This window comes from Serratia sp. J2 (assembly GCF_046269175.1).
GTDB lineage: Bacteria > Pseudomonadota > Gammaproteobacteria > Enterobacterales > Enterobacteriaceae > Chania > Chania fonticola_C.
The window spans coordinates 115343-228403 of sequence record NZ_JBKABN010000001.1 but is presented as its reverse complement, the minus strand read 5'-3'; the positions used below and the strand labels follow the sequence as shown (position 1 = coordinate 228403).

General features: G+C 50.8%; 116 protein-coding genes, 1 tRNA gene and 3 pseudogenes (2 of these 120 only partly in view). 42 read left to right on the top strand and 78 right to left on the bottom strand.

Translation table 11 applies throughout. The annotated features are described in order from the left end of the window. From ACKWMY_RS01105 to dcuC, 10 genes are all read left to right on the top strand, one after another. Positions 1–82: the 3' portion of a DUF3313 domain-containing protein gene (locus tag ACKWMY_RS01105; protein ID WP_409485773.1), read on the top strand. It extends 587 nt beyond the left edge of the window; the window shows 82 of its 669 coding nt (coding positions 588–669); the start codon falls outside the window, past its left edge; it ends in the stop codon at positions 80–82. A 231-nt stretch (positions 83–313) separates the two neighbouring features. Continuing rightward, on the top strand, positions 314–1015 hold the full coding sequence (locus tag ACKWMY_RS01100) for a Crp/Fnr family transcriptional regulator (protein ID WP_024530799.1): 702 nt from the start codon (positions 314–316) through the stop codon (positions 1013–1015). A gap of 32 nt (positions 1016–1047) precedes the next feature. Beyond that, on the top strand, positions 1048–1800 hold the full coding sequence (locus tag ACKWMY_RS01095; protein WP_199062198.1) for a nucleoside phosphorylase: 753 nt from the start codon (positions 1048–1050) through the stop codon (positions 1798–1800). Next, positions 1800–2543, top strand: coding sequence for a nicotinamide riboside transporter PnuC (pnuC, locus tag ACKWMY_RS01090; RefSeq protein WP_024530797.1), 744 nt, complete (start codon positions 1800–1802; stop codon positions 2541–2543). The genes ACKWMY_RS01095 and pnuC overlap by 1 nt, the downstream gene beginning before the upstream one ends. Before the next feature lie 72 nt (positions 2544–2615). Continuing rightward, entirely contained in the window at positions 2616–2822 is a 207-nt protein-coding gene (locus tag ACKWMY_RS01085; RefSeq protein WP_021180021.1) for a hypothetical protein, read from the top strand. Between the two features lie 452 nt (positions 2823–3274). Beyond that, the gene (locus tag ACKWMY_RS01080; protein ID WP_024530796.1) at positions 3275–4321 is read left to right on the top strand and encodes a porin; all 1047 of its coding nucleotides are present in this window, start codon (positions 3275–3277) and stop codon (positions 4319–4321) included. 22 nt (positions 4322–4343) lie between these two features. Beyond that, positions 4344–5249, top strand: coding sequence for a hypothetical protein (locus tag ACKWMY_RS01075; protein WP_409485772.1), 906 nt, complete (start codon positions 4344–4346; stop codon positions 5247–5249). A 160-nt stretch (positions 5250–5409) separates the two neighbouring features. Further along, a complete protein-coding gene (locus tag ACKWMY_RS01070) occupies positions 5410–6267 on the top strand; it encodes a MurR/RpiR family transcriptional regulator (RefSeq protein WP_024530794.1) in 858 nt (285 codons plus the stop codon). Positions 6268–6400: 133 nt separating this feature from the next. Next, complete coding sequence (locus ACKWMY_RS01065; protein WP_261160674.1) at positions 6401–7228, top strand: alpha/beta fold hydrolase; 828 nt, start codon at positions 6401–6403, stop codon at positions 7226–7228. Between the two features lie 9 nt (positions 7229–7237). After that, positions 7238–8608, top strand: a complete 1371-nt coding sequence (gene dcuC, locus ACKWMY_RS01060) for a C4-dicarboxylate transporter DcuC (protein ID WP_024530792.1) — start codon at positions 7238–7240, stop codon at positions 8606–8608. A 338-nt stretch (positions 8609–8946) separates the two neighbouring features. Here the strand turns inward: dcuC and ACKWMY_RS01055 are convergent, their stop codons facing one another. The 17 genes from ACKWMY_RS01055 to hcaE all read right to left on the bottom strand — a co-directional run bounded on the left by ACKWMY_RS01055 (position 8947) and on the right by hcaE (position 23517). Next, positions 8947–9702, bottom strand: coding sequence for a GntR family transcriptional regulator (locus ACKWMY_RS01055; RefSeq protein ID WP_308870685.1), 756 nt, complete (start codon positions 9700–9702; stop codon positions 8947–8949). A 13-nt stretch (positions 9703–9715) separates the two neighbouring features. Next, the gene (locus ACKWMY_RS01050) at positions 9716–10456 is read right to left on the bottom strand and encodes a sugar isomerase domain-containing protein (RefSeq protein WP_211134810.1); all 741 of its coding nucleotides are present in this window, start codon (positions 10454–10456) and stop codon (positions 9716–9718) included. Positions 10457–10473: 17 nt separating this feature from the next. After that, entirely contained in the window at positions 10474–11784 is a 1311-nt protein-coding gene (locus ACKWMY_RS01045) for a PTS ascorbate transporter subunit IIC (protein ID WP_024530789.1), read from the bottom strand. A gap of 2 nt (positions 11785–11786) precedes the next feature. Beyond that, positions 11787–12068, bottom strand: coding sequence for a PTS sugar transporter subunit IIB (locus ACKWMY_RS01040; protein ID WP_409485771.1), 282 nt, complete (start codon positions 12066–12068; stop codon positions 11787–11789). Between the two features lie 75 nt (positions 12069–12143). Beyond that, the gene (locus ACKWMY_RS01035) at positions 12144–12578 is read right to left on the bottom strand and encodes a PTS sugar transporter subunit IIA (protein ID WP_074027903.1); all 435 of its coding nucleotides are present in this window, start codon (positions 12576–12578) and stop codon (positions 12144–12146) included. Continuing rightward, positions 12550–13311 carry a creatininase family protein gene (locus ACKWMY_RS01030; RefSeq protein WP_074027902.1) on the bottom strand — a complete coding sequence of 254 codons (762 nt, stop codon included), beginning with the start codon at positions 13309–13311 and terminating at the stop codon, positions 12550–12552. Before ACKWMY_RS01030 ends, ACKWMY_RS01035 begins: the two co-directional genes overlap by 29 nt. A gap of 9 nt (positions 13312–13320) precedes the next feature. Then, positions 13321–14292 carry a phosphotriesterase gene (locus ACKWMY_RS01025; RefSeq protein WP_409485770.1) on the bottom strand — a complete coding sequence of 324 codons (972 nt, stop codon included), beginning with the start codon at positions 14290–14292 and terminating at the stop codon, positions 13321–13323. Positions 14293–14526: 234 nt separating this feature from the next. Then, complete coding sequence (gene mhpE, locus ACKWMY_RS01020) at positions 14527–15537, bottom strand: 4-hydroxy-2-oxovalerate aldolase (RefSeq protein WP_024530784.1); 1011 nt, start codon at positions 15535–15537, stop codon at positions 14527–14529. Further along, entirely contained in the window at positions 15534–16484 is a 951-nt protein-coding gene (locus ACKWMY_RS01015; protein WP_065686374.1) for an acetaldehyde dehydrogenase (acetylating), read from the bottom strand. Before ACKWMY_RS01015 ends, mhpE begins: the two co-directional genes overlap by 4 nt. Next, the gene (gene mhpD, locus ACKWMY_RS01010) at positions 16484–17278 is read right to left on the bottom strand and encodes a 2-keto-4-pentenoate hydratase (protein ID WP_261160702.1); all 795 of its coding nucleotides are present in this window, start codon (positions 17276–17278) and stop codon (positions 16484–16486) included. The genes ACKWMY_RS01015 and mhpD overlap by 1 nt, the downstream gene beginning before the upstream one ends. Before the next feature lie 14 nt (positions 17279–17292). Next, positions 17293–18162, bottom strand: coding sequence for an alpha/beta fold hydrolase (locus tag ACKWMY_RS01005; protein ID WP_161712309.1), 870 nt, complete (start codon positions 18160–18162; stop codon positions 17293–17295). Between the two features lie 21 nt (positions 18163–18183). Then, positions 18184–19128 carry a 3-carboxyethylcatechol 2,3-dioxygenase gene (gene mhpB / locus ACKWMY_RS01000; protein ID WP_024530780.1) on the bottom strand — a complete coding sequence of 315 codons (945 nt, stop codon included), beginning with the start codon at positions 19126–19128 and terminating at the stop codon, positions 18184–18186. Positions 19129–19300: 172 nt separating this feature from the next. After that, positions 19301–20500, bottom strand: a complete 1200-nt coding sequence (gene hcaD / locus ACKWMY_RS00995; protein WP_409485769.1) for a 3-phenylpropionate/cinnamic acid dioxygenase ferredoxin--NAD(+) reductase subunit — start codon at positions 20498–20500, stop codon at positions 19301–19303. An 8-nt stretch (positions 20501–20508) separates the two neighbouring features. Then, positions 20509–21321 carry a 3-phenylpropionate-dihydrodiol/cinnamic acid-dihydrodiol dehydrogenase gene (gene hcaB / locus ACKWMY_RS00990; RefSeq protein ID WP_211134814.1) on the bottom strand — a complete coding sequence of 271 codons (813 nt, stop codon included), beginning with the start codon at positions 21319–21321 and terminating at the stop codon, positions 20509–20511. Further along, positions 21321–21638, bottom strand: a complete 318-nt coding sequence (gene hcaC / locus ACKWMY_RS00985; protein WP_024530777.1) for a 3-phenylpropionate/cinnamic acid dioxygenase ferredoxin subunit — start codon at positions 21636–21638, stop codon at positions 21321–21323. Before hcaC ends, hcaB begins: the two co-directional genes overlap by 1 nt. Continuing rightward, positions 21638–22159 carry a 3-phenylpropionate/cinnamic acid dioxygenase subunit beta gene (hcaF, locus tag ACKWMY_RS00980; protein ID WP_024530776.1) on the bottom strand — a complete coding sequence of 174 codons (522 nt, stop codon included), beginning with the start codon at positions 22157–22159 and terminating at the stop codon, positions 21638–21640. Before hcaF ends, hcaC begins: the two co-directional genes overlap by 1 nt. Further along, complete coding sequence (hcaE, locus tag ACKWMY_RS00975; RefSeq protein ID WP_261160668.1) at positions 22156–23517, bottom strand: 3-phenylpropionate/cinnamic acid dioxygenase subunit alpha; 1362 nt, start codon at positions 23515–23517, stop codon at positions 22156–22158. The genes hcaF and hcaE overlap by 4 nt, the downstream gene beginning before the upstream one ends. Positions 23518–23653: 136 nt before the next feature. Between hcaE and hcaR the strand changes: the two genes are divergently transcribed. After that, positions 23654–24535 carry a DNA-binding transcriptional regulator HcaR gene (gene hcaR, locus ACKWMY_RS00970; protein WP_199062221.1) on the top strand — a complete coding sequence of 294 codons (882 nt, stop codon included), beginning with the start codon at positions 23654–23656 and terminating at the stop codon, positions 24533–24535. Between the two features lie 170 nt (positions 24536–24705). On the opposite strand, the gene ACKWMY_RS00965 is transcribed toward hcaR, so the two are convergent. Together ACKWMY_RS00965 and ACKWMY_RS00960 are read right to left on the bottom strand one after the other, a co-directional pair. Then, entirely contained in the window at positions 24706–25614 is a 909-nt protein-coding gene (locus tag ACKWMY_RS00965) for an Rpn family recombination-promoting nuclease/putative transposase (RefSeq protein WP_409485768.1), read from the bottom strand. Positions 25615–25714: 100 nt separating this feature from the next. Further along, a complete protein-coding gene (locus ACKWMY_RS00960) occupies positions 25715–26647 on the bottom strand; it encodes a DMT family transporter (protein WP_074027893.1) in 933 nt (310 codons plus the stop codon). 161 nt (positions 26648–26808) lie between these two features. Here ACKWMY_RS00960 and ACKWMY_RS00955 point away from each other — a divergent pair, with 161 nt between their 5' ends. After that, complete coding sequence (locus tag ACKWMY_RS00955; RefSeq protein WP_024530323.1) at positions 26809–27297, top strand: YbaK/prolyl-tRNA synthetase associated domain-containing protein; 489 nt, start codon at positions 26809–26811, stop codon at positions 27295–27297. 181 nt (positions 27298–27478) lie between these two features. Here the strand turns inward: ACKWMY_RS00955 and ACKWMY_RS00950 are convergent, their stop codons facing one another. The 7 genes from ACKWMY_RS00950 to nrfA all read right to left on the bottom strand — a co-directional run bounded on the left by ACKWMY_RS00950 (position 27479) and on the right by nrfA (position 33960). Then, positions 27479–28060 (bottom strand): heme lyase NrfEFG subunit NrfG, encoded by a 582-nt coding sequence (locus ACKWMY_RS00950; protein WP_409485767.1) that lies wholly within the window; start codon positions 28058–28060, stop codon positions 27479–27481. Beyond that, the gene (locus ACKWMY_RS00945; protein WP_409485766.1) at positions 28057–28443 is read right to left on the bottom strand and encodes a cytochrome c-type biogenesis protein CcmH; all 387 of its coding nucleotides are present in this window, start codon (positions 28441–28443) and stop codon (positions 28057–28059) included. Before ACKWMY_RS00945 ends, ACKWMY_RS00950 begins: the two co-directional genes overlap by 4 nt. Continuing rightward, positions 28431–30128, bottom strand: a complete 1698-nt coding sequence (locus tag ACKWMY_RS00940) for a heme lyase CcmF/NrfE family subunit (protein WP_218623359.1) — start codon at positions 30126–30128, stop codon at positions 28431–28433. The genes ACKWMY_RS00945 and ACKWMY_RS00940 overlap by 13 nt, the downstream gene beginning before the upstream one ends. A 216-nt stretch (positions 30129–30344) precedes the next feature. Continuing rightward, complete coding sequence (gene nrfD, locus ACKWMY_RS00935; RefSeq protein WP_409485765.1) at positions 30345–31292, bottom strand: cytochrome c nitrite reductase subunit NrfD; 948 nt, start codon at positions 31290–31292, stop codon at positions 30345–30347. Next, positions 31289–31960: a cytochrome c nitrite reductase Fe-S protein gene (nrfC, locus tag ACKWMY_RS00930; RefSeq protein WP_021180036.1), complete on the bottom strand. Its 672-nt coding sequence runs from the start codon at positions 31958–31960 to the stop codon at positions 31289–31291. Before nrfC ends, nrfD begins: the two co-directional genes overlap by 4 nt. Further along, positions 31957–32526 (bottom strand): cytochrome c nitrite reductase pentaheme subunit, encoded by a 570-nt coding sequence (gene nrfB / locus ACKWMY_RS00925; protein WP_409485764.1) that lies wholly within the window; start codon positions 32524–32526, stop codon positions 31957–31959. Before nrfB ends, nrfC begins: the two co-directional genes overlap by 4 nt. A 42-nt stretch (positions 32527–32568) precedes the next feature. Beyond that, the gene (gene nrfA / locus ACKWMY_RS00920; RefSeq protein ID WP_308870706.1) at positions 32569–33960 is read right to left on the bottom strand and encodes an ammonia-forming nitrite reductase cytochrome c552 subunit; all 1392 of its coding nucleotides are present in this window, start codon (positions 33958–33960) and stop codon (positions 32569–32571) included. A 477-nt stretch (positions 33961–34437) separates the two neighbouring features. Here nrfA and ACKWMY_RS00915 point away from each other — a divergent pair, with 477 nt between their 5' ends. From ACKWMY_RS00915 to ACKWMY_RS00905, 3 genes are all read left to right on the top strand, one after another. After that, entirely contained in the window at positions 34438–35076 is a 639-nt protein-coding gene (locus ACKWMY_RS00915; protein ID WP_409485763.1) for a TetR/AcrR family transcriptional regulator, read from the top strand. Positions 35077–35079: 3 nt separating this feature from the next. Next, positions 35080–35874, top strand: a complete 795-nt coding sequence (locus ACKWMY_RS00910) for a CPBP family intramembrane glutamic endopeptidase (protein ID WP_309046961.1) — start codon at positions 35080–35082, stop codon at positions 35872–35874. A 100-nt stretch (positions 35875–35974) separates the two neighbouring features. Next, positions 35975–36748: a MipA/OmpV family protein gene (locus ACKWMY_RS00905; protein WP_409485762.1), complete on the top strand. Its 774-nt coding sequence runs from the start codon at positions 35975–35977 to the stop codon at positions 36746–36748. Positions 36749–36916: 168 nt separating this feature from the next. Here the strand turns inward: ACKWMY_RS00905 and ACKWMY_RS00900 are convergent, their stop codons facing one another. Then, entirely contained in the window at positions 36917–37846 is a 930-nt protein-coding gene (locus ACKWMY_RS00900) for a LysR substrate-binding domain-containing protein (RefSeq protein ID WP_021180041.1), read from the bottom strand. 375 nt (positions 37847–38221) lie between these two features. On the opposite strand from ACKWMY_RS00900, the gene ACKWMY_RS00895 reads away from it, so the two are divergent. The 7 genes from ACKWMY_RS00895 (at position 38222) to ACKWMY_RS00865 (ending at position 46925) form a co-directional block, all read left to right on the top strand. Further along, on the top strand, positions 38222–38827 hold the full coding sequence (locus tag ACKWMY_RS00895) for an ankyrin repeat domain-containing protein (RefSeq protein WP_024530332.1): 606 nt from the start codon (positions 38222–38224) through the stop codon (positions 38825–38827). Positions 38828–38971: 144 nt separating this feature from the next. Then, positions 38972–39760, top strand: a complete 789-nt coding sequence (locus ACKWMY_RS00890) for a DUF2877 domain-containing protein (RefSeq protein ID WP_409485761.1) — start codon at positions 38972–38974, stop codon at positions 39758–39760. Further along, positions 39720–41267, top strand: coding sequence for an acyl-CoA synthetase FdrA (gene fdrA / locus ACKWMY_RS00885; protein ID WP_409485760.1), 1548 nt, complete (start codon positions 39720–39722; stop codon positions 41265–41267). The genes ACKWMY_RS00890 and fdrA overlap by 41 nt, the downstream gene beginning before the upstream one ends. Beyond that, positions 41267–42685 carry a DUF1116 domain-containing protein gene (locus ACKWMY_RS00880; RefSeq protein WP_308870668.1) on the top strand — a complete coding sequence of 473 codons (1419 nt, stop codon included), beginning with the start codon at positions 41267–41269 and terminating at the stop codon, positions 42683–42685. The genes fdrA and ACKWMY_RS00880 overlap by 1 nt, the downstream gene beginning before the upstream one ends. 121 nt (positions 42686–42806) lie before the next feature. Continuing rightward, complete coding sequence (locus tag ACKWMY_RS00875) at positions 42807–44357, top strand: xanthine permease (RefSeq protein ID WP_024530335.1); 1551 nt, start codon at positions 42807–42809, stop codon at positions 44355–44357. Positions 44358–44566: 209 nt separating this feature from the next. After that, positions 44567–45517 carry a carbamate kinase family protein gene (locus tag ACKWMY_RS00870; RefSeq protein ID WP_409485759.1) on the top strand — a complete coding sequence of 317 codons (951 nt, stop codon included), beginning with the start codon at positions 44567–44569 and terminating at the stop codon, positions 45515–45517. 13 nt (positions 45518–45530) lie between these two features. Further along, the gene (locus ACKWMY_RS00865) at positions 45531–46925 is read left to right on the top strand and encodes an amidohydrolase family protein (protein WP_409485758.1); all 1395 of its coding nucleotides are present in this window, start codon (positions 45531–45533) and stop codon (positions 46923–46925) included. 56 nt (positions 46926–46981) lie between these two features. On the opposite strand, the gene ACKWMY_RS00860 is transcribed toward ACKWMY_RS00865, so the two are convergent. From ACKWMY_RS00860 to murQ, 4 genes are all read right to left on the bottom strand, one after another. After that, the gene (locus tag ACKWMY_RS00860; protein WP_261161422.1) at positions 46982–47182 is read right to left on the bottom strand and encodes a hypothetical protein; all 201 of its coding nucleotides are present in this window, start codon (positions 47180–47182) and stop codon (positions 46982–46984) included. 159 nt (positions 47183–47341) lie between these two features. Continuing rightward, a complete protein-coding gene (locus ACKWMY_RS00855; protein ID WP_409485757.1) occupies positions 47342–48901 on the bottom strand; it encodes a Wzy polymerase domain-containing protein in 1560 nt (519 codons plus the stop codon). A 596-nt stretch (positions 48902–49497) separates the two neighbouring features. Further along, on the bottom strand, positions 49498–50949 hold the full coding sequence (gene murP, locus ACKWMY_RS00850; RefSeq protein ID WP_409485756.1) for a PTS N-acetylmuramic acid transporter subunit IIBC: 1452 nt from the start codon (positions 50947–50949) through the stop codon (positions 49498–49500). A 2-nt stretch (positions 50950–50951) separates the two neighbouring features. Beyond that, entirely contained in the window at positions 50952–51860 is a 909-nt protein-coding gene (gene murQ, locus ACKWMY_RS00845; RefSeq protein ID WP_074027882.1) for an N-acetylmuramic acid 6-phosphate etherase, read from the bottom strand. Between the two features lie 228 nt (positions 51861–52088). Between murQ and ACKWMY_RS00840 the strand changes: the two genes are divergently transcribed. From ACKWMY_RS00840 to ACKWMY_RS00825, 4 genes are all read left to right on the top strand, one after another. Then, on the top strand, positions 52089–52949 hold the full coding sequence (locus ACKWMY_RS00840) for an SIS domain-containing protein (protein ID WP_024530342.1): 861 nt from the start codon (positions 52089–52091) through the stop codon (positions 52947–52949). Between the two features lie 278 nt (positions 52950–53227). Continuing rightward, on the top strand, positions 53228–55093 hold the full coding sequence (locus ACKWMY_RS00835; RefSeq protein ID WP_409485755.1) for a glycoside hydrolase family 3 protein: 1866 nt from the start codon (positions 53228–53230) through the stop codon (positions 55091–55093). An 18-nt stretch (positions 55094–55111) separates the two neighbouring features. Next, the gene (locus ACKWMY_RS00830) at positions 55112–56197 is read left to right on the top strand and encodes a hypothetical protein (protein WP_024530344.1); all 1086 of its coding nucleotides are present in this window, start codon (positions 55112–55114) and stop codon (positions 56195–56197) included. Positions 56198–56233: 36 nt separating this feature from the next. Continuing rightward, positions 56234–57562 (top strand): exo-beta-N-acetylmuramidase NamZ domain-containing protein, encoded by a 1329-nt coding sequence (locus tag ACKWMY_RS00825; RefSeq protein WP_409485754.1) that lies wholly within the window; start codon positions 56234–56236, stop codon positions 57560–57562. Positions 57563–57779: 217 nt separating this feature from the next. Here ACKWMY_RS00825 and ACKWMY_RS00820 read toward each other — a convergent pair whose 3' ends face one another. After that, the gene (locus ACKWMY_RS00820) at positions 57780–58019 is read right to left on the bottom strand and encodes a DUF1127 domain-containing protein (RefSeq protein WP_186528525.1); all 240 of its coding nucleotides are present in this window, start codon (positions 58017–58019) and stop codon (positions 57780–57782) included. 165 nt (positions 58020–58184) lie between these two features. Here ACKWMY_RS00820 and ACKWMY_RS00815 point away from each other — a divergent pair, with 165 nt between their 5' ends. Continuing rightward, a complete protein-coding gene (locus ACKWMY_RS00815) occupies positions 58185–59636 on the top strand; it encodes a PLP-dependent aminotransferase family protein (protein WP_409485753.1) in 1452 nt (483 codons plus the stop codon). A 94-nt stretch (positions 59637–59730) separates the two neighbouring features. On the opposite strand, the gene ACKWMY_RS00810 is transcribed toward ACKWMY_RS00815, so the two are convergent. The 6 genes from ACKWMY_RS00810 to ACKWMY_RS00785 all read right to left on the bottom strand — a co-directional run bounded on the left by ACKWMY_RS00810 (position 59731) and on the right by ACKWMY_RS00785 (position 66239). After that, positions 59731–60303 (bottom strand): helix-turn-helix transcriptional regulator, encoded by a 573-nt coding sequence (locus ACKWMY_RS00810; protein ID WP_409485752.1) that lies wholly within the window; start codon positions 60301–60303, stop codon positions 59731–59733. A gap of 142 nt (positions 60304–60445) precedes the next feature. Beyond that, on the bottom strand, positions 60446–61429 hold the full coding sequence (locus ACKWMY_RS00805; protein ID WP_409485751.1) for a fimbrial protein: 984 nt from the start codon (positions 61427–61429) through the stop codon (positions 60446–60448). A 273-nt stretch (positions 61430–61702) separates the two neighbouring features. Next, the gene (locus tag ACKWMY_RS00800) at positions 61703–64357 is read right to left on the bottom strand and encodes a fimbria/pilus outer membrane usher protein (protein WP_409485750.1); all 2655 of its coding nucleotides are present in this window, start codon (positions 64355–64357) and stop codon (positions 61703–61705) included. 77 nt (positions 64358–64434) lie between these two features. Further along, a complete protein-coding gene (locus ACKWMY_RS00795; protein WP_409485749.1) occupies positions 64435–65136 on the bottom strand; it encodes a fimbria/pilus periplasmic chaperone in 702 nt (233 codons plus the stop codon). A 56-nt stretch (positions 65137–65192) separates the two neighbouring features. Next, positions 65193–65744, bottom strand: coding sequence for a fimbrial protein (locus tag ACKWMY_RS00790; protein ID WP_409485748.1), 552 nt, complete (start codon positions 65742–65744; stop codon positions 65193–65195). A gap of 114 nt (positions 65745–65858) precedes the next feature. Next, positions 65859–66239: a transcriptional regulator gene (locus tag ACKWMY_RS00785; protein WP_080673386.1), complete on the bottom strand. Its 381-nt coding sequence runs from the start codon at positions 66237–66239 to the stop codon at positions 65859–65861. Positions 66240–66910: 671 nt separating this feature from the next. Here ACKWMY_RS00785 and ACKWMY_RS00780 point away from each other — a divergent pair. The 6 genes from ACKWMY_RS00780 to ACKWMY_RS00755 all read left to right on the top strand — a co-directional run bounded on the left by ACKWMY_RS00780 (position 66911) and on the right by ACKWMY_RS00755 (position 72272). Continuing rightward, on the top strand, positions 66911–67843 hold the full coding sequence (locus tag ACKWMY_RS00780) for a GGDEF domain-containing protein (RefSeq protein WP_024530353.1): 933 nt from the start codon (positions 66911–66913) through the stop codon (positions 67841–67843). Between the two features lie 357 nt (positions 67844–68200). Further along, positions 68201–68716, top strand: a complete 516-nt coding sequence (locus ACKWMY_RS00775) for a hypothetical protein (RefSeq protein ID WP_409485747.1) — start codon at positions 68201–68203, stop codon at positions 68714–68716. 649 nt (positions 68717–69365) lie between these two features. Beyond that, positions 69366–69647, top strand: a complete 282-nt coding sequence (locus tag ACKWMY_RS00770) for a hypothetical protein (protein WP_409485746.1) — start codon at positions 69366–69368, stop codon at positions 69645–69647. Then, entirely contained in the window at positions 69577–70107 is a 531-nt protein-coding gene (locus ACKWMY_RS00765; RefSeq protein ID WP_409485745.1) for an amidohydrolase family protein, read from the top strand. The genes ACKWMY_RS00770 and ACKWMY_RS00765 overlap by 71 nt, the downstream gene beginning before the upstream one ends. After that, positions 70094–71284 carry an MFS transporter gene (locus ACKWMY_RS00760; RefSeq protein ID WP_080673387.1) on the top strand — a complete coding sequence of 397 codons (1191 nt, stop codon included), beginning with the start codon at positions 70094–70096 and terminating at the stop codon, positions 71282–71284. Before ACKWMY_RS00765 ends, ACKWMY_RS00760 begins: the two co-directional genes overlap by 14 nt. A gap of 49 nt (positions 71285–71333) precedes the next feature. After that, on the top strand, positions 71334–72272 hold the full coding sequence (locus ACKWMY_RS00755; protein ID WP_309046936.1) for an AraC family transcriptional regulator: 939 nt from the start codon (positions 71334–71336) through the stop codon (positions 72270–72272). 254 nt (positions 72273–72526) lie between these two features. Here ACKWMY_RS00755 and ACKWMY_RS00750 read toward each other — a convergent pair. Together ACKWMY_RS00750 and pfkB are read right to left on the bottom strand one after the other, a co-directional pair. Continuing rightward, positions 72527–72691 (bottom strand): annotated as a pseudogene (locus ACKWMY_RS00750) (dihydrodipicolinate synthase family protein); the annotation flags it as partial. A gap of 317 nt (positions 72692–73008) precedes the next feature. Then, positions 73009–73950: a 6-phosphofructokinase II gene (gene pfkB, locus ACKWMY_RS00745; protein WP_161738663.1), complete on the bottom strand. Its 942-nt coding sequence runs from the start codon at positions 73948–73950 to the stop codon at positions 73009–73011. Between the two features lie 234 nt (positions 73951–74184). Between pfkB and ACKWMY_RS00740 the strand changes: the two genes are divergently transcribed. Both ACKWMY_RS00740 and ACKWMY_RS00735 read left to right on the top strand, forming a co-directional pair. Next, on the top strand, positions 74185–74388 hold the full coding sequence (locus tag ACKWMY_RS00740) for a helix-turn-helix domain-containing protein (protein ID WP_409485744.1): 204 nt from the start codon (positions 74185–74187) through the stop codon (positions 74386–74388). Beyond that, a pseudogene (locus tag ACKWMY_RS00735) lies at positions 74316–74600 on the top strand (integrase core domain-containing protein); the annotation flags it as partial. The gene ACKWMY_RS00740 and the pseudogene ACKWMY_RS00735, both read left to right, overlap by 73 nt. 1963 nt (positions 74601–76563) lie before the next feature. Here the strand turns inward: ACKWMY_RS00735 and cas2e are convergent. The 9 genes from cas2e to ACKWMY_RS00690 form a co-directional block, all read right to left on the bottom strand. Then, entirely contained in the window at positions 76564–76803 is a 240-nt protein-coding gene (gene cas2e, locus ACKWMY_RS00730; RefSeq protein WP_409485808.1) for a type I-E CRISPR-associated endoribonuclease Cas2e, read from the bottom strand. Between the two features lie 25 nt (positions 76804–76828). Further along, the gene (cas1e, locus tag ACKWMY_RS00725) at positions 76829–77704 is read right to left on the bottom strand and encodes a type I-E CRISPR-associated endonuclease Cas1e (protein ID WP_409485743.1); all 876 of its coding nucleotides are present in this window, start codon (positions 77702–77704) and stop codon (positions 76829–76831) included. Further along, entirely contained in the window at positions 77704–78420 is a 717-nt protein-coding gene (gene cas5e, locus ACKWMY_RS00720) for a type I-E CRISPR-associated protein Cas5/CasD (protein WP_261445865.1), read from the bottom strand. Before cas5e ends, cas1e begins: the two co-directional genes overlap by 1 nt. Positions 78421–78431: 11 nt before the next feature. After that, entirely contained in the window at positions 78432–79466 is a 1035-nt protein-coding gene (cas7e, locus tag ACKWMY_RS00715) for a type I-E CRISPR-associated protein Cas7/Cse4/CasC (protein ID WP_261445866.1), read from the bottom strand. A gap of 31 nt (positions 79467–79497) precedes the next feature. Then, a complete protein-coding gene (gene cas6e / locus ACKWMY_RS00710; RefSeq protein WP_261445867.1) occupies positions 79498–80145 on the bottom strand; it encodes a type I-E CRISPR-associated protein Cas6/Cse3/CasE in 648 nt (215 codons plus the stop codon). Then, on the bottom strand, positions 80138–80704 hold the full coding sequence (gene casB / locus ACKWMY_RS00705; protein WP_409485742.1) for a type I-E CRISPR-associated protein Cse2/CasB: 567 nt from the start codon (positions 80702–80704) through the stop codon (positions 80138–80140). Before casB ends, cas6e begins: the two co-directional genes overlap by 8 nt. 13 nt (positions 80705–80717) lie before the next feature. After that, a complete protein-coding gene (casA, locus tag ACKWMY_RS00700; RefSeq protein WP_409485741.1) occupies positions 80718–82241 on the bottom strand; it encodes a type I-E CRISPR-associated protein Cse1/CasA in 1524 nt (507 codons plus the stop codon). Positions 82242–82244: 3 nt separating this feature from the next. Beyond that, positions 82245–84860, bottom strand: coding sequence for a CRISPR-associated helicase Cas3' (gene cas3, locus ACKWMY_RS00695; RefSeq protein WP_409485740.1), 2616 nt, complete (start codon positions 84858–84860; stop codon positions 82245–82247). A gap of 175 nt (positions 84861–85035) precedes the next feature. Next, complete coding sequence (locus tag ACKWMY_RS00690) at positions 85036–85872, bottom strand: WYL domain-containing protein (RefSeq protein WP_261445871.1); 837 nt, start codon at positions 85870–85872, stop codon at positions 85036–85038. A 230-nt stretch (positions 85873–86102) separates the two neighbouring features. Here ACKWMY_RS00690 and ACKWMY_RS00685 point away from each other — a divergent pair. From ACKWMY_RS00685 to ACKWMY_RS00675, 3 genes and pseudogenes are all read left to right on the top strand, one after another. Beyond that, positions 86103–86679: pseudogene (locus ACKWMY_RS00685) on the top strand (IS5 family transposase); the annotation flags it as partial. Positions 86680–87144: 465 nt separating this feature from the next. After that, on the top strand, positions 87145–87609 hold the full coding sequence (locus ACKWMY_RS00680) for a hypothetical protein (protein WP_309206147.1): 465 nt from the start codon (positions 87145–87147) through the stop codon (positions 87607–87609). A gap of 157 nt (positions 87610–87766) precedes the next feature. Further along, positions 87767–87955, top strand: a complete 189-nt coding sequence (locus ACKWMY_RS00675; RefSeq protein ID WP_409485739.1) for a hypothetical protein — start codon at positions 87767–87769, stop codon at positions 87953–87955. A 48-nt stretch (positions 87956–88003) separates the two neighbouring features. Here ACKWMY_RS00675 and ACKWMY_RS00670 read toward each other — a convergent pair whose 3' ends face one another. The 10 genes from ACKWMY_RS00670 to ACKWMY_RS00625 form a co-directional block, all read right to left on the bottom strand. Next, positions 88004–88399: a DUF2280 domain-containing protein gene (locus ACKWMY_RS00670; RefSeq protein ID WP_409485738.1), complete on the bottom strand. Its 396-nt coding sequence runs from the start codon at positions 88397–88399 to the stop codon at positions 88004–88006. 155 nt (positions 88400–88554) lie between these two features. Beyond that, positions 88555–89706 carry a helix-turn-helix domain-containing protein gene (locus ACKWMY_RS00665; RefSeq protein WP_409485737.1) on the bottom strand — a complete coding sequence of 384 codons (1152 nt, stop codon included), beginning with the start codon at positions 89704–89706 and terminating at the stop codon, positions 88555–88557. 654 nt (positions 89707–90360) lie between these two features. Next, on the bottom strand, positions 90361–90549 hold the full coding sequence (locus tag ACKWMY_RS00660) for a hypothetical protein (RefSeq protein ID WP_409485736.1): 189 nt from the start codon (positions 90547–90549) through the stop codon (positions 90361–90363). A gap of 44 nt (positions 90550–90593) precedes the next feature. After that, positions 90594–91181, bottom strand: a complete 588-nt coding sequence (locus ACKWMY_RS00655) for a hypothetical protein (protein ID WP_409485735.1) — start codon at positions 91179–91181, stop codon at positions 90594–90596. Between the two features lie 363 nt (positions 91182–91544). Beyond that, entirely contained in the window at positions 91545–93509 is a 1965-nt protein-coding gene (locus ACKWMY_RS00650) for an injection protein (RefSeq protein ID WP_409485807.1), read from the bottom strand. Between the two features lie 332 nt (positions 93510–93841). After that, positions 93842–95371 (bottom strand): phage DNA ejection protein, encoded by a 1530-nt coding sequence (locus ACKWMY_RS00645; protein ID WP_409485734.1) that lies wholly within the window; start codon positions 95369–95371, stop codon positions 93842–93844. Continuing rightward, positions 95371–96003, bottom strand: coding sequence for a DNA transfer protein (locus ACKWMY_RS00640; protein WP_409485806.1), 633 nt, complete (start codon positions 96001–96003; stop codon positions 95371–95373). Before ACKWMY_RS00640 ends, ACKWMY_RS00645 begins: the two co-directional genes overlap by 1 nt. Before the next feature lie 55 nt (positions 96004–96058). Further along, the gene (locus tag ACKWMY_RS00635; RefSeq protein ID WP_409485733.1) at positions 96059–96517 is read right to left on the bottom strand and encodes a DUF2824 family protein; all 459 of its coding nucleotides are present in this window, start codon (positions 96515–96517) and stop codon (positions 96059–96061) included. Positions 96518–96564: 47 nt separating this feature from the next. After that, positions 96565–96960 carry a hypothetical protein gene (locus ACKWMY_RS00630; RefSeq protein ID WP_409485732.1) on the bottom strand — a complete coding sequence of 132 codons (396 nt, stop codon included), beginning with the start codon at positions 96958–96960 and terminating at the stop codon, positions 96565–96567. A 5-nt stretch (positions 96961–96965) separates the two neighbouring features. Next, entirely contained in the window at positions 96966–97139 is a 174-nt protein-coding gene (locus tag ACKWMY_RS00625; RefSeq protein ID WP_309047715.1) for a hypothetical protein, read from the bottom strand. A gap of 369 nt (positions 97140–97508) precedes the next feature. Here ACKWMY_RS00625 and ACKWMY_RS00620 point away from each other — a divergent pair, with 369 nt between their 5' ends. Continuing rightward, a complete protein-coding gene (locus tag ACKWMY_RS00620) occupies positions 97509–98336 on the top strand; it encodes a phage antirepressor N-terminal domain-containing protein (protein WP_409485731.1) in 828 nt (275 codons plus the stop codon). An 88-nt stretch (positions 98337–98424) separates the two neighbouring features. On the opposite strand, the gene ACKWMY_RS00615 is transcribed toward ACKWMY_RS00620, so the two are convergent. The 8 genes from ACKWMY_RS00615 to ACKWMY_RS00580 all read right to left on the bottom strand — a co-directional run bounded on the left by ACKWMY_RS00615 (position 98425) and on the right by ACKWMY_RS00580 (position 104126). After that, entirely contained in the window at positions 98425–98952 is a 528-nt protein-coding gene (locus ACKWMY_RS00615) for a DUF4411 family protein (protein WP_409485730.1), read from the bottom strand. Beyond that, positions 98952–100121, bottom strand: coding sequence for an ImmA/IrrE family metallo-endopeptidase (locus ACKWMY_RS00610; RefSeq protein ID WP_409485729.1), 1170 nt, complete (start codon positions 100119–100121; stop codon positions 98952–98954). Before ACKWMY_RS00610 ends, ACKWMY_RS00615 begins: the two co-directional genes overlap by 1 nt. Before the next feature lie 172 nt (positions 100122–100293). Beyond that, positions 100294–100458: a hypothetical protein gene (locus ACKWMY_RS00605; protein WP_409485728.1), complete on the bottom strand. Its 165-nt coding sequence runs from the start codon at positions 100456–100458 to the stop codon at positions 100294–100296. 714 nt (positions 100459–101172) lie between these two features. Then, positions 101173–103293, bottom strand: coding sequence for a DUF927 domain-containing protein (locus ACKWMY_RS00600; protein WP_409485727.1), 2121 nt, complete (start codon positions 103291–103293; stop codon positions 101173–101175). Next, positions 103290–103487, bottom strand: a complete 198-nt coding sequence (locus ACKWMY_RS00595; RefSeq protein ID WP_309047717.1) for a hypothetical protein — start codon at positions 103485–103487, stop codon at positions 103290–103292. Before ACKWMY_RS00595 ends, ACKWMY_RS00600 begins: the two co-directional genes overlap by 4 nt. Next, on the bottom strand, positions 103477–103764 hold the full coding sequence (locus ACKWMY_RS00590) for a hypothetical protein (RefSeq protein ID WP_409485726.1): 288 nt from the start codon (positions 103762–103764) through the stop codon (positions 103477–103479). The genes ACKWMY_RS00595 and ACKWMY_RS00590 overlap by 11 nt, the downstream gene beginning before the upstream one ends. Further along, complete coding sequence (locus ACKWMY_RS00585) at positions 103757–103933, bottom strand: hypothetical protein (protein WP_409485725.1); 177 nt, start codon at positions 103931–103933, stop codon at positions 103757–103759. The genes ACKWMY_RS00590 and ACKWMY_RS00585 overlap by 8 nt, the downstream gene beginning before the upstream one ends. Continuing rightward, positions 103926–104126: a host cell division inhibitor Icd-like protein gene (locus tag ACKWMY_RS00580; protein ID WP_409485724.1), complete on the bottom strand. Its 201-nt coding sequence runs from the start codon at positions 104124–104126 to the stop codon at positions 103926–103928. Before ACKWMY_RS00580 ends, ACKWMY_RS00585 begins: the two co-directional genes overlap by 8 nt. A gap of 133 nt (positions 104127–104259) precedes the next feature. Here ACKWMY_RS00580 and ACKWMY_RS00575 point away from each other — a divergent pair, with 133 nt between their 5' ends. Beyond that, complete coding sequence (locus tag ACKWMY_RS00575; protein WP_309047721.1) at positions 104260–104454, top strand: hypothetical protein; 195 nt, start codon at positions 104260–104262, stop codon at positions 104452–104454. A gap of 210 nt (positions 104455–104664) precedes the next feature. Here the strand turns inward: ACKWMY_RS00575 and ACKWMY_RS00570 are convergent, their stop codons facing one another. The 8 genes from ACKWMY_RS00570 to ACKWMY_RS00535 all read right to left on the bottom strand — a co-directional run bounded on the left by ACKWMY_RS00570 (position 104665) and on the right by ACKWMY_RS00535 (position 109581). Continuing rightward, entirely contained in the window at positions 104665–105507 is an 843-nt protein-coding gene (locus ACKWMY_RS00570) for an antA/AntB antirepressor family protein (RefSeq protein WP_409485723.1), read from the bottom strand. A gap of 13 nt (positions 105508–105520) precedes the next feature. After that, positions 105521–105940, bottom strand: a complete 420-nt coding sequence (locus ACKWMY_RS00565; RefSeq protein WP_409485722.1) for a hypothetical protein — start codon at positions 105938–105940, stop codon at positions 105521–105523. After that, positions 105940–106146, bottom strand: coding sequence for a helix-turn-helix transcriptional regulator (locus tag ACKWMY_RS00560; protein WP_409485721.1), 207 nt, complete (start codon positions 106144–106146; stop codon positions 105940–105942). Before ACKWMY_RS00560 ends, ACKWMY_RS00565 begins: the two co-directional genes overlap by 1 nt. A 150-nt stretch (positions 106147–106296) precedes the next feature. Beyond that, positions 106297–107322, bottom strand: coding sequence for a DUF6387 family protein (locus ACKWMY_RS00555; protein WP_409485720.1), 1026 nt, complete (start codon positions 107320–107322; stop codon positions 106297–106299). Positions 107323–107467: 145 nt separating this feature from the next. Then, on the bottom strand, positions 107468–108682 hold the full coding sequence (locus ACKWMY_RS00550) for a tyrosine-type recombinase/integrase (protein ID WP_409485719.1): 1215 nt from the start codon (positions 108680–108682) through the stop codon (positions 107468–107470). Positions 108683–108847: 165 nt separating this feature from the next. Beyond that, positions 108848–108924 (bottom strand) — tRNA-Arg (locus ACKWMY_RS00545). A 142-nt stretch (positions 108925–109066) separates the two neighbouring features. Further along, the gene (locus tag ACKWMY_RS00540) at positions 109067–109372 is read right to left on the bottom strand and encodes a hypothetical protein (protein WP_409485718.1); all 306 of its coding nucleotides are present in this window, start codon (positions 109370–109372) and stop codon (positions 109067–109069) included. Beyond that, a complete protein-coding gene (locus ACKWMY_RS00535; protein ID WP_024528451.1) occupies positions 109369–109581 on the bottom strand; it encodes a hypothetical protein in 213 nt (70 codons plus the stop codon). Before ACKWMY_RS00535 ends, ACKWMY_RS00540 begins: the two co-directional genes overlap by 4 nt. A 228-nt stretch (positions 109582–109809) precedes the next feature. Between ACKWMY_RS00535 and folD the strand changes: the two genes are divergently transcribed. Both folD and ybcJ read left to right on the top strand, forming a co-directional pair. Further along, positions 109810–110676 (top strand): bifunctional methylenetetrahydrofolate dehydrogenase/methenyltetrahydrofolate cyclohydrolase FolD, encoded by an 867-nt coding sequence (gene folD / locus ACKWMY_RS00530; RefSeq protein WP_021805409.1) that lies wholly within the window; start codon positions 109810–109812, stop codon positions 110674–110676. An 11-nt stretch (positions 110677–110687) separates the two neighbouring features. Beyond that, complete coding sequence (gene ybcJ / locus ACKWMY_RS00525) at positions 110688–110900, top strand: ribosome-associated protein YbcJ (protein ID WP_021180059.1); 213 nt, start codon at positions 110688–110690, stop codon at positions 110898–110900. Between the two features lie 70 nt (positions 110901–110970). Here ybcJ and ACKWMY_RS00520 read toward each other — a convergent pair whose 3' ends face one another. The 3 genes in view from ACKWMY_RS00520 to ACKWMY_RS00510 are tightly spaced (at most 11 nt apart) and all read right to left on the bottom strand, a layout consistent with a single transcriptional unit that may run on beyond the window. After that, complete coding sequence (locus ACKWMY_RS00520; RefSeq protein WP_024528450.1) at positions 110971–111684, bottom strand: MgtC/SapB family protein; 714 nt, start codon at positions 111682–111684, stop codon at positions 110971–110973. An 8-nt stretch (positions 111685–111692) separates the two neighbouring features. After that, positions 111693–112928, bottom strand: coding sequence for an MFS transporter (locus tag ACKWMY_RS00515; protein ID WP_024528449.1), 1236 nt, complete (start codon positions 112926–112928; stop codon positions 111693–111695). A gap of 11 nt (positions 112929–112939) precedes the next feature. Beyond that, positions 112940–113061 carry the 3' end of an MBL fold metallo-hydrolase gene (locus ACKWMY_RS00510; RefSeq protein ID WP_409485717.1) on the bottom strand. The gene runs 700 nt beyond the window's last position, so the window shows 122 of its 822 coding nt (coding positions 701–822); the start codon falls outside the window, past its right edge — the gene reads right to left on this strand; the stop codon is at positions 112940–112942.

Below are 113061 nucleotides of genomic sequence, written 5' to 3'. Positions count from 1 at the left end.
GAATGCCCCAATCACCTTGGCCGACGTGAAGAAAGCCATCGATGATATGGTGACGGATGTTGTGAACTTCCCGAAACAATAAGTTGTGCAGCAAAAGATGGGGAAATGGTTTTCCCCATCTTTACCCTCCCCCAATTTCTCCGTTTAATATGTGAGTACCATCACATCACCACCCTGCCGATAAACAAGCTGGGACAAATGTCCCGACCAATATTCTAATATCAGAGCCAGCTTCCAGTTTTACCCCCTTTTTGAGGTTGCCGTCGGACCGGCGTCCTGTCCTTACCTGCCGAGGAACTTTATAGTTAACGCTATGCAGAACGACAAAAAAAACAGTGAATGGTTGAGCGTTGTCGAGTTGGTTACCGGTGATGCCATACTTTACGATCTGCTGAAATATTGCCCGTTGGCTATTTTACGCCGCTGGCAGTTGCAGCAAGTCAGGCCCGGCACGCTGATATGTCAACAGCATGAAATTTGTCATGAATTTCATCTGATAGCGCAGGGGAATGTGGACGTATTTATTCATGCCGACGATGGGCGTAAATATTTACAGGCACGTTATCATGCCGGAGATATGCTGGGTGAGCTCGAGATTTTTGAGCAACGGCCGTATATCTGCTCGGTAGAAGCAACCAGTGAAGTTACATTGCTAACGCTTTCACGCACCGATTTTTGCCACTGGCTGACGGTCGACAATTACTTCAACCAGAAAATAATTCAGTCGTTCAGCAGCCAGTACTATCAGCTATCGAAAAAGGCGGGTGAAGACAGTCTCTATTCATTGCACCAGCGCGTCTGTCATGCGCTGTGGCAAAGCTACCAACACCAGGGAGCCCAAAATGAAGGAGAAATTACCATTAATAAACAACAGCTCAGCGAACAGTTTGCCGTGGCCCCACGCAGTATTAACCGCATCCTGTTTGAACTGCGCGAGCAGCAAATTATTACGGTCAACGGTGAACGGATTGCGGTGATCGACCCAGTCCGGTTACACCAGCAGGCCGGGTTTTAATTTTTGGCCGCAGCGCCAACCAGGATAGCCCTATGACTCAACTACAACCGCACATCCGGCTTAGCCGGCAGATGACACACGCCCATTACGCGCTGTTACCGGGCGATCCGCAACGCGTCGAACACGTTGCTCGCTTTCTGGATCAGGTGGAGGATTTTGGCCAAAATCGCGAATACCGGGCGCTGCGCGGTTGGTTTCGTGGTATGGAAGTGCTGGTGATATCCACCGGCATGGGGGGGCCCTCTACCGCTATAGCTGCCGAAGAGCTACATCAGATCGGTGTAGACTGCCTGGTGCGCATTGGCAGCTGTGGTGCGATGCAAACCGCAATGAAGCTGGGAGATCTGGTGATCGCCAGTGCTGCAGTGCGCGATGAAGGCACCGGCAACGCCTATATTCCCGCTGCCTACCCGGCCAGTGCCGACTGCGGCCTGGTTTATCTGCTACGCCAGCAGGCACAAAAGCTGGGCTACAGAACGCACTGTGGCTATGTGCGTAGCCATGACAGTTTCTACACCGACCGCGAACAGGAGATCACCGATTTTTGGTCGGCCAAAGGTATTCTCGCCGCCGATATGGAAACCGCCCCGCTGATGGTCGTTGGCGCACTGCGTAATATGCGCATTGCCTCTATTTTGAACGTGGTGGTGGAACACCTGGGCTGCCTGGAACAGAGCATCAACGACTATCAACAGCAGGAGCATTCCTGCCAACGTGGCGAGGAACGCGAAATCGTGCTCGCGCTCGAAACGCTGTATCAGGATCATCTTGAGAGGACGCAATAATGGATTTTTTCAGCATCAATAACGTCATGGTCAATATTCCCCTGGGTGAAGGTGGCTATGCGCTGTCATGGATCGAAGCCATAGGTACGGTGTTTGGCCTGCTGTGTATCTGGTTTGCCAGCAAAGAGAAGATTATCAACTACCTGTTTGGTTTGATTAACGTCACGCTGTTTGCCGCTATCTTCTTCCAGATCCAACTGTACGCCAGCCTGCTGTTACAGGTATTTTTCTTCGTCGCCAACCTGTACGGCTGGTATGCCTGGAGCCGTCAGAACGAAAATAATGAAGCCGCACTGAAAATTCGCTGGTTGCCACGGCAAAAGGCCCTCACGCTGCTGGTGGTTTGCGTAGTAGCCATCGGCCTGATGTCGCTGTTTATCGATCCGGTTTTCGCCGTACTGACGCGCGTTGCCATCGGCATTATGCAGGGAATGGGGCTTTCCGTGGTAATGCCAGAACTGCAGCCAGACGCCTTCCCACTGTGGGATTCCACCATGCTGGTACTGTCGATCGCCGCCATGGTGCTGATGACGCGCAAATACGTCGAGAACTGGCTGCTGTGGGTACTGATTGACGTGATCAGCGTAGTGATTTACGCCATCCAGGGGGTTTATGCCATGTCGTTGGAGTATATTTTACTGACGGTGATTGCGCTGATGGGGTCGTTCGCCTGGATCAACAGTGCGCGCCAAAATGGCTCAAAACCGTTGGAACAAGAGACAGCACTCAAGGCAATGCCTTGAAAATGGCGGGTATCCCCCCCATGTAACCTGTGTTGTCTGCCATTTCGGTAGGTCTAGCGAAAGGAAATGAATATGTTAGAGAATTATTTTGGCTCTGGGATCGCTCCAACTGAAGAGCAAAAACGCAGATTACTGGCGGTGCAGGCAGCACTGGAACTGTTGAAGGCAACGCTGTCTGACACCAACGACGGCAACGGTGTCGAATACCAGCTGAAAACGGCAGAAAAACACGTCAGCTCTCTGGCAGATGCCATTCAGGCAGCCGTAGAGAAAAAGTAACGTCCTTGCCTTGCCAACCCCTGCGCAATCCACGTTGTGCGGGGGTTTTTATTGGCTGCTCTCCTCAAAAAAACGGCTTATCTCCCCTCACTGTCTTTATCCGTAATTTATATTTGTGCCAGCACTCACATATTTAACCAGGGAATTTTTGATTCCCATTCACAACACATCCCCTCTTCCTATAGTGTGAAAATCAATCACCAAGAGGGCGATAACTAAAAAAATAAAACTTGGATTTGCTTACCAGCATTAAATCATGTGCGGCGTAGGTTGCTCATTGGCACGCTATTTTCTGTTTATTATTAAATAAATTAAATTTATTACTTCAAGCACAAATCGTTAGAGAGATTAATGCATCCAGCTCAACTCATTATGTTTTTAAGTGAGTCGCTTTAGTTCGCCTCTTATTTATAAAAATTAAAAAATGACTTACCTTACACAGGATCATAATAATGAAAACAATACCTCTGGCATTACTCCTTCCTGCCCTGCTAGCCACCAGCGCCGTCGAGGCGGTGACGGTCTATAACAGTAAAGGAACACAACTCGATATTTATGGTCGTATCGAGGCACAAACCGGCAATGAATGGACAGATGAACATACCAATGCCACCAATCTGACCGGCCGTCTTGGCTTTGAAGCCAAGCAAAAGCTCGATGAGCAATTCGGCCTGTTTGGCAAGTTGGAATGGCAAGTTAACACTCAGAAGAACGATACCAAGGTCGCCGAAGATAACTGGGATATTCGTTATGGCTATATCGGGATTGACGGTAGGGATCTGGGGAAATTGATGGTTGGGCGTACGCGCAACCCGATGTATCAGTGGATGGGCATTACCGATCGTTACATGAACTACACGGCTAACGTTTACTCCAACTGGGTCGGCTCGCGTATCGACTCCTCCTATCAATGGAACCGTCAGGACGGCACATTACAATATGAATATACGTATGGTGGACTGGACGTTCGCACCGCCTACGTGATGGGTAACGGTGCAAGCGACAGCACCGTTGACGATGGGTATATGGCCAGCCTCGGCTACGCTTTTGAATTCCCGGTGATGGGTACGCCACTAAAAATCAAACCGGTGATTGCCTGGCAGAAAATGACCAAAGACCCCAAAAATACCAGCCTAAGCGGCAACTACACCGATTACACCCAAAAAGGGATTGGCATACGACTCAGCTACGACAAGGCTTATCTTGGTATCAACGTTGGCCGACAAACCTACGAGCAAACCGGCAAGCCAGACAAAGATTATGATGCCTTCGACTCGCTGGCCGAATACTGGTTTACCAGCAAAGTCGCGCTACGTGGCGGCTACTCGCAGTTGATCGAGTCTGAAAATGATTACGCCCACCGCAAACAGTGGATCTCTGAACTGGAATATCGCCTGAAAAAAGATGTACATCTTTCTGCCACCTACATTTACGACGATCGGCAAAGCTACGATTCGGCAGAAAACCTGTGGGTACTAGGGTTACGTTACGAATTTTAATCACTGCGCAAGGATGGAAAACATGAACAATCTTCTCAGTTTATTCGCCGTGTTAGCGTTGAGCGCCGGCGTAAGCCACGCAGCCGCGCTGCCAAAAGAGAGCGGTAGTTTCGATTTCACCGTGCCACAAACCGGCAAGAAGATGGAAGTCTTCAGCTACCAGCCGCCCGGTGCTAATGCCAACACTCCTGTGGTGTTTGTCCTGACCGGGCTGAATCGTAACGCCGATGAGTACCGCGACTCATGGGTAGAAAATGCCAAGAAAAACAAACTTATCGTCATCGCTCCGCTGTTCTCCGAAGCCGATTATCCCGGTAACGACGGCTATAACCTGGGGAATATCGAGAATGCCAAAACCCACCAGGTGAACCCTAAAGGGGAGTGGGCTTTCACGGTCATTGACGATCTGTTTGCCGATATGCAAAAACAGGGGATCACCAAACAACAAGACTATTATTTATTTGGTAACAGTGCTGGCTGCCAGTTTGTTCACCGGATGCTGACCTTTGTCCCTGAGGCCAATGTCAAAGCCGCCATTTGTGCGGCAGCTGGATGGTGGACCATGCCAGATGTGGAAAACCCCTGGCCCTATGGCCTGGACAATGCGCCGGTGAAAGTGACGCAAAAACAGCTGGCCGACTACTTTGCCAAACCCGTGCTGATCACCGTCGGTGAAAAAGATAACGATCCATATCACCCTTTGCTGCGCCGCTCTTATGAAGCCATGGCACAGGGGGATAGCCGGTTAAGCCGTGCACAAAGCTATTTCCTGACGGCACAGCAGAAAGCCAAACGCTACAAGGTAGACTTCAACTGGCGCTTTACGACCTTACCCGACGTAGGGCATAGCGGCTCGAAGATGTCTGCCTATGGCGCAGAGCAATTTGCCTGGTTTGAACAGCATGGCGAGTTCAAGGTACAACCGTAACTTGAGGAGAACGCGCTACTGCCAAAGCAAGCGGTAGCGCGGGTCAGAAGGGAATGAGAGATGACACACACTTCTGACAAGGGAATTTTTGATTCCCCTTTTTTCTCCCTTGGGTTTTGTTATTAATGAAGGAAGAAATGGCGTAGAGGGGAAAACTGACATGAACAGAGCGGAATTCACTCAACGTATTGCTGGCATTGATAATCTGACCGAAACGGATCGGCGTATCATCGACTATTTTGACAAACACTTTGAGTCCATCCCCTACAGCAAAGTGATTGATGTTTGCCATGAGATCAACATCGCCAAGTCAACCTTGGGCCGATTTATGATGAAGCTCGGCTTCACCGGTTTTCGTGATTTCAAAGAGTCCACCATCGAGCCTGAGCAGCGCAGAAACATCTCCCCCATAGAACGTTTCGACAACAGCAAAAACAGAAAAAACGGCATCGAATTCATTGAAAAACACTGCGGTGAGATCACCGATAATATCAGCAATACGTTGAAAAACATCAATCGCCAGCATTTGGAGAAAACCATCGCGCTGATTTGCGATCCGGAAAAAAGGCTGTATGTGATTGGCAGCGCAACGGCACATGCCTTAGCCGAGTATTTTTACCTGCTTGGCCGCTATATCAAAAAAGACATTGTGCTGCTGGATGCCAATATTGCCAATTTACCGCATAAGTTAATCGACTCAAGAAAAGGCGATGTGCTATTGGCGATTTCTTATTATCGTTTTTCCAGCGTAACGACAAGGTTGATAAAATGGTTTTATCAACATCGTGGCGATACCATCGTCATCACCGATAATGCCGTCAATCCGTTCAGCCACTTCGCCACGGCGATGTTGCTGATGGAGAGCCAGCATAGCGGGCTGTTCAGCAGCCGCAGCGCTGGCTTCGTATTAATCGAGGCGCTGGTTAATTATATGGGCGAAGTGAAAAGCAACGAATTAAACGAGAACTTCAACGTCATGGAGTCGTTATTCGAGGCATTTAACGTTTTCAATAAATAACACCAACACCAGGCAGCATGAATATACATCAACCATCTTTATAGCCCTGTTTCTTTAGGGCTAAGCATTGACTTACCAGAATGCCATGTAGCAATCCATCTCTGGCGTTTATTTAATGAAAAGAGGCTTTATCATGAGCAGTGAAAACAGCGCAATCCCTGTTTGCCCTGAGCAGCAAATTCTACGTACCTCACAGGGGAATTTATCTTTCCGCACCGGCGGTGAGGGCGAAACCCTGATCTTTTTACACGGTATTCTGGGCAGCTCAAAAGCCTGGCCATTCCAGTTTGCCGCCTTTTCTCCCCACTACCGCGTCATGGCCTGGGATGCACCGGGTTATGCCGACTCCGCGCTGGTTCCGGCCGAGATCGACGCTTTTGTGCTGATGCTGCATGAGTGGGTGCAACACTGCGGGGCAGAGAAAGTCTCCCTCGTCGGGCATTCAATGGGCGGCACCGTTGCCAGCCGCTACGCCGCCCGCTACCCAGAGCGGGTAAAAAATCTGGTGTTGTCCTGCACCCATCCCGGCTATGGCGCGCCAGAGTCGGCCCCAAGCTCGGAAAAGCTGGAAAAGCGGCTGAAAGAGCTCGCCGAAATTGGCCGCGAAGCCTACGGCAAAAACCGCGCACGTGATCTACTGCCGTTCCCAGATGTGCCCGCTGCGGTGCTGGACTATGCGGCAGAAATTGCGGCAGGCACCAACCTGGAAGGCCTGAGGCGTGCGACTCGCATGTTGCAGCTGGCCGACAACCGCCCGCTACTGCCCCAGCTCAAGATGCCAACGCTAATCCTTACCGGTGAAAAAGACACGGTAGTGCAACCGCAACTGAAAGCCGATCTGCTGGCGCTGGTGCCTTACACCCAACATATCGAGATGCCCGGGATGGGCCATGCGCCTTATTTCCAGGCTCCGGATTATTACAACACGCTATTGCATGAGTTTTTTGCCAAACACTCATAAGGGGACATGATGACTGGATTTATCATCGGGATGATCGTTACCGTATTGGCGGCCTGGTTTATTATCAAAAACTACCAGCCGCAAACCGTGTTACTGCTGGCGGGGCTGAGCCTGCTGCTGATCACGGCGGTGTTCTTTCCCGATCAATCGATATTGTATGGCAAGGCCAAATCCATCGGCTGGGTTGGCGGGGATATTTTCGCCTTCGTGAAAGAGTCTTTGACCACCCAGGTAGCGGGCATCGGTTTGATCATTATGGCGGCGGGCGGTTTTGCCGATTATATGGATCACATCAAAGCGTCGAACTCGATGGTGAATCTGTGCATCAAACCCTTGCAGATGATCAAGGCTCCTTACCTGATCCTGGCTATCGGCTACGTATTATCCCAGTTGCTGCACGTGGCGATTTCCAGCGCGGCCGGTCTGGCGATGCTGCTTTTGGTCACCTTCTTCCCGGTGTTGGTACGGCTTGGAGTCAGTAAAGCCGCCGCCGCCTCGATGATTGGCATGTCGGCATTTATGGATCTCGGCCCGGCGGTGGGCACCGCCAACCTGGCAGCCAAACATGCCGGTATGGAAACCGCAGTCTACTTTGCCCACTACCAACTGCCGGTCGCCACCGGCGTGATGCTGGCGGTCGCGGTACTGATCTTCTTCACCGCACGCTACTTTGACGCCAAAGACGGGCATATCGTCACCCAACAACAGGTGGAACAGCCAACCAGCGAAGATACAGTCAAGGTACCGGCATTCTACGCTTTTCTGCCGGTGTTCCCGGTGATACTGGTCATCGTCTTCAGCCCGCTGGTGATTAGCAGCATCAAGATTGACGTGGTGACAGCGATGATTATCGGCACCCTGTTGGCATTTTTCTGCGAGTTGCTGGTACGGAGGGATTTCAAAACCGCCTGCAAGGGCATCCAAGTGTTCTTCAAAGGCATGGGCACCATGTTTACCAGCATCGTTTCCCTGTTAGTGTGTGCCGACGTTTTCGCCCAGGGCTTGCAGATCATCGGGGCCGTTGACTTCATTATCCACACCGTCCAGGCCGCGGGCTTTGGCTTTGGCAATATGACGATAGTGATGGCCCTGCTGGTCTGCGTGACCGCGGCGCTGACCGGCTCCGGCGTGGCTGCGTTCTTCTCCTTCTCCGGGCTGGCTCCTGGTATTGCCGCCAAGTTTGGCGAAAGCGCCGTCAGCATGATCCTGCCAATGCAACTGATGGCCGGGATGGGAAGATCGATTTCCCCGGTGGCCGGGGTGATCATTGCCGTCAGCAAGGCCGGTGAATGCTCACCATTTATGATTGTCCGCCGAACGCTGATCCCTGCTGCGGGTGGGATGGTCACCATGCTGGTGCTAAACGGGATCTTGAATTAACGCCCTGTTAAAACTCGGGCAGGAAATCTCTGCCCTATCATCAGACCCACGCCAATAGTCCATGATTTAACCAAACCCCCGTTCTTTTCTGAAATGTGCTACCGCCTCTATATCGCCTGGTAATCCCACTGTACACTGCCTGAAAATCGCCCTTAATCCGGGTAGGGATGCCGTTTTATTAACAAGGAGTGTTGATATCATGTTCTCAAAGATCATGTTTATTCTGTTTGCCGCCGCCGTCATCCTAGTGATCATTAACTGGGGACGGCTCTGGGAATTCATTCGTCCAATGGTGTGATGTAACATAACCCCGCTCCTAGCGAAAACGAGCGGGCAATTCACTGGGCTTTATCGATGGTGCAGTTCCATTGCTGGTTCACCACGCTCTGATTAGCGACAATCTGTAACGACAGTGCAGCATCCTGAGTATGAGTGATGCTGTATTCAAGTACCACATCGTCCAGATTACTGGCGGTCCGCTCAACCTTGAACAAAGCCGAGCCTTGCTCGATGTTCAGCAAGCTGGCCAGTTTGGCATCGCAGATCACCGGTAAATAACGTTCCGTTGCCTTGGTTGGAGAATAACCGAACGTTTCCCGTAGCTGTTCATACAGCGGGCTGCCTCCGTCTACATGGCTCAGATCGTTATACACCCGGCCATTCAAGTGGGTGATCGAATGGCCCACCACTTTCTTCCCCTGCATGAACAACCGCTCAAGACGCATCAGTTGGTGGCCTAAATCCAGATGCATCCGCTCAGCCACTTCTTGATCGGCCATGGTTGATAACAGGGAAAGGATCTCGACTTCCACCGGTATAGCCGAATTAAAGCTCAGCAGGACATCTGGAAGATCGGTGTAGTGTTTATGCAACGCATCACGATTGATGAAGGTCCCTTTGCCCTGCTCCCGATGCACCATGCCAATACTGGCCAGCGAATCGATCGCTTGCTTGATGGTACCGCGAGCGACCTTAAACTCATCGGCAAGCAGTAATTCGCCGGGGAGTTTATCGTCATAGGTAAAAGTGATGATCCGTTGCAGGATAATGCCTTTTATCCTGAGATACAGTGGCAGTCCATCCGACTCAAACATACTGATGCTCCGCTCAGAGGTAGTGTATTTGGCTCCTGTAAGCGTCAAGTATATCCTGATTTATCTGCTGATTGCCGTCTATGTTTGCGCTTGCCAGGATCGGCGGCGTGCGCTGTTTCTGCTGCATCAGTTCACAGATCCGCAGTACCAGACTGTTAGCAATAGTCGCCCCCATAATGGTCGAGAGCGGTGCTGCTTTCTGGGCCAATCCCGGCAGGCTGACGGCGGCATCGCCATACTCGCATTGGTTATCAATGGTGATATCAGCGATATCCACCAACAGCTTGCCGCTGGAGTGCCGGGATATCACCCGAGCAGCGGTGGCCAGACTGGTGATGGCGATCACCTTAGCGCCAGCCGCCCGAGCGGCCAGCGCGACATCGATGGTTATGGCATTGCGGCCAGAAACCGAGTGGATCAGCAACGTATCCCCCGCTTGCAGCGGCGATTGCTCGATCAACACCCGCCCCAGGCCCTCAACGTTTTCCACCGCGCTGGTCAGAGTTAATGGCCGAACATTGAGCATCAGTGCAGGGGTAAATAGAGGATTAACGATAGCCAAGCCACCGGCCCGGTAGCTCATCTCCTCAGCCAGGATACCCGCATGGCTGGCGCCGAAAACGAACAGGTCCCTCTCGGCCAGCACCGTGTCTGCCATCATCTGCGCCGCACGGTTGATCGTGTCGGGTTGCGATTCCAACTGGGCCAACTTCTGCCGGATTTGTTCATAATATTGGGTCAACGCTTTGCTCATAGCCTTCCCTCTCAACATCAGAATGTTAGCAGCCTGGTCAATGCCGCGATCAGCGGTGCCAGCACAAACATATCGCTGTCGCCGGCCCACAGAGCGGTGTCGGGAATGGTGCCGCTGATGAAATAACTGACACAGAAATATTGTCCCCAGGCCACGACGGTCGAGGTAATAAATCCGGCCAACAGCGCCCCTTTATAGCCGCCGGTGATATTGCCAAACACTCCTGCCGTACCCGCATGGAAGAAAATCACGATCATGCTGGGGATAAACACGTAACCGGTATAGCGGCCGATCAGGGTGAGCCACAACAACGAGCCAATAAAGGCCCCGACGAAGCCTAACACCACCGCATTGGGGGCAAAGTTGAACAGAATGGGGCAATCAAGCGCAGGTTTGGCTCCGGGCACCAGGCGTGAACCGATGCCGTTAAACGCTGGCACCATTTCACCAATGAACATCCGCACGCCGAGCAACACCACTGCAATGCCACCGGTAAACATCAGTGACTGTTTCAGCGCATAGATGTAGAAACTCAGGTCGCCAGACTGCGCCAGGATTTCAGCCGCTTTCGGCGTGCCTTTGATTTGCAGAATAAAGGTCCCGATAAAGAACAGCAGCGACATGGTCAATGCGGTCACCACGTTAGAATCCCGCAAAAAGCCGAGTTTTTTCGGTACTTTGATATCTTCAGAGCTGATTTTATTAGCCGCGAAAATCTGACCAAACAACGCCCCCAGCAAAGCGACGGAGGCGGAGGTGTGCCCCAATGCCACGTTGTCATTGCCGGTGATCTTGCGCACCCAGGGTTGCACCAGAGCGGGTTGCAACGTCCAGTAAAGCCCCATGATCACCGTCAGCATTAACGTCAGTTGCAGGCCGGAAATGGCAGGATTGCTGTTGACCATCACCCCGGCAAAAATCATCGTGGTCCAGAACATCATGTGGCCAGTCAGATAGATATATTTAAAGCGAGTCAGCCGAGCCAGCAGCAGGTTAAGCGCAAACCCACCAGCGATGGCGATAGTCACGCTGCTACCATAGCGTTCGGAGAAATGTACCTGGCCGATAATGTTCGTCAGATTCATCGAGCTCAGGCCAAACACTTCCGTCCAGATAGGCTGGAAAATCAACAGGGCCGAGACGATAATCCCCGCCCCTGCCCCGATAATCAGAAATCCTAAAATGCCTTTCAAGGTGCCAGAGACAATATCCGCCAGCGGCTTGCCTTGTAGCACCAGGCCCAGCAACACAATCAGGCCGATTAAAATGGACGCTTCCCCAAAAATATTGACCGTGATCCAGCGCAACACCCCCAGAAATTCGCTCATGGCTATTTCCCCTGCTTAATAATGCCGGCCTGTTCCAGCGCCAGGGCAATCTCTTTGCTGTCGATATAGTTATTGACGACCGCTACCGGGCAAGAGAGATGTTGCAGGTTATCCACCAGCTCGGCATTGGTGATCACCAGATCGGCACTGGCCGAAGCCGCCGAAGAGACATCCATATGTTCCACCGAAGCCTGGATCCCATGCTGTTTTAGCACGGCTTCCACGTTCATTTTTAATATCAGGCTCGATCCCATGCCTAAACCGCATACCGTCAGAATTTTCATTAGTATTCGCTCCGAGTTGAACCTTCAAAATCGCTACCCTGGGAATTTCAAATGACAACCAAACCGCGAGCAAAGTTACCCCGCGCCGGCTATCAGTTGATAAAGCTGCTCAGGGTCACGGGAATTCATTAGGGTATGCAGGTTATTTTCGTCTGACAGCAGAGTGACAATATGCTGGATTAGCTGAATATGCCGCTCGCTGCTGGTCGCTGATAGCCCCAGTAAAACCTGTACCGGATCGTTTTCTGTGTGGCCAAACGCTACCGGCTCACGCAGCCGTACCAAACTCAACTGCGCCTTAATCGCCCCTTGCTCTGGGCGGGCATGTGGCATGGCCAATCCAGGGGCAATCACAAAGTAGGGGCCAAACTCCCGGTAGCTGGCCACCATCGCCTCAACATATTCCTGGCTGCAAGCACCAGACAGGCAAAGTGCCTGACCCGCCGCCTGAATGGCATCTGCGGCAGTACTGGCCGGGTTATCAATGAGTATTGCCTGGCGAACGATCATCAGTGCCTCCTGCAGCTAAAAGTTGACGAATGGAAGCCAGAGTTGTCTGCAAGGAGTGCTGCACCAGTGCCTGCCCTTTCTCCTCACTGGCGCAGCCAGGATCGCCGAGTACCGCATAGTCGGAAAACTCCGTCCAGTGCACCGGCTGATAGCGGAAATTCTCTGGGAATTCTGGGTAATGCGAACGTGCCAGCGTCATTTCGACGTGTTCGGGGGCCAATGCCAGCATCAGTGAGGTTTCAATCTCGTCCGCATGCATATAGCCGGGATAGGCAATGGCAGAGGTTCTTAACCGCTGGGCGCAGCTGTCCATCCCAGCCCAGCTATAGCTTAGCAACGTGATGCCCTCCTCCTTCAACTGCCTGGCGGCGGCTTTGATGGCATCAAAATTGCCGTAGTGTGCATTGATTACCGCAGTGGTGGTAATCGCGTAACCGGCCATATTGCGTGCCAGCGAGAGCAACAATTGCGTCAGCAGATCGTTACCAATATCGATCGCTCCTGCGTGCCCACGCAGTGACCATACCTGGCTGTAGGACACCACAGGCAGGCTTAGCGCTGCCTCCCCCAATTGTTCATCCAGCAAGGCGCAAAATCGCTCGGCCAATAAATTATCGGTATCCAACGGCAGGTGGTCGCCATGAGGCTCCACCGCGCCCAGCGGCAGCAAGGCAATCTGCGCTTTCGCCAAAGCCTGCCTGGCCTGTTGCTCATTCAACTCATGCAGTTTCATGAAGCCTCCTTAGCCAAAAGCAAAGTAGCGTGCTGGGTTTTCCACAAAGAAATCGTGCAGCAGGGCTTCGCCATCAAACCCTGCCTCTTGGGCCTCTTCGATAAATCTTGGCCGCCAGTCGGCCAGAATAAACTTCAACCCCAAGCCGCCTTTACCGTAATGGGCACTCATGGATTTACGGGCGAAATCACCGCCGATGAGAATTTGTTTCTGATAGCCACGTTGGCACAGCGCCAAAATGGCCTGGGTACGGATATGTTCTGGGTAATATTTTATCCGGCTCATACCGTCAAAAGAGAGAAATGCCCCGGTGTTGGCAATCTGACGGTGGAGCCACGGATCGGGGTTACGATCCATATGAGCAAAACACAGGCGGGACAAATCCAGCCCCAACGCTTTAAATATCTGTGCCTGTTCCAACCCCATGGTGCCCATTTCCGTGTGGCTATGCATCGGGGCGCCAGTACGTTGCTGTGCCCTTACGATAACTTCCATGGTTTTCCGTTCCAGCGGGGAGATGGTGTTATAGCCGGTGCCGCATTTCACCACGCCAGCGCGATAATCGCTGCCTTCGATACCTTCAGTGACTTCACGGCTGACGTGTTCTACCAATTCATCAATCGAAGCCCCTTCGACCCACTCAGCAAAGCTTTGCCCCAATCCAGGCCGCTTGCTGCTCCACAGAAACCCTTTGTTAAACCCGGCGGTGGCAATGATATGCAATCGCTGCCGCTTGGCCATCTCGGCTACGGCAACCACCTGGCGGCCATAATCGGGAGCCGTGGCGTCATAAATTGCATTGCCTCCAGCTTGGCGGAAATCCGCCAGTTCGCGTTCTGAAGCCTGTGGATCATCCAGTAACAGATCGTCATCCCCACGCTCTGCCCAATAGGGAGGAATACAGTAAATATGATCGTGGCTGTAAGTGACGCCGAGCTGGTTGGCGGCAATGTCATCATTTAACGTGCGGATGGATCCCATGAGAACGGCTCCCTGGAACGGAAAAGAAGGTAGCTTCAACATAGGTTAAGATTAGTTGACCAGTCAAGTGATCAAGTTCGCAAATTGACCAATCTGTTTTGCACTCGTCGCTGATAAATGACAATGGCCACGCCAAAGCGCAGCCATTGATGGGGAGAGTGGTGTCTGACCTATCTGTCAATTTCACCACGGCTTAACAAGAACTGCAGGCCAGCCTGACTGGCCTGCAGAGGATTAACGAGAACGCAGATCCAGCGCCACGTCGACGATCATATCTTCCTGGCCGCCCACCATACGGCGCTTACCCAGCTCAACCAGAATATCTACTGCGTTGATACCGTATTTCGCCGCGGCCACTTCACAGTGGCGCAGGAAACTGGAGTAAACCCCGGCATAGCCCAGCGCCAACGTTTCACGATCGACGCGAACGGGCCGATCCTGCAACGGGCGCACCAGATCGTCAGCCGCATCCATCAAGGCATACAGATCCGTGCCATGGTTCCAGCCAAGCTTATCCGCCGCCGCAATAAACACCTCAAGCGGCGCGTTACCGGCTCCTGCCCCCATCCCTGCCAAGCTGGCATCCACACGATCGCACCCTTCTTCTACCGCCACCATCGAGTTGGCAACCCCAAGACTGAGGTTATGGTGCGCATGCATACCGGTTTGCGTTTCTGGTTTCAACACCGCTTTCAAGGCTCGGAAACGGGCTCGGATATCGTTCATATTCATCGCGCCGCCAGAATCCACCACGTAGATGCAGGTTGCCCCGTAACTTTCCATCAGCTTGGCCTGGCTGGCCAGATTTTCCGGCGTCGTCATATGGCTCATCATCAGGAAACCCACGGTATCCATACCCAGCTCACGGGCATAGGCGATATGCTGTTTGGAGACATCGGCTTCGGTACAGTGAGTGGCGACTCGCACCACCCGTGCCCCAGCGTTATAGGCATCCTTCAGATCGTGAATAGTGCCAATACCCGGCAGCAGTAAGGTGGCGATTTTAGCGTGGGTGGTCACATCCGCCGCCGCCTCAATCCATTCCAGATCGGTATGTGCGCCAAAGCCGTAGTTGAAGCTGGAGCCCTGTAGACCATCACCATGTGCCACTTCTATCGAATCTACCTTCGCCGCATCCAGCGCCCTGGCAATGTCCTGCACATTTTGCAGCGTATATTGGTGACGAATAGCGTGCATCCCGTCGCGCAGGGTGACATCCGAGATAGAGATTTTTTTGTCGCTCATAGCCGTTCTCCAGCAACATACGCCATGGCCTGAGCCATACGCTCGGCGGTCGCCAGCGCAGCGGAAGTCATGATATCAAGGTTGCCTGCATAGGCAGGTAGGTAGTGTGCCGCGCCTTCAACTTCCAGAAACACCGAGGTTTTCAGGCCAGAAAAACGACCAATTCCCGGTAAATTAAGCGGTGCATCGGCAGGAATAACATCAAACTGCACTTTCTGCTTCAGGCGATAGCCTGGCACGTAGGCCTGCACGGCCGCCGCCATTTCGTTGATTGAAGCCTCAACCTTGGCTTGATCGACTGATTCACTCAGCACATAGACGGTATCACGCATCATTAAGGACGGTTCCGCCGGGTTCAAAACGATAATCGCTTTGCCCCTCTCAGCCCCGCCGACCACCTCGATCGCCTTGCTGGTTGTTTCGGTAAACTCATCGATATTAGCGCGAGTTCCCGGCCCGGCAGACTTACTGGCAATGGAGGCGATAATTTCGGCGTAATGAACTCTGGCCACCCGTGCTACCGCTGCCACCATCGGGATGGTCGCCTGGCCGCCGCAGGTCACCATATTGACGTTGACCTGGCTGAGGTTTTCCTCCAGGTTCACTACCGGCACGCAATAAGGGCCAATCGCCGCAGGTGTCAGATCGATTAGCCGGATCCCCGGTTTGGCCGCCCGCAGGATGGCATCATTTTTAACGTGTGCGCTCGCACTGGTGGCATCAAAGACAAAATCAATGTCGGCGAATTCCGGCATCTGGATCAGTCCGTTAACACCGGTATGACAGGTTGCAACCCCCATCCGGCGAGCACGAGCCAACCCGTCCGATTCAGGATCGATACCCACCATCACCCCCATCTCCAGATGCTTGGCGTTACGCAGGATTTTAATCATCAAATCGGTACCGATATTGCCGGAACCGACGATCGCCACTTTTCTCTTGCTCATCATTGGCTATCCTCATAGAAGTGGGCCGAAACCGTGCCGACGCCTTCAATTGTTGCCATAAAACTGTCACCTGCTTGTACCGGCACCATCGGGCCCAGAGCTCCGGTCAGCACTACATCACCAGCTCGTAACGGCGTGCCGAGGCTGGCCATTTTGCGTGCCAACCAGACGGCAGCATTGATCGGATGCCCAAGACATTCACTGCCACGCCCGCTAGACACCACCTCGTTATTGCGCGTCATGCTCATACCGCAATGTTGCAGATCCACCTCATCGATCCGACGCACCGGGCCACCCAGCACATACACACCACAGGAAGCGTTATCCGCCACGGTATCGACAAACGCGATCGACCAGTCTTTGATACGGCTGCCCACCACTTCAAGCGCTGGCAATACCCACTCCACTGCGCTACATAACTCATCGAACGTGGTATCGGCATGCGGTAAATCACGATCCAGCACCAACGCAATCTCCGCTTCGATACGCGGCTGCATCACCCGCGAAAATGGAATGCCCTGGTTGGTGCCGTAGCACATGTCGGCAAACAGGGTGCCGAAGTCCGGCTGGTCAACTCCCAGCTGTTGCTGAACCTTGGGATGGGTAAGTCCTACTTTGCGCCCTACCACTCGGCGGCCCGCAGCCTGCCAATGCTGCACGTTCAATTGCTGGATGGCGTAGGCCGCCTCGCCGTTGTCGAGGCCGAGACGTTCGCGCAAGGGCCCAATCACCTTGCCGCTAGCCTCGGACTGCCGTAACGCCTCGGCCAATTGCTCCAGATTGTAATCACTCATCATTCGCTCCCTGATTAATGCTTGAGGAAATCCACAACCATGCGGTTAAAGGTGTCGGCATGTTCCCATTGCGCCCAATGCCCACAGTTGCTGAACACATGCAGCTGTGACCCGGCAATGCCTGCGAGCAGACGCAGCCCGGTATCCATCGGCACAAAGCGATCGTTGCGCCCCCAGACGATCAGCGTTTGGGCTTTGATTTCGCCCAGGCGCGGGCTGAAATCCGGGAACTGCTTCGGATTAACGGACAGGCTCTTGACGAAGTTTTCCAGGTGGTCACGGTGCGCCAGAATATTATCGAGGCGGGTTTTGAACAGCGCTTCGGTCAGATCGCTGGGGTCGTAAACAAAAATGTTCATCATTTTGCGCAAGTTCTCGATGTTTGGCTCGCGATAAAGCCCCTGCAACAGCTTGATCCCTTCCGTTGGCATCGGCACAAAGGGGCTAGCACCACCTGTACCGCCCCCCATCAACACCAGTTTGCCAACGCGCTCAGGCCAGGTCAGGGTAAACGCCACGGCGCTGTGGCCGCCCATCGAGTTCCCCAGCAGATGTACCTGCTGCAGATCCAGCGCATCCACCAGCCCTTTCAAAATGCGCGCATTGAGGTCCGAACGGGAACCGTTACTGACGATTGAATCGCTCTTGCTCCAGCCTGGGAAATCCAACAGGATCACGCGATAACCCGCTGCTACCAGCGGTTCAATATTACGGCTGAAGTTCGCCCAACCGCTGGCTCCGGGGCCGGAACCGTGCAGCATAACCACGGTTTGCGCACCGTTGCCACAGTCGTTGTAATGGATACGCAGGCTGGCTTCACCCTCTTGGATCTGCACGAAGCGGCTGGTATTTTCTTCAGTAAGGTCAAAAGATTGCGATGTCATGATGTTGTTCCTTTATCGTTATTATTTCCGCGGTGCGGCGCTGATTGAGCCGAATCCGGTGATCCACTCAGGAAGCTCGCGGTAATAGCGCCCCTCGGTCTGATAAGGACCAAATGCCGATAGCGCAGCAAAGGCGGCCATCCAGGCTTTAACCTCATGGGTCGAACGGCCAGCGATCGCCGACAGTTCGTCATTGCCCAGCCCGTCCAGTTCCGCCAACTGCCCACCGGAAAGAACGTCCATAAACTGGTTGTCCCAGACCGGGTTGAGAGGATGTAAGGTGCTCTGATCCCGCACAAAAGCACGGGCGGCAGTGATAACGCGGTGCTGGCGTAATTGGCGCTCGTCTGCCGGTAATTGGCGGCCACTGCCCAACAGACGGTCACGCATATGAGCGTCGGCCCCGGCCAACTGAGGTACCGGTGGCTGGTGCGAAAGCCCACCGGAGCCCAGGATCAACACCCGTTTATCGAGGCCACGGGCAAAACGTCCGATAGCTTCCCCCAGCAGGCGCGTACGCTTGAAGCCAGGCAAGGGTGGCGCGACCCCATTGATAAATACCGGCAGCACCGGGCAGTTTGACAGGCCACCGAGCAAATACTCCAGCGGCTGGGCAAAACCATGATCCACCTGCATGCAATAGGAAACCGCAACATCAACCCCTGCATCCAACACAGATTGAGCGCAGGCTTCGGCCAGTTCCGCAGGCACCGGCAGTTCGCCAGCGGCACTGCTGAAGTCTCCAATCGCCGTAGCGGCCATACCAATGCAGAACGGCGGCATGATGTCGTAGAAAAAACCGTTGTAATGATCTGGCGCGAACAGGATCACCAGTTCAGGATCAAATGCCTGGATCCGCTGCCGTGCATCGGCAATGGTTTTTTCCACTTCGGCCAGCACCGCTGGGGCCGGATCAACGTAACCCACCAGCGGGGAATGAGAGAGACAATGGAGATAAGCGTTCATATCAAGCCACCTTGTTTTTAGTCATTAGCGTGTTTAGCGCGGAACGGCTATTCCAGACGGTCCAGGTTCCGGGCGTAAAAGCCCCCCCTCACCTGCTCGCGACACCAGATCAACTCCCTCTCCTGCGTAAGAGAGTGGGGTGAGGAGGGGAAACCGGTTAGCCTTCGCGGGGCTACATCAAGCTCTTTAGTGCCACAAGTGGGTCGGTCAACAGCGTTTCATCAACCGGGGTCCCTTGCTGGATCAACCTGCGCAGATGGCGCATTTCCCGGCCTTGGTTCAGCGTGATGGCCCCCACCAGCCGACCCTCTTGCAACGCAAACCAGATGGCGTTGTGCGCCTCAACGCTGCCGCGCACTAACCAATGTTCACTCTGCATGGCCCCGATAAACTGAATATTGCTGTCGAACTGATCGGTCCAGAACCACACCGGCACCGTGGCCGGTAACGGCTGATCCAACATGGAACAGGCCGCCACCAGTGCCTGCTGGTTGGCGTTATCCCAGGTTTCCAGGCGGACAAATTGATCCCCTTGACGGCGTAAGGTGACATCTCCAGCCGCATAAATATTGGCAACCGAAGTACAGCAATGGTCGTCGACAATAATGCCGTTGGCGGTGGCTAATCCGGCCTGGGTAGCCAGGCGATCGTTGGCTTCAATGCCAATGCCATAAATCACCGCGTCACCCATCAGCCGTTCGCCGTCCTGCAACGTCAGCACCACGTTTTCCTGTTCCAGGGCGGCGTGCTCAATCTGGGCATTAAGGCAAAGACGCACCTGATGTTGTTGATGCAGGCCCGTCAGATAATCCCGCACCGGCGGTGGAGCATTTCGCCCCATCACCATCGCGGCCTGCTCAATCACCGTCACCTCACAGCCACTCTGCTTCGCACTGGCTGCCAGCTCGAGGCCAATGGTGCCAGCACCGACAATCAGGATCCGTTGGTTGGCAGTCAGTACACCACGTAGCCGCCTGGCATCTGCCGCTGTGCGCAAGGTATGCGATTTATCGCCTAACGCATCCAGAGATGTAAGCCGTCGTGCCTTGGCCCCGGTCGCCAACAGCAACCGGTCCCACTCCAATTCTTCACCATCAGCCAACAGCACCGTGTGTTGTAAGGTATCGATCCCGACAACCCGCGTATTGCGGCGCAGGACAATGGCATTCTCCTCATAGAAAGAAGCAGGCAAAATGTCTTGCAACTGCGCAGTGGGCGACAACAACATAGCTTTCGACAAAGGGGGACGTTCGTACGGCATTTCCGGCTCTTCGCCGATTAAGGTAATGCCACCGGTAAACCGCTGTGCACGTAGGGCTGCGGCCGCCATTGCCCCGGCCTGACCGCCGCCGATAATCACTATCTGTTTCATGTTGGCTCCTATAACTGCAATCCGCCCGCCACGTGGCGAATACCCCGAATGGCCAGGCCCGCATCGGCATTGATCATCACGCCGCTCAGCGTCCGGTTGTTACGGCGCGAGGCCAGCATCACGTAAGGGCCGGTAAAATCTTCCGGCACAGGGGAGAATTGCAACGGCAGAATGGCGGCAATCTTTTCCGGCGTCAGCGATTGCATAATCGAGGTGTCCTGCTGCCCAAGCGCCTGTGGACCACGCAAGTCACTGGCCATGCCACAAGGCCCAACGCCATTGACCCGCACCTTGGGGGCCAGTTCATAAGCCAACTGACGGATCAACCCTACGTCAGCATGCTTGCTGGCGGTATACAGCGGGCCACCACCACCGGGATACCAGGCCGCATTGGAAAGCGTGAAGATCATACTGCCGCAAGAGTGGATCAATGCCGGAGCGCTGGCTTTGGCACCCAACAGATAGCCCTTGACGTTAACGGCAAACAGCTCGTTAAAGCCGGACTCTAACTGCTCCGCCGGTGTCGCCAGCAACGAGGCATTATGATCCCAGATACCGGCATTGCCGATAAAACAGTCCAGACGCCCAAAGCGGGACAGCGCCATTGCTACCGCACGCTGATTATCGGCAAAGCAAGTCACGTCCCCCTGCACGGCCACAACCTGCTCGCCAAACTGCTGCTGTAACCGGCTGACCTTTTCCGCTGAACGTTCCAGGGTCGCCACCCTGGCACCTTCCTCAATAAAGCGCGCCACCAGAGCCAGCCCTAACCCTGAGCCGCCACCGGTTATCAGCACTACATCATCTTTGAGATCGGACATCAGGCTTCCTCCGGTAAATCGATGAACACGGCCCCCTCTGACACGGTGACCAGATAGGTTTGCAGCGGCTCCGTGGCGGGCATGCATAGCGCTTTACCGGTTTTCAGGCAAAAGCTGGCCGAATGCAGTGGGCATTCCACGGTCGCGTCATCGTCGATATAACCCTCGGACATCGAGGCATTGCCATGGCTGCAACGATCGTTGATCGCGTAATATTCACCGCCTACATGAAACAGCGCGATCGTCGGCTCAGTATCGAGCCGGAGAGCTTCCCCCTCCGGCAACGCCCCAACAGAACAAGCATGGATTCGTTTCATCAGAACAGGATGCTCATGTTGTGGGAGGTAATAACCACCTGGTCGAGAATAATTTCACGCCCGCACAGCCCCCAGCCCTCTTCGGTTGAACGGCGGCGCAGCAGGTCGGTGCGGGTGCCAACGTAGAAGGTTTCGTCGCGCTCTTTTTGCGACCGGTAAAGCAGGTAGTTAACCCTTACGGAGAACACATCGGCCTGCGCCGTTTCGCTGATAATGCAGTTGCTGACCATATGGCGAGTACGGGACGGAGGCTCTTCAGCCCAGGCCATTCCGGTTTCCAGGCGAGCGATCCGGCGTTCCAGCTGTGATTTGGTGTCGTTGAAAATCCAGGTGGTCGGCGGTTGCACCCCTTTACGTCGATCGCGGGTCTGCGCATTAACCATAGTGCGCATGGTGTAGCTCAAATCGTCGTCAAGCAGTTCCAACCAGGCGCGGAACGCCCAGTCATCCAACAGGGCGGCTTCGTGGTAGAGAAACTGGGTAATCTGATGCTGGAGTTCCATAGAGATCGGATGGCTCATTTCATCACCTCCTGCTGGTAGGCTGCGGTTTTCTCTTGGACTTCCTGCCAGGTTTCGCTGCTCAGCAAATCCGCCCAACGTTGGTACATGCCGCGCGCGGCGGTTTCGGAAAAGATGTAGTTGGTAATGCCGGGAATACCGTCTTCACGGCGTTTTTCCTGCTTCAGCCCCATCTCCAGGCACAATGGATTGTTGCGGGCCTGGTGGCCTTTGAGCAGTTTCTGGATCTCAGCCCAGTTTTCCGAATCATCCTGCTCAAGGAAACCGGCAGGGCCAAAGGCTCGGGTAGCGCTGTTTTCAAACGCCGCTTTGGTTTCCGGCGAGGCGGCCTTGTCGGCAATACAGAATGCCCAGACTTCTACCTGGTCCGGCCCGCGTGGATGCCAGACGCGCAGGGTGGCGGTGCCATTGAGCCAGGAGAGGGTGGGGAAAATATTGTTATGCCCAGCCAGACGCAGGGCACGGATTTTGCCCAAACGCTGCTCGGCTTCGGGGTAACTTTCCCGGTAGTAGCGCGAGACTTCGCCATCAACCCACACGTTGGCGTCCGGTTTTTCGGTAAAGAAGAAGCCACAGCCGTGGCCGTCCTGGCCGAATTGCACCGCGTCTTTGGCGGTTTCCCATACCGGGCGCGGGGTTTGGTCATTACCCAGTTTTTTATCGCTGCCGTCCTGCATGCCGCCCAAGACCTGTACCGCCGAGACATGGCTGAACAGGGCATGATACTGATCGCTGGCGAACTGCTCGGCCGGGAACTTCCAGTTGCAGTTAATGACCCACTTCTGCACACCACCGACAATTTCGGTGCCACCTTCCCGCCGATCCAGCAAACCATCCAGATACCAGGCCATATCCCCCAGATATTCTTTGAGTGGCGGAGCACTGGTATCCCAGTTGCCAAATATCAGGCCTTTATAGCTTTCGACACCGGGCACTTCCTTCAGCCCCCAATGCGATTTGCACAGTCCTTGCGGGTAGGCACGTGGCTCTAACGGCACCTCGACCAATTCGCCATCGATGCCATAAGACCAGCCGTGGTAAGGACAGGTAAAAGCGCGGGTATTGCCGCTGTCCGCGTAGCTGACACGCATTGCACGGTGGCGGCACTGGTTGAGAAACGCCTTGATGGAGCCATCTTTCTGACGGATAACGACTACCGCGTCTTCCCCCATGTAGGTGTTAAAGAAATCGCCGGGTTTGGGGATCTGACTTTCATGGGCCAGAAACAGCCAGCAGCGGCCAAATATACGCTCCAGCTCTAATTGATAAATGTCCGGATCGGTATAGATCCGTGGCAGAACTTGCCCATTCCGGGTGTCGATCAGGCTATAAACATCTAATTTTGCGTTGGTGGTCATATTATTTGATCCTCATCCAAGAGATGTATTGACCTTCGTAGGGGTTACGCAAAGGATGTTGCTTTCCAGTTACTATTTTGTGAAATAGTAAAAAACGACCGTACCAGACATTTTTTCTATGATGGGAGAAAAAGGCATGGAGCTAAGACACTTACGTTATTTTGTCGCGGTAGCCGAAGAACTCAATTTCACCCGGGCCGCCGAGAGGCTACATACGTCGCAGCCTTCATTGAGCAGCCAGATAAAAGATCTTGAGGGTTGTGTGGGCGCGCCATTATTAATCAGAAATAATCGCCAGGTTTCGCTAACCCGCGCCGGAGAAGTATTTTTACATCAGGCGATCAATATTCTTGAATTGTCAGAGCAGGCAAAACAGTTGGCGCGCAAGGCCATGGAACAACAGGTTCGGCTGATCATTGGCTTTGTGCCCTGTGCGGAAGTGAACATCCTGCCTGACGTTCTGCCCCAGTTACGCCTGCGGCTACCGGCGTCCAGTATCGAACTGGTGAGTATCATTACCACTCAGCAAGAAGATAAGTTATTGAAAGGAGAGATTGACGTTGGTTTTATGCGCCGCCCGATTATCAGTAATCAACTGAACTACCGGGTGGTTTATCGTGAGCCCTTGGTGGTGGTGATGCCCATTGATCATCCACTGAGTAAAGAATCGCAGCTAGAGCCGCAACACCTTGATGGCGAGAATTTTATCAGCACCGATCCGGCCCACTCCGGCGCGTTACACCAGATGGTGACTGCCTACCTCGCCGAATCCCACAGCAAGCCCAAGATCGTGCAGGCAGCAACCAACATTCTGGTCACCATGAATCTGGTAGGAATGGGGCTGGGCCTGTCTATTGTGCCGCGCTATGTCAGCCATTTTCAGTCATCGAACGTGGTCTTCCGCCCGCTACCGGCCAGTGCACCACAGATTGAATTATTGATGGCATGGCACAGAGAGAACAGCAGCCCGGCGCTGGCACAAATGATTGACCTGGTGGAAGAGCAACCTGAGGTTTAGCTGTATCGAGCCTGCTTCTCCTTCAAGTGGCCACCTCGGTTTTAGTGATTTTTGCCCCCCCCTCCACAAGGTCACATAGTGACTTATGGCAAAGAATACAGAGCTCGCCATTATGAAAATGGGTACCACACAGTGGTTCCTCATCTAGCACTCGTTATCTCAGCTCATGTTTAGTGGCTGATTTTCGCCAAATCGTCTGCCGAGAGGCCGGTCAATTTCATCACCTGGGCGCGATCGAAGCCATCAGCCAGCATGGAACTCGCAATTTTCAGGACCGCCTCCCGACCTTTCTCAATACCTATCTCGATACCTATCTCAATACCTTGTTGTTTGAGATATTCTGCAATAGTCATCAATTCCTCCTCGTGCTGTGGTGCACGCCTCGCCAACTCGTGGATCAATACACCCGGTTCAGTCGTGCTCCCCACCTGCAACATATAGTTAATCAACGATATGAGTTGCTCTTTGGTAGTGTATCCGGCCAGCAATAATGTGACCAGTTGTTCCTTGAGTTCAGCCAGATCACGTAGGCGCACGTGCTTTTGCAACAGTTCAAGAATGGCCATACGGCGATGTTGCATGATGTCATCGTCTGGAATGATGGTGACATCAACCAAAGGAAAATGGCCTGCATAGAGCTGCCTGGCCAGCTCGGGTTCACTGAATTCCTCTAGCCAACTCATGGTATAGGGATAAGGCGTCACCTGACCGTGATAAAAGAGCATTGGGATAACCAGCGGAAGCTGGTCATGACCCGCTTCCAGATGGCGATGCATCGCGGCAATGGCATAGCGTACGAGTCGAAATGCCATGTGCTTATCGGGTGAGCTTTGATGCTCAAGCAAAACGTACACATAACCGTCCCCCTGCTCCGTGTGCAACGAATAGAGTACGTCGGAGTAGTAAGCACGCAGGCCACTCTCGATAAAACTACCAGATTCTAGTTTTAGCGTATTCAGATCGCAAAATTGCAGCAAGGCAGGCGGCAAGTGCAATTCCAGAAAATCTCGGGCCGTATCTGGGTGAGTCAGAAACTGTTTAAATACCGCATCGTGCAGTGTAGGAGTGGCTTTTTTCATGTTGGTCATCCTGGACTTAACATAAAAAACCTACCACAGGCATTCGCCCACTCACATTATGACAGTATTTATATGGAATCTGACTCGCATGCGGGCGCCCCTACGATGCCTCTTTGCGCACTACGTTGACCCGCCAGATACCAAAGCACACCAGCACCAGCGCCACGGCATAACGCCATTCCGTGATGCTTTCCTGTAAGAAAATGGCCGATAATACCGCACCGGAAACCGGGATCAGGAAGTTGAACGGCGCAATCATGCCCACGCGGTTATATTTCAGCAGCAGGCTCCAGAGCGCAAAAGCAACCGAGGACAGCAGCGCCAGGTAGCCCAGGATCGTCACCGATGCCCAGCCGTGGAACTCTAACCGGCCCCCCGCCAGATATCCCCCAACCGTCAGCATCACACCGCCGATGGCCAGTTGCCAGCCGGTCATGATCGTCGGATCGACGGTCTGCGAAATGCGCTTGCCATACAGCGTAGCGGCCGAAAGGATAAACGCGGCGATCACCACAAAACCGTCCCCCAGCCAGCTAAAGCTGAAGTCCATCAGTTGACTGTTGAAGTTCACCACCATCACCCCGGCAAAACCCACCACGCAGCCGACGATTTTATTCATGCTAAGACGATCGTTTTTATAAATGAAATGCGCCAGCAACACGCTAAAGAAGGTGCCGGTCGCATTCATGATCGATCCTTTTACCCCAGTGGTGTAGGCCAGACCGATATAGAAGAAGACGTATTGCAGTGCCGTTTGCGTGCTCCCTAACACCACCAACTGTGAATACTGGCGTCGTGACAAACGGCCGATGGGCTTACCCTGCAAGATGGCAAACAGCAGTAATAAGGCCCCTGCAATCACAAAGCGGTAACCGGCAAAGACGATCTTGCCGGGGAGATCGTCGGTGGCGATCTGGAAAATGTCATAACCGTTTTTAATCGCCGGGTAGGCACTGCCCCACAGCAAACAGCAGAAAGCCGCACACAGCCAAACGAACTTCGGCTGGGTAAACAACGACAGGTTAGTCTTCACGCCCCTTTCCTTTCAAAAAATTAAAATCCCGTTTCATAATTACGTATTATCCGTAAAAACAAAAAAATAGCCCGTTGTTTAATCAATAATCTGGCTGAGCCATTCTCTGTCACAACGCGTTATGATAGGGGCAAGAAAATCAAAGTTCAGGAGAGCATGGCGTGTCTACCGCAACCTTTAGTCGTTTAACCTCCCTTCTTGACCAGCAGCAGGCGCGCTATCGCGTGGTTGAGCATCCCACGGCAGGGAAATCCGAAGAAGTCGCCAAGATACGCGGCACCCAGTTGGGGCAAGGGGCGAAAGCGTTGGTGTGCCACGTCAAGGGCAACGGCATCAAGCAGCACGTGCTGGCCATACTGCCCGCCGACCAACAGGCCGATCTCGGCGCGTTGGCGCAGGGTGTTGGCGGTACTCGCGCCTCACTGGCCAGCCCGGTTGAAGTCGACCAGCTGACCGACTGCGTCTTTGGCGCGATCCCGCCGTTCAGCTTCCACCCGGATTTGCTGCTGGTGGCCGACCCGCTGCTGTTTGAGCGCTTTGACGAGTTGGCCTTTAATGCTGGCACGCTGGAGCGTTCGCTGATCCTCAACGCTGGAGATTATCAGAGGATTGCTCAGCCTAGATTGGTGAATTTCATTCGCATGGAGTGAGCTCCGGCCCCCTCACCCCAACCCTCTCCCCCAGGAGAGGGAGTTGCTACGGCGTTATCGTTATGTGCAGAGTTTAACTTTAATATATTGATATATAGGATAAATAAATTAGCCAACAGGTGGCACGTACGGTCCCCTCTCCCTTTGGGAGAGGGTTAGGGTGAGGGGAAATCGCTCAATTTTATTGATTCTGTAACAGCAGCTTGGCCATATTGATAGCCTCAATCAGCTGTGGCCGGTTAACCCGTGGTGACTGGCTGTCCAACAGGCGTTGCCATAAGCTTATCGCCTTGGCATATTCCGTATGCATAAAGGCATCGGCAGCAAGTAACATCAGCGCCGAAACCTCATCCTTATCCAACGCCAAAGCCTTTGCTATATTGCTCTCCACCTGCGGGGTAATACGCTGGCCTGCCTGGTAATAAAGCACCGTTGCCAACGCCGAGTAAAGTTCAGCATTCGCCCCGCGTAGAGCCAATGCCCGCTGATAGGCCGCCTGCGCATCGGCAAAATTATCGTAAAACAGATAATATTCCCCCAGCTGTGCCCACAACACGCTGTCCTGCGGTGACTGGTCGATCTTCTGCTGTAACTGCTGAAACTCGCTTTCGGCCTGCTGATGAGGCGTGAGCGGTTGGACGGGCAAGCTGCGCTTATGCTGTTCGGCCAACACGGTAACCGGACGGCCGCTGGCCACATACCAACCCGCGGAAAGGCCAAGCACCAGCACGATAAACAGCAGAGGGAAAGAACGCGATTTCATTCCGCTTTCCTCCGCCGCCATAACACCAGCCCAATCGCCCCTAACATCAGCGGTGGCAGCCCCCAGAGTAACAACGTCGAGGGCTCAAAAGCCGGTTGGTAGCGGACAAAGTTACCGTAGCGTGCCGTCATAAAACTCATGATTTCCGCCTGCGTTTTGCCTTGTTCGGTCATGGCAAATACCTCATGGCGCATGGCGACCGCCGCAGGGGCATTGGACTCCAGCAGGCTCTGATTCTGGCATTGCGGGCAACGGATCTGGCCTGCCACCGTCAGCGCCTGCTCCTGCATTTCCGGCGAGGTGAATGCCCAGGTATCGACGATCTGGGCCGCCAGCGGCAACGTGATGCTCCCCCACAACAACAGAGCAGTTAACCAGCGCATGCTTGCCTCCTTTGCCAACCGGCGGCCAACACGCCAATCATCATCAACGCCCCACCCCACCAGATCCAACGGATGCCGGTCTGCACATAAAAGCGCATGGCATAACGCTGCTCGCCACTTTTTTCGCCCATCACCACGTACCAGTCATGGAAAGCGTTCCAGTCGATGCCTGGCTCAAACATCTGTTGGCGGCGGGCGGTGTAAAACCGCCTTTCAGGCGTTAACTGGGCCACGGGCTTGCCTTGCTGGGTAACCTCAATCACCGCCTGTTCACTGGTGAAATTAGCCTGAGCCTGTAGATCTACCGAACGCAGCGTAAATTGGTATCCCGCCAGGCTGACCGTCTCGCCCACGGTGACGTTCAGGCTGATTTCATGGCGTTGCAGCGCCGAACTGGCAATGCCTAATGCCGTCAGCAGCACTCCTGCGTGAGCGATCCACTGGGCATAACGCCGCCGCCTGAATCCGCCGTAACACATCAATACCAGCCCCAGCAGCCCAAACGGCAGCAGCACCAGATTGAAATAAGGCGCGCCAACCGAGATCTGCCCCCACCCCATTATCCGATAGAGCATCGGGTACAAAGTCCCCACCAGCACGATCAGTGCGGCGGAACTGAGAAGCAACAACGCGCCGAGCAATGCAGGTTTCACCGGGGACATAACGGCTTTCCCCCGGTTGGCACGTAATGCATAAATCAAAAACGATGAACCACTAAGGAACGCAAACAGGATAAACAGCGGCAATGCACGCTGCTCATCCAACGCAAAGGCGTGCACTGAAACCAGGATGCCAGAACGCACAATCAGGGTGCCCAGCAGGCTGAGAACAAAGGTGCCTAACGTCAGCAATAGCGACCAATGCCGCAATCCTCCGGTACGCTGGCCGACTGCCAAACTGTGTAACAAAGCGGTCGCGGTCAGCCAAGGGAGCAGTGAAGCATTCTCAACCGGATCCCAGAACCACCAACCACCCCAGCCCAACTCGCTGTAAGCCCACCAGGACCCCAAAATAATCCCGGCAGTGAGGAAACACCAGGCCGGTTTGGCCCAGCGCAGGCACTGGCCGGCAATCTCGGCGCTAAACTCCCCTTGCAGCAAAGCAGCAAGCATCAGAGCACTACAGGTGGCAAACCCTGCATAGCCCAAATAGAGCAGCGGAGGGTGCAGGATCAGGCCGATATGTTGCAGCATCGGGTTCAGATCGCGCCCTTGAACCGCGGCGGGAAAGAGCCGAACGAAAGGATCGGAGAAGAACAGGATGAAAAGCAGAAAACAGCCGACGATCAACGCCAGAATGGCCAGCGTGAGCGGCTGTAGTGAGCGCATCGATTTAGGGCTGAACAAGGCAAAGCAGGCAGACCAACCGGCCAGGCACAGCAGCCAGAGCAGCAGCGAGCCTTCGTGCCCACCCCACAGCGCCCCAGCCTTCATCAGCGGTGGCAACTGGCTGTGACCATGCTGTGCTACGTACATGACCGAGAAGTCATTTTGCAAAAACAGCTGTAGCAGAATGGCGAAAGACAGTGCGATTAACACAAAAATGCTCAGGCTCCAGCCACGCACTGGCAACAGCCCACCCCAACGGCGATCCATCAACGTCAACAGCGTAATGCCAGCCAGCAGCAGCGACGCCGTGCAGGCCAGCAATAACGCAATAAATCCCAGCTCGGGTAACCACAACACATCTACCGCCTTATTCTCTTCTATCTGTCCTGCTCTACCCTATGGATTTCAAGTCGGCCGCTCATGCGCATCCCTGCGCTCGCGGCATTCGTACATCCTTGTACAGCACTACCAGGCGACAAGCTTGTTCATCCCCAGGAGCTTACTTTTAGTAAGTGACTGGGGTGGGCAAGTGCAGGTAACAACGCTGCGGCTTGAAAGACGACGGGTAAGCACTCAGGCAACCGTCATCTGCCCGGCATACAGAATAAAATAACGCAGCAACAGCACGCCACACAGGCTAGCGCCGCTGATCAACAGGATATGGAAATGCGCTTTCCCCCAGCCCAGAGCTTTCAGCAGCAATGGCATAATCAGCCCGCAACCAACAACGCCCAACCAGAACCACCAGGACCAGAACCCACCGCCAAGCGTGGCCGACAAGGCACGGAGTTTGCCGTCATCCCCCAGCCACAGGCCGATGAAGAACGCCGCCAGCAGGAAGATCTCCAGCCACACCACCGGCGTCTCCAGGCGATGCAGGAAATGCACTTCCCGGCTGTGCAGATGACCTTTGGGTCCGAAGGCCGCTACCAGCAGAGCCACCGCGATCCCGGACGAAACGCCAGAGAACAGGAACAGCACCGGTAACAACGGGTTATTCAGCATCGGGTACGACTTCAGCGCCGAGAGCAGGAAACCGGTATAAGCCCCCAACAGCACCGCCAACACCAACATTACCGTTTCTATTGGCCGCAACAGCGGCAGCAAGCGTTGCAGCAGGCGTGGGATCACCGACAACTTTGGCAACCAACGCTGTTGCAGCGCCGCCACCTCGTCACGGAAGATCAGCGCCAGCCAGACCACCAGCACCACCATGTAGACTTGGAACAGCATCACCCCCATAGACATCACCGAGGTGAAGCTATAGTGGAACATCAGTTTCCAGAAGGTCCACGGACGGGTCAGGTGGAAAATCAGGATCACCAGCCCAAGCATGACCGAGGTTGGTGCGATAAACAGCGTGGTTAACATCACCCGGCTGTTTGAGGCCCCCTCCTCTGGATGATAACGGCGCAACAGGATAGCCAGGGTGACCAAACCGGCAGAGATGCCGATCAGGAACAGGTAAATCGCAATGGGCCAGTCCCAGACCAGAGAGTCAAAATGAAAGGCAGAAGTCATTGACTTGTCTCCCCATATTTAAACGGCACGCGATACATTTTTGGCCGTGTCCCCAAGGCTATCTTGTAGCGATAAGTGGTCTTTTGCTGCAGCAGACGCGAAATATCACTGTGTGGATCGTCGAGATTGCCAAAGGTTAATGCCTTGGTGGGGCACGACAGTACACAGGCTGGCTGCTTGCCCTGCCGCAGGTTGGTCTTGCGGCAAAAATCGCATTTATCCGCCGTTTTGCTCACCGGATGAATAAAGCGTACCCGGTAAGGGCACGCAGCGATGCAGTATTGGCAACCGACACAGAGATCCGGGTTCACGTCGACAATGCCGCTGGCGGCATCGATAAACGAGGCCCCCGTTGGGCAGACATGCACACAGGGAGCATCATCGCAATGCTGGCACGAATGGCGGAAAAACCGGTATTTCACGTCCGGAAATTGGCCTATCGGTTCGCTACGGACGATCTCCAGGCGTGAAACGCCCACCGGCACCTGATTGACTTCGCGGCAGGCATCGATACAGGCGGTACAGCCGATGCAACGCGACTCATCGTGGATCATGCCGTAACGGATGCCATTGACGTTCATGGTGCGCGCCAGCAGCTTTTCCGCCAGGGTCGAGCCAGCCGCCAACACGCCAATGCCTACGATAAAACGGCGCCGTGAGCAGCTCATGGCTGCCCCTTATCCAGCCTTACGGACGCTGGATTAAACGCGGGATCATCCTGTTGTTGACGGTGGCAGTCCACGCAGAGCTTGATCCGCCCCTTGTCGTTCAGCCCCTGTACCTTATCTTGCTGCGGGTGCAAGGCATGGCAGCTGGCGCAGCTCACCTTGGCCAAATGCACATCATGTGGCCAGAAGGCTTTTTGCAATGTCTCTGGCAAATGGCAGGACAGGCAAACGCTGTTTTGCTGTTCCACGCCGAACATCGGCTCGTTGAAACGCATCACATCCTTCACGCCCTCACGGTGATGCAGCGAAGGTGAACCGTGACAGTTAGTGCAGGTCAGTGGCAATTTGTTATTCGGGTTAATGGCTCCCGCATGTTTACCGTGCATCGCATTTTGTTGCGGCTTGTGGCAGCGCAGGCAGGCCTCATCCGGATTACGTTGCAAGGTGACTTCCGCCGATTTCTGTTGAACAGCGGGGCTGTCGGTCTGGGCCGATACCGGTAACACTGTCAGCCAAAGGCTACAGGCAAGCACCCCGGTAGTTAATAACGAACGCAGTACGCTCATATTGACTCCATTTGTTTACGCCCCGCACACGGGGCGGAGGGGTTATTTGCCTAACAGCCCGGTTTTACGTGCCTGTTCTTCCCACTGCGGTACCACCGTCTTGAGGAATTCCTGCTTTTCGGCGTTCAGCTGCGGCATGTCCATACCGAGCGCCAACTGAGCCTTTTCCTTGGTGGAAATGTCTGGCAGTGGGATTTCAGTGGTGATGCCCTTGGTCGCTAGCAGACGGATCAACTGAGTCCGAGCCTGTGCTGCCTGATCGAGCGCGGTGCCCAAAATGCGCAATGCAACTTCTGGCGCATGCATTTGAATACCGTGGGAAGCGATGGCAAAGTCCCAACGCCACTGTGCATGACGGATATGGGTCAGGATCGGTTTCATCTCTGCTTCGGTAGCTCCGGCATCCCAGGCTGCTTTCGCCTCAAAGTGCGCGTGGACCAGTTGGTCTTCCACCTTCAGCTTGATTTCGTTGATGTCTTGCTTACGTTTTTCCACCACCGCCTGCATGCTGGCTTTATCCTGGGTGTGGCAGTTCTTACAGGTCTGCTCGAAGTTATCGAACGGATTGCCAATTTTGTGATCGGTATAGATTTTGCCTTGGGCGTTTTGCACTTTCGGCATATGACAGTCGATACAGGTAACGTTGTTCTTGCCATGAATACCCGCGCTCCAGGTTTCATATTCTGGATGTTGGGCTTTTAGCATTGGCGTCTTGGACAGCGGGTTGGTCCAGTCGGAAAATTCGATGTTGTCGTAATACACTTCCATGTCATCAACCGTGGTGCCCTTGTCCCAAGGGAATTTCACCGCTTTGTCTTTACCATCAAAGTAATACTCAACGTGGCACTGCCCACACACCATCGATTGCTGGTCGAAGCGGCCTGCCTGATCAAACGGCTTGCCGATCGTCTGCATAGCGCGAGCCGCATAAGGGCGGGAAAGTTGCAGCGCAGGTTTACCGGCGGCAAAATCAGCGGAAGCGGTATTGTGGCAGTCCGCACAGCCGAGGTTATTGACGATTTCCGGCCCGCCACGCGCCCATTTACCATGGAAATAACTCGCTTCGCCCTGTTCGGCGATCACCCTGGCAACGTCCGGGCTTTTGCAGCTCCAGCAGGCCATTGGCAACGGACCATCTTCTGCCGTTTTCGGGGCGCCGGTACGCAAGGATTCACGGATATCCGTGATGGCATAGGCATGTCCACGCGGCTTGTTGTAATCCTTGGCAAACGGGTATCCGGCCCAAAGAATGACCAGACGCGGGTCGCCAGCCAAAGCGTCTACCCGATCGGACTGCTCGGAAGTCGCCTGCCAGGACTTATATTGGTCAGGGTGAGGTGCAGAGAAGGTTTCATTCTTGGCTTCAACCTTCTGCGGCGTGGCGGCAGGTGTCGCATCTGCCTGTGCCGAGAAAGAGAGAAAAACCGCGTACATCCCTGCCAGAAATAGCATCAATAACTTGCTTACCTTATTCATAAGCATCCCATCCATTTTGCCTGCTTGAGAGCAGTGCTTTTATTAGTCGTTAAGTTCTTGTTAGAACAGATTTTCGCCATTACACCGTGCGTAGGGATACCATAGACCCCACAAAAAATGTTGTCTTTGGTCAAGTTCCGGCAGGTTGTTCAGTTGTTGATTGAATTTTGCGAGGCAGCGCAAACTCGAACTAACTCTAATTAGTTATTGAAAGATAACGGGTTGGATGAGGGAAACAAAATGATGACACATACTCGATGTTCCCTCCTCCCCCAAAAATGAGAGGGACTAGTTCAGAGCAGTCGTCAGATACGGAAGGTAATCTGCGGAATGTCTACCTCGGCCATTGCGTGCAAAAAAACTGCATTTTTTATTGACTGACCGTCAGTCAATAAATACCGTAGCGCTACTCCATACGCAAAAGAGGGATTTATTATGGTACGTACAGTGAAAACGCCAGAGGTGCGCCGGGCTGAAATTTTGCAGGCGGCAAGCGAGCTGTTTCAGGAAATCGGGTATGAGTCGACCTCTGTTGATTCCATTGTCCGCAGCGCTGGCATCGCCAAGGGGACGTTTTATTACTACTTCAAATCCAAAGATGAAGTACTGGCAGCGTTGGCACAGCAACTGTGTGCCGAGATGGTTGCCCGCTCACAAATCATTGCCGACGATCCGCAACTGGGGGCGATTGAAAAGTTCTGCGCCATCATCGCCGCGCAGAATCAAACCGTAGAAGCCGGGCAGGCTTTGGTTGAGGACTTACACCGCCCGGAGAACCGCGCATTACATGAGCGCAGCAATATTGAAACGGTGTTGGCCTTTGGGCCGATCCTGGCAACAGTGGTGGAGCAAGGAAACCAGGAAGGCGTTTTTCAAGTTGATGATCCGCTATCGACGGTGCAGTTCATTCTCGCCGGTTCGCTGTTCCTGTTCGGCCACCAGATGTTTAGCTGGACGCCCGAAGAGCAAGCCGCGCGTATACAGGCCATGCTGTTGCTGATTGAGCGCGCCTTCGGTGCCGCTGCCGGGTCTTTTGCCGCCGTTTTAGGGGCCAGTATTCAAGGAGAGGAATAAGCGATGATCCCGGTAATCCGTTATTCTCCGCTGCGCTTTTTTGGTCTGGTTTTTGCGTTTTCATGGTTAGCGTGGGCCTTCGCAGCCTATCTGAGCCATTTACCGGATAGGCAACAGTCGGCGTTATTTGTAGCTCTGCTGGGATTACTTGGCCCAGCCCTGGCAACAGGGGTGATGATATGGACAGCCAAAGACCGGCGGTTGTGGAGGGATATTCGCTGCAGGGTATTTTCTTTGGCAGGGATAACGCTGGGCCGCACGCTAACCATGTTGGGATTAATCCTGCTGCCGTTACTGATGGCCATTTGGCTGTCAGTACGGCTAGGTTTGAGTACCACCCAGTTTGCTTTTTCCAGCGGTTTTCTGGCCATGCTACCGTTGGCACTGATCGCTTCAATACTAGAGGAACTGGGCTGGCGCGGTTATGGCGTCGATAGCTTAAGGGGCCGTTGGCCAATGTTGCTGCCCACCTCGTTGATATTTTTTGGGCTATGGGCACTCTGGCATTTACCCTTATTCTTTATTGCAGATACCTATCAGCATCAACTATGGCAGGCCGGGGGAATATACGTTACCAACTTTTTTATCAGCATGTTTCCTGCCGCCGTGCTGGCCAATTGGTTCTACTATCGTTGTCAGCGTAGCATTCCGGCAGCCATTTTATTTCACTTTACCCTAGTGATGATGGCAGAGCTTATGCAGGTCGCACCGTTGACCAAATGTATCTGGACAGCCCTATTATTGCTGATAGCCACCTTACTGATTGCCATTGAACAGGAGCTATTTTTCAAAGAGTAAGCAATATTAGTTCATTAATACCTTAATAAGAATGTAATTTCAGTTATCGGCTCATTAGAAGCTGATGGCAACCTTTTGACCTAAATCTGGGATATCTATCATGATGGAATATAATTTTATATCTATTCGCAAGCCACTATTTTCAGTTAATGCCCTTTCGCTGACAGCCATATTACTAACGGGCAATGCCTATGCTGGCGATTGGTCGGTAGGTGCTGGGGTACTGGCAGAACAGTTACCCTATCGCGACTATGATGCACAATATATACCGCTACCGATTTTGACTTATCAAGGAGAGCAGTTTTTTATTAACGGCCAAGGGATCGGCATTAATCTACTGAGTTCTGAGAAGCACAATCTGCATTTGGCGGTTAACTACTCTCCGCTAAGCTTTAAGCCTGCGGATAGCGACGATCCGGCGATGAAGAAACTGGATAAGCGGCGAGCGACCGCCATGGCGGGCATCGGGTATCAGTATCATGCCGATTGGGGGAGCATCAACGCTGATATTGCAACCGACGTGCTGGGCTATAGCGACGGCGTAATTGCCGATGTCGGCTATCAGTACCGCTTCCAGTTTGGCAAATTACAACTGGTTCCCGGTTTCGGTATGCGCTGGCAAAACCGCGCCTTCAATAATTACTATTATGGTATCAGCGAACGGGAATCGCAACGCAGCGGGATGCAACAATACCAGGCGAAAAGCGGCGTCACATCTTACATTTCTCTCGCCAGCTATTATGCCATTAATAACGACTGGCAGCTGTTCCTGATGGGATTTAATGAACAGATGAGCGACACGGTGAAAGATAGCCCGATGACCGATCGTGATTATAGTATCAATGCAGTGGCTGGCGTTTTATATAGCTTCTGATCGACCCACTATTTTATTTGATAAACCAGCGATGGATCCCAATAATCATTTATGGGAAGGGACTGTTTTGCCATAACCCACTGCACCTTAATTTGTGACTAGCCAGCGTTTAAGGTGCAGTTTACTTTCTGCCAGGGTAAGGGGATTTTAGGCACCAAGATCCCCGAGTCACTCCCGATAAAGCAAATCCCCATAAATCCCGGTCAGCACCCCACCCGGAGCGAACTGCTTTTTGATCCACTGGGTGACCTGCCCGGTTGCCGCATGCTGTGTCGCCAGCAACATGCTGGAATCCTGCCGTGGGTTATGAATGGCGCGGGTTGCCAACAGCCCCTCTGCTACCGGTTCACGCGCCATATATTCCGGTAAGAAACCAATCCCCTCCCCTAAAATCTGGCATTGGCACTTGGTGTTAAAATCCGGCACCAGGATCGCTTCCTGCCCGTGCAGCAACCACCCCACTTTCTTGTTGATGGTATGCGCGGTGTCTTCCACCATGATGTTGGGATAAAGCCGCAGCTGGCTCTCTGAGATCGGCTCTGGCATAAACGCCAATGGATGATCGGGCGCAATGGCGAACACCCAGCGGATGGCGCCAATTTCGGTGTAATCAATGCCACCGCCGTCCAGCAACGTATCCGGTGCGCCAATAGCGATATTGGCCTGGTTGTTGATGATGGAATCCCAGACGCCGTTGTATACCTCGGTGGTCACCGTAATGTGGCAGGTGGGGAATTGCTTCTTCAGCACCTGTAACAGCCGGGCGGTATGCCTTGGGGTGTAGAGCAACTGATTGATACAGATGCGCACCCGCGCCTCGATACCCTGCGAGATGGTATCAATACCACGCTTGATGGCATGGAAGTCGTTAAGCAGATCGGTCGCTTTACGGTAGAAGTAAAAACCGGACTCGGTGAGTTCGATGCTGCGCGTGCTGCGGTTAAACAGTACGACGTCCAACCCGGTTTCCATCCTTTTGATGGTATAGCTGATGGCCGAGGTCGTCAGATCCAGTTCCTTGGCCGCCTTGCTGAAGCTGCCAAAACGCGCCGTGGTGGTAAATGCCAACAGATTTTCTTCGGTAAAAATAGAATTCATGACCCCTCCTCCCCCCTGGACGCATTGTTGAATGTATTTGTAAATCCTATGACACGCAACCAGTATTGAACAAAATTTAACACTGCGATTACAACTGATTTGAAGACAATCACACTTCTGATTATTAGTTTAGAGCCTGATGTGGCGGGAGGTGAAAGCCCATTCCCCACAGGGACGTTTGCCGTGGCAAAAGGCGCAAAACATAAGAGAAAGATTGCGCCGCCGCACAGTTTGTCTTTATTGTTGAATTATTTTCAATAATTACACCCTTTGCGATGAATGATTCTTAAGCGGATGTTTTTATCCAGCATCTATTGCTATTCTCAGTAGCAATGAAAGCATCCAAAGCCCACTGGAAAAATAGGGAGCCAGAATATGTCTGATAAGGCGCTAATCACAGAATTTCTTTTTGCAGCGGAACAGGGCGACAGCGACGCGCTGAAAAATTGCCTGAGTAAAGGGGCAGATATCAATGCCACCAACCGCCAAGGCCGCACCGCAATTACGCTTGCCAGCTTGAATAAACATTACGACTGCGTAGAATTATTAATCGCTGCCGGTGCAGACATTGATAAGCAGGATCAGACCTGTTTTAACCCCTTCCTGCTGAGCTGCCTGAATAACGACTTAACGCTACTACGTCTGGTATTGCCAGCAAACCCGGATTTGGACCGTTTAACACGCTTTGGCGGCGTGGGGATTACCCCGGCCAGCGAAAAAGGTCACGTCGATATTGTACGTGAATTGTTAACGCGTACCGAAATTAACGTCAACCACACCAATTTTGTCGGTTGGACGCCGCTGCTGGAAGCCATTGTGTTAAATGATGGCGGCGCGAAACAGCAAGAGATTGTCAAATTACTGCTCGATCACGGTGCCAATCCTCATATGACCGACAAATATGGTAAATCGCCTCTGACGCTGGCCCGCGAAAAAGGCTATCACGAAATTGCTGAACTGCTGGTTGCCGCCGGCGCTTAACCGAGGAGAAATGCCATCGCACAGCCGCAACGGCAGTGCATTACAGCGTTATCGGCGGAGGTGGCGTTCCCCCGCCAGAGGCTAAGTGGGCAGGTCGAACAGGTTTTTTCACGCGCGGTAAACCTGTTCGTTCCCGAGCAGAACATGCTCTACACGTTATTAAGCGACGAGTACGATAACGCCCCCAATAGTTGCCGCATAGCGCTCAGGCACTGTGACCAGATATTTAGCCCAGGAGATCGCGTCGAGTTTTCTCAGGGCAGCATTGAAATAGGTCAGCATAGTTGGATTGATTTATCTCACTGCCAGACATGGCAGCAGCCTGACCTGTATTTAACCGAAGCAAGCAGAGCATCAATTGCTTGGCACCAATGGGGGGCTTGCATTAATCAACAGGCTTCATCCGGTAATTCGCTGTTTAATTACCGTGGCGAGAATATATTTTATCGGGAAATGGCCAGATTATTACAACTTCATCGTGATGCATTATTTCTAGCGATACGGCGCAATGAAGATCCCGACGAGGCCTTACATTCTCTCATTGGTTTGGGAATTGGCCTGACGCCTTCGGGTGATGATTATCTGGTTGGGCTTTGCTCTATATTATTGCTACCCGGTCATCCGGCGCGAAAATATCGCGAGGTTTTTCTGGCAGTGCTGGAGAAAGCACAACATAAAACCACGCTGCTAAGCGCTATTACCTTAGAGACGGCAATCAATCAGCGTTACCGACAGGTGATTAGTCACCTGTTAGAAAAATTAGTACTCGACGATCGTCACCTTATTATCGATACCATTAACAAGATTAAACAGATCGGTTCAAGTTCGGGTTGCGACATGCTGTATGGCATGGCCGATGCCTGCCTCTTGACCTCATATTTTGGAGAAAAATATGCCCATCAGGATCGTGGTAAAAAACAACACCTGGTTTGACTCTGTTTCGCTAATGTCTATTTCTACCAAAGCGAACAAACTTGAAGGCGTTGAACAAGCGTTTGTGGCCATGGCCACGGAGATGAACAAAGGGGTACTGGAGAACCTGGGCTTGTTAACCCCAGAACTGGAAGCCGCCAAAAGTGGCGATCTGATGATCGTGATTAAGGGTGCCAGCGATGAAGCTAATGAGGCGACTCTGCAAGCGATCGAAGCCTTGTTCACCCACAAAGATAAAGGTGGCCGCCACGAAGCGCGTTACGCCACCCTCGCCAGTGCGAAAACCCATATCCCGGAGAGCAACCTCGCGGTGATCTCGGTAAACGGGTTGTACGCGGCACGTGAAGCCCGTCAAGCGCTGGAAAACGACCTCAACGTGATGCTGTTCTCCGATAACGTCTCCATCGAAGATGAATTGGCGTTGAAACAGTTGGCGCATGAAAAAGGCCTGCTGATGATGGGGCCAGACTGCGGCACCGCCATCATTAATGGCACAGCGCTGTGTTTTGGTAACGCGGTTCGCCGTGGCAACATCGGTATTATCGGCGCATCCGGCACCGGTAGCCAGGAGTTGAGCGTACGTATCCATGAGTTCGGCGGTGGTATTTCGCAACTGATTGGCACCGGCGGGCGCGATCTGAGCGAAAAAATTGGCGGCCGGATGATGCTGGACGCGCTGGAGATGTTAGAGAACGACAACGGTACAGAGGTGATTGTACTGGTCTCCAAACCCCCTGCCCCTGCCGTGGCACACACCGTGCTCGAACGCGCCCGTGCCTGCCGTAAACCCGTGGTGGTTTGCTTCCTTGGGCGCAATGAGCCACCAGCCGATGAACCAGGGTTACAGTTTGCACGTGCAACCAAGCAGGCAGCGTTAAAGGCCGTGTTGCTTACCGGCATCAAAGAAGAGTCGCTCGACCTGCATCCACTGAACTGGCCGCTGATTGAAGAAGTGCGTGCCAAGCTGACGCCACAGCAAAAATACATTCGCGGCCTGTTCTGTGGCGGCACTTTGTGCGACGAAGCGATGTTTGCCGCACTGGAAAAATACGACGACGTCTACAGCAATATTCAACCCGACCCGGCCAAGCGCCTGCAAGACCTCAACCGCAGTGTGGCACACACCTTCCTCGACTTTGGCGATGACGACTTCACCAATGGCAAACCGCACCCGATGATCGACCCGACCAACCGCATCCAACGTCTGTTGCAGGAAGCGCGCGATCCCGAAGTTGGCGTGATCGTGATGGACTTCGTGCTTGGCTTTGGCTCTCACGAAGATCCGGTGGGCGTAATGATCGAGGCGATCAAAGAGGCCAAGGCTATTGCGTCCAGCGAGAGCCGACCGTTGGAGATCCTCGGCTATGTGCTGGGCACCGATCTCGATACGCCGTCGCTACAGCAGCAGTGCCAGATGCTCACCGATGCGGGAGTGATCTGGGCTAGCAGCAGCACCAATACCGGATTGCTGGCGCGTGAATTTGTTTGTAAAGGAGGGAAAGCCTGATGAGCCACACGTTATTCAACCAACCGCTGAACGTCATTAACGTCGGTATCGCCATGTTCAGTGATGATCTCAAAAAACAGCATGTGCCGGTAACCCAGCTCGATTGGACTCCACCGGGCCAGGGCAATATGGCGGTGGTTGAGGCACTCGATCAGATTGCCTCCCCCGCGCTTGCCGAGAAAGTGGCTGCCGCGAACAAACGGGCGCTGGAACGCATTATTCAGTCGCATCCGGTGCTGGTAGGTTATGACCAGGCGATCAACGTCGTCCCTGGTATGACGCGCAACACCATTTTACATGCTGGCCCACCGATCACCTGGCAGAAAATGTGCGGTGGGATGAAAGGCGCGGTCACCGGTGCGCTGGTGTTTGAAGGACTGGCAGCCAACCTCGACGAGGCAGCAGAATTGGCAGCATCTGGCGAAATCATCTTCTCGCCGTGCCACGAGCATGATTGCGTGGGTTCGATGGCAGGCGTGACGTCCGCGTCAATGTTCATGCATATCGTCGAGAACAAAACCTACGGTAACCGCGCATATACCAATATGAGCGAGCAGATGGCGAAGATCCTGCGCATGGGGGCCAATGACCAAAGCGTGATTGACCGACTCAACTGGATGCGCGATGTGCAAGGCCCGATGCTGCGCGATGCCATGAAGCTGGCCGGTGAGATCGACCTGCGGCTGATGCTGGCACAGGCGTTGCATATGGGCGACGAGTGCCACAACCGCAACAATGCGGGCACTTCACTGCTGATCCAGGCGCTGACTCCGTGGATTATCCAGGCGGGCTACCCGGTTGAGCAGCAGCGCGAGGTCTTCGACTTTGTCGCCAGCAGCGATTACTTCTCCGGCCCAACCTGGATGGCGATGTGTAAAGCGGCAATGGATGCGGCGCACGGTATTGAGTACAGCACCGTGGTCACCACCATGGCGCGTAACGGCGTTGAGTTTGGTCTGCGCATCAGCGGGCTACCGGGCCAGTGGTTTACCGGCCCAGCGCAGCAGGTTATCGGCCCGATGTTTGCAGGCTATAAACCGGAAGACTCGGGGCTGGATATCGGTGACAGCGCCATCACCGAAACCTACGGCATTGGTGGTTTTGCCATGGCAACCGCTCCGGCCATCGTTGCACTGGTCGGGGGCACGGTGGATGAAGCGATCGATTTCTCACGCCAGATGCGTGAAATCACCCTGGGCGAAAACCCCAACGTCACTATTCCCCTGCTGTCGTTTATGGGGATCCCAACGGCGATCGATATTACCAAGGTCGGCAGCAGCGGCATCCTGCCGGTGATCAATACCGCCATTGCCCATAAGGATGCCGGGATCGGCATGATCGGTGCCGGGATTGTGCACCCGCCGTTCGCCTGTTTTGAGAAAGCAATACTGAGGTATCGCGACCACTACTGCCAATAAAAAAATAACGGGGCTAACCCAGGGTTAGCCCCACCTGACACCAGAGAGTTGTTCACCTGCAGGACCAATGGCGATCCCGTTGATCGTCGAGAGTTGTTAAACGACCTGTGAAGGATTTTCCATGAACAAAATGAAATTAGAGTGGAAACGCGGTGACTGGGCAGCCTACTTCGGGCTGATGACCAATAACCTGACCAACCTGCTCACCATGATGGGGTTACTCATCTTTGTGGTGGGTATTCCCAAAGAGATTGTCTACGGGCGCATAGCCCCGGCCTTTGGTCTGGCCGTGATGATGGCCAGCATCTGTTACACCTGGTTCGGCCTGCAAATGGCTCGCCAGACCGGGCGGAGCGATGTGACCGCGCTGCCTTCTGGCCCGAGTGCGCCGTCTATTTTTACCGTGACCTTCCTGGTGCTGATGCCGGTTTATCAGTCGACCGGCGATGCGGACTTTGCCATTTCGATCGGCCTGGTGTGGTGCTTTGTTGAAGCACTGATCCTGGTGGGCGGCTCTTTCCTCGGCGAAACCATCCGCAAGATGATCCCGCGCACCGTGCTGCTCTCCTGCCTTTCCGGCCTGGGGCTGTTGCTACTGGCGATGAACCCGATGTTGCAGGCGTTCGAAGCGCCGACCGTTTCGTTCATCGTGCTGCTGCTGATCTTTATCAACTGGTTTGGCAAAAAGCCAATATTCGCCCGCATTCCGACCGGTTTGCTGCTGCTGATCGCCGGTACTGCGCTGGCGTGGATCTCCGGCCTGCAAAGCCCAGATGCGATTAAAGCCTCAATGTCTTCCTTTGGCTTTAACCCGCCAGGATTCCATGTCGACAGCTTCATGCAGGGCCTGCCACACGCGCTGCCGTATCTGGCCTCTGCCGTCCCGCTGGGGCTGGCGAACTACATCTTTGACCTGGAGAACATCGAGAGTGCGCACGCCGCCGGGGATGAATACAACACCCGCAAAGTGATGATGGCCAACGGCCTCTCCTCCATGTTCGGCTGCCTGCTGGGCAACCCGTTCCCGGTGACCGTGTATGTTGGCCACGCCGGTTGGAAAGCCATGGGGGCCAGCATTGGTTACACCTTGGCGTCCGGCGTGACGATGTTCCTGGTTCCGCTGTTCGGGCTGGGTGCCTTTATGTTGGCGGTGATCCCGATGACGGCGATCGTGCCTATCCTGGTGTTTATCGGCGTGGTCACCGCCAACCAGGTGGTGAGGGAAACGCCGAAAATCGAGGTCCCGGTGATCTTCATCTGCCTGTTCCCGTGGATCGCCAACTGGGGATTAACCATGGTTAACAGCGTGCTGGGGGCGGCGGGCACCTCGGGAGCCAAGCTGGGCGCTGAGTTGCTGCATAGCAAAGGCGTGTATTACCAGGGGCTGGTGCATTTGGGTAGCGGTGCGCCACTGGCCAGTATGCTGTGGGGCTGTGTCGCGATTTTCGCCATCATCAACAAACCGCTGCGTGGTGCGGTGGCGGCGGCAACTGGTGCTCTGCTGGCCCTGTTCGGCGTGATCCATGCGCCAGCCGTGGGCTTTGCCGAGGGAAGCTCATTGCTGTTCACGCTGGCTTACCTGATGATGTCGGCCATGTTTGTGGTGAAGCATTTTCTCGATAGCCGTGAAACGGTTCCAGCTCCAGTGCAAGAGCCAACCAAAACCGCCTGACCTCTCATCCCTACCCTCTCCCACAGGGAGAGGGAGTTGCCCCGAGTGCGCAACCAGCCCGGACAGTAGGGAGTAATAAAAGCAAGGTATTACACGGAAAAATCAACGAACTCGATCGGTTCCCTCTCCCTGTGGGAGAGGGTTAGGGTGAGGGGACATTCATAGGCTCCCACCCCTATTTAAACGGCCTTTTTAATCGGAAGACCCAGATGAAAGAACTCGTCGTCGTCGCCATTGGTGGCAACAGCATTATCAAAGACAACGCCAGCCAGACCGTGGAACATCAGGCCGAGGCGGTGAAAAAGGTCGCAGACTCGGTGCTGGAAATGCTGGCATCGGATTACCACATCGTACTCACCCACGGCAACGGTCCGCAGGTGGGGCTGGAATTACGCCGTGCAGAAGTGGCCCACGAACATGAAGGACTGCCGCTAACCCCGCTGGCCAACTGCGTGGCGGATACCCAGGGCGGTATCGGCTATCTCATTCAGCAGGCACTCAACAACCGTCTGGCACAGCATGGCGGGCAGAAAGCGGTAACCGTCATCACGCAGGTTGAAGTGGATAAACAGGATCCTGCCTTCACCAACCCTACCAAACCGATTGGCGCCTTCTTTAGCGAACAACAGCGTGATGCCTTATTGCAGCAATACCCCACATGGCAGTTTGTGGAAGACTCCGGGCGCGGCTATCGCCGGGTAGTTGCCTCGCCAGAACCCATCAGAATTGTGGAAGCCGACGCTATCAAGGCGCTGACTCAACAAGGGTTTGTGGTGATCGGAGCGGGCGGCGGTGGCATTCCTGTCGCGCGTAATCCGCAAGGGGATTACCAAAGCGTCGATGCGGTGATCGATAAAGATCTGTCCACTGCCCTGCTCGCCAGGGAAATCCGCGCCGACGTACTGGTGATCACCACTGGCGTGGAGAAAGTGTGCATTCACTTTGGCAAGCCGAACCAACAAGCGTTAGGCCAGGTGAACGTGGCCGAAATGACCCGCTATATGGCAGAGGGCCACTTCCCGGCAGGCAGCATGTTGCCGAAGATCGTCGCCAGCCTGGCGTTCTTACGCGACGGCGGCAAACGCGTCGTCATCACCTCGCCGGATTGCCTCCCCGCCGCACTGCGCGGTGAAACGGGCACCCATATCGTTAACCTCTGAGAGGCAACAACAGATGAATGAGAACAAAAGCCGCCGTGAGTTTTTGAGCCATAGTGGCAAAGTGGCTGCGGCCTGCGCACTATTGGGGGCAACCTCCTCCGTCGGTTATGCTGCTAACCCGGCAACCGCGAACTGTGAGGCAGACCAACGCATGAAAATTACCGACCCGCACTATTATCTGGATAACGTGCTGCTAGAGGCGGGTTTTGAGTTTGACGGAGCAACCCCGGTCAGCACTCGCACCGAATTGAAAACGCTGGAGATCAACCAGGGCAAGATCGTTGCCTTGCGCGATAACCGCCAGCATTCGGACAGTACGCTGCCGGTTTACGACGCTGGCGGCAAGCTGATGCTGCCCGCCATGCGAGATATGCACATCCATCTGGACAAAACCTTTTACGGCGGCCCATGGCGTTCGCTGAATCGCCCAGCGGGCACCACCATCAAGGATATGATCAGGCTGGAGCAGAAGCTGCTGCCGGAACTGCAACCTTACACCCAAGAGCGGGCCGAAAAGCTGATCGATTTAATTCAGTCCTACGGTTCCACCACCGCCCGCAGCCATTGCAACGTTGAGCCAACCTCGGGGCTGAAAAACCTGGAGAATCTGCAAGAAGTGCTGGCACGCCGCAAATCTGGCTTTGACTGCGAGATTGTCGCGTTCCCACAGCATGGCCTGTTGTATTCGAAATCAGAGCCGCTGATGCGTGAGGCAATGCAGGCAGGAGCGCACTATGTCGGTGGTCTGGATCCGACCAACGTCGATGGCGCAATGGAAAAATCGCTCGATAGCATGTTCCAGATCGCGCTGGATTATAACAAAGGGGTGGACATCCACCTGCACGAAACCAGCCCGGCAGGCATTGCGGCAGTGAACTACATGGTAGCAACCGTCGAGAAAACGCCACAGTTAAAGGGCAAGCTGACCATTAGCCATGCCTTTGCGCTGGCAATGATGAATGAACAGCTGGTGGATGAGATTGCTGCCCGTATGGCAGCACAGCAGATTACCATTGCCACCACGGTCCCTATCGGCACTATGCACATGCCGCTCAGCCAGCTGCGAGAGAAAGGCGTGTTTTTGATGACCGGCACCGACAGCGTGATCGACCACTGGTCGCCGTATGGTTTGGGTGACATGCTGGAGAAAGCCAACCTTTACGCTCAGCTTTACGTACGCCCGAATGAGGGAACCCTGTCACGTTCGTTGGCGCTCGCCACCGGTGATGTCTTGCCGCTGAATGACAAAGGGGAACGCGTATGGCCGAAAGCCCAGGACGATGCCAGTTTCGTGCTGGTTGATGCCTCCTGCTCCGCCGAGGCGGTTGCACGCATTTCCCCAAGAACCGCTACGTTCCATAAGGGCGAGATGGTTTGGGGACACGTTGGGCAAGGTAGTAAGGCCTGATAGATGTGGTGACACCAGGGGTGCAGCACGCTGCGCCCATTTACATCATCATTGGCTTAACCCGTACTTGCATTAACAATCCACCAGCAGAACAGACCGAGCAATGCCAAAAATACCAATAAGGTGATTAACACCCGTCTTCGCGTACGCCCTTTGGTAAAAGAATAAATGAAGTTCACAATTTCGTAGATGGCTTCCAGTATCCCAAAAATAATTCTGAATACCATCCCAACCAAATCGCTGATAATGTCAAACATTCCCTGTTCCTTGCTATCCATATTAGGGCATACCGTACCAGCTAGGCACATGATAAGTCACTGACCTGCGCTGGCAGGCCAACGGATTGCCCACTCTTACCAGCGCATTGTGCGCTTACACGGGTCATAGTCCGCATCCCCGTGTAAACTTATCGATCTTCACTCAGGCAAATCGTTTAAAAACCGTGGATCGGTGGGAAATAATGCCTTTGCTTCCTGATGTAAACGCCGGTAGGTGGCGGTATCCTGTTGATATTGCGCGATAGCCAACCATGAGGCATAAACATTTTTATCGATCCGCTGAGCAAGATAGCCCTGTGCCCATTGAGCATAGTTTTCAAGCAAGCGGGGGTCGCGGGACTGGTTATACATTAGCAACGCATGGGTCTGTTGATCGTAATGCCAACGTTCGGTATTCACCCAGGGGTCAAATGCCATCGCACGGCGAGCGGGTTGAATATCCGCAAAGTGATTACGTTCAAAGGCGGTTAAAGACAAATTGGCATATAGCCCAATACTGGCCACTATGCAGATGGCGGCTGAAGCCATAGGCACTACAGTTCTTAAAAATGAGTGAGTTACTGAGGATAACTTGGTGCGTTCTGTGGCCTTATCGGTTTGGCAATCCCACTGTGCCAGCAGCAGTAAAAAAATGGCCCAATGTGCGCTAGACAGCATAAACGGGTATTCCGTTTGGCTGTGTAACAGCAAAGGGAGCAGCACGATGGCCAACGCCAGGCTTGCGCCTTTTTTTCGCCAGGATAGCCGGAGCAACCTGATACCGGCACACAGTAAGACTATCATGCCAGCCAAGGCAACCATGCCCCCTTCAACCCACCACAGCAAGATTTCATTATGCGGATGGCGCACCACGCCAAGACCCAATGTGGATAATCCGGCAGCCAGGCGATAGTGCTGAAAGCTATATTCGAATCCACCGTAACCCCAACCCAGCCAAGGCTTTTCGGCAATCATCTTTATGCTGTCCTGCAACATGATCAACCGGGCCTGGTTTGATGTGGTGTGTTCAACCGTTTCAACTCCTCCATTTATTTGAAAAATGAATGCGATAGTGATACCCAAAAGCATTAGGCCTGTTGCGGTACCCGTGAGCTTTTTTGCCTGCCGCCATCCCAACCAGAGCAACAACGCCCCGCTGATACCGCCGCCAAGCCAGCCGATCCGTGACTGTAACCACACCAACAATGCGGGAAACAGCACCAGCACCAACCCCAAGGCATAACGTCTGTATCGTTCTGCTTTTGGCTGGGTTAAGGAAAAATCAGGCAACAACAACAGCATCAATGCCAGTGCCAATCCGCAAGCGATAAAGCTGGCTAGAACATTCACCTGTTGGAAGACCCCATAAGGCCGGCCGTTTTTCATTGGGTAGTCAAACCAGGCTGGTACGACTTCCGGTAAGGCCAATTGCAACAGAGCAATCAGCGCCTGGAATACCGCGGCCAGCAGAATGGCGTAAAATAGCCAATGCCGGGCAAAGTGCGGTGGGCGATATTGCATCCATGAGACGTAAAAAACCCAACCGCCAGCTAACCCAAGCCAGCGTGCCATTCCCGCACTCTGCCAATGTGGCGAGGTATATAATAGGGGAATTGCCAGGATCACCACGGCCAGCAGCAGCCAACGGGCAGTTACGCTAAGCGAAATGGAAGAGTTGGCCGATAGTGTCAGCCAGAGGGTGGCAGTGATGGCAGCCATCACTGCCCAAGTCAGGATATTATGCGGTAGTTTCAGGCCACTTCCGCCCATATTGGGCAAGGCAAGCGGACTAAGAAATATCAACCAAATCAGTAACAGCCCTAGAGGCAATAAGGATAGTCCCACCGGGCTAGCCAATGGTAAAGGACTTTGTGGATGATGCATTTTTCACCTGATAAAATAAGCTTCAGTGTTGAGAGCGATGGTATTACTTTTTTATGCCTATCACTCTTCAAATTACGAGGGAATAATAAATTTAACGTCAATTATAGTCATTGATGCATAAGAGTCTACAACATCGTGGAAAAACCAATCAATTTAATAGTTGACAATTAAAAAATAATATCTTCAATTTTTTATAACAAAAAATTAAATGTTGGCTTAAAAGCAGAGATCGCAAACTCAATGGCAATATTGCTGAATTTGCAGGGGGATGTATACACGCCAAGATTTAGTTAAATAATTGATTAATTGAGAGATGTGAAATATACGGCGCCCGTTTTAGCGTAGCCGCTTAGGGGTGTCTGGCCCGGTAAACCGGGCCATCGTGTGATGAGAGTATTAAATCAACCAAAAACAAGTTAAAACAAATTAAATCAGCTTAAATCAATATCTTTACTGCCAAACAACCAGGTCAGAATAAATCCAGCGAGATAGGAGATCAATATACCGGCGACATAAACCAGCATGCCAGCGAAAATCCCCTTGGCTGAAGTCATTAATGGAATCGACACCAGACCCGAAGGGCCAAACACCGTATTCAGCCCCACCGGCAACCCCATCCAGGCAACCAGACCGATAAAGAAGCCGCCGACCGCGCCCCCCAGGCAGGCGGTAACGAAGGGCTTCAAACGCGGTAAGGTGACACCGTAAATCAGCGGCTCACCAATCCCCAGCAGGCCGGGGAAAATGGCACCTTTAATCTGGGTACGCAGCAAAGAGCCTTTAGGTGACCGAGCAAACAGCGCCAGTGACGCCCCCACCTGCCCTGCACCGGCCATCGCCAGAATAGGGAACAGCGAGTTAAAGCCCTGTGCATCCATCAAGGCAAAGTAAACCGGCACAAAGCCCTGATGAATGCCAAACACTACGGCGATCAGGAACAACCCGGCCAGAATGGCGGTGCCGAACGGGTTGCCGTTCAGGTGCATAAACAGCCATGACATGCCCTTAAACAACTCACCGCCAACCGGCATAATCACCACAAAGGTAATGGCGCCAGTGATCAGCAGGGTAATTGACGAAGTCAGGATCATATCCAGATTATCGGGGATCACCCGGCGCACCTGCCTTTCGATCCATGCGCCCAAGATACAGGCCAGTAGAACCCCAATAATGTTACCGCGTGGGTCGATCGCCAGCCCAAAAAAGTCGCTCATCCCTGCGTAATAGCCTGTAGTTCCTTCAGGGACATAGCGTAAAACAAACAGTGAAGCGATGATCGCACCGTTAACCCCGGTGCCACCAAAGGCCTTCTGAGTATTAAAGCCGATCAGGATACTGAGGAAGGTAAACAAACCGATGCTGAACACTTTCATGTAAGCGATCAGCCCTTTGAGCCATGCGGCCGGTGCTACGCCCTCCACGATCAGCGTTTGCTGCATCAGGGTAGCAATCCCCAACAACAGCCCTGCGGCAATAAAACCTGGGATCAACGGCGTAAAAATCGTGGCAAACTTAGTCAGGAAATTATGTACCGCGCTATTTTGCTTGGCTTTCATCTGCTGCTTGTTTTCACTTGCCAGGGCCTGCAAGTCAGCTTGCTCGGCATTCCCCCGTTCCTGCTGCGGCTGCGCCGTTAACAACGCATTCATCATCTCGCTGGCAGTTTGAGCTTTGCCAGGGCCGAGGATAACCTGCAGTTGATCGTCGCCGTTAACTACCCCCATCACGCCAGGGATCTTCTTCAACTCATCGAGCCGTATCTGCTGACGATCTTTTAACGTCAGACGCAGCCTGGTCATGCAGTTACCGCAGATAATGATATTTTTACTGCCGCCGACCAGAAGTAAAATTTGCTCTATCATAGGAACGGTTATTTTCGCCATGGTTATGCCTGTATCCCTTGCAGTGCTTGACGGATAAATCCTTTGTTTTTACTCAAAACCGCGCTGGCCTCAGGGGCAGACAAGCCGCCGAGGATCATCACAATCGCGGTTTTGCAGTGACGCTGACATTGATTAAGTGCCTCTTCCGCCTCCTCTGGGCTGCACTCGGTGGCTTCGACCACGATATTGACCTGGCGCTGTATCAGCTTGGCGTTGGTGGCCTCCACGTCGACCATCAGGTTGCTGTAAACCTTGCCGCTGCGGATCATCGCGCCGGTGGTGATCATATTCAGGATTAACTTCTGCGCCGTTCCCGCTTTCATGCGCGACGACCCCGTCACCACTTCTGGGCCGACTACCGGTTCAATAGCGATATCGGCTGCCTGGCTCATTGCGCTATTCGGATTGCATGAGATGGCTACAGCAGTCGCCCCAACGCTACGGGCATACGCCATTGCCCCTAGTACATAAGGGGTGCGGCCACTCGCTGCGATGCCAACCAGCACATCACGCGCGTTGAAACCGAGATTACGCAGATCCTGTTCGCCCATTTGCGGATTATCTTCGGCATTTTCCACCGCCTGCAAAATCGCGGCATGCCCCCCGGCAATCAGACCAACGACCTGTTCACGCGGCGTGCCGTATGTTGGTGGGCACTCACTGGCATCCAGGATCCCCAACCGGCCAGAAGTGCCTGCGCCGCAATAAATCAATCGACCACCACAGGCAAACGCCTCTACTACCAGATCCACTACCCTGGCGATTTCTGGCAAGGTGGCAGCTACCGCCAGCGGCACTTTTTGGTCTTCGCTGTTGATTACTGCGAGCATGTCCAGAGTAGGTAGCGTGTCAATTTGCGAACTGGCCGGGTTGCGGCTTTCCGTCACCATCTGGCTTAAATTTATCTTCATAGGGGCTTCCAATGGGTTAAGATTTTCGACAATGTTAAGGAATTATTTATTCGGCAAATGTGATAATCGTCACGGTAAATCTATTCTCGCCGACGAGTAAATCAGGAATAAGACGGAAAAATAACCGCCATTTAAACTTTAATTTTCAACAATTTCAAATAAATAAGTCAAAGGAATGAAAAGCCCCCTAACTGGAATAATCTATTACACACAGTGGAGATATTGTTGATGTCAGTCCTGAACGAAATCACCTGGTTGTTGCCAAGCCTGGCCGAAAACCAGCAAAAGATCGCTAAATATATCCTTGATAACCCGGAAGCCGTCCTGAGTATGTCTTCTTCCCAGTTTGCTGAAGATGCGGGGGTCAGCCAGTCAGCCATCGTCAAGTTTAGCCAGAAAATCGGCATGAAAGGCTTCCCTGCCCTGAAAATTGCCATCAGTGAGGAGCTGGGTAGAAATAACCTGTTCAAGTCCTATCCGCACAAGGCCTTGCATAACGCCATCTCGTCGGAAGATTCATTGATGGTGGTGGCACAAAAACTGGCCCATGAGAAAAATGCCGCGATCGTCGAGACGACAAAAAGGATCAATTTCGCCATTTTCCAACAGGTGGTCGATGCCATCGATAACGCGCAACGCGTACAGATCGTAGGCATTTGGGGCTCGGGTCTCACCGCCAAAGATTTGAGCTACAAATTACAGAAGATCGGTATCCTGAGCCTGGTGGAAGCCGACCTTCACGTCCAGATTGCCACCGCGCAGGCGCTAACCGCCAAAGACGTTCAAATCGTTATTTCTTTCAGTGGCCGCAGGAAAGATATGCATATCGCCGCCTCGATGGCCAAAGCACAGGGAGCGACGGTGGTCGCCATAACCGGCAGCAAGGACAATCCTTTAGCCAAAATAGCCGATTATGTATTGGAAAGTGTCTCTGATGAAAACGAGTGGCGTAGCTCTTCGATTTCGTCCAGAACCGCACAAAATACCCTGACGGATTTGATTTTCCTGGCGTTAATGCAACGACGCAAAGAGATTGCCAAACCTCTGGTGCTGAATGCGAGCATGACCATTAATAACCTGGACGACTGACCCCAGAAAAAACCGAATACCATTAAAACAATGACAAGAATTATCTTAACTTTTTATGACGGGATTAAAATAATTACCGCAAGATATTCTTGCCCTTAAAGGGTTATTCTTTGCTCGCCCCCTTTACCAATCAAGCTGCGCGATACAATGCTGGTATAAAAAACCGGCATTATTCCTTTCCGCGCCACAAACACGAATCGATCAACTGTGATAATTATCACTTTATTACCTGGTTTGGAATGTACAATCGCCGGAAATTGATACCTCGGAGTCATCCCATGAAAAAAATAATACCGGCCATCTTTTTATTTAGCGCCGGAAGCTATGCTGCCGCTATTCCAGAAGCCCAACTAAAAGAGATGTGGCTTTCCCCCAAAGGTGCAACTGAAAAGCTCATTGCCGACATGAGTTTGGCAGAAAAACTCGGACAAATGTTGATGATTGACATTCGTTCCTGGGATGAAAATAGCAGCGAAAGCAAAACCCCTTTTACCGAGATGAATACCCACGTCAGTAAAATGATGACGGACTATCATTTGGGTTCAGTGATCCTGTTCCGTGAAAACCTGATTAATACTCCACAAACGGTTGAGTTGATTAATAATTTCCAGCACGCACGGACTAATTTACCACTGTTTATCAGTACCGACCAGGAAGGTGGCTATGTTACTCGTCTGCGTGTGGGCACCGAGATGCCGGGTAATATGGCGCTAGGCGCTACCGGTGTGGCCGATTTAGCCAAACAAGCCGGGAATATTCATGGTTATGAGTTAACCAGTCTCGGGTTTAACTTTAACTTTGGGCCGGTAGTGGATGTGAATAACAACCAGAATAATCCAGTCATCGGCGTTCGCTCTTATTCCGATGATCCGATTCTGGTTGGGAAATTAGCTCGCAGCTATATCGAGGGTATTCACCAATATCCGGTACTCACCTCTCTGAAGCACTTCCCTGGGCACGGCAACGTCGCCTCGGATACCCATTTTGCCCTCCCCAGCGTCAACACGGATAAGGCTTCATGGCAACAGACCGAACTGACACCCTTTGTCGACGTAATGCCCGATACCGATGCCATCATGACCGCCCATGTGGTGGTGCCAGCGCTTGATAGCACCATCCTGACCAACATCAAGGGAGAGAAAATCGGTACCCCGGCCACCTTATCCAAAGCGATCCTGACCGATACCCTGCGTAATCAACTCAAGTTTGACGGGCTGATCCTGACGGATGCCATGGACATGGGGGCCATTACCGGCAATTTTGATCGTCATTGGTCCATCAAGCAGGCTATTTTAGCCGGTAATGATATCGTCTTGATGCCAATAGGGATTAAAGACAGCGCCAGCATTGAACAACTCGGCGAACTGTATGCTTATTTGCAGGCAGAAGCGGAGAAAGATCCGGTGCTGAAGCAACGCATTGAAGATTCTGCGCAGCGGGTGATTTATACCAAGCTCAGTAAGCGCATCTCCCCTGCGCCTCATGATACTGCCACGGCTGAAAGGATTGTCGCCTCCAAGGCGCACAAGGATCTGGAAAACGCCATTTCGGAGCAGGCCATTACGCTGATCAAAAATGAGCAGGTTCTGCCTTATGCGCTGAAACCACAAAACAACATCATGGTCTTTTCGGACGAAGGCCCACGCAATGAGTTAATCAACAAGCATCTGGGCCAGATTGCCAATGAGTTGAAAGTGGGATTAAACGTAAAGGATCAGGTGGTTAAGCTGGATCAGGATACATTAACGACAGAAGAAATTGAGCAGCAACTGCAAGGTCAGCAGTTGGTTATCCTGGCCACCTACAACCTGAAGCTCAACCCAGTCAATGCCCAGCGCATCATCGACGTCGCCAATAAGCAAAACATTCCTCTGGTAGTTATTGCTACGCGCAACCCATATGACATTGCCTATTTATCTGACGTAAAGGCCAATATTGCAATTTATGGCATCACCGGTTTTGATGTGACCAATAACGTCCGCAACAGCCTGGAAACCAACATTCGCAGTGGTTTAAGAACGCTGTTCAAGGGGCCTACAGGGGATAGCCTTGCAACGCCTCATGGTAAATTGCCGGTTGATATTAAAACACCAGATAATAATAACGTGCTCTACCCACGCGGTTACGGATTAACGGCATTATAATATCTCTGAAGGTAAAACATGAAGATCTTAACAGGGCTAGTGATTTTCAGTGCTATTCTCATGGCACAACCGGTATTGGCTGATGAGTCTGAGACAGATTATGATCAGGAGATCATCAAACTCAATAAACGCATTCAGCAAATAGAAAAAGAAAAGAAAGAAGCACAGGATAAACTTAAACAACAAACCTGGCGCTTCGATACCTATATTGGCACCGAGCAGGAGATAGACAGTGACGACCGCTGGAAATATATCCGTGGCAGCGTAGCAACCTCACCTTATGTCGGTGCCTTTATTTACCAGAATGATTCATTGTGGCTGTATGATGTCCAATTTTTGAAAACCTATCTGGACAATACGCCAGAATATGACCGCACACGTTGGCAGGCAGGCGTCACCAGAACGTTTCCCTTCACTTTGGGAGGAAAAACTGGCAACACCAAATTACGCCTCGGTTATCGTAACGACAACTGGCATTATCCGTCCATTAGCAACCCAGCGCTGGCAGCACCGGAATACAAAGGGGATATCCGCAAGGGCGAGGAGCGGCACGAGATCTGGATCCGTCCGCAAGCCTATTACAAATACTCTGATAGCCTGAGTTTTAATGCCAGCCTCTCTTTCCGCCTGATTGACCGCAAGTTGGATTATGCGCGGGCCAAAGGGGATTATGGGGTTTACAAGCGCGATTGGAGCCAGATCAATGAGCACTTTGCGGGAGCAAACCTGACGTTTAACCAGAAAAACTCCCTCTGGCTGAACTATCTGTACATTGATGAGCAACTGGTCAATACGCTGTATAACAAGGAACATTTCCTGTGGGCGATTTACCGTTACAAGTTCGACAGTGGCGTGATGTTAATGCCTTATACCCGCCTGGCACTGACTAAAGGGACGCAAAGCTTCCGCGACTCCAGAAACCAGGAAACGGTTTATAAAGAGAAAGACCGTAGCCGTTACGGCTTCCAGGCAATCTATCCGTTTAACAAACAAACGTCGCTGTTTGTCGACAGTTATTACCGCCCGGAACAAACCTGGATGAACGGTGATAAAACCAGCAACAACTTCTGGTTCTGGGCACTGGAACTGCGGCATAACTTCTGACGGGCAATTGATCCCATTAACAAAGAGAAATAAGGAATGAGGCATCTGCTACTGACAGTGTTATTCCTGTGCTCGTCGTTCATCAGCGCTGGCTATGCCAGCGCTGTACCAGCCATAGTGCTAGGCGTCGATCAGGAACAAACCTATGGGCCACTGCTGAAAAACCAGCGCGTCGGCCTGATGGTGAACCAAAGCTCAATCAATAAACAGGGCCGGCACACCATCGACAAATTGCTCGCCGAGCAGGAAAAATATCAATTTACCGTGACCACTCTGTTCTCGGTAGAACATGGCATTCGCGGTAATGCCGATGCCGGGCTGGGCGACGATAATCATCTCGATAAACATAGCGGCCTGCCGATCGTGTCTTTGTATGGCCGGGATGAGGATGGGCGGTCTCGAGCCCATCCCACCGAGGCACAGTTAGCCAATGTCGATATCGTTATTTACGATCTGCAAGATGTGGGCGTTCGCTTCTTTACCTACACCATTTCCCTGCACCATATGCTGGAAAGCCTGCAAAAATACCATAAAAAAATGATGGTATTCGACCGGCCTAACCCGCTCGGCAGCCATGTGTATGGCCCTATTCTCGAGGAGGCAAACATCTCGGGGATTGGTATGCATCCGATACCGATGGTGCACGGGCTCACCTCGGGGGAGTTTGCCCGCATGATCACCGGCGAGGGTTGGCTGACAAATTTCAACGATACCAACTGGCAGGCCTTTGGCATCAAAGACTATCAGTTCCCCGCTAAAGACCTGATGGTGATCGGCATGGCTAACTATACCCATGACCCCCCTTATTCACTGCCAGTACGGCCATCACCGAACCTGCGCAGCGATCTGGCCATCCAGCTCTACCCTTCTTTGGGCCTGTTTGAAGCCACCAGCGTCAATATGGGCAGAGGTTCAGACCATCCATTTGAACAACTGGGTTTTCCTACGCGCCAGTTTTACGTCAATACCTGCTATCAGGTGGATATCAACCAGCAGAAAACCGGCTGGCCACAGGCCGGAAAGGAAGTGTGCGGGGAGATTTTGACCGCTACCGACATCGGCCAGGTTAAGCCAACGATACGTTATCTGGTCGACTGGTGGTTCAAGTTCAAGACTGCGGGCTATGAGATGGTGATCCCTGCAGCAAAAGAAGCGCAGTACCTGGATTATCAGGAGGAATTCTTCTTGATACGCCCCCAGTGGCTGGCCAAGCTCACCGGCACCAGCAAGCTGGTTACGTTGCTGAATGACGCAAGCGAAAGAAAGCTGTCTGTTGATGAAACGGTTAAATTCATCGAGGCCCAGTGGCAACCTGGGGTAGATAGCTATTTGCAACTGCGCGAGAAATATAAGCTTTACCCTTAACGAGGCTGCGATGGCGCAAGGGGCGCCACATGTTGCGCCCCCTACAAATTCAGTCATTGCCACGTTGTCATTAACCCTTCCCTTTTCCTATGACTTTGACTTTTGGTGGCGGTAGTCTTTGCCACCTCTTTTTTTGTGAGCCAGTTATGGGGCGCAGCATGCCGCTGAGATGAGGTTTCTATAGCCCCCTCTCATGTTCTACTCTCCTTAACCCAGCTCAGCGCCAGAACGGACGGCTGTAGTCTCGCTTGATATCATCCCGGCGTAGACCGATATCCTTTAGCTGATCGCCATTCAGTCTTGCCAGCGTATTGGCTGCTTTGCGCCTCTCATTCCAACGCTTTGCCCATCTGTATGCTTTTAGCCATAAACGGACAACAATATTACGGCGTTTATTTCCTGTTTCCTCAGCTGACAAGCAGCCGCCATCAATTTGATTTTCAATAACATTACTCATAATCAGCTCCCCGTCAGTCGATGAGCCTTTAGCATGATGCTTCGGTGAAAAACATTACAGATGCAAAAGCTGGCTATTATTTGCATACAGATATGTGCTAAACAGTCTGAATGGTAAAAATCAGCGCCATCTGTACTGGTCCCTTCTCTTTATCAGGTGATATCCATGACTCGCTACCAACAATTGGCCAATATCCTTAGCCAACGCATCAAAGAAGGGCTGTATGTGCCCGGAGAGCGGCTGCCTTCCGTTCGGGTGCTGAGTGACGAACACGGGGTCAGTATCAGCACCGTACAGCAGGCGTATCGGCAACTTGAAGAATGCCTGCTGATCGAGGCGCGGCCGAAATCGGGATACTTCGTGCGTTGTAGCTCAAATCTGCCTGCTCTCCCCGCGCTATGCAGCCATGCACAAAGGCCGGTCGAGATATCTCAGTGGGAAAATACGCTGGAGTTTTTAAAGGCTAGCGCTCAAGACAATGTGCTACATCTGGGCGTCGGCACGCCGGACCTGTCTGGCCCAGGCCTGAAAATACTCAACCGTATGCTCGCCCGTATCAGCCTGCATCAAAGCGAGGAAGTGCTGGATTACGACAGTATTTACGGCACTCTGGCGTTACGTGAACAGATTGCCCGCCTGATGCTGGACAGCGGCAACCATCAATCGGCAGACAATATCATTATTACCTCTGGCTGCCATGGCGCACTGGCGATTGCCTTAGGGGCCGTTTGCCAGCCTGGCGACATTGTGGCGGTGGATTCCCCCAGCTTTCATGGTGCAATGCAGACGCTGAAAGGCATGGGGATGAAGGTGATTGAAATCCCCACCGATCCGGTGGTGGGTATCAGCCTGGAGGCGTTGGAAATGGCGCTGGATCAGTGGCCGATCAAAGCCATCCAGTTGACACCGACCTGCAATAACCCGTTGGGTTACAACATGCCGAATGAGCGCAAGAAAGCGCTGTTGACGTTGGCTCAACGCTATGACGTGGCGATTATTGAAGACGATGTGTATGGTGCTCTCGCTTATCAATACCCACGCCCGCCGACCATTGCCTCCTTTGATGAGGATGGCCGCGTCTTGCTGTGTAGTTCCTTCTCTAAAACCGTTGCTCCCGGTCTGCGGGTTGGCTGGATTGCACCAGGCCGTTACTTAGAAAAAGCGTTGCATATGAAATACATTTCCACCGGGCGGGTTCCCACTTTGCCGCAGTTGGCTATGGCTGAATTCATTAAACAAGGGCATTACCTGCAACATTTACGCCGCATGCGCCGCCAATATCAACGTAATCGCGACATTATGACGGGTTGGATCATGAAGTATTTCCCGCCGAATACCTGCCTGAGCAGGCCGCAAGGGAGCTTTATGTTATGGGTGGAGCTGCCTTATGGGTTCGATAGCCTGCGCCTGAACCGCTGTTTGCTGCCGCAGGGCATACAGATTGCCGTCGGATTTATCAGTTCTGCGGCAGGAAAATACCGCAATTGCCTCCGGCTCAGCTACAGCAAGCCCATGACCCGCGAGATTGAACAGGCGATCCAAAAGGTGGGCAAAACGATTTATGAATTGCTGGAGGTGGAGCAGCCAGCGCTGGCGACAGAAAAGCAAAACCAATAAGCCAATTATCAGTAGGATGCTTGGCGCCATCGGCCCACACGGCGATGGCCCATATCGTTGCTAAAGCTGCAAAATGGCGCTCAAGAGGGTAAAATCAATAAATCGCCATCCTGAGTACCTCTTTTCTCACTGGCCATACTTCGAACATGTTCCTCCCCCCAAGCTTAATAAAAGCATTCCGCCTGTGTGTATAGACTGTTTTTATCGAGATACATAAAAACTGGCTAATAGAAGTGGCATTCATGCCATTAATCGTATGAGTGAGTATGGTTTTTTCTCTTTTGGTTAACTTCCCTTTCTGCAAGTCTATAGGCGGTTTCTCATGTTCAAAATCCTCAGTTATCTTATCTAGAATATTTTTAACACTTGCATGGGGATCCAGTAAAATGTTCTTTTCAAAAGCAATGTTGAAATTTGACCTATTATTGACTGGAATGACAACCAGCCGACCAGGAAGAGGATTGGTTGAAATCAAGAGTAAGATTTCATTAATATAATTTAATGTGTAAAAAATGTATACGTCATCACTTTTTAAATTATTTCTTGGGGTGCTATTCAATTCATGAAAGTCTATATGGCTCACTTCTCTTTCATCGTTTTGGAGATATTCTTTAATCCCGATGAAGAAATAATGATTTTCAGTAATGACTTTAATATTTATTGACATGCCATTAGTCCTTATGGTTTATATGTGAAATCCGTGATATAAACACTTGCCGACGGCTTGCTAAGCCTCTAGACAGTATTGATTTTTTTATAACATATGACGACACTCGAGACCTTTATTTTTTCGGTGTCGCCTTTTATAGTTAATAATAGTTGATGGTAAACGTCACTTTGCCATTCGCTTTGCCCGGTGTAGGCGTGGTCGCGGTTTGAATATAGCGGGCAGACAATGGCACGCGAATCGTCGAAGTGCCATCCTTAGGTAGAGTTATGGTTTGTTCTGCCGCAAAGTTAAACAGCGTCGGCGTTTGGCTGCTATCTCCCCAACCGAGCTGGATGCCTACACCCGAAGCGGCCCCGACCACCGTCGAATCGATGGCCATAATCCCGTTGACGGAATCCACTACGGACGTCGCCGGGGTTAATCGCACGCCAATAGTGTTATTAAGAGAGGTCGTTGAGGTGCCTGTTCCAGTATTGTAATTCATTAACAATGGCGCATTAGTCGAATTATAAAAACCATAGAATTTGGGGCAATTAATCAGGGCAACAGAGGCATCAATCCAAGGGGTTGTTGAATTTAATGCTGTAAAATTCTCAGCTATTGCATAAGTTCCCAATGTCACAGCGACATCTGGCGTCGTACAGGTTTGCGCTGATACCGTGATATTCCCTTGAAAGCTGAAAATCCAATTATATACCGGTAACCCACTGGTTGCGGCAGCATTAGTGTGGCTGGTTTGTGAAACATCCAGACCCTGCGTAACGGTAGGAAAATTGGCGCCGCTCGCAATATAAGTTCCAGGTGTAAGTGGGCCGGTTTTAATCAGTGCGACATTTCGTACGTTGCTTGCACCTGATTCGGTAAGTAGTCCAGCTAATTCTGACCCAAGAAGATTCTGCGCCTCAGCATAAAGCTTGGTTGTTGTTATGGGGGTTCCCGAGGCACTCAAAATTGCCACGCCGATACCGGGAATACCGGTTTGATAGACCCCGCCTGCATAAGGGCCCGTTGTCAGATTAGCAGAAGGCTGCGGAGTATTTGATACAAACGCTGAGCTAGTATAATAAAAGTATTTTCCAACATCCGACGCAGGCCATTTTATGGTAAAGGTCCCATCTTTCATAATCAGACTCGCCTAGTATAGCACGGTCCCCACAGGTACATCTACCCCGGCCGAAATCTGCGGCGGGCTCAAGGGAACGACTACTGTTTGGACTCCGGTGTCTAGCGTCACGGCCACAGCGGCCCAGCTAGCAGGGCTGGCTGCCGTTAACAAAACTCCCCCCAGCAAACCTGACACGTTATTGATCGATAACTTCATACGTCATTCCCCCCTCTCTCTGGCCGGGCCCAGCGGGCCTTAGCCAGAAAAAAAATAGTTTTGATGCTTCGACGGTTAACCGTTGTCAACGGCCGATTCTGTGTTGTTCTTTGCCAATTTCGACTTATGGATACCGGGGGGTGTGCCCGCCGTGCACGGTGCGGTAAATCTTTGTATCTGGCTCTGTTGCTGCCCTTTGACCGTGGGAAGTAAGATATAATTGACGGTACATTGCATATCGCCGCCTTGGCCCCATTTCACCCGCAGTTGGCCCTTATCTTCGGCTACCCGCGCATACAGTTGCCCGCCCTGACCCACCGACCCCACGTTATTGCCGGTGCTGTCAAAAATATCTGCCCCGAACGGAACCGGCTCTCCTTGATAGGTTGCATTCACCAGGATTGGTGTGCCCCGCTTGGTGTTGTATTTCAGCCTCACCACCGCTCCGGAATACGGCGCCACTTTCTGGCTGGTATTGTCCAGTTCCACATTGGCCGCCGTACCTGCCGGATCGATACTGACCTCATTCATCTGGTACGGGTTCAGGTAAGGCACTACCGCATAGCCACGTGAATCAATGCTCACCCCTGGATACGAGGAGACCTTGGCCCCTTCGGCTCCTTTGGCTTCCACCAAGGCAAAGGTATCCGAGCTATACGGTGTAAAGCTCACTCCACCCGCATGCGCAATCACCGTGCCGTTTATCCCGGCCGACGCACTCTGGTAACCTTTACCTGTGCTGGCCGTGGCACTCAACGCCGTGGCCGGGCTGCGGTAGCTACCGCTCAGCGACCCACTGGAACCCATGCCCTGGTTGGCGTTCATCGCCGTCACGCCATAGCTAAACTGGTTATCCTGCCCTGCTATTCCGGATACCGTAGCCTGCTGGCCATAACGCCCAGTGCTGTCATGTGATAAATCCATGCGTAGCTGCGGCGTGTGAGTTTCATCGTTACGCCCCAACGGCAGGCTGAAACTCAGTAAATAGTTGGTCTGTGATCCGGCCAGACTGGAGAAACTGCGGTTGATGCTCAGGCCATACGATAGGCTCTTGTACAGATTGTTGTAACCCACCTGGTACTGCTTCTCAGTGCCGTCTTTGTTCCAATAGTTCTGCAACGAACCACTGACATACAGCTGGCCCCAGTTTTCTGGCAATCCCTGTGCGGCGGTGACCGTCAGGCGGTTTTTCGCCCGCCAGATAGAATCAGGCGAGAACCCCTGCGCTACCGCATCACGGGTCTGCATCGCAGTCATGAAATCCATGTAGCCACTGGTTGAGAAGCGGTATGCCGCCAACGTCAGGTTGCTGTTGGTTTCACTGATCAGCTTGCTGTAGCTCACCTGATAGCTTTGCCCGCTCAGGCTGTTACCCGGCTGATGCCGGCCATTCACATTGGTGCTGTTACCCAAATGGGTACGAGCCTGTGAGGCATCAAAGGCCAAAGCCCCTATGGGTGTCCCCACCGCAGCACCCAGTTGCAACGCATAGTAATCCTGGCTGGCTTGCATGCCGCCATAGCCAGTAACGGAGTTGGTCAATCCAAGCTGGTAGGTAGCCTGGTAAAGCGCGGGCTTCTTACGCAGATTATCGCTGCGTACTTCACCCGCAGTGATCGAATAACGTGATGAACCTGGGCGTAATAGCTGTGCCACCGAGGCATACGGCACGCTGAAGGTCTGCTCGGTGCCGTCTGACTCACGCACGGTGACGACCAGATCCCCACCGTACCCGGTCGGATACAGATCGTTGATCAGAAACTCGCCGGGGGTAACGGTGGTCTCATACAGCACCTGCCCCCCCTGACGTACGGTGACACGAGCGTTGGTACGGGCAATACCACGGATATCCGGGGCGTAACCACGCAGAGACTCCGGCAACATCCGATCGTCGGTCGCCAGTTGAATGCCGGTAAACGGCAGCGTATCGAACAGTTGTCCGGTGGTGTTCGACTGCCCCATCAGCACTCGCGCCTTGAGCTGCGGGATATCGCGCTGCAGATAAGTATTGAGACTGGTGTACTGGTTCTGGCCGTTGTCCGTCCGAGTGTAGGAGCCGTTATGGCGGAGATACCAGGCCCCGACGTTCAGCCCAGCGTTCACCCCGGCATACATGGAATTAAAGGTATTGCCATGCGACTCGCTGGTATAACCATTAACGTTGTAACCCAACAATAATGCCGGTACACCGCTGTCCCACAGTTCCGGACTCACGGTGCCCCGAGCCGTACTCAGCGTGTAAACCTGCGGGATCATGATATCCAGACGCTGTTCATTACTGTCATAATTGACTTTAGATTCCGGCAGTTTACTCACCAGATCCATACACAGTTCGCCCTGGCCTTGCGGGTCTAAAAAACCTGGCGGTAATCTGCCATAATTGAACGGTATATTTTTAATCAGCTCGCGGGTCAGACAGGGATACACGGATTTATCTGCCCGTGCCTTGAATTCGATGTCGGTATTACTGACGAGTTGATTATTAATGTATAAAGCCGTTTTATATACCCCGGGCAACCCCGCAGAACCATTGGCAAAACGGCTAAGATCCACTGACTTTTGATCATCAATATTCAGGAATGAGGCATCAAACTCCAAATTCTTTGCGATCTCGGTCGGAGGACTAATGGTATTATCAGCACTGGCGCCACCCACGATAAACGTCGATAAGATAGCCATCGCGAGAGGGGTTAATTTTCTCTGGGATCCATACTGCAATTTTTTTGACATAACGCATCCCTTCATAACTCATTCATGAATAGTGACAATCCTGTCACGCCGAATAGAGTGTTTATGCAACTAAATTATTATTTAATGATGGCATTGAAAGAATTAACTGCACCGTAGTCATTAACAAAATCCCCGGTCACGTTATTGCCCGCCTTTACTGACAACGTAAATGTTTGTGTTCCATGCGGGGCCACCATCTCACCTTCCACCGTTTTACCATTCACCTTAATGCTCGCAAAGGAGACATGATAAGGGGTGGGATTGATGGCCTGAAGGCTATTTCCTTTTGCACTCCAGGTGACGGCTTTGACGGCATCATTGGCGTTACCCACCAAGCCGACGGGCCGGTAGAACAGCTTGATGCGCGAGCGGAACGCCATCTGCAACAAGTTTTCCTCGGCTTTGGCCACTTTTTTGGCCGGGACCTCGAGCACGTTGAGCCAGAATACCGATTCTCTGTCCATCGGCAGTGCACCACCGGTGTAGCTGATACGCAAGGTCTGGCCTTTGCTGGGTTCCACACGGTTCATCGGCGGGGTCAACACAAAAGGTACCTGAATAGCGGCGGGTTTGGCCGTGACATCGCCAGTATCAATCCAGCTTTGGATCAGCACAGGGGACGGACCGACATTGTTGAGTTTGACACTCACCTCTTTAGCGTCAGACGGATAGACCACCCGAGTGCCGCTGATCACCACACTGGCCAGGCTGCTGGTCGTAAAGAGGGCCACGGCCAACAGGCCGAAGGCATGATAGATATGCCGGGGAAAAGACGACATGATTAGCTCCTTGCTGACATGCTGAATGGGGGAGGGTTCCCCCTCCCACCAACGTATTACTTGTACTGAATGGAATAAACAACGCTACTCTTTACGGTGCCTGGAGTGGTTGCCCCGTCTGCATAGTACTCAACGGCATATGGCAGGTTGGCAGTACCCGCAGTCAGGTCATAAGGAACATAGGTGGTATTCAGTCTCTGGTTCTGGTTACCCGCCTGAATCACAGCTTGAGTGGAGCTTGAACCGTCACGCAGTTGCAGGCTGACATTGCTCGCCGTACCGCCCATGTTTTTCAAGTGGCCTGTCACCAGATCAACAGAAGTGCCCGCTTCGAAGAAGGCAGAAACCGTCTTCAAAGTACCTGCGCAATCGCTCAGTGCCATGTTGAAGCCTGTACGGCCTGCTGTTTGTGCAGCGGCTGTCAGTTGGTTGGTCCCGATTGTTGGCAATGTCACGGTTGCGTCGGCCGCTTGACCATCAACAATAACGTCGCAGGTTGTTGCCGTCAGTTCACCATTGAATGTGATAGTTCCAGTAGAGGCAGCCTGAGCCAAGCCAGCAGAGCCAAATAAAGCGACGAGAGATGCAACGATGGTTAACTTTTTCATATATATTCCTACATACCTTGTGTTGTTAAACCATTCTAATATCCATTAGAATGGCAGGGGTCATCCATGTGATATGGATATATCTATATATACTTTATAAATTACAGGAGAAACTCATTCGATAAGTAAAGATTTAACCCTCTGATTATCTACCGAGTAGCCGACACCACGCACGTTTATTATCAGGTCATCACGAAGACCGATTGATAACAATTTGCCTTTTATCTTTTTAATTTCTTGCCAAAGCCGTTGATTAGATGATGATAGACCAAACTCATCCCAAACATTTTTCATTATTTTGTTTTTGCTGATGACTTCGATTTTTCGATTCTTAAGTAAAAATGATAATAATCGCGTTTGCATTTCATTTAAAAGAACAAGCCTGAAAGACAATAGCTGTTCCTCACCTTCATTGATGAAATACATCAGCCTTCTATGATTAACATTGAAATAAATATCTTCATCGATTAGGAATCCATGCAAATTATCTTCCATAACTATCTCGGCTAATTTTTAGATCTTAAAAACCACCCATAATGTGAGCCTATTATATCTGCAAATTTCCGCATAACAATCCATTCTAAATAATGAAAATCCCATCAATTAAAAATGAAAATCGAGATTTTATTTTTAAAAAAACATGAATAACAGAGTTTATATCTACTTAATTTTTTAAAAATGAATCTTTCAACCAATTTCACTTATTCCGTTTTATTAGCCAAATATATTGAATGTACAATCTTATCGGATTTTTCTGCCATTGCGGTAAAATTCACAATATTATTCATATAGATACGCTAACTTCATTGTTAGGATTTATCTAACTCCTCCTCCATCCAAATGAGCAAAACTGCGCATCATGTCGTCTATACAGTCCGTGGTGGATCAGTAATTTTTGGCACCTCAATAGCCTGTTAATGAACGGACTACGTTTTGCCATGAGCCTGTCTAGCCCCCGTACGGCCGTTGTGCTGGGGTATTAAGAGCCGGGCGTTGACCCGAGCAGCCGTTATCTCAGTATCTGAACGTTTGTAACAAGGTCAAAAAACGGACACGGCCCCTTCTCAACGACTACACTTGTAAAATTGGTTTGATCGCGTGTGATCTCTTGATGCTACGTTGCTTACCAACAACGTTCTCCCTACGATCCCACTAACGGACTTTGTATGAAGATTGAAATTCTTAAACAGGCGGTTATGGATTCACGAGACGGCATCACCATCTCTGACAATGTCATAGACGACAATCCTTTGATTTTTGTCAATCCGGCTTTTGAGAGAATGACCGGCTACTCCTTCGAAGAAATCACCAACATCAACTGCCGATACCTACAAAATAACGATCGGGAACAGCCAGAGCTGGAGATTGTGCGCAACGCCGTTAAAAAAGGGGAGTACTGCCTTGTAACCTTGCGAAACTACCGCAAGGATGGAACCATGTTTTGGAACGAGTTAAGCATATCGCCAATTCATGATGAGAGTGGGACTGTAACCAATTTTATCGGGATCCAAAAAGACGTAACACCAAGAATGATAATCCAGCAACAGCTTCGTGATGAGCATCGGTCCCTCGAGGAAATGAAAATACACTTCGAGCAACTCTCCATAAAGGATGGACTCACCGGGATTTATAATCGTCGCTTTTTTGATACACAGTTCGACATTCAATGCAAAATTGCCATCCGTAATGGCGACTCATTGACGCTCGCCATGATCGATGTCGATCACTTCAAATCATTCAATGATATTTATGGACACCAGGCAGGCGATGAAGCGCTAATACGTGTCGCGGATTGCTTGAGTAAGTCCTTCAAGCGGGGTTCTGATTTTGTAGCCAGGTATGGCGGCGAAGAATTTGTCATTCTTTCCAATGGCATGACGAAAGGCCAGGCAACGCTGTACGTGCAGACGCTATGCCAACTGGTGCGAGATTTGAGAATACCGCACTCCGCATCCAGCACAGGATACTTGACTATAAGCGTCGGTTTTTCAGTTCATACATTTGGCCAACTGCCCTCGCCTAACGTACTACTGACACATGCCGATAAAGCTCTCTATGTAGCTAAAGCCCGGGGCAAAGATCAGTTTTTCAGTCTTTAGGTTCTGTACGAAAATCTGAGGGACATGGGGATGAACTGGAGATCTCCTGGCATATTGCAAACGCAACCGGGGTTTTACGTTCACCTTCAGCCATTGTGGAATGCCAATGGCTGAGGATATGTTGCCATTACTGTCTTTTAATGCTGCGACCGCTAGCAGCAACCATGCGTGGCCGTTTTGTCATTGGTGGTCTAACTGCTTGCCCTGTAGTACTGTCCCTACTCAATCTACGAAAATAAAGAAGGTATAAGGCTCACCAATCCATCACCTGAGTGGCGCAAATCAGCGCGGTACGAAGGTATCATCCCTAGATTCACACGGACTTTTTTCAAACGTGACTCCAAAGAAAGCGAGGTTATGTACAAAGATGAATTCGACCGTATCGTAACTAGCGGGATTTGCCCGGAATGCCGCGGTGCAAGGCTTAACCCCTCCGTATTGGAGTCTAAAGTTCTCGGTAAAAATATTGCAGACTGTAGTGCCATGCAGATCAGCGACCTCATTATATTTTTAAGTGAAATTGAAACTCTGGAGGAGGCCGCGCCAGCGTTACCTATTCTAGATGCGGTAAAAACCAGCCTTGGGCACCTTATTACCATCGGGCTTGGATACCTGAGTCTTGGCAGGCAAACGTCAACATTATCCGGTGGGGAGTCACAACGGGTAAAAATAGTGCGGCACTTGGGCTGCAGCCTGACCGAACTGACCTATATTCTGGATGAACCCAGTGCGGGGTTGCACCCAGCGGACGTGGACAAGCTCAACACCATCCTGAAGGAACTGCGCGGCAAGGGAAACACCGTACTGGTTGTGGAGCATGACCCGAGCGTTATCGCCATTGCTGACAATATTGTCGATATCCAACTTCAGTGAGCGTTGATGTAAATCAACGCTTTCCTGCTCATACCCTCGCTTTATTCGTGAAGCAACATGAGTTTTCGAGGCTATCCAACCCAATTATTAACAAAATAAATATCAGTAAAGTTCATTTTAAGCAAGATGAGAGCGTTATTGAGCAAGAATGAACAACTAAATTAACAAAAAAAGACTATTATTAAATCATGCTACTGTTTTCGATCACTAAGGAGAGTAATATGATTTTACTATCGACACCCAAAGCACTCATATCCAATTATCGTAACGTGCGAAAAAGTGACGCGATCAATTCCACCATTAAAGAGTTGGAAACAGGCCTTGGCGATGACAGCATTTCATTACTCGAGAGTTGCCACCACGCCTTGGATAAATTAAATTATACTAGTCAATGCCAGGAATTTCAATCCAATGAAGAGTTCAGAATCTTCGATAATTAATTTGATGTAAAGAGAGTTGATGGAAAACCGCTAGAAACTCATATTAATAACGGGGTGGAATGTGCGATAGCCTTTATTGACAACGTAAGTCATCACGGTTCGTCCTTAAATCACCATGACTATGATGAGTTAATTTCTAAAATTATTAGCGCTGTTTTCATTGGTGTGGAATATCTCAATGAAGACACTAAAACTGTTCAGGAGGAAGTATGACCCATCCCTCACTACTAAGATGGAAAGTGGGCCATCAGGTCTTTTTCCTTTTTATCCAAAGTACGTTAATGGCTCTGATGAATATTGAACGATTCTATCATGAAAAGAACAGGGATAGCGGCGGGAAATCTCTCCGTGATGCATCATGTATGATGGAAGCATCTGCTTTAGCCATGCGTTTTGCTGGTGATTTTACTAAAAAGGATTATGAAAAAATCATTAGGCCATCTATGCCCGAAAAGTTTAGTGGGTTTGGATACCTTTCTTTCTTGCGCTGAGAGATTAGCGATACCGGATAAGGAGTTATCACGTATCCGCAGCAATTTCGATAGCGCCGTAAAGAACGTAGGCAAACTGAAGGCGTTTGGTATCCCCGTCATGTGTGGTACCGATACAGGTAATTCACCGGTTATGACCTATGGTACCCATCACGCTAAAGAACCCGCGCTATTGGTTAAATATGGAGGATACTCGAATCTGGAGGCAATACAGGCCTGTACCACTAATAATGCCATATCGCTTGGGTTGGTGGGCCAAATCGGTGTGATACGCGAAGGAGCACTGGCTGACCTCCTTATTTACGATAGAGATCCCTCTGAGGATATCACAGTACTCAGTGCGCAGGAAAGTTTGCTTCTAATTATGAAAGGAGGGAGGATTTACAAAAATAAAATATCACCACAGCAACACGAGAAAAATACAAATCCTAAATCGGAAGTGAATTATGCCATCAAATAAAGAGTCGGGAAGAAGTATTATGATATTAATGGTCGCAGTGGCGATCATTGGTTGTAATTCATTCTTAATCAGCCCGATTCTGAACGATATTGCATCAAGCCTCTCTGCATCTACGGCACAGATATCCAGGGCGATTTCCGCCTATGGTGGCGCTACGGCGCTTTCCTCACTATTTCTAGCACCCTATGCGAGAAAAATAGGTATTACGCGTACAATACGTTATGCAGGTATGCTGATGGTCGTAGGGATTGTCCTGAGCGGCCTCTCTCTATCCTGGTGGATGCTCACTATTGCTCAATCATTAGCAGGCGTAGCTGCTGGTTTGATGCTGCCCGCTATTTATACGTTAACATCGGATGTTGCACCAGAAGGGGAAAAGTCTGAGGCGCTGGGCAAAGTCATCACCGGGTGGTCGCTTGCCATGGTAATAGGTATTCCCTTATCCGCAGTGATCGCCGATATAACAAACTGGCGAGTGGCTTATGGATTAATGGCGGTCTTGGGGCTGGTGTTCTTACTGTTCAGCAAAAGGCTACCAGTGATTGATACACCAGCGGAGAAACTTGGTTTTCCGTTTGAAGAATATCGTAAAAATCCTGATATTTTGATTATGTTCGTTGTAACGTTGCTCTACATGACGTCATTTTATGGGCTCTACTCGTTCGTTGGCTCATTTGCCCGTGACAGCTTTTATAATAATGCCGCTCTGGCTGGGCTTATCACCATGGCCTACGGCATTGGTTTTGGTGTGGCCAGCCTTAAGGCTCGGTGGATCGATAAATTCAGCCCTCAATCCTCAGCCTACATTATTTTTATTACTATATCGCTGATATATTCCATTTTGTCCGTGAGTGGATCAAGCATTTATCTGTTGTTGGTGGCTTGCTTACTTTGGGGAGCGGCAAATCATTTTGGTTTGAATGTAATCGTAAGTTTGTTGATCCAATTAAGCCCCTCTTACAAAACGGCCACGCTAGGCATGTACAGCGCGCTTTCTTATAGTGGAACGATGATCGGTGGGCTAGTGTACGGCTATATATTCAATCGCCAAGGGTTCACCTCAATTGCCTACATTTCGTTAGTTCTCTGTATCATAGCGGCCTTTTTAGCTTGGTTTACTTTCAACCATAAGCCAAGACCTTATCAGGATACACTAAAAAACAAGAACAAATTATAGACAGATGTTACACTTATGCTCAGGATCCTTAGTAATAGGGAAGCATAAGATGAGCAATTTTCGTGGAGTAGAAAAAGATATTGCGGTTAACCAACTCTTTAAGTTACCGCCCGAGGATGTGATCTCAGACTCTGGTCACTGTGATGGGCTAAATATCTCGTCCATGCTTCACAAACAGCCTTTCGCTGTGGATGAATGCCTCAGGCCTGCAACGGTACAACATCAATTGGTGCTGTTCTGTGGGGAGACTGAACACGGTGAAGTCAGTTTTAATCAGGAACCATGGCGCAAATATTCTAAAAGAAACAATGAATGGTACATAGCTCCAGCAGGGAGAAATGGATCTGCATGGCGTTGGGGGAAAAAGTCATTTTCTTCGAAAGAGTCGCTGATTTATCGAATTTTGTTGCCAGTGAGTTCGTTGGAAGAAGAGGCTCAGGGAATAGACGCTAGAAACACTACGGTAACATTGATACCAAGAATGGGTGTGGTAGATGATTTGATGCTGAAATTGGCCTTTCAGCTACAAGAAGAAATGGCGAGCCCCAGCTTACTAGGAAGCTTATATACTGATGCGATTGCATCACTTCTCTCTCTACATGTTCTGAAAAACCATTCGGAACTCATAGTGAGCAAAGTGAGGTCGGGCGGAGTTTTTTCCTCTGCGAGGAAAGCGACGTTACGAGATTTCATCATGGCCAATTTGCATATGCCCATCTCCCTTGATCAGATGGCGACGTTGGTTTCACTCAGCAAGTTTCATTTTTCTCGCGTATTCAAAAATACCTTTGGTATGCCACCGTATAAGTATATTTTCCGTACCAGAATGAATCATTTTGAACAATTGCTTGTCAACACGGATGAACCGTTATATTTACTAGCGGAAAAAGTAGGGTTCGGGCATTCGAATAACGTCATCAGGGCATTTCGGCGTTTTAAAGGGATAACGCCATCGGAATATCGTCGACGTATAAGAAGTAGTGGTTAGGGGACAGCTAATTTCCATCGAATGAGATGTTCTCCCTCAAAAGCCTCAATCCCCAATTGATTTGGGTATGGCTGAGTTGACCTCGATAGTATTCGTGACAAAATAATTCAGTAACCTCATCTGAGTGTAGTGGCGGCTATGGCCTGCCTGGCGATGTGGCTGACGGGGTATATGGCGGAGAAGAAACAACTTCATCGGCATGATCAGGCAAATAGTGGTTAAGGTAGAAGGCTCCTGTCGTATCGGGGGCTTTGCTGGGAGAACTCGCCTCCGCTGCCTAAAAAGAACAGTCCGTCGACACCGGCGTTAATCATGTCGTCAATGAGCGCGGCGGTACCCTGTTTATCTAACTGGCCATCGGCGTTAAAAATGGTGGAGACAGGCGGAATAATCCCCGAGAACTGCGCGGTATGCTGCATGAGGTCTCCTTGCTGACCTATTTTGTTCTACATTATAGAACAACATTCATTAATTTAGCTCTCATGCTATGCCGCGATGCGCGGAGAGGTAAACCGGGAAAAATCATCAAGGGCAATTTTTTAGTTTGGATCACGAAATGATGAAACGAGGTACAAAAGTTGTAGCCCGGAAGCGAGCGCCTCCGGGCGAGGGAAATTAACCGACCCGCATTTTCACAACCACTTTACGCACCTTCGCGGGGGTCCTCACAGCGCACAGCGGCTTACGGATGATTAATCCTATTGCAAATTAACCCGCGTCGCCTGGTTTGCCAGGCTCAGCCACGCGAACTTTTGCAAATGTAGTCATACAGGCGCTGGGTGTCCGCCAGTGAACAGAGCCGCGTTCCAAGATTAAGCGTGGCTGCACTGCCCGCTGCGACGCCGAACCGAACCATATCCACCAGGTCTGCCCCGTTCGCCAATTTCAGCACCATCGCGCCTACCATGCTGTCACCGGCCCCGACGGTGCTAAGTTTCTTCACCGGTGGCGGGACTATCTGTATACAGGTGTCACTATCAACGGCGAGAGCTCCTTGAGGGCCGAGTGATACAACAACCCGCTCAGCTCCCCCCTGTTGCACCAACTCCTTAGCGGCAGCCCGCACATCATCAGGGTGCTCCAATGACCGCCCGATAAGTGCAGACAGCTCATTCTGATTCGGTTTTACCAAAGCCAGCCCCCCTACATCCAGGCAGGCCTGTAAAGCATCCCCAGAACTGTCGACGATACAGTGCAATCCTATAGCTTGCGCCTGCTTAATCAGGTCGGTTAATTTTGCCAGCGTGGTGCCCGGTGGCAAGCTGCCACTAATCACCAGAATCGAACCATGAGGGATCTTCTGCACCTGCAACAAAATCTGGTCAAACTCGGCATCATTAACCCTTGCCCCTGGCATAACAAAGCGAAACTGTTCACCGCTATTATCCACATGGACATGCAGGTTCTGCCGTGTCCAGTCCTGAGCTTTCAGGGTTTCTGTAACAATGCCTTCCCGATCAAGCAACTCTTTTAAATGCTCGCCCGTTGGCCCGCCAATGGGAAAGATCGCACTGGCTTGCCCACCAAGATAAACAACGGCACGGGCAACATTGATACCACCCCCACCAGGTTCAAAAATGGGGGTGGTGCAGCGTAGTTTCCCTTCAGGGTAGATCCTGGGAGTTGTCGTCGCGCTATCGAGAGAAGGAGAAAGTGTTAAAGTAAAAATCTGAGTCATGATGGTCAAATCCTCTTATTTTGATTTTACTTTGTTGATTTGGTTGAGGAAGAAAAGGGAAAACGGTGGTCATGCACCGAGACTGGGAGCATTTACCCGAGCCAGAATATATCCGTACACCACAAGTATATACCCTTGTTCTCTTTGTACAGACCGGGGACATCATGAACACTTGTTCGGGGACATGGTAGACACTTACAACATAGGTATGAGTACTTCTGAGTGGAGCTGCTTATGCCGTGGGATGAGAGATCTGCCATGTCATTACCTACCGAGTTTGTGCTTTTCGCCTCGCAAGAAGGCGCTAATATCCGTGCGCTATGCCGCCAGTTCGGCATAGCGCCTGCCACCGCATACAAGTGGTTATCCGGGTGGGTCACTCGCGGCCTTACCATCCTCAGACTCAGGGTAAGCTGGAGCGCTTCCACCGCAGCTTGAAGGCAGAGCTCCTGCAGGGACGGTGGTTCACCGATGCGTCACAGTTGCAGGAGGTGTTCGACGCCTGGCGAGATACCTACAACCTGGAACGCCCATATGAAGCGCTGTCAATGGCAGTACCAGCATCCCGTTATCAGCCTTCATCGCGACAGTACAATGGCAATCCGGCGGCAGCCGAGTATGACGAGGGGGTCTTGGTCAGGAAAGTGGATAGGATACTTAACATCGTCACAGCCCTTGGGCTCTTGTCGCACATAGGCTCAACGATCCGCTAACCTGCATCTATCTAAATCAAATCCACCATGCAAATACGCAGAGGTATTGTTTGCCTGCCCATAGTTCTTGCGGTCTTCGGTAGGAATAGCAGTTACCTGTCCTTGCACAGTTCCAGAGTGCGTAGCTAACGCATCAGCCCCTACCTTGTGGTATCTAAATAGCTTCGCAAAATAGTAGTTTGCCACGGACTTCTATATAACCATCCCTGGCCACGTGCCGGATACCGAATAGTCCTATAGAAACATCCCCACGTACGTGGGGAAGACTACGGGTGATAATCGTGGTCGTGGTGCTCGATAGAAACACCCCCACATGCGTGGGGAAGACTGCGGGTGATAATCGTGGTCGTGGTGCTCGATAGAAACACCCCCACATTTGTGGGGAAGACGAGCCAATCAGGGCGCGAGTTTTTTCGCCATCGGAAACACCCCCACATGCGTGGGGAAGACGGTTATTTTTGATTGATCTATGAAACCGATCAAGAAACACCCCCACATGCGTGGGGAAGACTCCTCCATCAGTGACTTGGCTTGCGCTGGCTTGGAAACACCCCCACATGCGTGGGGAAGACAATCGCTCCTATCCTTGTATGAAATCTAGGGTGGAAACACCCCCACATGCGTGGGGAAGACGCAAGCTCTCGGCCAAGCTGAGAGTGATGGGAAGAAACACCCCCACATGCGTGGGGAAGACCCCTGCTGCCTCACCTGGTTGGCCGCGTTCTGGGAAACACCCCCACATGCGTGGGGAAGACGTAAGCATCGCTACAGCCACCATTGAAAAGTTGGAAACACCCCCACATGCGTGGGGAAGACAGTTTGTGACTGTCGAAGGCCACTCAATGGCCGGAAACACCCCCACATACGTGGGGAAGACCACGCTCGCGGCGCTCTTTAGAACCGCGATCTGGAAACACCCCCACATGCGTGGGGAAGACGATATGAAGTATTACAAGCAGATCGCCGAAGCAGAAACACCCCCACATGCGTGGGGAAGACTATCATGCTTACCCAGCGTAGCCACGCTAATGGGAAACACCCCCACATGCGTGGGGAAGACAGCATCTCTGAGCCAATGCGCTGATAATCGCCGGAAACACCCCCACATGCGTGGGGAAGACAAATCTAAAGAGGATGATGGTCTAGGTCATATAGAAACACCCCCACATGCGTGGGGAAGACATCAACGGCTCTCAGCTGTCTGATACCAACACAGAAACACCCCCACATGCGTGGGGAAGACCGTCGTCATCGTCAATTAGTGGCATATGAATCAGAAACACCCCCACATGCGTGGGGAAGACTTGGGTCATTGGCCGCAGGCCTGTACCATGGCAGAAACACCCCCACATGCGTGGGGAAGACCCTGGTGCGCCGCAGCACGTGCGCGGTGTAAAGGAAACACCCCCACATGCGTGGGGAAGACCTTAGCTGCTTTTGTTGCCGGGGTCGTTCGGCGGAAACACCCCCACATGCGTGGGGAAGACTGAATAACCCTGCTGTTCTGGCTACGTTAACTAGAAACACCCCCACATGCGTGGGGAAGACTCACCACTCTACCGGCGCTCAGGTTTGGTGCTGGAAACACCCCCACATGCGTGGGGAAGACTAACTCAGTAACACGTTTTGGAATCTGTGCTTGGAAACACCCCCACATGCGTGGGGAAGACTAAAGAAAGCTAAAGAGAACGGAACAGTATTTAGAAACACCCCCACATGCGTGGGGAAGACGCACCGGAGGAAACTCCGCTTGTGCCGCTCCAGGAAACACCCCCACATGCGTGGGGAAGACTAATGGAAAATCGATATGGTGGAGGGTTACATAGAAACACCCCCACATGCGTGGGGAAGACCCCAATATATTGTTATAGAGCCATAATTGAAACACTATATCTGTGGATTATAAGGATTTCAGGGTCTCGATAATGAGTTGCAATCCGCTGATATTAGTTATCGGCCTTCTCACTTCACCTTTATAACGAATCTCGTAGCCTGGTGGTTGAGGAATACTTCTAAACAACATAAGGCCAGACTCTGTTGGAGAATATTGCATCAAGTAATCAACAACTATTTGTGCCACAGAGTCTTTAATACCAGATACAAACACATTCGGACGGGGTTCCACGAACCAGAGTTTCATACGCCCGCGAACCGCAGGTGGCAAGTCATTTGCGAGTACGACGAGCATGTTTAACCCCCATCAACTCATTAACATCAGCTGTGATTTTATTAAGCAAATCAATGGCAATAACCCGCTTCCTAAATGCGTCAGAGACTTTGTGTTTATCATATCTGCCAGCCATTTCTCTAGAGAGGGAAAATGCCAGGTCAATACAAAGTTGTTCCTTATAAAGATCAGCTAAATCATACACAAGCGGTAATGGGCTACCAGAATGAATAAATCCAATATGGGGAGAATATCCCATGGAGTGGACAGCCGAACATAATATGCCATAAAGTGCCGCATTGGTGGCGGTTAACACCTGATTGGTCAAATCACTCAGTTGAAACTTGCCCGGTGTGAACTGGCGTCCTTTCCAGCCTACGCCGTACTCTTCAGCTTTTTGCTGATACAACGCTCGAACCCGATTACCTTCCATCCCCATCATGCTGTTTAAACTCTTACCATCCAGTTCAGCATCAGGAAAACGTTTTGCAAACATCGCCCTGGCGATCTTAAGAGAAGACTCAGCGCTGCAGGCAAGAGCCATCTGTAATTTAAGATTGCGTGTATCGGCGGTGGGAAGAAAACCTGCAGCATAAAACAGCAGGCTATCCTCTCCCACCCAGCACACAGAACAGTTTGCTGCGGCTGCCGTCTTAACCGCTTCATGAGTCACAGTGGTGCCAGGACCGAGTAATAATGTGTTGATGGTTGCGACAGGAATGGGCACCACATTGGCATCCGAGTCAACCCACTTAACGCTGCTGTCATCAATCTCCAGTCGGCCTCGCTCCAGATATAGAAAGGGATATTTGTCCTTGACCTGAGGCAATGATTCACGGGTCACTTTGACAAACAGTCGTTCTCCCTTAGCCATTAGCTGAACTCCAGCAACGTCACCCGTCGATCCCGATAACGCTTGTGTCGGCCGAACTCTACAGGGACATCGTTCAAGGTCACAATGTCGCCGTCACCTTCACCCTCAATAACTGCGTAGCTGAGCAACCGCTGTTTGTTATCTGCCAACGTCTGTGCTTGTTGCCAGGCAGTGTCTATGTCCTCAAATAATCCCTGATAAATGAGTTCGGTTGGTACACAGTTTTTGCGGCCTAGGTACAAATCCCACACCGGGTTTTGCAAAGCGTTAGATAACGGTTCTACTTGCGTCGAAGGTACCTCCAAAACCACAGCGAAAACCGAGTCCTGCAAGTAGTAGCGATAGGTCATTTTGGTACCCCCACCAACAGCCTTTTTTCCATCAGATGTTTTAGGTATCAACAAACTTTGCCAAGGGTCGCTGTCATCGTAACCACTACCAACCATCTGGAAATCGCGCAATACAGGCTCTCGCAGATATGGCTGACCTTTACTATCAGTACGGGTGTAGGACCGTACCTCCATGCTCATACCATTCATTTGTGCCAGCCATTCGACTTCGGGGCCACCAGCCCCGCGAGCGCAACAAAGCAGGCCCAGAATGCCTGAGCGCGTTGGGAAGTTCAGCGTGTCACGTACCCCAAACTTTGAGTCATGCCCCCAGGCCTGTAGCGGCCCTTCAAGCCACAAGAGCATATATTGGATAGATTTGCTCATCTTTATCTCCCTCACAGATGAGACTGTAGATCAGCAATCAGGCTATCGATGCTGTATTCAAGGTTATCACCCCATTCATAACCCCCTTGTTTGCCAAACAGCGAACCAGATAGCTTTTCTTTTTTGTCGAGCCAGGCGTTAAGTTCGTCTTTGCTCGGGCGGAAGAAACCTTCGCCTTTACTTTTTACTGGTTGTTCAAAAGATGCTTGCAGGCGTTGTCCTTTACGCACCAGTACGCGGGCGTATTCCCACGGGCACGCACCAGATTGTGTTGTTTGACGGGCATCTGGCACGGCGATATACAGCGCCTTTACAAAGGCATCTACAGCGGCCTTAAGGTCAGCGCCCTCTCCCAACGTCTGTTCCAGTTGTCCAAGATCAAGGCTCACATAACGGTAGTAAGTTGCTGAGTTGTATTCCAAACTGCCCATATGCGCAGAACCGCTTTCGTCTTCCGTTTTACAATCATCTATCGCCGTAAAAAACTCCACTTCGTTGGTCACTTTATGGGTTGAGATAGCATGTGCGAATGAGACTGCCGCTTCGACATTCATCTCCGGTGCCTTGGCGACCATGCGCCCAAACAGCGCAATATCGAGTGCATCAAGCGTTTTGTTAACGACTTTTTTGGACACTTTTACCAGCTCTTTGTCCTTCAGCTTCGATGCCTCAAAACCGTTTTCCTGTGCATAAGAGGCAAACGCTTTGGCTTCGGCATCACTTATAAATAACAACGTATCATCGGAAAAAAATGCGGCCATTACCTCACCACACTGAGTCGCCTGTGCTTCGCTGGCCCCTAACGCCAGGCACTCATTGGTCAGCATGGTCGCTATCTTTTTGCTGCGAACCCCCAGCCGAATACCAAAGTCGGGCATGGCAAGACGTACTTGACGTTTCCAGCATTGTGACGACACTCGTGCACGTGGCACGCCACCGATGATGGCTGACTTAGGGGCACCGACATCATCTCGGTTAAGACAGGTAACTGGGAAAGATTGCAGAATATGGAATTCAATGCGGGTATTTTTATATTGGTTAGTCATAATATTGTCCTTGTAAAAGATACTTTAAAAATCAATAAAATGGATTATCAATGATCGGCACTATTTGCAACAAGCCGCAGCCAAACGCGCGTCCCTTGCCAATACCATGTTTAAAACTGTTGTGAAATTGCTGCAGGTTGGTCACAGTGAATTGCCCCTGAATATGAGCTTTGCCAAGTGTTACCTGGCGACCGACTTTATCTTGGAATTGCAGCACTTCAATGGAATCTACCTGTAGGGTTTGGGGAGCCACCTCAAAACCCCAGCTATTGGCTGCACGCTGTAAAAACCATTGAGCGATATCACTACGACCCTTTACCGCGACACGTTTACCACTCTGTTTATCCTTGCGCACCGGATTCACCTGCACCTTGAAGCGATAGTTAGAGTTAGCCAAAAAGGCATCAGAGATTGGTTTGCTGATCACTTTGCCGTATTGCCCATCTACCTGTGTTGCCGGTTGCCGGTCTGAAACAATCAGCACTTTGCGGCTATAAAAGTCACCACCCTGATCGGCATAAACAATGCCACTTGCGATATGGCTCTGTTTTTCGGCTTCAGTTCGTTCATCAGTAAACAGGCTGTATACGACCCGGTGCAACGAATAGGCATCGGTCATTTTCAACGCTTTAACAGCTGCACGATCGAGGTGCAAGGCACTTGCAAATAGCTCAGTCATGTGTGGACTCCGTTGCTATTTCGTCCACCTCAGCGGTGCGACGATAGAACTCTTGCGCCCAACGAGCGCGAATCTGTTCCTGCCTGTTACCTGAGTACCACAGTAATTGTTCCAACAGTTGAACGAAATCAGGTGTCACACCACGGTTTGTCATCAGTGTGAGCAATGGCCGCAAAATACGACAAGCTTCACTCGTACTGGTACAGGCCAGCAGGCGGCGCAGGCGTGCCTTGGCCTGATCTGACTGGCTCCCCTCGTCAAAGCAGGCGGCAATCGCTGCTCCAAAAGGTAACTTGCCGTTGGCCGCGGGTTTAGCTTTTGCCAGGGCGGCACCCACGGTGCAATAGGGCAGCCGCTTCCACTCTTTTTCGAGATCAACGCCAAAATGAGCCAGTAACTCCCAGCTTTGATATTCGGTTGCGGGGTTGTCGGCACGTTTGAGCTGAGCGGCAAAACCGTTGTCCTTTTTGATACGATCAAGTACGTAGTTGACGAATCGTTCAGTTCTGGATTGTTTGCCAGGATTTTTGGGGGCCGTGTCTGCAGGGGTTTGAACCATATAGGTATTCTCCTTAGTCAGCGTTTAAATATTTAGAAAAATTGGGGCGAGTTTGAGCCCAGGCGTCCATTTGACGAGCACTGTCGTTTGGGCATACTTGGTCAAATACTTGAATAGCGTAAGCAGCGAAGGTTTTGCGCAGTTGAAGACGCTGTAGCCTAGCTTCTTCGGTCATGTCACAAGCGTTAATCAAAAACTGAGCCTGGCGCTCGCAGAGTTGCCAGAAGGTTCCGGTTGCTTTTTCAGCCTGACTTGCGACAAAGGGCTGAGCCTTGCCTGTACCTGATTTGTCAATATCAGATAGCTGACGGAAATAACGAACAACCGCTCCCCAAAGCAGTTTCTGGATAGCTTCGAGTTGTGTCATTTCATGTTTTAGGTATTCAAGAAACACACTCCCAAGCAAGCGAGATGATAACCATATTTCAGACTGAACGTAGTCGTCAGTACCGGATGCATATTGCTCTCCGGCATTACTGCTGACCCGTAAACCGCCTGACCAGAGAGCAAATTGGTCGGCACTGCGGGATACACGTTTCAATGTGCGTTTTAGTTGCAGGGTGTCAAAACCAGCCGCTTTGCTTTGCTCGACAAACTGCAATAACGAGGTTAGTTCTCGCCAAGGACGTTTACTAGGATTTACCCATAATGCTTTCGGTTTTTTCTGAGAAAAATCCACCGAAACCGTCGGGTCTGCCTTTCCTTCCAGATAACCTGCATGAGCAATACCATCGGTGTAGTGAATGCCGTCATCCGCCAAAAGGCAGAATTTACCCATTGGAATAAGTCGGCCAATCAGTGACTCTTTTAACGCTCGGGCAATGTCATCATCTTCCCCCGCGGGCATAAGTTCCCAAGGAGTGATTCCCAGAGTCGGATACATTGCCAATTCAGCAATATCCTCGTAGGTAAACAAATTCAGCCAAACACTGTGCGCAATAGCGTCACCCAACCAGAAAGAATGCAATAGCCCCATGTGGCCAACCGCAATACCGGCTTTGCCGCTGGCAGACTTCCCCTTGTCATTTTGTTTACCTTGATAACCAGCCGTTAATACCACCGAGTTATCGGTTTTCTTGCCACTGAGGCCAAATCCCATTTGGACGATAATGGTAATGGCTTTATCAGCATCATTGGCTTGCTGTTCTTGCTGGGTTTCCGTTAGTACCGTTGTGTTGCCAGTACTGATCTCTGGCGACAATACGCCCAGAGACTTGACTAGAGCGGCCCGAATAGCTGGCATCTGTAAAAACGGCCTTTCACCGTACAGATAAAATCGATCATGCCATTTATCAAGATAATTTAGACATTTATCCGCCATGCCCTGCCAGCCCATATATTTCCAGTCATCGTCATCATCAGGTGTTGCAGTCGACTGAGCGATAGCTAATAGCAGCTTGGTTATTGCAATTTTCTGCACCGGGTTACCACCTAAAGCACGTAATTGCGGGTTACTAAAGATCTCTTTCAGACTGACCCTGCCCACATCCACAACCGGTATCCAGGATTCATCAATCAAGTTAAAGCGGTTTTCCATCGTTTATTCCTTATTGGAAATGGCCCGGAAGCCAAGATCTTCTCGGTACTCAAGGAGGTATTTATCGCCAGCCGGGTAGCCGTCCAGAGTGAGCAACTCTCCCGAATTGTTGACGATGGCAACACGCAGCAAAGCTTCGTCGTCTTCTGGGCGGCCAAGATAAAACACCTCATCCAGGTGCAGTTTTTCCAGTTCATGTTTAGCGGTTTTGGGCGGGCAATAAGCCGGGCTGACTCGCACCAGTTGCTGGTTAAGTGCTACGGCCAGTTTCCGCCACTCCGCTTTGGTAAGGCGGTGGCGGTTATGAGGCAGGGTTAATTCGCCACCATCGAGTAAACGGATATAGGTTATGCCATCTTGTGAGCGTAAGCTGCGCAGTAACAACAGATCGTGAGTGTCCTGATCGCTATAGCGGGTTTCCGCTTTGTGCTCAGGTAATGTTTTCCCGCCTTTAGACAAAGTCAGTTTGGCTAGCGCTTGTTGGGCCTGCTCGCCAGTACGGAACCGGCTGCCGTTTTTCAATTCGTGTAACAGATTTGCCCATTGCGCGCTTTCAGTCCGCTCGGCATAGGTTTGATCGATTAAAGAGCGAATGCCCGATGGTAAGCGGACGGACTGCATGTCTTTCCAAACTTCAAGGCTACGGCACAATACATACGGCGAGTACACCATGGCGCTCAAGCCAAAGGCAGAGTTAGGATTTGCCAGTGCACACTCCAGTGTTGGGGCCAACAACCAGCATTCTGGTTTAGCACTGGAATGGCGAGGGGTATCTGCGTGCCGCCAAAGACGACCAAGACGCTGTAGCAACATATCGGTGGGGGCAAAGCGACTTACCAGAAAATCAGCGTCAATGTCGAGTGACTGCTCCAGTACCTGTGTACCGACCAGAATGCGCCCACAGTTTGCACGTTGGGGCCATCCTGCCCGACCATAGAGAGCTACCCAACGATCTTCGTTGATTGCCCGGTGTTGGGGGGTAAAACGCGAATGTAACAAGCCCGTTTCGCACCCCACCTGTGTGGCCCGGCTGGCGATATCAAGATACCGCTGTTGGGCTTCAGAAACTGTGTTTTCAATCCATAAGACCTGCTGGCCCTGAACTGCCCGTTTAAGTGCCTCTTCTAATGCTTGTTCATTTCGATCGTATGATTGAAGTATTACAGGAGGACTATCCACAGCGGTTACTCCCACCTCCACCAGCTTATTTTTTTTCGCCACTGCGGATACAGCCGTAATTAGTGGGTAGGCTGTGCTGGTTGTTGCCTGTTGTAATAGAGCTTCACGCCGTGCCTGGCTAAGGGTCGCGCTGAGAATTATCACGGTGCAGTCTATTTGTCGCAGAAAGGTTACGAGTTCGTTGAGAATAGTACCCGTATAGAGATCATAGCTGTGCACTTCATCCAGGATGACGACCTTGCCAGCCAAACCAAAGGCTCTGACAAAACCGTGTTTGACGTTCATAACAGCCATTAACGCCTGATCAATAGTGCCGACAGCGAATGGAGCCAGTAAACCGCGCTTATTTTGGTTGAACCATGAACCGCCAGGGCGGCCTTCTTCACCTATTTCAGTATCCAGCAACCAGGCACCGGAATGCAGCAACAAACCCCGTTTGGGGGTTTCTGCGCTAACGATTTGCTCCAGAAAAGCATTGAAGCGATCGTAAATCTTGTTGGAGGTTAATTGGGTTGGTAACGCAAAATAAATACCCGTTGCTTTTTCCTGCGACAATAACTGATAAGCGGCATATAAGGCCGCCTCAGTTTTTCCCATCCCCATATGAGCTTCGAGAATATAGACCCCTGGTCCTGATACCTGTTCAACAAAAAGAGACTGAGGTTCACGCAGTTGCATAGTGAGATTTACAGGATCAAAAACTTCAGTAAAAGACAGCCCGTTGTGAATGACAGGCTTGATAAAACCAGCATCATTCAAAGCTGTAGCGATATTTGGCCGCCAATCTTCGTCAGGGTTTTCAAAAAACTCGCCGGAGCCGATCCAGTCGGCGACTGAAGTCAACCCAGCGACGACACGGGCTTGAACTGCGGAGTCAAACTTTGGCCAATCGGCTTGCAGGTATTCTTTCAGCGCTGCTACCAGCTTTTTGCGTTCATCAAACCAGTTGGGGCCACCAAAGACGTCTGCATTGCCACGTTTATCATCAACCGATGGGGTAAAACCATGATGTTGACCAAGGATTTCGGCAACATATTTCGGTACTCCAATTTCTTCCGCTGTGGCCTGACTGACCCCGGCATGCCCTCCCCATTGTTTCTCAAGTTCGGGGTCTACTCCGTCCAACTCCGGCATTTTTGTGTAATCGATACCGCAGGCTGAGAGTATCTTTGCCACAAAAGTTGGACTGATTTTGCCGATATCATGGCTACCCGCAGCCATTTCACTCCCCGGCGGAAACAAACGGTCTCGCATTGGCTCAGGGAAACCAGATATCAGGTGGCGAGCAACTTCGCCAACAATCTGGCAGTGACACGGTACTGAACGACCTTGAACTACGGTTACATCGCTAAGCGCCCAAGTTTTAGCCGGGCAACTTTCGAAGTGAAGCGCAGGTACTATATTATTGGTTTGCGAAGTTTTTTTTGTTAAGCGTCTCATTATCAATCATCCTTGATCAAAACAGTTTATCCACTAGGCGTTAAATAGATTTGACAGGACATAACCAAATCAGGTCTTTCATAGGAATGAGAGCTTGCTGCTTACAAAGAAACTTCACAATACTGTACAAAACTTCAGGTTAACTGAGATTACTAACTTATTACTTATGCACTCACTAACTGTTAAAAAGCCATTGCTTGATGTCATCTCTGTTTACCAACACCAGTTGTTGAGCTTCAGGTTTTCCATCAAGATATTTAGTATTTACCTGTAATTCTCTTAACAAATAATCAACAAGGGCCGCACGGGTTTTTATGCAAAGCTTTTTATTCTTCATCTGATAATCGTTCGCAAGAACATCTTGTTGGACGGGGCTTAACCGTGGATCAGGTGATAAAACTAACGTGACATAAGTTTGCCAGGCTTCATCTTCAACAATAGAATGAGGTGATAAGCCTTCAATCTCTGCATTTTCTCTGAAGCGACTTAGCACAAGGTCACGAAATCCTTGCGATTTTTCACAATACCCTCGCACATGGAAGCGGCTTCCCGCTTTGATAATGCTGTGTGGGCTAAAAATTCGCCCTTCATTTTCAGGATGAGATAGCGAGATATAGTTCACTTCTATCCGTAAATTTTGATGAATAGCTTTCATCAACGTAGCTATTACTTGACGGGATATTCTGCGCTCAGGTAATTCAAGCCGAGTTGCACAGGAATTGGGTAATCGGGGAGCCAGTACAAAATAGCCAGTTTCGATCCAAGCAAGAAAATCATCTAACCCACCATGAAAATATTGTAGCTGCTTGTCATCAGCAAAAACATAATGTGCTTTATTTAACTTGATGAGATGATTGGGGTGCATATTTTGATACTGAACAAAGTCTTTATATACCTGTTGTCGTGTTATGCCGAACTGGTTTTCAAGGTCTTTATTACGAACTTCTCCCATCCAAAAGGCCAACATCTCCAGAAATGCAAATCGTTCATGAGCTAGCTTTGTACTACTCATATGCCCTCCATAGAATATTGGACCTCATATAGGATCACCTGCAACATAACTGATTACTATGGCTTTGTGAATAATTACCTATTCCAATAGGATTTTTTACACGCAATGAACCCACAGGCAAAGTGCACTTAGGCTCTATCCCTCAATTAAAAATGGTATGCTAATCACCTAGCTTTCATACAGTTATCGTCATGGCTCGCTACGATCTTCCTGATGCTACATAGGCACTCATCCTGCCATTATTACCTCCAGAACGCTCTCTGCACCCTAGGCATCCCTATATTGGAAACCGCAAAGTCATCAATGGCATGTTTTGGGGGCTGTGCTCTGGGGCTCCCTAGCGTGATCTACCCGAACTCTATGGATCATGGAAAACCGTCTACAACCGTTTCAACCAGTGTGCAAAAAAAAGCATCATTATTTCTATATTCAATAAGTTACTTTGCATTTTTGATGAGTATAAGTTGCTCGACTGGTCTGCTATATCTCTGGATGGTAGCAATATTCGTGCAATACGTTTTGCTGTCGATGCCCAAAAAAACATCCCGATATAACCAGTACTCATGGGCTGGGTATGGCACAAAAATCCATCTGGCAGCAGACGGAAATAGTCTCCCTTTAAATACCGCGCTGAATGCGAGTCAAGCTCATGAAAGTCAGTTTGCGTTACGGCTATAAGATGGCATCGGCGTTCTTAGAAAAAATGGTTTTATGAAGCATCGAGGCTAGGCAGTTCTTGCTGATAAAGCTTATTCAAACAAGGTATTACGTAGTGACTTAAAACTGAGTGGTATCACACCAGCCGTTACATAAATTTTATCGCTTGTAACTGCCGTTGACCAATTTATCGTAAGCTATTGATTTTAATCCCTACAGGAGTCGATTTAAAATAATAATAAAATGATTTATATGAATATTTTTATATTCAATTTCATATCATACCCCCAATTATACCCCCAAATGTTTTTGTGCCGCCTAGATTGCTCACTTTTCACCCTACGGCTACCGCTGGTTGAAACCTGAGTACCTTGAACAGAGATCCGGCCAGAGGACATATTTGTCCTCTGGTACAATCCGCTTTAAGAAGTTCCCAGCCATAAGAATGATTAGCCGAACAATAAATCTACCTTGTCATCCGCGAGTCTCAACACCACACCATTTGCGTTTAGCACCTCGATATATCTATAGCAAGATGTGTAACACTTGACCCACGTTATTATCCCGTTTTATAACCCTATGATACTTTTACCTCTGATACGGATAGCTAACGATATGAACTATAAATGCTTTGCGTTTTCCCTTCTCATAAGCCTGCCCGCGATAGCAGCAGAGCCCTCTCTTATCGTGTGTCAGCCACAAAATGAAAATGACCAAACCGCCACCGGCATTTGGCCTTCTCCTTACTTATCACAGGATAAGCTATGTTTTGACATGCGAGTCGCCTCAGGTAATTCATGTGTTAGCAGCGGCCAATCCACTACCTGGTTTGTCGAAGCTGTAATTGTAGACATCAACGGCGAACCACAGGGCCGGGATGATACTTGGTTCCGAGTCATACGCCCGTCCATCACCGACAAAGTAATTGAGTACAAGATAGAAGGATCAAGGGATAAGAAAACTTGGGGGTTAGTGTCAAATGTGTCAATCAATCGACTTTCAGGACAGGCTGTAGATTGGCTTATTGGCGAGCATGGAGGAACTGCCTACAAGTGCCATCTGGAAGGGCGAAAAATCTGATATCGGTTGAAATCGAATGAACCACTATCTGGTAGCCATTATGATAACCAGCCGCGTCGGTCACCGTTAACCGATTCCGCCGCTGAAATATTATCCACAGCACTTTTTTGTCCTCTGGTACATACGGGATTATCCCGCATCTGGAGCGGTTGCCTTTGTGGCTCGATTACCTCGCATGGCACTACCGGAATCTTTTTCCGGTATCCGCTCAGGTAGTACCTATCTGGTGGATACCAAAGTGGATACCCGGCGCAAGATACCAGGTACGCAATTCAAAACAACCTTTTCGGTGCGTACCGGTCTGCGTACTTCTGCTTTGCGTACCGTGGTTACCAATCTGAAATAGTTTTTTCGGTGGATACCTGAGTGGATACCTCCCGTTTGGATACCAGTTTCACCTCCTGGAACGCCCTCGCTTTTGTTGGTTGGTAAAAGCACCCCCGACCTCTTTAGCCGCCTGTTCTATAAGCTGTGCCGCCATACCGTAGTTCTTCGCACTTTCGGCCTGCGCAACCATCCGATCAAGTGACCGCAACCGGCAGGCCTTATGGGCTATTGGAATATCAGCGATTTCATTCTGGAGTCGTTCGCGGGTGAAGTGGAAAAGCTCAATCCACTTCTGGCCCAACTTCTTACCATTGGCTTTATTGGGGTCGTGCGATTCCACCTGCTGGCGCGTTATGTTCAGGTTGAATTCTGCCTGTACGGCCTTGACCACTTGAGTCGGCGTATCAAAACAGGCCAGCGCCTGAACAATGAAAGCCTTAACCTCTGTTGGTAACGTTGCCATTGCCCGTGATCCTGTCATACCCTGTCAAAAGTTTAAGCTGATTTAAGCACGCGCCCTATGCTTGGTTCGCGCTCTGTAACCGCCTTTTCGGTACGAACCTGCTTGTGTACCTTTCTTCTGCGAACCATGCCGTAAGCTTCCAATCCTGTTAGTGTTTAGTCGTCGTTGCCGCTTAATGCAGAGTGGTTCAATTGATTGAGGTCTACAATCCCCTTCTCCATTACTTTGCCAGAAACGCTAAATAAGTGTTCGAACAATATTGGATTAGGAATTTCGTTAGCAAAGATACGCACATAAAGAACATAATTTCCTGGGCCTGATGGAAGTATTGCCAAATCCTCCTCAGTACGAATCGTTTGGCCTGGCCGTACAGTGCCCAACGTAGCGTGTACTACAGGCTCGCTACCTTGTTCATCTACGCGCATTTGTCGTTTTGCATGTTCTAGAAAAGAAGATATACCATCTAAGCGTAATTCCGAATCTGGTTCCTGGGGTAGATCGTCAGCTCGCAGTAACGACATAGATCCCCCCTCTGCACAGCAGCATGTGATTTCCAAGTACACATCTCTAAGAGAAAAATCTGACTGGTTGGAAAGAGACAGCCTCACTTGTATTAACCGTTTACTACTAGAATGGTACCTTGCGCAGTCACGCCAATAATCTCTATTCACAATTTGACCGACACTAAACATCCCACTATTTCTTTGCTCAAAATCGGGCAAATCATCTGGAAAATTTAGAAAACTCTTTTCGAAGGCATATGGCAAGAGCTGGTTTTCTGCGGTTTGAAACACGAGCGTTACTTGAGCATCCCCTCTTGCCAAATTGGCCGCCCCCATCATCGCAATCTCTCTTGGAGAAGCTATTCCTGTAGAGCTTCCCCTACGTACATAAACCGTATCCTTGCTTAATTTACCGAAGTCCCTCTTTAGGTAGAACGGTCGTTGTTGTTTCGGAATGGAGATCACAGCGATATGTTTGCCATCAAAAAGCCGCTCTTCGTATCGAAAAGTCAACTTAGTCTCTAGTTTTCCGTTAACAAACTCCTGAAGCCGCGAATCGTCAATAACTCCTTCTTTGGATAACCCTACGACCTCTGCTGGATGCGGTGGATTTTCCTTGAAGCCCATCAAGATATAGGCGGTGCCTTCCCTGTGTGTGTTTGCCAATGCTAGGATATCCTTCAGCATTTCTGATTTTTCTTCGTCGCCAACCTTCCTGGAAAAATTGTAACGCTCTGATTTATAGTCCAAATCAGAACCTTCACCTCTATAACGTAACTCTTCAAGCAAGGCTTCGGAAAGCATTTGTGTCCTCCTTTTCAAATTATCATGACTAGAAGCTTATACAGAATGAATCGTGATTCCACCGTTTGAAAGCGTTTTTTCCCTGACATTTATCTATATAAGCAAAAGTATGTTGGTTCAGTCGGTTCAGTTGGTTCAATCTGTAAACATGATTGTTTTATATGGTTTTATTTTCTAAAAGTGAACCAACAAAAGGCCATTTTGAACCAACAAACGGATTTTTTCTGTTGGTTCAGTGCCGATCTTCATGCTGGAGCAGTGTCTATCTTGTTGTGATCTTGTTGTGGTTCTGCGCTTACACCCACTATCCTGCAATTCATATACCGAACCTATGGCCTTGCCGTAATCTTGCCGTCTTTCACGCCGGGGAAGACAATCCACCTCATCAGCCTTCATCTCAGACCGCAGAAATTGCGCACTTTACCGGTACATTTCGGTACAGCCTACGCAACAGTTTTGCGTAGAGCGGAAATAGTGAAACCTTACCATGTGGGGCCTTCGCCCTATTTACTTGAGAATTACTGTGCAGTTTCTTTTGCGCAGTAACCGGTTTCGTTTCTGCGCAGTTACAGCGTAGAAAATCGTTAGCTTGTTCGCGCTCTGATTTGGCCTTTTCAGTGCGAATCTCTCTTCTGTGAGCATTAGCCCAAGCAGTTATCGGCGGGGTGCTGGCTTCTTCCACTGGTAAGCTGGTGCGTTCATGCGCTGCCGGTGGCGCTCCTTGGCCGCCAGTGATACCGCTACATTAGTGCGGATATCCAGCAGATCTTTGCCATTCAGTGTAAAACCTTGCTGGCGTGCTGCGCTGATTAGCACCTGTTCTATGGTTTGGCGGTTTAACATGGCATTGACTCCAGTTGGTAAGGGATATAGTACTTTGGCCGATTTTACGCTCGGTTAGCCTTGCGATACACACCACTCGCTAAGCGTTCGACAACCGGCATGAATGCGTGCCAATAGCTTTCCTCCAACCGGAGTAACTGACCGCGTTTACGCTCAAACGTTTCCCATCTCATACCTTTGGGTTTGGCGAATTGAAAAGGCGCTTTGGCCAGGTTCATTAGGTCCGGTGTGTCATAGCCCCAGATGGCAAGACGCTTGCTTCTGATTAACCGGCGCATTCTGGCTAATGTATCCTCGCTCTGGCTGGCATAGTGAAGCCCCCAGCACTTACGACAGGCAATATCTTTACGCCCGATATGGAGCTTTGCGCATCGCTGGTGGCAGTGTGGGCATAGGTACCAATGGCGCATACCGTAACCTGCTTGGGTAGTTGTCAGTGATAGCGTGAACGAATACCCATTAATGGTGGCCGTGTACCCGTTGCCATTTCTGGTGATCCACAGCGTCCCGCTTTCAGTGGTGTAGGTGGCGTAGCCGCCTGGCACATTTGCCAAATCTCGGCGCATATTCCCCAGGAACGCTAAACCGATGCGGGGGAGTGCGTTTGTATAGTTCCTGGTGTGCTCTCTCATCTGCGCGATTTCCTGATTTTTGAATACGAAATAATATGTGTTTTACACATAATGCATGGTGGTTATCAGGTACAAACTCCGGCAGGTAGATTGTCTAACCTTCAATGCTTGGTTATGCTGCTTTCTGTTGCGTCAAGTTGGCGCTATGGTGCCAAAAACATAGGAGTTGGTTGTGCTGATTCTAATTATTTCCGCGTTATGCATTGCATGTTGCGCTCTTTATGCGGAGACAGTAGCTCTTAAGAAGCGTGTCAAAGCTCTCGAAGACCTTGAGCCATACCAGCTATCCAAGAAAGTTGCCGAACTCGAAAAAAGAGTTGAAAATTCATCACAGAGAAACGAGTAGCCATCCTTGGCTTTTACCTATCTATTTTCTGCTTGAGTATTGACGCTTAAAGCTCTGGTTACCGCTTCAATGTTCTTTTCATATGCAGTGCTTCCGCGTGGCGTGTTAGCCAATCTCAGAAGGGCATTACGAGCGATTTGGGACTCGTAGGCCCTACCAGAAAGACCAACACCAGCGGCTCCAGCCGCCACCTTTGCTGCTACAGGATTGGCATATGAAGCTAAAGCAGCGGCCAAGGCTGTAGGGCTGGCGAATATTTGCCCTGTCAAAGGGCTCGCGGCAGCTTTTGCTGCCTCCCTTGTCGAGTCGAGATATCTAACCACCCCCTCAAGGCGTCGACCATGCTCACCACGGAAAAAAGTATCGGCCTGCTTCCTTGTTCGGTGTAATTCATTGATAAACTTCTCAACGCTTACGTTGCCCGATGCGTCAGTCGCCTTATTAACCGCATTTTGCACAAGCCCAGCTCTCGCGTTCTGCCGTCCATTATCATCAAGAAGCCGGAATAATTGTGAGCGATCCGCAGCTTTCTGGCTGAATATCAGCTTAGAGACATCCTCGGGATTCACCCTACCAGTTTGTATGGCTTTTTGAACCCGTGTGTTACTCATCATGTCATTAAACCTGGCCCATGAGCGATCTGCGCGATAAAGCTTGTTGGCCTCTTCCGGACCTAATTTCTTACTAACCGCTTTGGCCATATCCTGAGTGTAGGCCTTGTAAATCGGCTCCAGTGCCTTCTCAAGGACATCTCGATCAACTTCATCAGGTGCGGCCATAAACCGCTTCCTAAGGTCAGTGCGGTTATCGCGAGCAAGCCTTAAATTATTAGCTCCGCTGGTAATATCATCCTTGTACTGCTGGAGCACCTTAACCGCTGAACGGTCTTGCGATGCCCCAGGCCGGGTTAGTCTGGCTATCTGGTTATCAATGGCTTTTGCAGTTCCACTAATATCTACCGGAGTATCTCCCATGGCATTAATTACGCGATCATAACGTTGCCCAGCTGCTTTGATAAACTGCTGCTTCCCCGCGCTGGCCGATCTGTACAGGGCATCGTCTGAAATCCCGCCAACCTCATCGCTAAAAGTCTTTACAAGGTTTTCTCGGGCCTCTTGCTGAGTCCTCCTCTGCCCCCCAGTTCCAGCATACGGGATCCTTTCGGCAAGCGTTCTAACCTGTTGCCCTACGTTTGTTTTTGGTGGCAATACATCAGTTGTCATCAGGGGTAGGTTATTTTGTTCAGCAAACCTAATTGCTTGCTCCGCTTCGGGTGTCATCGTTCCGCGGGTAGCACGAGCAACGGCACTGATGCCCCGCTCTGCTGCTTTCCCTGCTATACCGATGCCACCAGATATCCCCACTTGCAATGGGTCAATTTTATCTCCGCCTGCCGCTTGAGTCGCCCCCTGTAAGGCAACATCCGTTGCGGCTGACTTGGCCCCCGCCCCAAGAATTGTAGCCCCTCGAGCTGCCGGGGTGAAAGCCACAGCATTTGCCAAAAATGAGGTTACGTCCTGAGGAGAAACGCCTGGTTTGTTTAATGCATAGTCACCAGATGGCAGGGATACTACAACATTGCCTTTTGAGTCCTGACTAAGCCGCCCTCCCATGCTTTGTAATATCTTCATCTGTGAAGCATCAGAACCAAAAAGCTGACCTATGCCAGCCTTGAGGGCATTCATTGACCATTCATTAAGTTCAGGGGCAGCACCAACATTCTTAAGCCCTTCAAGTTCAGGCGTCATTTGACTATCACCAGTTACGGCTTCTATTACACGCTCCCTAAAGCCTTTTGCTGCCTGGGTATCCGCTTCACGACTCTGCGCAAGGGTTGCGTTAGTGTTCGCCATGCCCTGAGCATAAGGGCTGAGTGGTTGCTGCTGGTGGGTTGTCTGCGATTGTTCTGGCAAGTACTCATCTGCCTGCTGATTGTGCAGGCTTTCAGCGTAGGCTGTAGCTGCTTCTGGCGAACTGAACATGCCTAGGTGCTTTCCTGTTCGCATGAAATTATCGATAGCTTCATCATCAGACATGATCCTACCGTCGTCGCTGACAGTCGGGATTAATACCTCGCGCCCATCAATGTTCGTGGACATACTGCGCACAGTGCTAATACTGCCATCGGCGTTTTTAACAACAGGCCGGTTATGGATATCGATATTTCCTGGTTCGATCATACCTGAAGAAGGCTGCGCGGATTGCTGTCCACCTTGAGCCTGGATCATCTGCGCAATTCTCGTAGCCCCTTCTGTATCCCCAGCTGCGTCAGCGTTACGCAAGGCTGTCATGAGTTGCTCGCGGTCGTATGCCACTATTTACCCCCAAGGTATTTGCTAACCAGATCATCATCGGATAACTGCTGTTGCTGAGCTTGCGCTGCTTTTTGGGCCTGCTCTTGGGTTTGTCCGTATTGGCGTTTAGGCTGATACGTAGGAAGGGATCCACTTGAATCGGCTACAGTTGCAGGAGCCTCGGTATTGTCTGCAGCTGATGAGACAGTAAGGGCATCGTAGGCGCGGCCAGAAGCCCCACGGAGTGCCTTAAATTGGTTCTCCATCAAGTGCCTCTTGGTTTTAATCGTACCGTCAGCATCACCTATCTGAGGGAAATACCTTTTGTAATAACTTTTCTGTTCCTCCAGTGGAATAGCTGCCCCTGATTCCTGCCTCAATATGGCAGCTATTGAATCACCAGCATATGAAACGTATTGCTGCTCGGGGCCCGATAGATTCAAGTTGCCGATACTTCCATCACCCAAGGCAGTATTAATCACTGCGATGCGCTTTGGGTCTACCTTTAGGGTATCCATTGAATCCAGATTATTACGAACTCGGTAAGCGAACCCTGCCGCTTTCTTTGCTCCCTCTGGAGCTTTTTCCATGATAGCTTGCGCTTGGGGCAGACTTATTGGCTTTATACCATCCGCGCTAATTGGTTGAAGTAGTTTCCCTGCCTCCTCAGAGCCATCCGTATAATATTTGGTAATCGTACCGTCATCGTTCTTTTCAACCTTCATCAGTTTTTTGGCGTTGGTATTAATACCAGCAGCGGCTGCGAATGCCGCCGCGCCGTCAGGATCTGATTTAAGCATCTGTGCATACTGCGAGTAGTTCTGCATGGCGGCTGTTGGTGCATAAGCTGACCTGATGGAGTTCTCACGACTCACCGCAATTTGCTGTGCCTGCAAACCTTCGCCAGCCTGGTTATGCCGAGAAGTCTCCGCCAGTTGTCCACGATCTATTTCACGCCCTTGCTGCTTATCGACGATATCGAAGTACTTATCGCCGCTACCGGCCAATCCGAGAGTATCGAATAGCTGCGCTGCGCCTTGTGGGTTCTCCACTCCCATTTGTGCCAGAACGTTTGGATTGGCTCCAACCCGTGATAGCTCTGCCGCATTCTGGCTTACAAATTGTGTGTATGCTTCCGGCCCCTGAGCCAACGCAAATCGCAGCTTAGCGGCCTGATTTGTCATATCAGTACGCTGCCCCTCATCAAGTCCCGCTACCGCCTGTTGCGCCTGAGCAACGAATGCAGGATTAGAAGCGGCAAACTTTCTCAGCCCACTTGTATCACCTGAATTCCATGCGTCAGCATGCGCCTTGTTAAACTCACTCAAGGCTTGCTGCTGCTGTTGTTCCTTGTATTGCTGAGACAGTCCAGCAAGTCCCTGCAAACCTTGAAGGGCAACATTATTACCGCCAGCACGAGCAAACTCATTGTTATCGCGGATAAGTCCGAGCGTGGCGTTAATATCGCCTGCCTGAGGGGCGTTTTGGTTATTGCCGCCCATTCCAGCAAGGAATCCACCGGCATTGATACCCTGTTCCCATGTTGCCATTAGAATAAACTCCCAAGCACACCTAACCCTCCGCCAATGGCGGCACCCCATGGCCCACCAATCGCCATACCCGCACTAGCACCACCGAGACCACCAGTGATTGCGGATTGCAAGCCTGATGGCTTATTGGCATTAGCTGCGGCTAATGAAGCCTGCTGTTGGTACAGTTGCCCAGTATTGTTTGCATATGTCTGCCCTGCATTCGCTTGGCCCTGCAATGCGCCAAGACCGATATTGGCCAAATTCTGATAATTGTTCATCTGACCAGATAGCCAGTTTTGCCCCAATTGTGGAGTGATGAAGGCTAGGCCGTTTGACGTTGCGGTACTACCCAACCCACCAGTAGCCTCGGCTCCAGCCAATTGCTGGTAGCGCGCCTGGTTAGCGAGTCCCTTGAATTGTCCGGAATTGTAGTAATCGTTTAGCGCTGATTCTTGCCCGCCCAGCGTAGATAGTCCCTGCAACTGCCCAACATACTGCTGAGCCATGGGCGTAAATGGGGCCAGATTGTTCATCACCGTTTGCCATTGGTCACGCTGCAGATCTGTTGAGCGGTTTAATGCGTCAGCCTGAGCACCAGCGCCGTTATCACCACCACCTTTACCGCCCTTCCGCATTCTGCTTTCTTTCATCCGCTTGGAGTTCCCACAGCGGGTATTTTCAAAAATATCAAACATAGCGTGATCCCTATTGAGAGTGTTTGGAAAGAAACTCCGTCAACTCATCACGAGTGGCGGCATAGAACGTGACGTCATCAACGCCTTTGAAATACTTCTTGATAGTGCCCACGCGCTGCAGGCCGATCATGGCGCAGTAGATTTGGCCGTGGCGGAACTTCCTGGCGGCGAACGAGGTAACGCACTGGACGCTTGTCTGGCTGAGGATAAAGCGCCAGAACGCCAGACCTATCGCCTTACTGAAGCCCCGTTCTTCTTTCAGGAACATGGCGTGACAATCGAATGTTAAAGGCTGTATTTCGTGGTAGTAGACAATGCCGCCAAACTGGCCATGCACATGTACTTCGAAATAGCGGCACTCTGGCCGGTAGTCATAGCCATCACCGTTGTTGCTACCGGCGATAATGTCCGGGTGATTACCAACAGCCTCTATCACATCGATGTTTCGCGTAGGGACAAATGTGATCATCAGTCGATTACCTCTTGGCGCTCAGTGGCCTTGCTGAGAAGACCCCTTCAATGCCTGACATCGCCATAACCCACCATTTCGATCCACTCAGCGATATAACCAATTAATGTTTGCCACATCGCAGCGCCAAACTCCGACAGTAATCCGCTTTCTGTTATTCCCCTCTCCAGCAAAGTGATAGCGAATAACTGCCAGGTATCCCCATGCTCACGTTTCAGTATTGGAAATAAATAAGCGTCAATGAGCTCTGCGACATCCGAGGGAGTGAGTGGCGTTTCAACATGGCGGCCACCGGGTGTGATGATCAGCAAAGACTCTTGCCCATGGTTTGCCACATTCTCCACAGCGACAGCGCAAGCCACATCACGAAGGATGTGGGCAACTTGCTGGTTAATCCTCAAGCCACTGTCATTGGCACCGCCGTGATCCACTATGCTGGGCATAGGGCTCAACCTACAGCCATATTGCTGAGTGCCTTGCCAACCAATCCACGCGCAATCTCATGAATACTTGGCGTAATGCCCAACGGTGATTTCTGTTTTTCCTGACGTTGAATCTGAAGGATCGCCGACATCTGCTCACCAGATAAAAGCACCGGTTTAACACTTGCTTTCGCTGCCATAGCAACAACCTCACTGGTTATTAATCCAGTAATTAGTATTTCATTAAATGGGATAATTGCAATTTATATTGCAAAAAATGAAATGATATATTTCGATCATTGAGATCGAATTTGCTGGTGGTTATGCAAATCACTTCAAGAATGAGTGAATGCGGGTCTGCTACAACAAGGTTGCAGGGTGGGGAGATACTTGATGAGCGAATGGTCAATCTCATTGAGTTCAAAAAAGATACTTAGATCTCACTTTTGTTACACACATTAGAAAATATGTTCACTTAATGATCATTTGTGGTCAGTATTACATCGATCTGAACATACAATCGATACAACCAAGGCCACTAAGGAGACACTCACCACGGAGGTATTAACATGGCCCATTTAGCGATCAGCGTTCCTTTTCACGGTTCAACCCTCTACATCATCAAACACCAAGGAAAACCTTACGTCCCATTGGAACCTATCGTAAAAGGCATAGGTATGGATTGGGCTTCGCAACTCACTAAGCTTAAACGGCGATTTGCTTCAAGCATTGTGGAAATCACAACGGTTGCTGAAGATGGTAAACCCCGCACGATGATCTGCTTGGCTTTGCCTAAACTTGCTGGATGGTTAAACACTATCAGCCCCAACAAGGTTAATCCTGGAATCCGTAACAAGGTGATCTTGTGCCGAAAAGAATGTGATAATGTTCTACATGAATATTGGGCAAGGGAAGAAGTTATCACTCCCTCCAAAGTAAAGAATGACGGATTCAAGAAAATCACTATCGAGCAACAGGAAGCCATTGAGCAATTAGTAACGGCTCGTGTGAAACCTATCCAAAATGAGAATCGGGAAAAAGTACAAAACACGTTATGGGAAGCATTAAAATCCCACTTCGGCTGTTCATACAAGGAGATTGGTGAAGAGCAATTTATAGAAGCACTGTTATTGGCAGCTCATATTCCACTTGATGAAAAATACTGTCCTCGTGAAAGTGTACCTATCACTCCCTCTCTTCTCCCTATAAATTGTGAGGTACTAGTCAGAATTGAGAATGGCGTTACAGTTAGCACAAAGCTTGTTCCAAAAGGCTGGTACGTCGGTAGTGTTAAGTCACTGTTACAGATGATGGAACATAACGGTGTTGTAATATTGATAGATAAAAAAGCGCAAAAAGACTTTGTAAAAGAAAAGGTTATGCAACATCTTAACTAACCGATGTTTATGTGCCATCCTGCAAAGTAAAGAACTTGTGTTTCCAGTTACTCATAGAAGAGAACCCGGCTCGGGGCCGGGTAGAAAATTAGAGCGAACGTATTTTCCAGTCTGTTGAAAAATCCAAGTCTCTTAGTAGCTGATAAACATTACAGCACTGTACCCCAAACTTACTACAGACATCAGGCACTTTCCTATTTGCTCTTGTTTTGCTTGGCTTTGGTGTTTCATTAGTAACTACAACACGGTTCCTGATGTCTTTCATTGCGTATGCAATTAAAAAAGGATCTTTACCAATTTTCTCTATCTCAAGATCCGACAAGTCTTCGGCATAACCATCGCTAACGACCTGATGAAGGATGCCTGCATCAAAATCCTCTGGAAGCATAATGTGCGTTTTATTTATCTTGTGGTGGACCCATTTAGCATGGATGTCACTTTCACCCCCCTTAATCTCATCAATTATCTCCCGCGGCATTTTTAGTCTCCCACTTGTTGCGTGGAATAAAATCCATTCCCAGAACTCAGGGACTCTTTTTTGCGGGTAGTAATAATCATGTGCATGGATCAAGATGTTAGCATCTAGTAGATATAACTTGCCCCTTTCTTCAGACATTATAATCCCACCATTCGAGCGACATTCCCAGGGCTAACGCCTAGAACTTTCCCTGCTTTCGTTTCGGTTATCACCCCTTCTAGAATGGAGTTTTTGACAACCTTTAAAAGCGCGCTACCAGTCTTATGACGCTTTGTAACATAGAATGTGCCTGATGATTTTTTATCATCTGGCTTTTTTACCTTGCTCTGAAGCCACAATTCTTTGAAGTGACTAGATGCTTTTTCCCAATCAGCAAAGCTAATTTTTCCATCGCGAAAAAGTCGATAAGCTATCAAAGAGGCGCTCACATTATAAAATGCAGATCTCTCGTGAATAACTCCAAGGATTTCTTCAAAATCAGATGAATCCTCTATTCTTACAGTAGATAGATCTTCCGCAGGCAAGAGAATGTTGCTAGCTACATCATTACAATACTTCTCTATTTTGTGCTCAATGCCGGAATTACTAATTCCTGTCTCACCAATTAAAATATGAGCCAACTCATGGAGTAGCGTGAAACTCCAAGCCATTTTAGAATCATTATCGTTGATCACAATAAATGGGGCGATATTATCAGCTATCGCAAAACCTCTAAAATAGCTTGTACTGACAGATGAATGGTGACTGCCTAGGTTACCAATCAATAGTATGAAGACGCCTTGGTCTTCAACTTGCTTTCTGAGATACCCCATTGCGTCATGAGCATTTAGTTGGATTCTAAATTCAGAAGTGCTTATATTGAACCTTTTCTTAATATAAGAGCAAGCAACATCAACCTCTGGCAACCCTTTTAGCTGCCCAACATAATCTTTACTTTCTGCATCATCTGAATCAATCAATGCCTCTCGAACAATGCTTTGCCGAACGAAGATATCTCTAACAATCGCATCCACATTACCATTAGCCTCAATGGGCATTGAGTCTATAGCGGTTCTATAGTCCTCCCCCTTTTTTTGAATAACAGGAGGCCTAGAAAGATAGAATGTGAGAAGAGGGCGATGATATAGCTTGGCGATCTCACCAACTTTTTTGTTCGTTGGCACTTTTTCCCCTGACTCATAAGCAGACAAAATAGAAGCCCCTGACTGCTTTGAGCTTTTCAGATTCAGCTTTTTTGCAGCCTCATCCAAGCTCAAGCCAGAGTTTTCTCTTGCCCATTTAAGTATTTCAGGATTTGGCTTAGCCATAATCTCCACCAAGTAAAAAACGCCCACTATCACAAGTTCATTGTTGTGCACGAGTGATCGGACGTCAATCCGTTTTTTCCTGTTTTGCACTGTAGGCATCTGCACAAAACTTGCCCCTTAACCAGCCTTATCTTGGGCTCAGCAATCTTAGAGCTTGAGAACTCTCTGTTAATCAGCGACAAACCTTCTTAGACTGACTCACTGAGCCATCATTACAGACAAATTTCTCACCAGAGCAGTGTGAGATGCCGCCTTTCTTGCCTGAGCATGGGGTGTTGGCTGCTGTAACTGTGAACGCAAACAACGATAGACATACAGCTAAAATTATTCTTTTCATGATCCGTTCCTTCGAATACCAAACATTAGTACGTCTACAGTGTTCCATACTCGGTTTTATTGCTATATCAAATTGCTCGCCTTTTGATCAATGACACAAAAAAGCCTGCTAGATCGCAGGCTTAGTTATAATAACGCAATAATATATCAACGTGACTATTCTATTCCTGTGGCACAAATGAGATTAAACAATATTGTCTCGTTGTAATCGTCAAATCGATCTTGAACCAGTATCCACTTCAACACATCCACAGCCTCACGCTGGTGGAGCGGGCGGATCTGCGACAACCGGCCAGCAAAATAATCCTCACGGTCATAACAATATTGCTCACTATCTATCATGGTATCGCCATATAGTTCCTTGTAAGCCGCCTGATGCATACCGAAGAACCAATCCCAAAAACTCCACACCCTCACCACGTCCGAGAGCGTATGAGGCTCTGGAAGCGTATCCCTGCCCCCTAGGCTCTGTGTTGACGTTCAGCCACACGCTGTTCCCAATTCATCGAACGGGTTTTCCACTTACTCCACTAGTTTTCTGGCTTGTGATTAGGGTCTCCAGCCAGAAACACAATAATTTGCTGGTTCAAAACCGGCATTTGTTGGTTCAGTGTTGGTTCAATATGAAAAATAATTACGTTTAAAAACAACCATCTTTGCATATTGAACCAACTGAACTAACTGAACCAACATGTTTTTATCTCATGTAGATTTTTTATTCCTCTGACTGATTACCCTCCGGCAGGTGGTGGATCACGTAAACGTTGATTTGCCGCCCATCAATGCGCGGTGATTTCCGCTGATAACCCCGCCCACTGGCTGGTGGTGTCAGCATCCCGGCATCTGCCAGCGCCTTGGCGAAATGCTTAGTGTTGAACCCTTGCGCTATCTCACCCTCAAACGCTGCCGGAAACGTGTAGAACACCATGGCGTCACAATCACGCTTACCTTTATCCCGGTACCCAGCCAAGTCACGAATAGGCATATCCTGAGGGTCATAGGGCAACGGCGCGTACCGACTCAAACCGTAGGCATTCAAGAAGGCCTCTGCCTGCTCGATAATCTGCTGGTGCTCTTTGTTGCCGGTACCGAACTCTTTGATCCAGGCGTTGAAGTTGTGCTGTATCGCGTCCCGGCATTCCTGCACATCCCAACCCGTTACCACACAGCCCAGCACTAAGGCAGCTTCCAATACAGCAAAGCGCGCGGCCACCCGGTGAACCTGTTCGCCGTAATCTGCTGGTATCAGTGAACGCCAGCGGCTTTCCGCCTCTCTCACGGCGGCAATAGCCCCCTGCTGATGATCGGCAAGGTACTTGATCCAGAAGCGCCCAGCCGCCCCGTAGTGGCTCTGGTAGGCATCTTTCAAAGCGTCGGCGTGTGCCTTACCGTTTGCCGTGCCGTGGAACTGTTGCGCCTTTTCCAGCGGGATATTCAGCAAGCGTACCAGTTGGCCCGCTTTCACTTTGCGGCCAGCGGTAGCGATGAAAGTTTCAATGTCCATTTCCCCGGTGCTGAGTGCCACAGTACGCCAGCGCTTTAGATCTCGGTTGCCGCCCTCTTTGGCCCCTTGTAGCTTACCGACACCGTTAAACAGGGTGTAGGCCGATTTCGCCACACTATCCGGATCAGCGCCTTGCCCCACCTCATCAAGCGGCATCAGGCCGTCGTTATGCGCTGCGGCCTCGTTGGCTATCCCTAGCGCTGTGCCGAACCAGGTTAAGCGTAGAGCATCCGGCTCTCCGTACAGACTACTGGCAAGATTGGCGGTGGTAGTCTTACCCGCGCTTGATTGTTCGTAGAAGTGAATGCCGAACCCATCAACACCAGCCAGCCCGATAAGTGGGGCGGCCAACGCCGCACCGATACCCGCCATCATCGACGGATTACCACGGGACAAACTCGCCACCGAATCACGCCATCCCTCTGGCGTTCCTTTCACGGTGTACCCGGCAGCGGCAGCACTGCGGCCGTTGAACAACACGGGCCTTTCTGGCGTGCCGATGATCTCCCCGTCCGGCATGATGTATGCCCCGCATTGCCAACCTGTAGCCTGTGCCACACGCCAGATTTCACGGGTGCCACTATTTTGCATCCAGTCGGCCAGGATTGCCCTGAGGGAGTTTTTCGTAGTCACGTTCACGCCACCAGCCTTGAGCGTTCGCCAACCCTCCCGCTCACCAATATCGGCCAGGGGGACCGCGGCGGTTGTAGGGGAACTTTCGCCCACTGGTAGCCAGCGGATAATCAGGTATTGATCTTTGTCGTCCCTGCCGGTGCCGATCACTTCCAGCGGTGAACATAGCCAAGACTCATCGTTGACAATATCCCCATTTTTTTCGACTTTCGGCACGATCTGAAAAATGCCGTCTTTCCTGCTTTCAACACGTGGTTTTAATTCATCCCGATTGCTGTTCTGTACTTGACGCTGATTGGTCACCGGCAAATCGATCACCACATTTTCCCCGCGTTCTGCCTCAGTTTTTAACCTGGCCAGGCTCTGCGTCCAGTCCTCCAATAGCTCAAGGGATTCGGAATAAAAACGGGCCTCCATGACACCGGCCAGCGCCAGGTAGTGGGCTATTGCCGTGATTTGCAGTTGCTCCAGTGCGCCAGCGCGGTAAACACGAACACAGCGACGACCATCATCGACTATGCGCAGGTTTGCCAAGTTCTTAAGCTGCTCGGGTGCCAGCACGATCGGTGGCACCGTATCACCGGCCTTATTGTTGTCCTGCCAGTCTCTTGCGTGTATCCAGGCATCCGCACCGGCGAAAATGATCGCCTCCGCAAAGGCATCTGCAGGCAGATATGTAAGATTTGGAGCGGCTTTCATTGCTGTTCACCCCGCATCGCTGTTTCTTCACCAAGCCAGGCAGCAACACAGCTTGATAAGTCTTTAGCCATGTTGATAGCCACCTCAATTTCACAAGGAGCCATGTCCTCCACCTGCCTGGATAACATCATCAGAATAACTTCGGCTTGATATGCCTTCTTGTTGGCTTCGGCCAGTGTGATTTCATGCGCCATGAGAAGCCCCCTTATCGTTCAGTAAGGCTTGCAAATGGCCCTTAAGGCATTCGTAAAGAGGGTTGCCATGGTTCAGTGTCTCGATAACCCGCAGAATGTCGGTGATCTGCTCGTTGGATACCAGGCTGTAACCTCGCTTATCCAGGTAATCAGCAAAACCGGCGCTACTGGTTAGCATCTCGCTTACTTCAGCGGTTCTCACATCGCCGATAACACCGTCACGGTAGGTCAGCAAGACACGGCAGTCTGGCGCTGGTGGGTTGGCAATATCAAACATGGTTGACCTCCAAATCCAGTGCGTTACGGGCTATATCCTCAATCATGGAAACCAGCTCATTAGCAAGTTGACGCTGTTCAGCCCCATCGGTAAGGAATTGGGCAGCACCGGCCAGCGCAACGATTTTCGCCAGCGTGTCAGGCATATCGATCGCAGGTTGATTACGCATGGCGCACCTCCTGAACCGGCAGGCGGGCAGAAAATGACAAGATGAAGTGAGGGGCCAGTACTTGGCGGGCTTCTCGTTCGGTGTGTGCCTCTACGGACATGCGGCAAGGCTTGGCGTTACAGTCTGAGCGTGATATCGCCAGAAAGCGATACTGAAATTTAGGGTGAGTTTGGTTACACTGCGGCTTAGCCATAGCGTTAGTCTCCATAACGTTACTGGTTAGACGCCCTGGTAGTGTTCCACCACTCCAGGGCGTTGTTTTTATAGATTCCACCGTGTTAAGGTGTGTACCTATTTCAATTGATACTAGTCCAATAGGTACACACATGTCAACGATAATACAGAGGGATAAACAGCCAAAAGGTGGCGGTAAAGCTCCTGCCTTCCAGGTCAGAATAACGCCTGAACTAAAGGCGCAATTTGAGGTTGCCGCCTCGGATGCTGGTATGAGTTTGGCTAACTGGATGAAGACGCTAGGGCGCAAAGAACTTGAACGCCTGGGCATTGAACCAAAGGGATGATAACCATCTCCCCACTCCCAAAGGGCGGCATTCGCAGTGCTGCCCTTTTTCATTGGTACTGAGCCACCAGTTAACCGGCTGCGCATGTCTAGTTTTGTGAGGTTCCAGGCATTACAAATGTCAACTTTTGACAACAAATTGGCGGCTTCCACCATAACATTTGATAACAGGCCAGCCAGGGGAAAGGCTTCTTTCTTGTTGAAACTGTAGCTATGCATGGTCGGCCCCGAGGCGCTTCGCCATCCAACGTTGAGAGAGGCGACTCAGTTCAGCTTTACGCTGGTCGTAAGCTATCCCCATGTCAATCAGCGTTATGTTGGTACTTTCCAGATAGGTGAGGTGATCCAGTTGCTCCGCGCTCATGTTGTCACGCGGATCACCATCAACATCATTTGCCTGAGCCCACTGCTTGGCCGTCATACCGCCCAAGACAATGCGAGCAATCATATTGCTTTCGTTGGTGTAGTGCTTCTGTGAGGCCTGCTTACCCTGTTCAACATAGGCAGCGTCTAAAGCGGCACACATCGCTTTGAACATATTGGCGGCACTAATGCGGGTCTTGAGCTGGTGGCGTAAACGTGCGGCTATCTCTGGAACGCTGCGGTGTAATTCTTGTTCACACTGGATAAAGTAACGACGAACGGCGCGGCCCTGCTCGTTGCGCTCTACCATTGCCAGTTCTTTAGCCATGTCCAGAGTAATTAGGTAGTCTTTTTCAGGGCGGCCACGCTTTGGATTAAACACCCATTCCGGTGTTAATTGGTCAACGCTTGTACTTTGGTTCCTGAAATCGAAGGGATCAGACTCGACGTAATCAGTCGTGTTTATAAAGCCGTACTCGTCCACCCGCGCATTAAACCAACTGGAAAAGACACGCCCTACGCCGAGAGCTTTATGCAATGCCTTGGCGCTCACAATATTACTTTCACGCCCACCAATTCGACCGGAGATAACCGGTACAATGGATGCAAAATCATTACCGTTAATAATGCCGTAACTTTCTTTTGGGTGAGTTTGTCCCCGGCCAGTGTTGGCCGTATTTTTCATATTCATCGTTTAGGCTCCGTTAAACTGCTGCTGTAGTTTCCGGGTAAAGATTCAGGATACGGTTGATTTCATGCTGGCTTACCTGTGGATGCCCCTGCTGCTTTGCCCTTGCATTGACTAGGGAAATAATGCGCTGAGCATCACAACGGTTGGCAATACGGTAGCGGTAATGGTTCCCGATGCCGTCTGGGTTCTGCTCGCTGATACGCTCCAGGCGGATACTCAGTCGGCGTTCTATCTCGCTGGCATAGTTCCGGCCAGAAGAAAGGCGACAGTAGAAAAGGATATCGTTTTCAGTGAAACCAGCGTGACCGCTGCGCAGCATGAAAAGACGAGCGCGGTGCTTTTTCGGCATTGCCTTTGCATAGGTGGTGGCGGTATTATCGGAGGCGCTAACCTGTCCGACAATGCCCGCCTCTGTGCGGGTTTTCTCTTGCATTACGCCGCCTCCCCGCGAGATTCAGCAATGCGCTGCTTGATCCACTCGTCGATCTCAGTTTCAACAAAAGCAATTGAGCGAGTGCCAATTTTCACGGACAAGGGGAAGCGCCTCTGGCTCATAAGACGATAAATCCAAGCTTTGCTGTAGCCAGTGCGGCGCTGTACTTCTGGAAGGCGGATAAATGATTGTGCTGTTTGCGGCATGTAGCCCCCTGTTTCTTTCTATCGTCGCTGGTGGACGGTGGTAGATGTCAGGAGCCATTTTCATTACTACGGTAAAGCAACTGAAGGGAAGAAAAAAAACTTTTTCGTACCGGAAGAAATTTTCATTTTTTTCTTCCGGTATAATCTTTGCTAACTTCCTTCCGCCAATACCTTTCTTAGCAAATTATGCAAGTAACCAGTCCTCATTACCTCTTTCGCTAAAGGGATAAGCGTTTTCCTTACTTTTTCAGTCGCATCTATATCAAACTCATCAAAATAAACAATGTCAGCATATTGCTTCATTGTAAGATTGGCACCTGTAAATAACGAAAGTATTTTTAAATCAAGGTAAGCTAACAACCTGAGCGAATACCATTTTTTAATATGATTAGACTTTATAACGCCATCTGAAAATATATGGTATGGAGTAGAGCTATCGGCAAAAAGAGGTAATGCCCTTACCTCTTTAAGCCAACCTTTAAAAGCATCAATTAAAATATCATCGGGCGTATTAACATCAATGACGGCCCATACTCTTTGATTAAGCCCAAGCGTAGGCCACCCATACCCATCAGGTATCTCTCTTACCTTTTTAAGGTCATCCCCTTTAGCCTCTCTGTTTAGAATTTTACAAATTACTTTGTTATATTTATCATCATTCATCCCACCAAGAAGACATCCACCAACGTTATCTAAGGCTACTTGCTTCATATCAAAGAGTGTAATCGGTGTTTGTAGTTGCCAGCCATTGGCATATTTCAAGTCTTCCTGAAATATGTTTACATTGTCCCCTGAAATTATACGAGTAACGACATAAAGCAAATCTATTTGGTCATCATGTATTCTTTCCTCTTTCTCCTTTAAAAAAACATCTTCCGTTACGAACTCATAGCCCGCAGACAAGTAGTCTTCATAAGTTTCATTCATAACCTCATCAATGTTTTCTAATATAGATAGTGCTTCCATTCTTTTTTGGAAAGAAAGGTAATACTGAATAAGCTCAAAATCCTTAGTTATTTCGTCATATTTTTTCACATCTATTATATTGGCAATCTCTTTCGCAGTAAGTTTCTGCTCACGCAAAATAGTGAAAAATTCACTGGTTGACTCTGTTTGTTCTTCGATTTCAAGCAACTGCTGACTTAGATTATCAATGCTCTTAGGAATACTTACCATCACGCCACCTCACGCCCTCTAAGTTTTGGCGGCTATGCCAGCCCGTAGAGGTGTACGAGTTTTCGGGGATCAGCCTAGACATAGCCTATTCTTTGTTCGTATATCTAAGTCTACTGCGGTCTAGTTACACTGTCTATACATCCAGTCATGCGCGTTGTCCAAATGAGGCTTGCACAACATTCCCACCACGCTCCAGGCTCTCCATATAATCGGCATACCACTGAAGCATCTCCCGGCGCCCATCCAGGTACTGAGCATGGTTATAGGTTCCCCGGATACTGTTCTTATCGACGTGGGCCAGTTGGGTTTCAATCCAGGCGGTGTTATAGCCCTGTTCGTGCAGGATGGTACTCATGGTGTGGCGGAAGCCGTGACCGGTTGCTCTACCGTGATAACCAATACGCTTTATCACTTGGTTAATACTGGCCTCGCTCATCGGTTTAGTGCTGTCATTCCGACCAGGGAAAACCAGCTTAAAGCGTCCTGTCATTTCTTCGAGCTGGCGGAGCAGAATCAGAACTTGTTCAGACAATGGCACCAAGTGCGGGCGGCGCATTTTCATTCTGCTCTTAGGGACTTCCCAAAGCCCTTTATCCAGATCGAATTCCGCCCATTCAGCAGCACGAAGTTCAATGGTGCGAACGCCAGTCAGTAGTAATAGCCGGGTCGCAATTTTTGTTATTGGACTGCCGGTGTACTCATTGAGGCATTGGAGAAACTCTGGGAACTCTGTCGCAACCAGGTGGGGGTAATGTGTATGCTTCTGGATGGCGAGCGCTCCAGCTAATTCGCTGGCCGGGTTGTTCTCAGCCCTGCCAGTGACGATGGCATAACGGAACGTCTGGCTACAGGCTTGGCGAATTTTGCGCATCTTATCGAGAACACCACGCTTCTCTAACTTGCGCAGAGCCTCTAAAACTTCAAGGGGTTTGATATCGGCAACAGGTCGTTTCCCAATATAGGGGAATATGTCTTTTTCGAAGGACTCCATCAGATCTTCGGCATAGCCCTTAGACCAGTTCGGCACTTTGTAGGCGTGCCACTCTCTGGCCAGTGCTTCAAATGTGTTTTCAACGCTCACCTTCTTAGCCTGTTTCTCTGACTTCTTCTCTTCACCAGGATCGACACCAGCAGCCAACAGTCGTTTAGCTTCATCACGCTTGGCTCTGGCATCAGCGAGTAGTACGTCTGGATACACGCCTATGGCTAAAAGCTTTTCTTTTCCAGCCACGCGATACTTCAGACGCCAATAACGGGCACCGGTCGGATTAACGAGCAAATACAAACCACCACCATCAGAAAGCTTGTAGGGCTTGTCCTTGGGCTTGGCGGTGTCTACTTGGCGGGCATTTAACTTCATTGGGGGTACCCCACTTCATTGAACCTGGACATACCACCAGACATACCCCCACATGCATGTAGATTTCAGTAGAACTAGGTAGACGGTGGGATACGGTGATATCAGCTGTATCAGGCATTATAGAGGGGTTTAGTAGATTTGAGTAGACGTTGGGAGAAGTAAAAATGGTACGCCCTACAGGGCTCGAACCTGTGACCTACGGCTTAGAAGGCCGTTGCTCTATCCAACTGAGCTAAGGGCGCATTGAAATGCGGATGCGGCAACCGAGGTTGCGGAGTTGGATTATACGGTCAGAGGTTATTGAGTCAATGCCTTTTGACTCTGTGGTGGTGGCAGAGGTGCTTTATGGCGATTTTTCGCACACAAAAGCTATGATAAGTCACCCTAACGCAATGATCTGGCTACGCTAATCCCCTGCCACAATACCGTCTCATCAACCCCTTGTGGTTCAACCGTGGGTGCCAATGGGCGTGGGTTTGCCCTCTGCCCTGCTTTTTGCGACATACAGGCACGTGCCGATCGCACCACGGCGTTGATATCCCCCCAATCGGCCTGCGGGGCATTTAGCACATTACAGGTCTGCGCCAGCATTGCCCTAGGCAATTCACTGGCTGCCAAGGTATTCATCGATGCCTGACAAAGTGGTGTAGCAAGCAGCAATACCAGCACTAAAGGAACGCTACGCATCATTGGTGGCCCCTTTTATACCACTGCGCCATACGCTGACTCCAGGAAGGGCGGCCCTCCTTCGGCTTACAAAGCCGATGTAATGCCTGCAACAACGCCACCTGCGCCGGATGCAGGGAGGAATCAAACACCGTTTCACCAATATGCCGCTGTTCATCTGCTGTATTTCCACCAGGTTGATGCAATGGATAGAGCCGAGTAATCGTCTGCATGATCCTGCCTCCATAGACCCCAAACGCCAGGGGCAATGGGTAAAGCCTAAAAGACTGGAGGTAAAAAAAGCGTAGAGGATCATTCCGTTGGTGTAAAAAATGTATAAACCGCTACGCAATCGTGTGCTTATTCTCTGCATTAACCCGATCGAAAGCCTGACAGCGCGCCTCTCTTCTGCCAAAATAGCGCCATCCCCCGCTTTTCTTAAATGATGGATTTCCTCACTGATGGCAGCAAAGATTATTGATGGCAAAACGATTGCGCAGCAGGTTAGAAACGAAGTGGCTGAGCAAGTGAAACAACGTCTGGCGGCCGGCAAGCGTGCGCCGGGCCTGGCGGTGGTACTGGTTGGTGAGAATCCGGCTTCGCAGATTTATGTCGCCAGCAAGCGCAAGGCCTGTGAGGAAGTGGGCTTTATTTCCCGCTCTTACGATCTGCCCGCCTCCACCACCGAGCCTGAACTGCTGGCGCTGATCGACAAATTAAACGCCGATAAAGAAATTGACGGCATTCTGGTGCAGCTCCCCTTACCAGCAGGCATTGATAACGTGAAGGTGCTGGAGCGCATCAGCCCGGATAAAGACGTAGACGGTTTTCATCCTTACAACGTCGGCCGCCTGTGTCAGCGCGCACCTAAACTGCGCCCTTGTACCCCACGCGGCATTGTCACCCTGTTGGAACGCTACAACATCGATACCTATGGCCTGAACGCCGTGGTGGTGGGTGCCTCCAACATCGTTGGCCGCCCGATGAGTATGGAGCTGTTGCTGGCCGGGTGTACCACCACCGTCACGCACCGCTTTACCAAAAACCTGCGTCACCACGTCGAAAATGCCGATCTGTTGATCGTTGCCGTGGGCAAACCTGGGTTTATCCCAGGAGATTGGATCAAACCGGGTGCGATCGTGATCGATGTCGGCATCAACCGCTTGGAAAGTGGTAAAGTAGTCGGCGACGTAGACTTCGAAGCCGCAAGCGAACGTGCGGCCTTCATTACTCCGGTTCCAGGTGGCGTCGGCCCGATGACCGTTGCTACACTGATCCAAAATACCTTGCAAGCCTGCGAGGAATTTCACGACGTTCAACCTAACTAAGTTAAGGCAGTATGGAAATTTTTAATCTGGAAGGTCACCCTCATGTCGAACTGTGCGATCTGCTGAAGTTCCAGGGCTGGTGTGACAGCGGCGGTGCCGCGAAAGAAGTGATCGCCGAAGGGCAGGTCAAAGTAAACGGTCAGGTCGAAACGCGTAAGCGCTGCAAGATCGTTGATGGCCAGAAGGTCAGCTACAAAGGCATGAACGTCACGGTTAAAGCCTGATTGTTCAAGCGCCAGCAAAAAAATGCCGGGTCGGCTAAGCTACCCGGCATTTTTGATCCACTCAAACCCGCTAATGCTCCAATGCGACGAAGCACACGTGTTGCATAGCGCGCAGTGAGCCATACAGTTCGTCCAGGGTCGTCCTTTTCCTTACCGTCAGCTTAAAGTTAACTTCAATCTTGTGTTTTTTGACGTCACGTATGGTCATTGCATCAATCAGGTTTCTCTGCTGATTAAGCTGGGCCATCAGGCTGGCTAGCCCTGCCTGCTCATCAAGTATCAGCCGTACTTTGACCTTCCCCAGATATTGATTCCTCGATTGCAGCAGGAAAATATAGGGGCTGATCTTTATCGCCAGTAAAAACAGTGCGGTAGCCAAGAGTGCGTGCAAATAAAAACTGGCTCCACAGGCAATCCCCACTCCCGCCGATGCCCACACGATCGCGGCGGTCGTCAGACCGGAAATGGCGTCATCACGCCGGTGCAAAATCACCCCAGCGCCCAGGAAGCCCACCCCACTGATAATTTGTGCGGCCAACCGCATGGGGTCGCTGCGAATATTGACGGAGATCTCGGCGTAATACTCCGCAGACTGAATCGACACCACCGTTAATACGCAGCTGGCGACGGCAATGATCACGCAGGTTTTAAACCCAACGGGCTTACCCTTGGATTCACGTTCCAGACCAATCACGCCCCCCAGAACAAACGCCGCGACTATCTTGCCTACCGTCGCCAGATGGAGCGGCCCCAACCCGCCCAGCACCGATAACCAGCTGTCCATGTTGTTTCCTATTGCTTCGCGGGTTTCATTGCCGCCGGTGTTTTCTGTTTAGAAAGATCGTCCTTGAAGAAAATAAAGAAGAAGACCGAAACAACGCCGGCGATAATCGCCGAGAACAGCCAGAAGCTTTCCCACTGCGGTAACGCCTGTGGCCCCTGCTCCGTCACCGTGCTGTTGAAGATCTGGCCGCAAATGGTGGACGCGAACAGCAAGCCAAAACCATTGGAGACGATAAAGCGCAGACTCTGGGCCTGGGCTTTGATTTCGGGCCGTGCTTTACGGTCAACATAGATATCCCCCACCGTAAAGAAGAAGTCCCAACAGAAGCCTTGCAGCATCAGGCCAATCAGGACAAACGTCATGTTGGCGTCAAGTGCAGCCTGGGAGAACAGCACCGAGCGGATGATCCAGCACACCGCGCCCATCATCAACGTCACCTTGAAGCCCGCTTTCAGTAGGAAGAACGAAAGCAGGAACATAAACACCACTTCGCAGGCGATCCCTACCTGCATCATGGAGGCGGCGTTATCAAACCCGAGCGCTTTGAGGAATACCGGAATATAGGCGGAATAGGCCGTTTTGGGGATCATCAACACAAAGATGCTCAGCATCAGAATGGAGAAGTTACGATCTTTAAATAGCGACAGCGCATCCAGGCACAGCAGATCGCGCAGGGTGAAGGTGCTGCCCTTGGCCTTCGGCGGTGTATCCGGCAAAGTAAAGCAGTACAGCCCCAATGCCACCCCAGCGGCCGAAGCAATGTACCAGGTCATGGTATCGCCGGAATATCCCATCTGCCCGATGATGAAACCTATCGCCATAAAACCGAAGGTGCCAAACACGCGGATCACCGGGAAATACTTCACGCCGTTGATATGGCTAAAGCTGATGCTGTTGGCCAGCGCGGTAGTCGGATAGAACAGCAACCCGACCAGGAAGATCATCACCAGCGTCATGGTGGTGTCCTGCGCCTCGATAAACTGTGGCACACAAAGGATCACCCCGGCGTTGATCAGGTGCAGGATCGCCATGACTTTCTGCGAAGCAAAGAAGCGGTCTGCGACCATGCCGATAAACAGCGGCGAGAGTATGGTTGCCAATCCCAGCAGCGCATAAGATGAACCGATAATGGCGGCCATGCCGTAGGTGCTCAGCACCAGGCCCATCGTCATATTCCAGGCACCCTGCATGAAATACTGCACAAACATCATGATCAGCAGGCGAGGAGTCTTGTTAAAGTCCATGAGTTATCCCCCTATGCCACGTTAACGGTCAGGCCGTCATACGCAACGGTGATGTTTTTATCGCGGCAGGCCGCCACCAACTCCTCATGCAGCAACTTGCCGCTGTGAGAAATATGCGACACCACGATCTGGC

What these genes read in the sequence shown, in the direction of transcription:
- ACKWMY_RS00815 (WP_409485753.1), top strand. Translation starts at nt 58,185, where the DNA reads ATGACTCGCTACCAACAATTGGCCAATATCCTTAGCCAACGCATCAAA.
- ACKWMY_RS01080 (WP_024530796.1), top strand. Translation starts at nt 3,275, where the DNA reads ATGAAAACAATACCTCTGGCATTACTCCTTCCTGCCCTGCTAGCCACC.
- ACKWMY_RS00870 (WP_409485759.1), top strand. Translation starts at nt 44,567, where the DNA reads ATGAAAGAACTCGTCGTCGTCGCCATTGGTGGCAACAGCATTATCAAA.
- ACKWMY_RS00665 (WP_409485737.1), bottom strand. Translation starts at nt 89,706, where the DNA reads ATGCTTTCCGAAGCCTTGCTTGAAGAGTTACGTTATAGAGGTGAAGGT.
- ACKWMY_RS00590 (WP_409485726.1), bottom strand. Translation starts at nt 103,764, where the DNA reads ATGTTTGATATTGCCAACCCACCAGCGCCAGACTGCCGTGTCTTGCTG.
- murP (WP_409485756.1), bottom strand. Translation starts at nt 50,949, where the DNA reads ATGGCGAAAATAACCGTTCCTATGATAGAGCAAATTTTACTTCTGGTC.
- ACKWMY_RS00640 (WP_409485806.1), bottom strand. Translation starts at nt 96,003, where the DNA reads ATGAAAGAAAGCAGAATGCGGAAGGGCGGTAAAGGTGGTGGTGATAAC.
- ACKWMY_RS00905 (WP_409485762.1), top strand. Translation starts at nt 35,975, where the DNA reads ATGATGGAATATAATTTTATATCTATTCGCAAGCCACTATTTTCAGTT.
- mhpE (WP_024530784.1), bottom strand. Translation starts at nt 15,537, where the DNA reads ATGAGCGACAAAAAAATCTCTATCTCGGATGTCACCCTGCGCGACGGG.
- ACKWMY_RS01050 (WP_211134810.1), bottom strand. Translation starts at nt 10,456, where the DNA reads ATGAGCAAAGCGTTGACCCAATATTATGAACAAATCCGGCAGAAGTTG.
- ACKWMY_RS00615 (WP_409485730.1), bottom strand. Translation starts at nt 98,952, where the DNA reads ATGTCTGAAGAAAGGGGCAAGTTATATCTACTAGATGCTAACATCTTG.
- nrfC (WP_021180036.1), bottom strand. Translation starts at nt 31,960, where the DNA reads ATGAGCTGCTCACGGCGCCGTTTTATCGTAGGCATTGGCGTGTTGGCG.
- ACKWMY_RS00540 (WP_409485718.1), bottom strand. Translation starts at nt 109,372, where the DNA reads ATGATGCGTAGCGTTCCTTTAGTGCTGGTATTGCTGCTTGCTACACCA.
- ACKWMY_RS00645 (WP_409485734.1), bottom strand. Translation starts at nt 95,371, where the DNA reads ATGGCAACATGGGAACAGGGTATCAATGCCGGTGGATTCCTTGCTGGA.
- ACKWMY_RS00840 (WP_024530342.1), top strand. Translation starts at nt 52,089, where the DNA reads ATGTCAGTCCTGAACGAAATCACCTGGTTGTTGCCAAGCCTGGCCGAA.
- ACKWMY_RS00560 (WP_409485721.1), bottom strand. Translation starts at nt 106,146, where the DNA reads ATGCCGCAAACAGCACAATCATTTATCCGCCTTCCAGAAGTACAGCGC.
- ACKWMY_RS00555 (WP_409485720.1), bottom strand. Translation starts at nt 107,322, where the DNA reads ATGGTAAGTATTCCTAAGAGCATTGATAATCTAAGTCAGCAGTTGCTT.
- ACKWMY_RS00795 (WP_409485749.1), bottom strand. Translation starts at nt 65,136, where the DNA reads ATGTCGTCTTTTCCCCGGCATATCTATCATGCCTTCGGCCTGTTGGCC.
- hcaC (WP_024530777.1), bottom strand. Translation starts at nt 21,638, where the DNA reads ATGAAACGAATCCATGCTTGTTCTGTTGGGGCGTTGCCGGAGGGGGAA.
- ACKWMY_RS00865 (WP_409485758.1), top strand. Translation starts at nt 45,531, where the DNA reads ATGAATGAGAACAAAAGCCGCCGTGAGTTTTTGAGCCATAGTGGCAAA.
- ACKWMY_RS00610 (WP_409485729.1), bottom strand. Translation starts at nt 100,121, where the DNA reads ATGGCTAAGCCAAATCCTGAAATACTTAAATGGGCAAGAGAAAACTCT.
- mhpD (WP_261160702.1), bottom strand. Translation starts at nt 17,278, where the DNA reads ATGAGTGATTACAATCTGGAGCAATTGGCCGAGGCGTTACGGCAGTCC.
- nrfA (WP_308870706.1), bottom strand. Translation starts at nt 33,960, where the DNA reads ATGTACGCGGTTTTTCTCTCTTTCTCGGCACAGGCAGATGCGACACCT.
- hcaE (WP_261160668.1), bottom strand. Translation starts at nt 23,517, where the DNA reads ATGACCACCAACGCAAAATTAGATGTTTATAGCCTGATCGACACCCGG.
- ACKWMY_RS00825 (WP_409485754.1), top strand. Translation starts at nt 56,234, where the DNA reads ATGAGGCATCTGCTACTGACAGTGTTATTCCTGTGCTCGTCGTTCATC.
- ACKWMY_RS00790 (WP_409485748.1), bottom strand. Translation starts at nt 65,744, where the DNA reads ATGAAAAAGTTAACCATCGTTGCATCTCTCGTCGCTTTATTTGGCTCT.
- pfkB (WP_161738663.1), bottom strand. Translation starts at nt 73,950, where the DNA reads ATGACTCAGATTTTTACTTTAACACTTTCTCCTTCTCTCGATAGCGCG.
- ACKWMY_RS01075 (WP_409485772.1), top strand. Translation starts at nt 4,344, where the DNA reads ATGAACAATCTTCTCAGTTTATTCGCCGTGTTAGCGTTGAGCGCCGGC.
- ACKWMY_RS01100 (WP_024530799.1), top strand. Translation starts at nt 314, where the DNA reads ATGCAGAACGACAAAAAAAACAGTGAATGGTTGAGCGTTGTCGAGTTG.
- fdrA (WP_409485760.1), top strand. Translation starts at nt 39,720, where the DNA reads ATGCCCATCAGGATCGTGGTAAAAAACAACACCTGGTTTGACTCTGTT.
- ACKWMY_RS00690 (WP_261445871.1), bottom strand. Translation starts at nt 85,872, where the DNA reads ATGAGTAGTACAAAGCTAGCTCATGAACGATTTGCATTTCTGGAGATG.
- ACKWMY_RS01025 (WP_409485770.1), bottom strand. Translation starts at nt 14,292, where the DNA reads ATGGGATCCATCCGCACGTTAAATGATGACATTGCCGCCAACCAGCTC.
- cas6e (WP_261445867.1), bottom strand. Translation starts at nt 80,145, where the DNA reads ATGACTGAGCTATTTGCAAGTGCCTTGCACCTCGATCGTGCAGCTGTT.
- ACKWMY_RS00655 (WP_409485735.1), bottom strand. Translation starts at nt 91,181, where the DNA reads ATGAGAGAGCACACCAGGAACTATACAAACGCACTCCCCCGCATCGGT.
- ACKWMY_RS00785 (WP_080673386.1), bottom strand. Translation starts at nt 66,239, where the DNA reads ATGGAAGATAATTTGCATGGATTCCTAATCGATGAAGATATTTATTTC.
- hcaF (WP_024530776.1), bottom strand. Translation starts at nt 22,159, where the DNA reads ATGAGCCATCCGATCTCTATGGAACTCCAGCATCAGATTACCCAGTTT.
- ACKWMY_RS00770 (WP_409485746.1), top strand. Translation starts at nt 69,366, where the DNA reads ATGACCCATCCCTCACTACTAAGATGGAAAGTGGGCCATCAGGTCTTT.
- ACKWMY_RS00780 (WP_024530353.1), top strand. Translation starts at nt 66,911, where the DNA reads ATGAAGATTGAAATTCTTAAACAGGCGGTTATGGATTCACGAGACGGC.
- ACKWMY_RS00580 (WP_409485724.1), bottom strand. Translation starts at nt 104,126, where the DNA reads ATGGCTAAGCCGCAGTGTAACCAAACTCACCCTAAATTTCAGTATCGC.
- ACKWMY_RS00760 (WP_080673387.1), top strand. Translation starts at nt 70,094, where the DNA reads ATGCCATCAAATAAAGAGTCGGGAAGAAGTATTATGATATTAATGGTC.
- ACKWMY_RS01040 (WP_409485771.1), bottom strand. Translation starts at nt 12,068, where the DNA reads ATGAAAATTCTGACGGTATGCGGTTTAGGCATGGGATCGAGCCTGATA.
- ACKWMY_RS01045 (WP_024530789.1), bottom strand. Translation starts at nt 11,784, where the DNA reads ATGAGCGAATTTCTGGGGGTGTTGCGCTGGATCACGGTCAATATTTTT.
- ACKWMY_RS00535 (WP_024528451.1), bottom strand. Translation starts at nt 109,581, where the DNA reads ATGCAGACGATTACTCGGCTCTATCCATTGCATCAACCTGGTGGAAAT.
- cas2e (WP_409485808.1), bottom strand. Translation starts at nt 76,803, where the DNA reads ATGAAACTCTGGTTCGTGGAACCCCGTCCGAATGTGTTTGTATCTGGT.
- ACKWMY_RS01015 (WP_065686374.1), bottom strand. Translation starts at nt 16,484, where the DNA reads ATGAGCAAGAGAAAAGTGGCGATCGTCGGTTCCGGCAATATCGGTACC.
- ACKWMY_RS01030 (WP_074027902.1), bottom strand. Translation starts at nt 13,311, where the DNA reads ATGAAACTGCATGAGTTGAATGAGCAACAGGCCAGGCAGGCTTTGGCG.
- ACKWMY_RS00860 (WP_261161422.1), bottom strand. Translation starts at nt 47,182, where the DNA reads ATGTTTGACATTATCAGCGATTTGGTTGGGATGGTATTCAGAATTATT.
- ACKWMY_RS00765 (WP_409485745.1), top strand. Translation starts at nt 69,577, where the DNA reads ATGAAAAAATCATTAGGCCATCTATGCCCGAAAAGTTTAGTGGGTTTG.
- folD (WP_021805409.1), top strand. Translation starts at nt 109,810, where the DNA reads ATGGCAGCAAAGATTATTGATGGCAAAACGATTGCGCAGCAGGTTAGA.
- ACKWMY_RS00630 (WP_409485732.1), bottom strand. Translation starts at nt 96,960, where the DNA reads ATGCCCAGCATAGTGGATCACGGCGGTGCCAATGACAGTGGCTTGAGG.
- ACKWMY_RS00680 (WP_309206147.1), top strand. Translation starts at nt 87,145, where the DNA reads ATGAACTATAAATGCTTTGCGTTTTCCCTTCTCATAAGCCTGCCCGCG.
- hcaR (WP_199062221.1), top strand. Translation starts at nt 23,654, where the DNA reads ATGGAGCTAAGACACTTACGTTATTTTGTCGCGGTAGCCGAAGAACTC.
- hcaB (WP_211134814.1), bottom strand. Translation starts at nt 21,321, where the DNA reads ATGTCCGATCTCAAAGATGATGTAGTGCTGATAACCGGTGGCGGCTCA.
- ACKWMY_RS01035 (WP_074027903.1), bottom strand. Translation starts at nt 12,578, where the DNA reads ATGATCGTTCGCCAGGCAATACTCATTGATAACCCGGCCAGTACTGCC.
- ACKWMY_RS00575 (WP_309047721.1), top strand. Translation starts at nt 104,260, where the DNA reads ATGTCAACGATAATACAGAGGGATAAACAGCCAAAAGGTGGCGGTAAA.
- ACKWMY_RS00965 (WP_409485768.1), bottom strand. Translation starts at nt 25,614, where the DNA reads ATGAAAAAAGCCACTCCTACACTGCACGATGCGGTATTTAAACAGTTT.
- nrfB (WP_409485764.1), bottom strand. Translation starts at nt 32,526, where the DNA reads ATGAGCGTACTGCGTTCGTTATTAACTACCGGGGTGCTTGCCTGTAGC.
- casB (WP_409485742.1), bottom strand. Translation starts at nt 80,704, where the DNA reads ATGGTTCAAACCCCTGCAGACACGGCCCCCAAAAATCCTGGCAAACAA.
- ACKWMY_RS00625 (WP_309047715.1), bottom strand. Translation starts at nt 97,139, where the DNA reads ATGGCAGCGAAAGCAAGTGTTAAACCGGTGCTTTTATCTGGTGAGCAG.
- ACKWMY_RS00945 (WP_409485766.1), bottom strand. Translation starts at nt 28,443, where the DNA reads ATGCGCTGGTTAACTGCTCTGTTGTTGTGGGGGAGCATCACGTTGCCG.
- ACKWMY_RS00755 (WP_309046936.1), top strand. Translation starts at nt 71,334, where the DNA reads ATGAGCAATTTTCGTGGAGTAGAAAAAGATATTGCGGTTAACCAACTC.
- ACKWMY_RS00650 (WP_409485807.1), bottom strand. Translation starts at nt 93,509, where the DNA reads ATGTTCAGTTCGCCAGAAGCAGCTACAGCCTACGCTGAAAGCCTGCAC.
- cas1e (WP_409485743.1), bottom strand. Translation starts at nt 77,704, where the DNA reads ATGGCTAAGGGAGAACGACTGTTTGTCAAAGTGACCCGTGAATCATTG.
- ACKWMY_RS00800 (WP_409485750.1), bottom strand. Translation starts at nt 64,357, where the DNA reads ATGTCAAAAAAATTGCAGTATGGATCCCAGAGAAAATTAACCCCTCTC.
- hcaD (WP_409485769.1), bottom strand. Translation starts at nt 20,500, where the DNA reads ATGAAACAGATAGTGATTATCGGCGGCGGTCAGGCCGGGGCAATGGCG.
- ACKWMY_RS00900 (WP_021180041.1), bottom strand. Translation starts at nt 37,846, where the DNA reads ATGAATTCTATTTTTACCGAAGAAAATCTGTTGGCATTTACCACCACG.
- pnuC (WP_024530797.1), top strand. Translation starts at nt 1,800, where the DNA reads ATGGATTTTTTCAGCATCAATAACGTCATGGTCAATATTCCCCTGGGT.
- casA (WP_409485741.1), bottom strand. Translation starts at nt 82,241, where the DNA reads ATGGAAAACCGCTTTAACTTGATTGATGAATCCTGGATACCGGTTGTG.
- ACKWMY_RS00595 (WP_309047717.1), bottom strand. Translation starts at nt 103,487, where the DNA reads ATGGCGCATGAAATCACACTGGCCGAAGCCAACAAGAAGGCATATCAA.
- ACKWMY_RS00890 (WP_409485761.1), top strand. Translation starts at nt 38,972, where the DNA reads ATGCTCTACACGTTATTAAGCGACGAGTACGATAACGCCCCCAATAGT.
- ACKWMY_RS00585 (WP_409485725.1), bottom strand. Translation starts at nt 103,933, where the DNA reads ATGCGTAATCAACCTGCGATCGATATGCCTGACACGCTGGCGAAAATC.
- ACKWMY_RS00875 (WP_024530335.1), top strand. Translation starts at nt 42,807, where the DNA reads ATGAACAAAATGAAATTAGAGTGGAAACGCGGTGACTGGGCAGCCTAC.
- ACKWMY_RS00895 (WP_024530332.1), top strand. Translation starts at nt 38,222, where the DNA reads ATGTCTGATAAGGCGCTAATCACAGAATTTCTTTTTGCAGCGGAACAG.
- ACKWMY_RS00820 (WP_186528525.1), bottom strand. Translation starts at nt 58,019, where the DNA reads ATGAGTAATGTTATTGAAAATCAAATTGATGGCGGCTGCTTGTCAGCT.
- ACKWMY_RS00670 (WP_409485738.1), bottom strand. Translation starts at nt 88,399, where the DNA reads ATGGCAACGTTACCAACAGAGGTTAAGGCTTTCATTGTTCAGGCGCTG.
- ACKWMY_RS01085 (WP_021180021.1), top strand. Translation starts at nt 2,616, where the DNA reads ATGTTAGAGAATTATTTTGGCTCTGGGATCGCTCCAACTGAAGAGCAA.
- ACKWMY_RS00950 (WP_409485767.1), bottom strand. Translation starts at nt 28,060, where the DNA reads ATGAAATCGCGTTCTTTCCCTCTGCTGTTTATCGTGCTGGTGCTTGGC.
- ACKWMY_RS00805 (WP_409485751.1), bottom strand. Translation starts at nt 61,429, where the DNA reads ATGAAAGATGGGACCTTTACCATAAAATGGCCTGCGTCGGATGTTGGA.
- ACKWMY_RS00830 (WP_024530344.1), top strand. Translation starts at nt 55,112, where the DNA reads ATGAAGATCTTAACAGGGCTAGTGATTTTCAGTGCTATTCTCATGGCA.
- cas3 (WP_409485740.1), bottom strand. Translation starts at nt 84,860, where the DNA reads ATGAGACGCTTAACAAAAAAAACTTCGCAAACCAATAATATAGTACCT.
- mhpB (WP_024530780.1), bottom strand. Translation starts at nt 19,128, where the DNA reads ATGAACGCTTATCTCCATTGTCTCTCTCATTCCCCGCTGGTGGGTTAC.
- ACKWMY_RS00810 (WP_409485752.1), bottom strand. Translation starts at nt 60,303, where the DNA reads ATGTCAATAAATATTAAAGTCATTACTGAAAATCATTATTTCTTCATC.
- ACKWMY_RS00550 (WP_409485719.1), bottom strand. Translation starts at nt 108,682, where the DNA reads ATGAAGTTAAATGCCCGCCAAGTAGACACCGCCAAGCCCAAGGACAAG.
- ACKWMY_RS00880 (WP_308870668.1), top strand. Translation starts at nt 41,267, where the DNA reads ATGAGCCACACGTTATTCAACCAACCGCTGAACGTCATTAACGTCGGT.
- ACKWMY_RS00915 (WP_409485763.1), top strand. Translation starts at nt 34,438, where the DNA reads ATGGTACGTACAGTGAAAACGCCAGAGGTGCGCCGGGCTGAAATTTTG.
- murQ (WP_074027882.1), bottom strand. Translation starts at nt 51,860, where the DNA reads ATGAAGATAAATTTAAGCCAGATGGTGACGGAAAGCCGCAACCCGGCC.
- ACKWMY_RS00620 (WP_409485731.1), top strand. Translation starts at nt 97,509, where the DNA reads ATGGCCCATTTAGCGATCAGCGTTCCTTTTCACGGTTCAACCCTCTAC.
- nrfD (WP_409485765.1), bottom strand. Translation starts at nt 31,292, where the DNA reads ATGACTTCTGCCTTTCATTTTGACTCTCTGGTCTGGGACTGGCCCATT.
- ACKWMY_RS00740 (WP_409485744.1), top strand. Translation starts at nt 74,185, where the DNA reads ATGCCGTGGGATGAGAGATCTGCCATGTCATTACCTACCGAGTTTGTG.
- ACKWMY_RS00565 (WP_409485722.1), bottom strand. Translation starts at nt 105,940, where the DNA reads ATGCAAGAGAAAACCCGCACAGAGGCGGGCATTGTCGGACAGGTTAGC.
- cas5e (WP_261445865.1), bottom strand. Translation starts at nt 78,420, where the DNA reads ATGAGCAAATCTATCCAATATATGCTCTTGTGGCTTGAAGGGCCGCTA.
- ACKWMY_RS00910 (WP_309046961.1), top strand. Translation starts at nt 35,080, where the DNA reads ATGATCCCGGTAATCCGTTATTCTCCGCTGCGCTTTTTTGGTCTGGTT.
- ACKWMY_RS00570 (WP_409485723.1), bottom strand. Translation starts at nt 105,507, where the DNA reads ATGAATATGAAAAATACGGCCAACACTGGCCGGGGACAAACTCACCCA.
- ACKWMY_RS00835 (WP_409485755.1), top strand. Translation starts at nt 53,228, where the DNA reads ATGAAAAAAATAATACCGGCCATCTTTTTATTTAGCGCCGGAAGCTAT.
- ACKWMY_RS01005 (WP_161712309.1), bottom strand. Translation starts at nt 18,162, where the DNA reads ATGACATCGCAATCTTTTGACCTTACTGAAGAAAATACCAGCCGCTTC.
- cas7e (WP_261445866.1), bottom strand. Translation starts at nt 79,466, where the DNA reads ATGACTAACCAATATAAAAATACCCGCATTGAATTCCATATTCTGCAA.
- ACKWMY_RS00660 (WP_409485736.1), bottom strand. Translation starts at nt 90,549, where the DNA reads ATGTTAAACCGCCAAACCATAGAACAGGTGCTAATCAGCGCAGCACGC.
- ACKWMY_RS00855 (WP_409485757.1), bottom strand. Translation starts at nt 48,901, where the DNA reads ATGGCTGCCATCACTGCCACCCTCTGGCTGACACTATCGGCCAACTCT.
- ACKWMY_RS00635 (WP_409485733.1), bottom strand. Translation starts at nt 96,517, where the DNA reads ATGATCACATTTGTCCCTACGCGAAACATCGATGTGATAGAGGCTGTT.
- ACKWMY_RS01070 (WP_024530794.1), top strand. Translation starts at nt 5,410, where the DNA reads ATGAACAGAGCGGAATTCACTCAACGTATTGCTGGCATTGATAATCTG.
- ACKWMY_RS00775 (WP_409485747.1), top strand. Translation starts at nt 68,201, where the DNA reads ATGTACAAAGATGAATTCGACCGTATCGTAACTAGCGGGATTTGCCCG.
- ACKWMY_RS00515 (WP_024528449.1), bottom strand. Translation starts at nt 112,928, where the DNA reads ATGGACTTTAACAAGACTCCTCGCCTGCTGATCATGATGTTTGTGCAG.
- ACKWMY_RS01095 (WP_199062198.1), top strand. Translation starts at nt 1,048, where the DNA reads ATGACTCAACTACAACCGCACATCCGGCTTAGCCGGCAGATGACACAC.
- ACKWMY_RS00600 (WP_409485727.1), bottom strand. Translation starts at nt 103,293, where the DNA reads ATGAAAGCCGCTCCAAATCTTACATATCTGCCTGCAGATGCCTTTGCG.
- ACKWMY_RS01065 (WP_261160674.1), top strand. Translation starts at nt 6,401, where the DNA reads ATGAGCAGTGAAAACAGCGCAATCCCTGTTTGCCCTGAGCAGCAAATT.
- dcuC (WP_024530792.1), top strand. Translation starts at nt 7,238, where the DNA reads ATGACTGGATTTATCATCGGGATGATCGTTACCGTATTGGCGGCCTGG.
- ACKWMY_RS00605 (WP_409485728.1), bottom strand. Translation starts at nt 100,458, where the DNA reads ATGAAAAGAATAATTTTAGCTGTATGTCTATCGTTGTTTGCGTTCACA.
- ACKWMY_RS01055 (WP_308870685.1), bottom strand. Translation starts at nt 9,702, where the DNA reads ATGTTTGAGTCGGATGGACTGCCACTGTATCTCAGGATAAAAGGCATT.
- ybcJ (WP_021180059.1), top strand. Translation starts at nt 110,688, where the DNA reads ATGGAAATTTTTAATCTGGAAGGTCACCCTCATGTCGAACTGTGCGAT.
- ACKWMY_RS00520 (WP_024528450.1), bottom strand. Translation starts at nt 111,684, where the DNA reads ATGGACAGCTGGTTATCGGTGCTGGGCGGGTTGGGGCCGCTCCATCTG.